The 112,907-nt window shown below is 61.2% G+C and carries 103 protein-coding genes (2 of these 103 only partly in view); 49 read left to right on the top strand and 54 right to left on the bottom strand.

Annotated elements, in window-relative coordinates:
• On the top strand, positions 1 to 313 hold the 3' portion of the coding sequence (locus ACNSN4_RS11310) for a hypothetical protein (RefSeq protein WP_418285921.1). 137 nt of this gene lie to the left of the window's left edge; 313 of the gene's 450 nt are visible here — the last part of the coding sequence; its start codon lies beyond the left edge, outside the window; it ends in the stop codon at positions 311 to 313.
• A gap of 19 nt (positions 314 to 332) precedes the next feature.
• On the opposite strand, the gene ACNSN4_RS11305 is transcribed toward ACNSN4_RS11310, so the two are convergent.
• The 6 genes from ACNSN4_RS11305 to ACNSN4_RS11280 all read right to left on the bottom strand — a co-directional run bounded on the left by ACNSN4_RS11305 (position 333) and on the right by ACNSN4_RS11280 (position 7,343).
• Positions 333 to 752, bottom strand: a complete 420-nt coding sequence (locus ACNSN4_RS11305; protein ID WP_418285920.1) for a hypothetical protein — start codon at positions 750 to 752, stop codon at positions 333 to 335.
• Positions 745 to 2,586, bottom strand: coding sequence for a type IV secretory system conjugative DNA transfer family protein (locus tag ACNSN4_RS11300; RefSeq protein WP_418285919.1), 1,842 nt, complete (start codon positions 2,584 to 2,586; stop codon positions 745 to 747). Before ACNSN4_RS11300 ends, ACNSN4_RS11305 begins: the two co-directional genes overlap by 8 nt.
• A 95-nt stretch (positions 2,587 to 2,681) precedes the next feature.
• Positions 2,682 to 3,659: a DUF8128 domain-containing protein gene (locus ACNSN4_RS11295; RefSeq protein WP_418285918.1), complete on the bottom strand. Its 978-nt coding sequence runs from the start codon at positions 3,657 to 3,659 to the stop codon at positions 2,682 to 2,684.
• A complete protein-coding gene (locus ACNSN4_RS11290; protein WP_418285917.1) occupies positions 3,659 to 5,875 on the bottom strand; it encodes an ATP-binding protein in 2,217 nt (738 codons plus the stop codon). The genes ACNSN4_RS11295 and ACNSN4_RS11290 overlap by 1 nt, the downstream gene beginning before the upstream one ends.
• The gene (locus tag ACNSN4_RS11285) at positions 5,875 to 6,972 is read right to left on the bottom strand and encodes a TrbL/VirB6 family protein (protein ID WP_418285916.1); all 1,098 of its coding nucleotides are present in this window, start codon (positions 6,970 to 6,972) and stop codon (positions 5,875 to 5,877) included. The genes ACNSN4_RS11290 and ACNSN4_RS11285 overlap by 1 nt, the downstream gene beginning before the upstream one ends.
• The gene (locus ACNSN4_RS11280; RefSeq protein ID WP_418285915.1) at positions 6,969 to 7,343 is read right to left on the bottom strand and encodes a hypothetical protein; all 375 of its coding nucleotides are present in this window, start codon (positions 7,341 to 7,343) and stop codon (positions 6,969 to 6,971) included. Before ACNSN4_RS11280 ends, ACNSN4_RS11285 begins: the two co-directional genes overlap by 4 nt.
• Positions 7,344 to 7,483: 140 nt before the next feature.
• Here ACNSN4_RS11280 and ACNSN4_RS11275 point away from each other — a divergent pair, with 140 nt between their 5' ends.
• Complete coding sequence (locus ACNSN4_RS11275) at positions 7,484 to 7,948, top strand: hypothetical protein (protein WP_418285914.1); 465 nt, start codon at positions 7,484 to 7,486, stop codon at positions 7,946 to 7,948.
• 22 nt (positions 7,949 to 7,970) lie between these two features.
• Here ACNSN4_RS11275 and ACNSN4_RS11270 read toward each other — a convergent pair whose 3' ends face one another.
• Positions 7,971 to 8,504: a hypothetical protein gene (locus ACNSN4_RS11270; RefSeq protein WP_418285913.1), complete on the bottom strand. Its 534-nt coding sequence runs from the start codon at positions 8,502 to 8,504 to the stop codon at positions 7,971 to 7,973.
• A gap of 97 nt (positions 8,505 to 8,601) precedes the next feature.
• Between ACNSN4_RS11270 and ACNSN4_RS11265 the strand changes: the two genes are divergently transcribed.
• Positions 8,602 to 9,669 (top strand): DUF932 domain-containing protein, encoded by a 1,068-nt coding sequence (locus ACNSN4_RS11265; RefSeq protein WP_418285912.1) that lies wholly within the window; start codon positions 8,602 to 8,604, stop codon positions 9,667 to 9,669.
• 506 nt (positions 9,670 to 10,175) lie between these two features.
• On the opposite strand, the gene ACNSN4_RS11260 is transcribed toward ACNSN4_RS11265, so the two are convergent.
• From ACNSN4_RS11260 to ACNSN4_RS11250, 3 genes are all read right to left on the bottom strand, one after another.
• Complete coding sequence (locus ACNSN4_RS11260) at positions 10,176 to 13,256, bottom strand: DEAD/DEAH box helicase family protein (protein ID WP_418285911.1); 3,081 nt, start codon at positions 13,254 to 13,256, stop codon at positions 10,176 to 10,178.
• Positions 13,257 to 16,535, bottom strand: coding sequence for a site-specific DNA-methyltransferase (locus ACNSN4_RS11255; protein WP_418285910.1), 3,279 nt, complete (start codon positions 16,533 to 16,535; stop codon positions 13,257 to 13,259). It lies immediately after the preceding gene.
• Between the two features lie 92 nt (positions 16,536 to 16,627).
• The gene (locus ACNSN4_RS11250; protein ID WP_418285909.1) at positions 16,628 to 17,173 is read right to left on the bottom strand and encodes a TATA-box-binding protein; all 546 of its coding nucleotides are present in this window, start codon (positions 17,171 to 17,173) and stop codon (positions 16,628 to 16,630) included.
• Positions 17,174 to 17,630: 457 nt separating this feature from the next.
• Here ACNSN4_RS11250 and ACNSN4_RS11245 point away from each other — a divergent pair, with 457 nt between their 5' ends.
• A complete protein-coding gene (locus tag ACNSN4_RS11245) occupies positions 17,631 to 19,313 on the top strand; it encodes an ATP-binding protein (RefSeq protein ID WP_418285908.1) in 1,683 nt (560 codons plus the stop codon).
• Between the two features lie 50 nt (positions 19,314 to 19,363).
• Here the strand turns inward: ACNSN4_RS11245 and ACNSN4_RS11240 are convergent, their stop codons facing one another.
• The gene (locus ACNSN4_RS11240) at positions 19,364 to 19,600 is read right to left on the bottom strand and encodes a histone (protein WP_418285907.1); all 237 of its coding nucleotides are present in this window, start codon (positions 19,598 to 19,600) and stop codon (positions 19,364 to 19,366) included.
• 308 nt (positions 19,601 to 19,908) lie between these two features.
• Between ACNSN4_RS11240 and ACNSN4_RS11235 the strand changes: the two genes are divergently transcribed.
• Both ACNSN4_RS11235 and ACNSN4_RS11230 read left to right on the top strand, forming a co-directional pair.
• Positions 19,909 to 21,159, top strand: coding sequence for a tyrosine-type recombinase/integrase (locus ACNSN4_RS11235; protein ID WP_418285906.1), 1,251 nt, complete (start codon positions 19,909 to 19,911; stop codon positions 21,157 to 21,159).
• A 230-nt stretch (positions 21,160 to 21,389) separates the two neighbouring features.
• Positions 21,390 to 21,764, top strand: coding sequence for a DUF8104 domain-containing protein (locus ACNSN4_RS11230; RefSeq protein ID WP_418285905.1), 375 nt, complete (start codon positions 21,390 to 21,392; stop codon positions 21,762 to 21,764).
• Here ACNSN4_RS11230 and ACNSN4_RS11225 read toward each other — a convergent pair.
• Positions 21,749 to 22,801 carry a Cdc6/Cdc18 family protein gene (locus ACNSN4_RS11225; RefSeq protein ID WP_418285904.1) on the bottom strand — a complete coding sequence of 351 codons (1,053 nt, stop codon included), beginning with the start codon at positions 22,799 to 22,801 and terminating at the stop codon, positions 21,749 to 21,751. The two genes, ACNSN4_RS11230 and ACNSN4_RS11225, sit on opposite strands and share 16 nt — an antisense overlap.
• Before the next feature lie 229 nt (positions 22,802 to 23,030).
• Between ACNSN4_RS11225 and ACNSN4_RS11220 the strand changes: the two genes are divergently transcribed.
• From ACNSN4_RS11220 to ACNSN4_RS11185, 8 genes are all read left to right on the top strand, one after another.
• Positions 23,031 to 23,831 carry a Cdc6/Cdc18 family protein gene (locus ACNSN4_RS11220; protein ID WP_418285903.1) on the top strand — a complete coding sequence of 267 codons (801 nt, stop codon included), beginning with the start codon at positions 23,031 to 23,033 and terminating at the stop codon, positions 23,829 to 23,831.
• Between the two features lie 43 nt (positions 23,832 to 23,874).
• Entirely contained in the window at positions 23,875 to 24,639 is a 765-nt protein-coding gene (locus ACNSN4_RS11215) for a CBS domain-containing protein (protein WP_418285902.1), read from the top strand.
• Between the two features lie 565 nt (positions 24,640 to 25,204).
• Positions 25,205 to 27,184, top strand: coding sequence for an ABC transporter substrate-binding protein (locus tag ACNSN4_RS11210; RefSeq protein WP_418285901.1), 1,980 nt, complete (start codon positions 25,205 to 25,207; stop codon positions 27,182 to 27,184).
• An 88-nt stretch (positions 27,185 to 27,272) separates the two neighbouring features.
• On the top strand, positions 27,273 to 28,229 hold the full coding sequence (locus ACNSN4_RS11205) for an ABC transporter permease (RefSeq protein WP_418285900.1): 957 nt from the start codon (positions 27,273 to 27,275) through the stop codon (positions 28,227 to 28,229).
• The gene (locus tag ACNSN4_RS11200) at positions 28,222 to 29,274 is read left to right on the top strand and encodes an ABC transporter permease (protein WP_418285899.1); all 1,053 of its coding nucleotides are present in this window, start codon (positions 28,222 to 28,224) and stop codon (positions 29,272 to 29,274) included. Before ACNSN4_RS11205 ends, ACNSN4_RS11200 begins: the two co-directional genes overlap by 8 nt.
• Positions 29,274 to 30,353: an ABC transporter ATP-binding protein gene (locus tag ACNSN4_RS11195; protein ID WP_418285898.1), complete on the top strand. Its 1,080-nt coding sequence runs from the start codon at positions 29,274 to 29,276 to the stop codon at positions 30,351 to 30,353. The genes ACNSN4_RS11200 and ACNSN4_RS11195 overlap by 1 nt, the downstream gene beginning before the upstream one ends.
• Positions 30,346 to 31,722 carry an ABC transporter ATP-binding protein gene (locus tag ACNSN4_RS11190; protein WP_418285897.1) on the top strand — a complete coding sequence of 459 codons (1,377 nt, stop codon included), beginning with the start codon at positions 30,346 to 30,348 and terminating at the stop codon, positions 31,720 to 31,722. Before ACNSN4_RS11195 ends, ACNSN4_RS11190 begins: the two co-directional genes overlap by 8 nt.
• Positions 31,723 to 31,817: 95 nt before the next feature.
• The gene (locus ACNSN4_RS11185; RefSeq protein ID WP_418285896.1) at positions 31,818 to 32,357 is read left to right on the top strand and encodes a DUF7974 family protein; all 540 of its coding nucleotides are present in this window, start codon (positions 31,818 to 31,820) and stop codon (positions 32,355 to 32,357) included.
• A gap of 69 nt (positions 32,358 to 32,426) precedes the next feature.
• On the opposite strand, the gene ACNSN4_RS11180 is transcribed toward ACNSN4_RS11185, so the two are convergent.
• From ACNSN4_RS11180 to ACNSN4_RS11160, 5 genes are all read right to left on the bottom strand, one after another.
• Positions 32,427 to 32,831, bottom strand: coding sequence for a thiol-disulfide oxidoreductase DCC family protein (locus tag ACNSN4_RS11180; RefSeq protein ID WP_418285895.1), 405 nt, complete (start codon positions 32,829 to 32,831; stop codon positions 32,427 to 32,429).
• A 126-nt stretch (positions 32,832 to 32,957) separates the two neighbouring features.
• Positions 32,958 to 33,203 (bottom strand): DUF8593 domain-containing protein, encoded by a 246-nt coding sequence (locus tag ACNSN4_RS11175; RefSeq protein WP_418286364.1) that lies wholly within the window; start codon positions 33,201 to 33,203, stop codon positions 32,958 to 32,960.
• 723 nt (positions 33,204 to 33,926) lie between these two features.
• Positions 33,927 to 35,327, bottom strand: coding sequence for an ABC transporter ATP-binding protein (locus ACNSN4_RS11170; RefSeq protein WP_418285894.1), 1,401 nt, complete (start codon positions 35,325 to 35,327; stop codon positions 33,927 to 33,929).
• Positions 35,320 to 36,474, bottom strand: a complete 1,155-nt coding sequence (locus tag ACNSN4_RS11165; protein WP_418285893.1) for an ABC transporter ATP-binding protein — start codon at positions 36,472 to 36,474, stop codon at positions 35,320 to 35,322. The genes ACNSN4_RS11170 and ACNSN4_RS11165 overlap by 8 nt, the downstream gene beginning before the upstream one ends.
• Positions 36,474 to 37,694 (bottom strand): ABC transporter permease, encoded by a 1,221-nt coding sequence (locus ACNSN4_RS11160; protein ID WP_418285892.1) that lies wholly within the window; start codon positions 37,692 to 37,694, stop codon positions 36,474 to 36,476. The genes ACNSN4_RS11165 and ACNSN4_RS11160 overlap by 1 nt, the downstream gene beginning before the upstream one ends.
• Before the next feature lie 239 nt (positions 37,695 to 37,933).
• On the opposite strand from ACNSN4_RS11160, the gene ACNSN4_RS11155 reads away from it, so the two are divergent.
• The gene (locus tag ACNSN4_RS11155; RefSeq protein WP_418285891.1) at positions 37,934 to 38,875 is read left to right on the top strand and encodes an ABC transporter permease; all 942 of its coding nucleotides are present in this window, start codon (positions 37,934 to 37,936) and stop codon (positions 38,873 to 38,875) included.
• 29 nt (positions 38,876 to 38,904) lie between these two features.
• On the opposite strand, the gene ACNSN4_RS11150 is transcribed toward ACNSN4_RS11155, so the two are convergent.
• Positions 38,905 to 39,906, bottom strand: coding sequence for a DUF8054 domain-containing protein (locus ACNSN4_RS11150; RefSeq protein ID WP_418285890.1), 1,002 nt, complete (start codon positions 39,904 to 39,906; stop codon positions 38,905 to 38,907).
• Positions 39,907 to 40,012: 106 nt separating this feature from the next.
• Here ACNSN4_RS11150 and ACNSN4_RS11145 point away from each other — a divergent pair, with 106 nt between their 5' ends.
• From ACNSN4_RS11145 to ACNSN4_RS11130, 4 genes are all read left to right on the top strand, one after another.
• Positions 40,013 to 40,675: a DUF7384 family protein gene (locus ACNSN4_RS11145; RefSeq protein WP_418285889.1), complete on the top strand. Its 663-nt coding sequence runs from the start codon at positions 40,013 to 40,015 to the stop codon at positions 40,673 to 40,675.
• A gap of 77 nt (positions 40,676 to 40,752) precedes the next feature.
• Positions 40,753 to 41,703 (top strand): HhH-GPD family protein, encoded by a 951-nt coding sequence (locus ACNSN4_RS11140; RefSeq protein WP_418285888.1) that lies wholly within the window; start codon positions 40,753 to 40,755, stop codon positions 41,701 to 41,703.
• A gap of 88 nt (positions 41,704 to 41,791) precedes the next feature.
• Positions 41,792 to 42,190, top strand: a complete 399-nt coding sequence (locus ACNSN4_RS11135) for a DUF5778 family protein (RefSeq protein WP_418285887.1) — start codon at positions 41,792 to 41,794, stop codon at positions 42,188 to 42,190.
• Positions 42,191 to 42,221: 31 nt separating this feature from the next.
• The gene (locus ACNSN4_RS11130; RefSeq protein ID WP_418285886.1) at positions 42,222 to 42,845 is read left to right on the top strand and encodes a CocE/NonD family hydrolase; all 624 of its coding nucleotides are present in this window, start codon (positions 42,222 to 42,224) and stop codon (positions 42,843 to 42,845) included.
• Positions 42,846 to 42,876: 31 nt separating this feature from the next.
• Here the strand turns inward: ACNSN4_RS11130 and ACNSN4_RS11125 are convergent, their stop codons facing one another.
• From ACNSN4_RS11125 to tbsP, 10 genes are all read right to left on the bottom strand, one after another.
• Positions 42,877 to 43,401, bottom strand: a complete 525-nt coding sequence (locus ACNSN4_RS11125) for a cupin domain-containing protein (protein ID WP_418285885.1) — start codon at positions 43,399 to 43,401, stop codon at positions 42,877 to 42,879.
• Between the two features lie 5 nt (positions 43,402 to 43,406).
• Positions 43,407 to 43,736: a transcription factor S gene (locus tag ACNSN4_RS11120; protein WP_418285884.1), complete on the bottom strand. Its 330-nt coding sequence runs from the start codon at positions 43,734 to 43,736 to the stop codon at positions 43,407 to 43,409.
• Between the two features lie 288 nt (positions 43,737 to 44,024).
• Positions 44,025 to 45,128, bottom strand: coding sequence for a putative sulfate/molybdate transporter (locus ACNSN4_RS11115; protein ID WP_418285883.1), 1,104 nt, complete (start codon positions 45,126 to 45,128; stop codon positions 44,025 to 44,027).
• A 92-nt stretch (positions 45,129 to 45,220) separates the two neighbouring features.
• Complete coding sequence (locus ACNSN4_RS11110) at positions 45,221 to 45,784, bottom strand: DUF8135 domain-containing protein (protein WP_418285882.1); 564 nt, start codon at positions 45,782 to 45,784, stop codon at positions 45,221 to 45,223.
• A complete protein-coding gene (locus ACNSN4_RS11105) occupies positions 45,781 to 46,632 on the bottom strand; it encodes a hypothetical protein (RefSeq protein WP_418285881.1) in 852 nt (283 codons plus the stop codon). The genes ACNSN4_RS11110 and ACNSN4_RS11105 overlap by 4 nt, the downstream gene beginning before the upstream one ends.
• 181 nt (positions 46,633 to 46,813) lie before the next feature.
• Entirely contained in the window at positions 46,814 to 47,650 is an 837-nt protein-coding gene (locus ACNSN4_RS11100; RefSeq protein ID WP_418285880.1) for an RAD55 family ATPase, read from the bottom strand.
• A 25-nt stretch (positions 47,651 to 47,675) separates the two neighbouring features.
• Positions 47,676 to 48,704 (bottom strand): beta-ribofuranosylaminobenzene 5'-phosphate synthase family protein, encoded by a 1,029-nt coding sequence (locus ACNSN4_RS11095; protein ID WP_418285879.1) that lies wholly within the window; start codon positions 48,702 to 48,704, stop codon positions 47,676 to 47,678.
• A gap of 95 nt (positions 48,705 to 48,799) precedes the next feature.
• A complete protein-coding gene (locus tag ACNSN4_RS11090; RefSeq protein WP_418285878.1) occupies positions 48,800 to 49,138 on the bottom strand; it encodes a cupin domain-containing protein in 339 nt (112 codons plus the stop codon).
• 92 nt (positions 49,139 to 49,230) lie between these two features.
• A complete protein-coding gene (locus ACNSN4_RS11085) occupies positions 49,231 to 50,922 on the bottom strand; it encodes a YcaO-like family protein (protein WP_418285877.1) in 1,692 nt (563 codons plus the stop codon).
• A 122-nt stretch (positions 50,923 to 51,044) separates the two neighbouring features.
• The gene (tbsP, locus tag ACNSN4_RS11080; protein WP_418285876.1) at positions 51,045 to 51,857 is read right to left on the bottom strand and encodes a transcriptional regulator TbsP; all 813 of its coding nucleotides are present in this window, start codon (positions 51,855 to 51,857) and stop codon (positions 51,045 to 51,047) included.
• Positions 51,858 to 52,113: 256 nt separating this feature from the next.
• Here tbsP and glyA point away from each other — a divergent pair, with 256 nt between their 5' ends.
• The 4 genes from glyA to ACNSN4_RS11060 all read left to right on the top strand — a co-directional run bounded on the left by glyA (position 52,114) and on the right by ACNSN4_RS11060 (position 55,549).
• Entirely contained in the window at positions 52,114 to 53,361 is a 1,248-nt protein-coding gene (gene glyA / locus ACNSN4_RS11075; protein WP_418285875.1) for a serine hydroxymethyltransferase, read from the top strand.
• Between the two features lie 80 nt (positions 53,362 to 53,441).
• Complete coding sequence (locus ACNSN4_RS11070) at positions 53,442 to 53,852, top strand: DUF3054 domain-containing protein (RefSeq protein WP_418285874.1); 411 nt, start codon at positions 53,442 to 53,444, stop codon at positions 53,850 to 53,852.
• A gap of 293 nt (positions 53,853 to 54,145) precedes the next feature.
• Complete coding sequence (locus tag ACNSN4_RS11065) at positions 54,146 to 54,451, top strand: DUF8015 family protein (RefSeq protein WP_418285873.1); 306 nt, start codon at positions 54,146 to 54,148, stop codon at positions 54,449 to 54,451.
• 99 nt (positions 54,452 to 54,550) lie between these two features.
• Positions 54,551 to 55,549, top strand: a complete 999-nt coding sequence (locus tag ACNSN4_RS11060; protein ID WP_418285872.1) for an ornithine cyclodeaminase family protein — start codon at positions 54,551 to 54,553, stop codon at positions 55,547 to 55,549.
• 323 nt (positions 55,550 to 55,872) lie between these two features.
• Here the strand turns inward: ACNSN4_RS11060 and ACNSN4_RS11055 are convergent, their stop codons facing one another.
• Entirely contained in the window at positions 55,873 to 56,940 is a 1,068-nt protein-coding gene (locus ACNSN4_RS11055) for an mRNA surveillance protein pelota (protein ID WP_418285871.1), read from the bottom strand.
• Positions 56,941 to 56,965: 25 nt separating this feature from the next.
• The gene (locus ACNSN4_RS11050; protein ID WP_418285870.1) at positions 56,966 to 58,120 is read right to left on the bottom strand and encodes a DUF4013 domain-containing protein; all 1,155 of its coding nucleotides are present in this window, start codon (positions 58,118 to 58,120) and stop codon (positions 56,966 to 56,968) included.
• 430 nt (positions 58,121 to 58,550) lie between these two features.
• On the opposite strand from ACNSN4_RS11050, the gene ACNSN4_RS11045 reads away from it, so the two are divergent.
• From ACNSN4_RS11045 to ACNSN4_RS11035, 3 genes are read left to right on the top strand one after another with little or no spacing between them, the layout of a single operon-like run.
• Positions 58,551 to 58,979, top strand: coding sequence for a DUF8159 domain-containing protein (locus tag ACNSN4_RS11045; protein WP_418285869.1), 429 nt, complete (start codon positions 58,551 to 58,553; stop codon positions 58,977 to 58,979).
• Positions 58,976 to 59,914, top strand: coding sequence for an alpha/beta hydrolase (locus tag ACNSN4_RS11040; protein WP_418285868.1), 939 nt, complete (start codon positions 58,976 to 58,978; stop codon positions 59,912 to 59,914). The genes ACNSN4_RS11045 and ACNSN4_RS11040 overlap by 4 nt, the downstream gene beginning before the upstream one ends.
• 51 nt (positions 59,915 to 59,965) lie before the next feature.
• Entirely contained in the window at positions 59,966 to 60,277 is a 312-nt protein-coding gene (locus ACNSN4_RS11035) for an MTH1187 family thiamine-binding protein (protein ID WP_418285867.1), read from the top strand.
• A 63-nt stretch (positions 60,278 to 60,340) separates the two neighbouring features.
• On the opposite strand, the gene ACNSN4_RS11030 is transcribed toward ACNSN4_RS11035, so the two are convergent.
• The 3 genes from ACNSN4_RS11030 to ACNSN4_RS11020 all read right to left on the bottom strand — a co-directional run bounded on the left by ACNSN4_RS11030 (position 60,341) and on the right by ACNSN4_RS11020 (position 63,166).
• On the bottom strand, positions 60,341 to 61,000 hold the full coding sequence (locus ACNSN4_RS11030; protein WP_418285866.1) for a hypothetical protein: 660 nt from the start codon (positions 60,998 to 61,000) through the stop codon (positions 60,341 to 60,343).
• 94 nt (positions 61,001 to 61,094) lie between these two features.
• Positions 61,095 to 62,603, bottom strand: coding sequence for an RtcB family protein (locus ACNSN4_RS11025; RefSeq protein ID WP_418285865.1), 1,509 nt, complete (start codon positions 62,601 to 62,603; stop codon positions 61,095 to 61,097).
• 122 nt (positions 62,604 to 62,725) lie between these two features.
• Positions 62,726 to 63,166 (bottom strand): archease, encoded by a 441-nt coding sequence (locus ACNSN4_RS11020; RefSeq protein WP_418285864.1) that lies wholly within the window; start codon positions 63,164 to 63,166, stop codon positions 62,726 to 62,728.
• A 205-nt stretch (positions 63,167 to 63,371) separates the two neighbouring features.
• On the opposite strand from ACNSN4_RS11020, the gene ACNSN4_RS11015 reads away from it, so the two are divergent.
• Positions 63,372 to 63,845 (top strand): GNAT family N-acetyltransferase, encoded by a 474-nt coding sequence (locus ACNSN4_RS11015; RefSeq protein WP_418285863.1) that lies wholly within the window; start codon positions 63,372 to 63,374, stop codon positions 63,843 to 63,845.
• A gap of 80 nt (positions 63,846 to 63,925) precedes the next feature.
• Complete coding sequence (gene hmgA / locus ACNSN4_RS11010; protein ID WP_418285862.1) at positions 63,926 to 65,146, top strand: hydroxymethylglutaryl-CoA reductase (NADPH); 1,221 nt, start codon at positions 63,926 to 63,928, stop codon at positions 65,144 to 65,146.
• Positions 65,147 to 65,183: 37 nt separating this feature from the next.
• Here the strand turns inward: hmgA and ACNSN4_RS11005 are convergent, their stop codons facing one another.
• The 3 genes from ACNSN4_RS11005 to ACNSN4_RS10995 form a co-directional block, all read right to left on the bottom strand.
• Positions 65,184 to 65,459, bottom strand: a complete 276-nt coding sequence (locus tag ACNSN4_RS11005) for a DUF2250 domain-containing protein (protein WP_418285861.1) — start codon at positions 65,457 to 65,459, stop codon at positions 65,184 to 65,186.
• A gap of 126 nt (positions 65,460 to 65,585) precedes the next feature.
• Positions 65,586 to 67,013 (bottom strand): 7,8-didemethyl-8-hydroxy-5-deazariboflavin synthase subunit CofH, encoded by a 1,428-nt coding sequence (gene cofH, locus ACNSN4_RS11000; protein WP_418285860.1) that lies wholly within the window; start codon positions 67,011 to 67,013, stop codon positions 65,586 to 65,588.
• 235 nt (positions 67,014 to 67,248) lie between these two features.
• A complete protein-coding gene (locus ACNSN4_RS10995; RefSeq protein WP_418285859.1) occupies positions 67,249 to 68,229 on the bottom strand; it encodes an HFX_2341 family transcriptional regulator in 981 nt (326 codons plus the stop codon).
• A gap of 101 nt (positions 68,230 to 68,330) precedes the next feature.
• On the opposite strand from ACNSN4_RS10995, the gene ACNSN4_RS10990 reads away from it, so the two are divergent.
• From ACNSN4_RS10990 to ACNSN4_RS10970, 5 genes are all read left to right on the top strand, one after another.
• Positions 68,331 to 68,951, top strand: coding sequence for a LysE family translocator (locus tag ACNSN4_RS10990; RefSeq protein ID WP_418285858.1), 621 nt, complete (start codon positions 68,331 to 68,333; stop codon positions 68,949 to 68,951).
• Positions 68,952 to 69,045: 94 nt separating this feature from the next.
• A complete protein-coding gene (locus ACNSN4_RS10985; protein WP_418285857.1) occupies positions 69,046 to 69,255 on the top strand; it encodes a hypothetical protein in 210 nt (69 codons plus the stop codon).
• A gap of 98 nt (positions 69,256 to 69,353) precedes the next feature.
• On the top strand, positions 69,354 to 70,661 hold the full coding sequence (locus tag ACNSN4_RS10980) for an acetamidase/formamidase family protein (RefSeq protein ID WP_418285856.1): 1,308 nt from the start codon (positions 69,354 to 69,356) through the stop codon (positions 70,659 to 70,661).
• A 103-nt stretch (positions 70,662 to 70,764) separates the two neighbouring features.
• A complete protein-coding gene (locus ACNSN4_RS10975; protein WP_418285855.1) occupies positions 70,765 to 71,844 on the top strand; it encodes an aminopeptidase in 1,080 nt (359 codons plus the stop codon).
• 213 nt (positions 71,845 to 72,057) lie between these two features.
• The gene (locus ACNSN4_RS10970; RefSeq protein WP_418285854.1) at positions 72,058 to 72,342 is read left to right on the top strand and encodes an amphi-Trp domain-containing protein; all 285 of its coding nucleotides are present in this window, start codon (positions 72,058 to 72,060) and stop codon (positions 72,340 to 72,342) included.
• Positions 72,343 to 72,389: 47 nt separating this feature from the next.
• On the opposite strand, the gene ACNSN4_RS10965 is transcribed toward ACNSN4_RS10970, so the two are convergent.
• On the bottom strand, positions 72,390 to 72,950 hold the full coding sequence (locus tag ACNSN4_RS10965; RefSeq protein WP_418285853.1) for a response regulator: 561 nt from the start codon (positions 72,948 to 72,950) through the stop codon (positions 72,390 to 72,392).
• A gap of 349 nt (positions 72,951 to 73,299) precedes the next feature.
• On the opposite strand from ACNSN4_RS10965, the gene pan2 reads away from it, so the two are divergent.
• The 3 genes from pan2 to ACNSN4_RS10950 all read left to right on the top strand — a co-directional run bounded on the left by pan2 (position 73,300) and on the right by ACNSN4_RS10950 (position 75,699).
• Positions 73,300 to 74,523, top strand: coding sequence for a proteasome-activating nucleotidase Pan2 (pan2, locus tag ACNSN4_RS10960; protein WP_418285852.1), 1,224 nt, complete (start codon positions 73,300 to 73,302; stop codon positions 74,521 to 74,523).
• Between the two features lie 161 nt (positions 74,524 to 74,684).
• Complete coding sequence (locus ACNSN4_RS10955; RefSeq protein WP_418285851.1) at positions 74,685 to 75,230, top strand: pyruvoyl-dependent arginine decarboxylase; 546 nt, start codon at positions 74,685 to 74,687, stop codon at positions 75,228 to 75,230.
• Positions 75,231 to 75,321: 91 nt separating this feature from the next.
• Positions 75,322 to 75,699 (top strand): DUF5811 family protein, encoded by a 378-nt coding sequence (locus ACNSN4_RS10950; protein ID WP_418285850.1) that lies wholly within the window; start codon positions 75,322 to 75,324, stop codon positions 75,697 to 75,699.
• A gap of 24 nt (positions 75,700 to 75,723) precedes the next feature.
• On the opposite strand, the gene ACNSN4_RS10945 is transcribed toward ACNSN4_RS10950, so the two are convergent.
• From ACNSN4_RS10945 to ACNSN4_RS10935, 3 genes are all read right to left on the bottom strand, one after another.
• The gene (locus ACNSN4_RS10945; RefSeq protein ID WP_418285849.1) at positions 75,724 to 76,590 is read right to left on the bottom strand and encodes a M14 family metallopeptidase; all 867 of its coding nucleotides are present in this window, start codon (positions 76,588 to 76,590) and stop codon (positions 75,724 to 75,726) included.
• A 67-nt stretch (positions 76,591 to 76,657) separates the two neighbouring features.
• On the bottom strand, positions 76,658 to 78,226 hold the full coding sequence (locus ACNSN4_RS10940; RefSeq protein WP_418285848.1) for a lipopolysaccharide biosynthesis protein: 1,569 nt from the start codon (positions 78,224 to 78,226) through the stop codon (positions 76,658 to 76,660).
• A 66-nt stretch (positions 78,227 to 78,292) separates the two neighbouring features.
• Positions 78,293 to 79,312: an aldo/keto reductase gene (locus ACNSN4_RS10935; protein ID WP_418285847.1), complete on the bottom strand. Its 1,020-nt coding sequence runs from the start codon at positions 79,310 to 79,312 to the stop codon at positions 78,293 to 78,295.
• Between the two features lie 168 nt (positions 79,313 to 79,480).
• Between ACNSN4_RS10935 and ACNSN4_RS10930 the strand changes: the two genes are divergently transcribed.
• The 3 genes from ACNSN4_RS10930 to ACNSN4_RS10920 are packed head-to-tail and all read left to right on the top strand — an operon-like array spanning position 79,481 to position 81,532.
• Positions 79,481 to 80,011 (top strand): DUF5817 domain-containing protein, encoded by a 531-nt coding sequence (locus ACNSN4_RS10930; RefSeq protein ID WP_418285846.1) that lies wholly within the window; start codon positions 79,481 to 79,483, stop codon positions 80,009 to 80,011.
• A 52-nt stretch (positions 80,012 to 80,063) separates the two neighbouring features.
• Complete coding sequence (locus ACNSN4_RS10925; RefSeq protein ID WP_418285845.1) at positions 80,064 to 81,074, top strand: DUF7490 domain-containing protein; 1,011 nt, start codon at positions 80,064 to 80,066, stop codon at positions 81,072 to 81,074.
• Positions 81,071 to 81,532, top strand: a complete 462-nt coding sequence (locus tag ACNSN4_RS10920; protein ID WP_418285844.1) for a DUF8060 family membrane protein — start codon at positions 81,071 to 81,073, stop codon at positions 81,530 to 81,532. Before ACNSN4_RS10925 ends, ACNSN4_RS10920 begins: the two co-directional genes overlap by 4 nt.
• A 95-nt stretch (positions 81,533 to 81,627) precedes the next feature.
• Here ACNSN4_RS10920 and ACNSN4_RS10915 read toward each other — a convergent pair whose 3' ends face one another.
• Positions 81,628 to 81,960, bottom strand: a complete 333-nt coding sequence (locus ACNSN4_RS10915; protein WP_418285843.1) for a DUF8113 family protein — start codon at positions 81,958 to 81,960, stop codon at positions 81,628 to 81,630.
• Between the two features lie 94 nt (positions 81,961 to 82,054).
• Positions 82,055 to 82,888, bottom strand: a complete 834-nt coding sequence (locus ACNSN4_RS10910; protein ID WP_418285842.1) for a ubiquinol-cytochrome c reductase iron-sulfur subunit — start codon at positions 82,886 to 82,888, stop codon at positions 82,055 to 82,057.
• 249 nt (positions 82,889 to 83,137) lie between these two features.
• On the opposite strand from ACNSN4_RS10910, the gene ppc reads away from it, so the two are divergent.
• Positions 83,138 to 85,840 carry a phosphoenolpyruvate carboxylase gene (gene ppc / locus ACNSN4_RS10905; protein WP_418285841.1) on the top strand — a complete coding sequence of 901 codons (2,703 nt, stop codon included), beginning with the start codon at positions 83,138 to 83,140 and terminating at the stop codon, positions 85,838 to 85,840.
• 342 nt (positions 85,841 to 86,182) lie between these two features.
• On the opposite strand, the gene ACNSN4_RS10900 is transcribed toward ppc, so the two are convergent.
• From ACNSN4_RS10900 to ACNSN4_RS10885, 4 genes are all read right to left on the bottom strand, one after another.
• Positions 86,183 to 86,638 (bottom strand): 30S ribosomal protein S19e, encoded by a 456-nt coding sequence (locus ACNSN4_RS10900; RefSeq protein WP_418285840.1) that lies wholly within the window; start codon positions 86,636 to 86,638, stop codon positions 86,183 to 86,185.
• Between the two features lie 152 nt (positions 86,639 to 86,790).
• Positions 86,791 to 88,134, bottom strand: coding sequence for a hydroxymethylglutaryl-CoA synthase (hmgB, locus tag ACNSN4_RS10895; RefSeq protein WP_418285839.1), 1,344 nt, complete (start codon positions 88,132 to 88,134; stop codon positions 86,791 to 86,793).
• Positions 88,135 to 88,200: 66 nt separating this feature from the next.
• Complete coding sequence (locus ACNSN4_RS10890) at positions 88,201 to 90,267, bottom strand: hypothetical protein (RefSeq protein ID WP_418285838.1); 2,067 nt, start codon at positions 90,265 to 90,267, stop codon at positions 88,201 to 88,203.
• Between the two features lie 108 nt (positions 90,268 to 90,375).
• Positions 90,376 to 90,594: a hypothetical protein gene (locus tag ACNSN4_RS10885; protein WP_418285837.1), complete on the bottom strand. Its 219-nt coding sequence runs from the start codon at positions 90,592 to 90,594 to the stop codon at positions 90,376 to 90,378.
• 713 nt (positions 90,595 to 91,307) lie between these two features.
• On the opposite strand from ACNSN4_RS10885, the gene ACNSN4_RS10880 reads away from it, so the two are divergent.
• Together ACNSN4_RS10880 and ACNSN4_RS10875 are read left to right on the top strand one after the other, a co-directional pair.
• Positions 91,308 to 92,411 (top strand): hypothetical protein, encoded by a 1,104-nt coding sequence (locus tag ACNSN4_RS10880; protein WP_418285836.1) that lies wholly within the window; start codon positions 91,308 to 91,310, stop codon positions 92,409 to 92,411.
• 106 nt (positions 92,412 to 92,517) lie between these two features.
• Entirely contained in the window at positions 92,518 to 92,886 is a 369-nt protein-coding gene (locus ACNSN4_RS10875; protein ID WP_418285835.1) for a hypothetical protein, read from the top strand.
• A gap of 58 nt (positions 92,887 to 92,944) precedes the next feature.
• Here ACNSN4_RS10875 and ACNSN4_RS10870 read toward each other — a convergent pair whose 3' ends face one another.
• A complete protein-coding gene (locus ACNSN4_RS10870) occupies positions 92,945 to 96,859 on the bottom strand; it encodes an Eco57I restriction-modification methylase domain-containing protein (RefSeq protein WP_418285834.1) in 3,915 nt (1,304 codons plus the stop codon).
• A gap of 93 nt (positions 96,860 to 96,952) precedes the next feature.
• On the bottom strand, positions 96,953 to 99,307 hold the full coding sequence (locus ACNSN4_RS10865) for a DEAD/DEAH box helicase (RefSeq protein ID WP_418285833.1): 2,355 nt from the start codon (positions 99,305 to 99,307) through the stop codon (positions 96,953 to 96,955).
• Positions 99,308 to 99,492: 185 nt separating this feature from the next.
• On the opposite strand from ACNSN4_RS10865, the gene ACNSN4_RS10860 reads away from it, so the two are divergent.
• The 3 genes from ACNSN4_RS10860 to ACNSN4_RS10850 all read left to right on the top strand — a co-directional run bounded on the left by ACNSN4_RS10860 (position 99,493) and on the right by ACNSN4_RS10850 (position 102,093).
• Positions 99,493 to 100,497: a Cdc6/Cdc18 family protein gene (locus ACNSN4_RS10860; protein ID WP_418285832.1), complete on the top strand. Its 1,005-nt coding sequence runs from the start codon at positions 99,493 to 99,495 to the stop codon at positions 100,495 to 100,497.
• A gap of 87 nt (positions 100,498 to 100,584) precedes the next feature.
• On the top strand, positions 100,585 to 101,718 hold the full coding sequence (locus ACNSN4_RS10855) for a CRISPR-associated protein Cas4 (RefSeq protein WP_418285831.1): 1,134 nt from the start codon (positions 100,585 to 100,587) through the stop codon (positions 101,716 to 101,718).
• Positions 101,719 to 101,877: 159 nt separating this feature from the next.
• Positions 101,878 to 102,093 carry a hypothetical protein gene (locus tag ACNSN4_RS10850; protein ID WP_418285830.1) on the top strand — a complete coding sequence of 72 codons (216 nt, stop codon included), beginning with the start codon at positions 101,878 to 101,880 and terminating at the stop codon, positions 102,091 to 102,093.
• A 195-nt stretch (positions 102,094 to 102,288) separates the two neighbouring features.
• Here ACNSN4_RS10850 and ACNSN4_RS10845 read toward each other — a convergent pair whose 3' ends face one another.
• Entirely contained in the window at positions 102,289 to 102,489 is a 201-nt protein-coding gene (locus ACNSN4_RS10845; RefSeq protein ID WP_418285829.1) for a hypothetical protein, read from the bottom strand.
• A gap of 178 nt (positions 102,490 to 102,667) precedes the next feature.
• Complete coding sequence (locus ACNSN4_RS10840) at positions 102,668 to 103,204, bottom strand: winged helix-turn-helix transcriptional regulator (protein ID WP_418285828.1); 537 nt, start codon at positions 103,202 to 103,204, stop codon at positions 102,668 to 102,670.
• Between the two features lie 316 nt (positions 103,205 to 103,520).
• On the opposite strand from ACNSN4_RS10840, the gene ACNSN4_RS10835 reads away from it, so the two are divergent.
• Positions 103,521 to 105,290: a transposase gene (locus tag ACNSN4_RS10835; RefSeq protein ID WP_418285827.1), complete on the top strand. Its 1,770-nt coding sequence runs from the start codon at positions 103,521 to 103,523 to the stop codon at positions 105,288 to 105,290.
• Positions 105,291 to 105,555: 265 nt separating this feature from the next.
• Positions 105,556 to 106,281, top strand: coding sequence for a guanosine phosphorylase (locus tag ACNSN4_RS10830; RefSeq protein ID WP_418285826.1), 726 nt, complete (start codon positions 105,556 to 105,558; stop codon positions 106,279 to 106,281).
• 24 nt (positions 106,282 to 106,305) lie between these two features.
• Here the strand turns inward: ACNSN4_RS10830 and ACNSN4_RS10825 are convergent, their stop codons facing one another.
• Positions 106,306 to 106,755, bottom strand: a complete 450-nt coding sequence (locus tag ACNSN4_RS10825) for a UPF0179 family protein (protein WP_418285825.1) — start codon at positions 106,753 to 106,755, stop codon at positions 106,306 to 106,308.
• Positions 106,756 to 106,883: 128 nt separating this feature from the next.
• Here ACNSN4_RS10825 and tmcA point away from each other — a divergent pair, with 128 nt between their 5' ends.
• Entirely contained in the window at positions 106,884 to 109,262 is a 2,379-nt protein-coding gene (tmcA, locus tag ACNSN4_RS10820) for a tRNA(Met) cytidine acetyltransferase TmcA (RefSeq protein ID WP_418285824.1), read from the top strand.
• 288 nt (positions 109,263 to 109,550) lie between these two features.
• Here tmcA and ACNSN4_RS10815 read toward each other — a convergent pair whose 3' ends face one another.
• The gene (locus tag ACNSN4_RS10815) at positions 109,551 to 109,880 is read right to left on the bottom strand and encodes a 4Fe-4S dicluster domain-containing protein (RefSeq protein WP_418285823.1); all 330 of its coding nucleotides are present in this window, start codon (positions 109,878 to 109,880) and stop codon (positions 109,551 to 109,553) included.
• 96 nt (positions 109,881 to 109,976) lie between these two features.
• Positions 109,977 to 111,749, bottom strand: coding sequence for a glutamate--tRNA ligase (locus ACNSN4_RS10810; RefSeq protein WP_418285822.1), 1,773 nt, complete (start codon positions 111,747 to 111,749; stop codon positions 109,977 to 109,979).
• A 257-nt stretch (positions 111,750 to 112,006) separates the two neighbouring features.
• On the opposite strand from ACNSN4_RS10810, the gene ACNSN4_RS10805 reads away from it, so the two are divergent.
• Complete coding sequence (locus tag ACNSN4_RS10805; RefSeq protein WP_418285821.1) at positions 112,007 to 112,234, top strand: DUF8527 family protein; 228 nt, start codon at positions 112,007 to 112,009, stop codon at positions 112,232 to 112,234.
• An 80-nt stretch (positions 112,235 to 112,314) separates the two neighbouring features.
• Here the strand turns inward: ACNSN4_RS10805 and surE are convergent, their stop codons facing one another.
• Positions 112,315 to 112,907, bottom strand: partial view of a 5'/3'-nucleotidase SurE gene (gene surE / locus ACNSN4_RS10800; RefSeq protein ID WP_418285820.1) — the 3' portion only. It continues 256 nt past the right edge of the window; the window shows 593 of its 849 coding nt (coding positions 257-849); the start codon falls outside the window, past its right edge — the gene reads right to left on this strand; it ends in the stop codon at positions 112,315 to 112,317.

Genomic DNA, 112,907 nt, shown 5'->3' with positions numbered 1-112,907 from the left:
CTGGAAATTCAGAAGGGAAGAGCATGGTCCACTTGACCCTGGTTTTTCGAGCAGGATGCAGTCTTATGAAGACTTGGAGATGGCCGAATCAGATGAAGACAGAGAACCTCACCGTTTCCGGATCACGGGGAAAGGCGAGCGGTTTGTTCAAGGACTGTCAAAGGGGCTTTCAAAATTAAAAGATGGATTCGACGAGAAGCAGGAAGCGATGAGAAGTGTTGCGTCTAGGAATAAGGATCGGACAGGCTCTGAAATTGAGCAGGATGAGGATGTACAAGACGCAAAAGACGAGCCGTATCAGACTGACGTTTGATTTTCTCTCTATGACTTGGTTATTCGAGTAGGTGTTTTTGGACTTGTTTTCTGAAGCTTTGAACCGTAGACTCCAGTTTTTGCATTTGGTTGTCGAGCCTGTGGACTTTCTCCACGAGTTCCTTTCTGCTCAGGTTTTCGTACTGCTCTACATCTTCTCGTTCAATGTGTTCTAGGTACTGTTCTCCTTTCTGTGTGAGGTGGGCTTGTTTCGGTGTTTGGAAGACTCTTTTTTGGCCGTTGATTCTTCGGGTGGTGTAGCCGTCGGGTTTCTCCACGTGTATTAGGCCGAGGTCTTCGAGTTTGGTGAAGCAGTAGTTCACCTCGTGGTTTTCCAGTGTGGTTGTCTCTGTGATTTTCTGGATATCATCTTCCCCAGTTCGAATGGCTTCAAGTACGGCTTGATCTTTGTCCCGTAGATCTTCATCTGGGTCAGTCATCGGCTTGTGTTAGGACGCAGGGTTGGCCGAGGGCGGTACAGTATCCGTCTTCTTCTCGAAGGAAACAGAAGTTTTTGAGTTCGTCCTCAGGGAGATTATCGAGTTCGGGGCATTCAGCTTCTACAGAATCGTTGTGGATTGTTATCTGGTTTTCACTGGCTTCGATGATACGGTACTCACCGTTCTCTAGCAGTGTTTCGGTGTCGGTGAATTCATCGTCCTCACCTTTGTAGTAGCTGTAACTACCGTCTGTGTCTTCGTGGTCCTGGCCTCGACGATTAACAGGGTCTGTAAGTATATTCTCCAATTTCTTCGCGTTACCCTGCTGGACGACAAAGATGCATTCCCGGCCCTCTTGCGTGGCACGTAGGTAGTTGGTTAGGACCTTCACCGGCTTCGAGAGTGTGGAGTGTTCGGCTTCGAGATGTGCTATAGAGCCGTCTGGGAGAATAATTTTGCCGTCGGGTTTGTCGTCACCCTGTCCTTGGTATAGGAGGTTGACTTGGGTGCCTTCCCCGTCTTCCTCTAAACGTGTTTTGGCGGTGAGCAGTAGCTGTTCGTGGAGTTCTCCACCAGCATTGTTCCCTTTCCCTAGTGACTGACCGAGCTGCACTCCACCCTTTTGCTGGGTTCGAGGCGTAGCGACCGAGTACTTCTTTTTCAGTTCCTCGACGTCGACTTGGTCTTCATTGGTCCAGGGCGGGTAGGTGTCGAAGATAACAGCTGGTGTTTGTTGTCGATCACTGGGTGTTTGCAGTGCTGCTCGGAAACGCCCCAGTTGGTTCACCTCGTCTTTGGAGATCTGATTCAGTGAGGAGAGTAACCTGTTTTGCTGGTCGCTATCACTGGGTTTGAACACGATTTTACTGCGGCAGTTGTTGAGGACGGCCTCCCGCATCTTGGAGGAATCAAGGTTGGAGAGGTACTGTGTTGCCAGCCAGACACCGAGCCGGTATTCCCGTGCTTCACTCAGCATTTTGGCGAGGGCGCTTCCTTCGCTTCCGAAGTTCTGGAGCTCGTCGACATACAGGAAGAACGGTGTCCGGTTTTCCTGTTTTTCGGTGATCCGGCTTTGTGCTGCTGCCCAGACCTTTGTAATCACTATACTGCCGAGAAGTTGGGACACGGTGTCTCCGAGTTCGCCTTTCTGAACCTCTACTAAGATGATCTTCTTCTGGTTGAGTGCGTCTCTGAAGTTGATATCGCTCTCAGTACTGGAGACGATTTCTCGGATGGTGGAGTTCATCACGAAGTCGTTCAACCGGCGTTGCAAGGGCTCCATTTGGTAGCTGCTCATATCCTCTTTGACCCGGACCAACTGCTCACGGACCACCGTATCCTCGGTGCGGTCGATTAATTCGGAGAGCGCATCGTCTTGGATGACGCAGCGGAAGACGTCAAGCAGTGAGTTCGTTTCCTGATTTTGAATGTTTAGGTCGATATGTGCCCTCAGCAGTGTTTCAAGCACTCGGCCGAACTGGTCACCCCAGTTCTCGCTTCGACGTTTGAATAGGTTGATGAGATCGGAGACAATGATCTCTTTCTGATTCTCCTTTTGCTGCCGAGTCATATCCTCGGTGACGTAGGGCTCTAATACGTTGATCGAGGGAATGTTCTCTTGGGCAGGATTGACGTAAAGTACATCATCTAACCGATCATCTGGAAGCTTAGACAGTATCTGATTGATGGCGTCTCCTTTCGGGATCACCATGCAGAAACCACGGTCTTTGTGGGCGTCCTGTAGGGCTGCGTGAATCATCAACTGGGTTTTCCCGTAACCAGTCGGTCCCGTGTTGAGTACGTGGATCAAGCGTTTCTGGTCGGGGATTCCCACGTTTTCTTCGACACCGAGTGTACTGGTATGGGTGCCAAGGAACGTGGTTGTGAAACTGTCGCTGTTCTCGACTAGGTTCTGTACTTGATTGGGTTTCATGGTGTGCTGTAGCTGATGTTGGATTGGTTGCGGTCAGGAAGCGAGACAAGGCTGGAGAGTTCTCTTTGGGTGGTCCGGAATTTCCGGCTCCAACCACCGAATCTTCGGTCCCGAACGGTTTCTGCGTAGCTACGAAGCCGGTTGCTTAGGAAAGGTTGGAAAGTAACCGTGTTGAAATACTGATTGGTTTCCGGGTTTTCGAACCGGTTGAATCCGCCGGCGAGTTCTTTGATTCGACTCGGTGTGTACTCGCCAGCGTTGATGATCAGGAAGCGGATACTGGTCCAGTATCGTGCGTTCCCGATTTTCTGGTTGATGCTGTGTGCTTGCTGTTTTTCTCGACGGGTGGGTTGGGTCGATCCCCAGATACCTTGTTTCTCTTTTTTGAGGTAGTTGCGTTGTTGAACAGCTTTCTTCCTCCACCACCAGTTCCGAGCGTTTTTAGCTGCGATTGGCTGGAACAGGACTTGGATTACGAACTTAGTGTTCTGCATCGAGTGCCGGTGCAGAAGCGCTGTAACCGCGTTGATAGGCGGTGAGTCATGCTCAGTGTTCAGTGTGTACCAGTCATCGTCTCCAAGGTGGAGCAGCCCACCACCCAGTGTTTCATCTTGGTAGACCGGTAGTCCGTTGACTCCGTCCCTGAATTCCACTCCCGGTATTTCATCGGCTAACTGGGTCCGGACTTTACGTTCAAGCCGTTTAGTTGGTACTGAGTACTGGAACCGGAGTTGATCGTTTCGTGCCCTCCGTATTTCATAGCTGACTGTGGGCGAGGTATTCTTGAGTCCAAGCCACTTGTTCTGTATCTCCAGTATGCCGGAGACGAAGTACGGCAAGGTAGATGGTGTGTCCTGGTTTCGCGGTGGGAGAACCTCGACACTGTGCCAAGGCTTCGGAGAGTTTTGCAGCCACTCTGCTTCTGCCTCATTGAGGGTGATATGGTTGGATCGCAGGAAGTCGAAGACACCCATTATTCACCATCTCCTTGTGTGATCGTGGAGTATTCGGTGTAGGTGGCGGTGATCTGGACTTTGGAGTCAAGGCGGTCAGTGATTTTCATCAACGCTTCGCTGTAGTCGGATTTGGTACCTGTCTTCAGTTTTTGTAGTTCAGTGGTTTCCTGAGTGGAGAGCTGGAAGAAGTCGATAACGTCTTCTGCGACTTCGCTATGTCGCATTAGGAAGGTGGCTTCCAGGTTTTTCAGGATGTTTCGACCTTCCAGATTGGATGCGAAGTCATCGGCGTTCTGTGAGATCATCACCACCGAGGTCTGGGTGTCTCTGGCCTCTCGAACGAACTGTTCGAGTGCCTCCCGTCCACTTTTGCGGCGTAGAATATTGTGGGCCTCGTCAATTATGACGAACGTCTTACCCGTGTTTTGGGAGGTATGGCTGTAGATCGCTCTAATCAGGTTTACCAGGTTCTCGGCGTTGTCTTCGCTGCCACGGGTTTCGACTTGGAAACCTTGTACCTCTTCGTTGAACTGGTAATCAGTGTCACTGTTGAGTGTGGTTGTGGAGCCGCCAAGCTGTTCGATGACGTCTCTGTACTCGTTTTTCGGGTCGACTACGATGATTTGTTCGAGGCTGGGATAGGCGAGTTTCCAGCGTAGAAGCAGCGTTTTGGCGTAGAAGCTTTTACCGGACCCAGTTTTACCGAGAATGGCAAGGCTGTGGCTGCTCCAGTTCCATAGATCGAGGAGAACTGGTGACTGATCTTCAGTAGAAGTTCCGTAGATGATCCCGGAGCCTTCATTCTGGTTGCTGGTGGCGAATGTGAACCCGCTGGCTGCCGAACTACTCGGCATTATCCGGGAATGGTTCAAGGAGTCGTTGTAGAGAATTGACTCTGTTTTAACCGCTTGATCAGTCCGGAATACCGGTGATTGGTACTCTGCAAGCAGTGTATCGAGCCGAGTCTTTGCTTGAGTGTGTGCGTGGTCTCGCTGCTGTGGCGTGTCTCCATGAGCGACTATGTAGGTGCTGTAGTCGATCAGCGACTGGTTGTTGTCAGCAGCTAAGCTAACCATGTTTTCAGCGTCTTCTCGCCGGGTTCGGAGTTCTGCGATGTCTTTGATTAGACCGCCTCCGAGCCGTGAGTTGATTTCTGCGTCTAACCGGTCGATGTGTCTTTCCAGTTTTCGAACTGTTTTGGACTGATTCCGGGGTTCGATTCTCTGGATGATGTCGATTCGGCCGTTGCTAGATTGGTTTAGCAGTGTGACTGGCCAGCCGAGTTCTGCATTGGCAGGATATTCGGTGATGTAGAGAGGTCGGCGGTAGGCTCCGATCTGGGAGTCCGGTAACTGGTAAGTCCGGGTGTCGTGGTTGGGTTGTTGGTTGAAGCTGTATGCGTATTGCTGGAGTTCTAATCCGGTGACTTGCGTTGCTTCTAGGCTTCCACGGTTGAGTTGGTCGACGACGACGTCGATCCGGTGGTTGAGCTTTGCTACGGTTTCCGAGTTGTCTGATTCAGTCTCGGTTTCGAGTTCGATGTAGGACTCGATTTTTTCGAATACTGGTTCCAACTGCTCGTAGTGTTCTCGAATATTCTGAAGTAGCTCTCGGAATTGGGTTTCACCGGGTTTGTCTGCCCTGACAACGATGTAGTGGTGAGTGGTTGTGGCGTTTCCCTGATTCAGGTTTTCGAGATACTGGACGTAGTCCTGGGCCTGACTGGTTTCTCCCTTATCCGCGATTTTCTCGATGTAGGTATCGAGTTTTAGTGGTAGCTGTCGAGAGTGAACCTCGATGGGGAAAGAGATCGTATCGTAGAGCTCTGCAAGGACACTGTGTAACGCCTTCTGCTGGGGTTCACCTTGCATGCTAAGCGGTACAGGCTGGACCTTCACCACTCCAACAGCAGTACCGGTGGAGGTCAATACATACTCGTCACTTACCCTATCTATCTCAACGGGTTCACTGAATTTCTCCACCAAGGTTCGACGCAGGAAGTGGAACAGGTGAACGTCAACGGTTTTTCCCTCGATCTGGAGGAAAACCAGTGACAATCCGATGAATAATCCTACGAGGACACCGAGCAGTGTTCCAACTAGGTCAACAGGATTGTACGTGACCCCAGCTGTGATCGTGGTCGGAACTGCTAAACGGGCAATGTCTTTGACTGTGAAGTACCCAAGGAACTTGACCGGTGTAGCGGTGTTACGCGGAAGACTGAATTTAACCATCAGTTCCCACCTCGGTAACCGAACTTGTTCCTGTCCTGGTTGGCTGCCTGCCGACCCTGCTTCAAACGTTTCTCACGGTACTCCTGCTGCTTCTGCATCTGTTTTCTCTGTTTAACCCGTGTTTTGACCCCTCGTGAGACCATGTACGCCTGACCGAGGATCGCCTGACTTGCTCCGTACAACTGGTAAGGCACCCAGAGCAGGAGCGTGAACCCGGCAACACCTAGAACCCAGTTAGAAACTCCTTGAACGCCGCTACCTTGAGCAGATAAGAGTGAGAAAATAAACTTCAGGACGAGGACGTCGAGCGGTGCCATCGCTAACGCGGTCCAGTACCCGGAGATGAACGTATCCGCGTATCTCTTAGTTTTCGGGAACGCCCAAGCCAATGCCAGCAAGGGACTGATCGCGGCTACGAACAGGATGTAGACGTTCCGGATGATGAACAATGCGACTAGTGCAAGTAGGAGAAACGCGTTGATCACCCAGACCAGTACTAGTGACACTGATAACCCGGCTAATTGGGTAGTGGACATCGTCAAACCAGAGGGTGCGAACGCATACACCAACGCATCCGAGAACTCCACCGTGTACTGAAGCAGTGGTAGAGAGATCGTGGCGAAGACTAATCCGGTGATGAACCGGGGAAGTATCATTCGGACCTCGCGGTAGCTGACTCCGAGAACCGAGCCATACATGTACAGAATCCCTGTCGCGGGAAGCACTAGTCCGGCAACCGCATAGGTCACTAGTAGTGTGTCTCGGTGGACGTCCTCGACGACGGGGTTGGGATAGATCGTCGGTGTGTTAGTCAGTATAAGCGTGAACTGTCGAACCAGTTGCTGTGCCAAGAGATGAAACGGTTTGAACAGGACAGCGATCAGCAAGTCTTCCAAGGTGGTATCCCAGGTGCCGGTGAAGTCGGCTAATTCGTCGACAAGGTCATCGATGGCGGAACTCAACCCGGAGAAATCGATAACAGTCTCCGAATCATCTTCCTCGTCCTCCTCACTCTCTGGAGTCGGTGTCGTAGCGGATACGGGTACTGCTAACCCGGTGATCAGCAGTACGACTACCAAGATTTTGAACGGGTTCATGAGCAGAAGGTACCTCCCATCTGGCTGGTCAGGAACGAGACAATCATTCCTGCCGACAGCAACAGCACGGTCCCGATGAACACGCGTTTCGCCAATCTCTTACCGTGCTGAGTGTAGTCGTCACCGAACGGACCAGCGATCAGGAGACCTGCAACAGTGAATCCCAAGGTGGCCAATCCAACACCCAATAGGAACGCGACATCCGTCAGGGTGTGCAGCAGCTCAAACAACGGCAGTAGCTCCGGAGGAACACTACACGGTAAATTATCGTGGGATGCCGCCGCAGGCTGGGCCGTAAGAGCCAGCAGCAGAGCGGACAACATCAGATTCAACGCTCCTACACGAGCTTTTGGAATCTGTTTTCTCAACATTCCAGATAGGCATACAGCACATCATATCATATTACAGACGTTTTTCGAATTTTCAAACCTGACTGTAACCCGCAACGCGTTCGAATTTTCGAACAGTGTTATTACAAGGGACTTCAGTACAGTATTTGTGAGCAGGTAAAATGGGTTTGAGAATTTTGGAGGTAAAACGGCTTAGAGACAAGTTCAAACTGAACTTGCCGAAGTCTATACGCGACCTGGTCTCGTTTGACCACCCTGTCTACGGGGAGTCGGTGCAGTGGCATATTGACACGGAGAGTAAGGTAGCAGTTCTTTCTAGGTCATTTGAGGAGATAGATGAAGGTCAGAGAAGGAACCATGCCCTGAGTAGTGAGAATTTCATACCATTAGAACGGGTGAACGTGACTTCTGGTTCTAGCATAGTGTTGATCAGCGAGGTCAGGAACAGTGTTGAATGGGAGGCTGAGGTTTCAGGGCAAGTTGCTTACTTAGCTCATGATGGAATGTTGGAGGGTCAAAGAAAATCGGTGTACCTTGTCGGTGGGGAGGTTGCACGGGAGATGATCGATAAAGGTGTCTCAGTTAGTCCAGAGTATGAATCAATTCTCAGCGCCACACCCGAATAGATTAGAACTCTATGAAATGACTTCAGAATCTTTCTGTTCTAAATTCTTTTGCTGTTTTCAACAGGTCTCTTTGAAGTTCAACGGTCTGTTTCATCATATTCACTGCCGCATCAATCGACATTTCCAAATTATTCTGATCGAAGTTTTTCGGTATAGGTATCACCGCTAAGTGATTCAGGACATTTCCATCGTCTTCTTCAACATATCCTGCGGTATGCGCGTTCACGATCTCAACGTATTTTTCTTCGAGAAAGGTACCGTTCAATATTCCTTTGTGTGTGATCAAGGCTTCCAGAAGAATATCATGTTCTTTTAGATATTGATCGGACCGGTTGATTTCTATCACGCTCTCTGTAGAATACGAAGGATCTCCTACACCACTTGTCATGGCTAAATATTTAGCTTCCTGTTCTAGTTCGTAAATAAAGTAGCCTGGATCGTCAAGCAATAATTCGTCTAAGTCGATGTGCTCGCCTGGAAGTGATAGGTCTGGGTGATTATGGAAGACAGATAATACGTTTTTGCGCTTTGATCCGGATTCTAAATCGCTTGGCATGAGCGGCTACAGGTCTCCCTATTCCTTAATAACTAGTGTGTACCCAGCCTGGTTTTCTATTGATCCTAGGTGAAGTACTGGGTCCAAGTGAAACAGGGTGTTACTTGTTGAGTTTGTTTGTTGGGACTCCGAGTTTAGAATACAAGATGAGGTGGAATTGTCTATTCAAGGAGAACGCTACACTTTCGACAATTTAGATGAACTTTACAAAACCGCAGAGGAGCTACCCGAGGTAAGTCGTCACGACGTCTACGCACATCACACTGAGAGTGATGAGTGGGACAGGGTGCCGTACAGAGATAGTTTGTGGACAGATGATGGCCGGACCACCGGTGTCGTCTCCAGTAACGAAGACTTCTACAACGTGATTCAGTACGGTGATATCCTCGAAACAGTTGGTGATGCTGTAGAGCAGCACAGTGATTTGAATATCGATGTGAAGGGAGGTGTTTCACTGTCCCCGACAGCCCATAGAATGAGTGCCAACATCGATTTTACAGGAGACACTACGGTCTACGCCAATCAGGATGATCCGATCAACCTCGGTCTGAAGGTGCGGAGCGGTCACAGTGGTTTCCACGGTTTGAAGTATGACGTTGGTGCTGAACGCCAGGTCTGCAGTAACGGGATGATGGCTTTTGTTTCCGAGCTCGGATTCGATCAGACACACGGCGATCCGTTCCAACCGGGACTGGCGTATCACGCAGTGGATGCAGTGATTGAGTCTCCCGCCGAGATCGAGCACCGGTTGTCACAGGCACAGAACCGGGAACTGATGAACCAAGATGAAGCACTGCTCGTACTCTTAGACCAAGGGATTGGAAACTTCCTGGAACAACCGGTTCCAGACCTACTCAATGCACTACACGAGGAGGTGGATGATCCAGAATCTCCGACGCTTTGGGAGACCTACAACGCGGCCACACGCGCACTAACACACTACACCGGTGATGTCCCAGACTACAACTTGGATCAAGGATTCGAGCAAGCCGCCAAACTCCTAGAAACAGGTTACAACGAGATACCCGATCCAGAGCAGTTGGGAAGACAGACAGTTGAGCGTAGAGCACAGCAACGGATTGAGTCCACAGAATCGGATGAGTATTGGGAGGGTGAAGATGAGAAAATCAGAGAACTGCTTGAAAAGCACGGAGTAGAGGCATAGAAAAGGGTGATTCACTGATTACAGATTTTGATGAAGAAGAGCCGTTAGCGGCTTGGGAGGCAGCATTCCTTCCGAATTGGACGTGGGAAGCCTACGACAAAACCGAAGATGACCTGTATTTTGGCCGTGTCAAATCACCGAATACGTATGACTCGTGGGAGTACGGCTACTTCAGCCAAGACCAGTTAGAACAGGCTGGTGCCTACCGGACCGACCTAGATCCAGATAGCGACAACCCACTGTTCCCGGACGGAGGTCAAGTCGAAGACGTCGTCGGTGTGTATGAAACCGAGTTAGAAGCACTACTCGAAGAGGGTGATGAAGTATACAAACGGTAGATGAGCTTCTCGACGAGTACACAGAGCAGAAACAATTCGTGGAAAAGGAGAAGCCGTACTGGATGAATTTGACCGGAGGCACCACGTTCTCCGGTCCACTCCGATATAAGTTGGAGAACAATTGACTGTGAATATCAATACTAACGCGCTTCTACCTTTGAATCCGGATTATTTGAGATTTACTCCAGCATCTTCGAGGATTCTTTCCAGATAATTTTTCCCATCTTTTTTGTCCTGTAGGTAAACGTTATTCTCCTCATAGTTTTCGACGCTGAAGTCATCAAATCGGTCGTTCAGGGTTTGTTCGTCAGTAACAGAAATGACATAAGAATGCATTTCAACATTGGAATCGTCAAGCTGGTCTTCCAACTTATCAATCCGCTTAGCCAGTTTCACTTTATCTGCGTTCTCGACTTGAGCTGGTTCCCATACCATGCCGTGTGGATCCAGGAATATCAGTTTCTGACTCTGATCGCTCTTGATCCAAAGTAGGAAGTCTGGATATCCACCTTGCTCAAACCCAACCCCTCGGTTACGCGGATTCCGCAGTAAGTAAATAGTCTCTTCAGATAGCTTACCCTCTTTACACAATCCGTCTAGTCGCTCAACAAGCCTTTGCTCATCTTCATTGAGGGATTGCGCCGGTGCCTTCAATTGTTCTTCTGGATCTTTATCTTCGACATTCTTCTTGATGAATAGAGGTTGGTAGAGGCTCCTATCGAAGGAAAGGGTATAGTTGCTATTTGGATCACTAGCACTCTCGATGATTTCTGTTACTTCTTCAATGAGGTCGTTATCATCGGGAATTCTAAATTTGAGGTCGAAATTCAGTTCTGGATCTTCTTCATTAAGGGTCTGATATTCTCTCCGTAGATCTTCCCAATTGGACTTCTCAGTAGTGTAGAAATTATCTATGTAGCTGCGAAGGATGATTCTAATAATTTCCTCAGTCTTCTCTTTTTCTGTGACTATGCTATCCGACTCAATTCGTCTCTCCGGACATTGAAGCACGAATTCGTCGTTATTGATTATTTTCCTGAGGTCCTTTTTATCCAAAATCAGATTGGAGTAGCCGCTGCGTTCTTTATATCCAATCATATCAATTAAGATCTGATCCCAATCAACTAGAGATGTCTTCAGATCATCACCGGTCATCTTGTTTTTCTCTTCACTCAATCCTAAAGAGGAACGACTACGGAGAGTTTGCACTTCTGGATATAAATCTACAAACGGCTTATGAGAATCAGAAACATCTAAACTGGAAACCGTTTCGTCAACGTAATTAGTCTCGTCACTCCTTCGAGGAACCTTGAGATCATCATCAACTAGATCTGTATCGACCTCCGTCTCCACAGACTTTGTGACAAACCCGGTTGGTATATCTTCTTTTTCGAGCTGATCCTCGAATTCTTTAATGTAATCTGCCTTGATCCCAAATACATTCAGCCTTTCAAGGATTTCAATATTTTTGGGGATCTCAGATTCAGAGAGTTCTAGATGGGCTGTACGTTTCAACGAATGGTTCTTTCCACGAAGACGTATCCCTCTACCGAAGATCTGGATGATTTCAGCACCCTCATTACGACCGACTCGCATCAATCCCATATTGGAAACTCGATAGCTGTCCCAACCTTCGGTGAATCTTTTTGCACCGATCAGAACGTTCACGTCTGAATCGCCTGAATCCAAATCTGCGAAAATAGAGCCTTTGAACTCCTGCTCTTCAACGACTATATCGGTGTTTTCCTCAATTCGGTCAACAAACTGCTTAGTGGTGCCGGCACCAATATTCACGAGACCGAAGTACTCTTCATTTCTTCCAACACGTAACCCAATTTCTCCTTCCGTGTTCTTCAGCCGGACAACATTGAGTTCAGTATCCGCCGAAGAATTGAATATCAAATCCAGAAGTTCCTGATACATTTCTTCTGGGCTGATATCTGCAGTCTTCAGGTAATTGAACCGGTCCTCAAATAGGGGTTTGCCGTCCTCGTCAAGAAACTCAGTGCCTGATAGGATATCATCTATTTCGTCTATTATCGTTTCTCGATTACTGAGCACTCGATTCAGAAATCTCACAACCTCTTCTACGTCAGAGACTTTGTCCTTCTTTGTCAGTTCTCGGCCACTTACCGCGTTTACTGTTTGCCCGACAAAGATCCAAAGCGGGTCCTCCAAATTGAAGTCTTCAAGGTTCTCTGAATTCTCCGTGAAGTACTTCTTCTGTTCATAGAATGAGAGCAGATTTGCGGTTAAGTACTTATTTCGGCGTGTCGATTCATCATCTGCAAGATTCAAAATGTCGTATTCTTTTCCGAACCCGTCAATATGGAAATTCCGGAATGAATAGTCAAAGAGGATTGACTTGACATAGCGATTCTGTAATTGCTCGTTTTCGATAGAGCTCAGTGCTTGACCAAAGGTCGCACTGTATTCAAAGGAAAATCCATTCTCACCGATTACCTGTTCTCTATAGTTAATCCAGGTATCCCCTTGAGCTCCTTTGTGTCCTTCATCAACGAACACGAGGTTGTCTCCCTCAAACATTTCTACTGGGAATGTCTTGTCGCCATTTTCATCACTTATCTTATATATATCTAAAACGCTTACTAGAGCGTCTGAGGAAGAGTTGTTTCCGGGGCTGAACTTTTCCGCTTCAATTCCACTCGCTTCAAATTCTTCTAGATGCTGCTCGGTTAGGCCGCTGTCAGGAGTGATCAGTAAGATATTTTCAACTTCTTGGCTCGTATATTTCTGGAATTGCCAGAAGTTTGCGTGCATAACCAGGGTTTTCCCTGAACCAGTAGCCATCCAGTAAGCGAGTTTACGTAGGTTACCTTCCTCTAGAGAATATAAGTCGTCAGCATCTAATTCGGCTTTCTTGTCATCTATTACCTGGCTGAACTCCTCTTTTAGCTTCTCTCGATGGTTGTAGAAAAGATCAAGATATATTTCTGTGAATAGCAGTGAGAGATACTGGAAGTACTTCAGTCGAATATCTTCATCTCTATTTTCATTTAGCTTCTTCTCATACTCCCCGATGTTTTGATCATACTGGTCGATACGATCCCAGACCCAATCGGTCGGCTCTAATTCCGAAGTCAGATTCTCTTTAAATCGACTACGGTTATCGGCCTTGAATCCCTCTTCTGTATCATTCAACGCTTCTCGGAAGTCTTCAAAGCTGTCAGCGCCGAACTTGTTGTTGAGATACTCAACTAGTACGAGTTTCTGGTCGAAGTTGTCCATCTATTCCCACATCCGGTTCTGGAAGATTTTTTCAATAGACTTTGCGTCGGGGAGAGCGCTGTCGTAGTTTATATACACGGAATCCTCATCCCCCAGTACGTTACTTCTCAGGAACTCTCGATCGTTTTCAAAGAATTCTTCGCCGTCATCGTCTTCAACAGTTCTCCAAATCACCGTGACATTCTCATTGTCTCGCTCGCCATTTACTACACGATACTTCCGATCATTGTTTTCCAGCTGCTGAATACTTCGAACCTCCAGACCTAGGAGATAATTGAAAGTCTCTATAAGATCGATTGTCTCTTTCTTGGTTTCATTCCCTTTTTGAATATAAAGAGAGTACTCAAATGGATCTTTCAGCCCTCCAAGATCTAGCAAAGACGGCCCATCTACTTCGAAATTCAGATAATAGGACAGTCTGCTCGGTGAGAATTCATCAAATGAGGCTTGCGAATCTCCACTTTTCAGATTTTCTTGGTGTAATGTGTCCTCGAAATCTTCAGTCTCAATGTACTTGAATAGGTGTGAACGACCACTAGAACCCTCTGGAACACCAAGTTCCCAATCTTCACTATAAACCCACTTGATGATTCTCGGCTTGATCACTTCGTGGAGGTAATCAGCCATCTCAATCATTACATAATCTCTATTCTGGTCATACTCTTCATTTAGCTCTAATACTGCCTGCGCAGTAGTTCCGGATCCTGCAAAGAAGTCTAAAACTGTTCCATCATGACCTGCCCCAATCTTCACACATTTTTTGATTAGATCCACAGACTTGGGGAAGTCAACGGTATGGTCGCCCATCAAATGCTTCAACGCTTCTTTTCCTCGCTGATTATTGATTTCTTTGTCGGTCCATACCGATTTTGCCATCGTTTTAGCGACTTCTCCGTTCTCATCTCTCAGGTAATCCTTTCTATAAACTCGCCAGTCTCCATTCCTCGTCTTCCGACCGACCAACATATCGATATTGTTAGCTACTTTCTCTTCACTCCACGTCCAACAATCGTCCCGTCCCCGGGAATCAGTGGGATGTATTTCTATTGAATAATCCTCATTTTCTTCTAAGGCGACTTCATTTGTATCTGGATTGATATAAAGCGGAAAATACAGATTCGGACGGTTTTCTCGGTTGAATTGTGGATTTCTGTTTCTGAGACCAATGTCTCTATATTTGCCCCGATCATCTTCTCTATCGTACTCTTCCAGCATCTCACCTTCTTTTGGCATTCCGGTTATCGCATCTGTATTCGAGCTATCCTTCACATAGCTCAGAATGTATTCGTGTGTATGAGCGACATATTTGTCCATAGTCCGTCCACGCGGGTTGAGCCGAGCAATGAGGTTTGCAGCATTATTCTCTTCTCCAAATATGTCACTAAGGAGTAGATTGTATCGATCCATTTCATTATCGTCTATACTAGAGAAAAATGCTCCATCTTCGTTCAGCAATTGACGGCTGGCAGAAGCCCGATCATTTAACATACTGAGCCAAGAAGAGTGCGGATAATTGTCTTTGTAGACAAACCCGTCATTTCCTGTATTATATGGGGGATCAATGTAGATACAATCGATAGAATCAGAGTATTTGTTTTCCAATAGCTTAAGGCTCTGATAATTCTCCCCGTTTACCAGTACTCCTTCTGTAGCGCTATCGACATCATCAATATGAGAGAGCAGCCTGAACTTGAACTCTGGATCGAAAAACTTGGTATCAATCATCATCGATTGATGCTGTTCTAAATAATCCTCGTCAAATTCAGCACTACCGGTATACTTCGCAAGACCGCTTTTTTCGTCGATTGCGTAGAGTTCCCTCCACTTTTCTAATTGCTCATCGTTCTCAAGAATCTCAGAGTAGAGTTCTTCTGGAACCTTATCGAGTGTGACACAATATTCAGAGTTTACGACGAACTTCTTCTTCTCATAAAGCTTCTTCTGGAAGTCTTCTATTTGGGATATAAATTCAATTATTTCTGTGGCAATATTCTCAACCGCGTTAAGTCTAGCCCGAACGTGAGATGGTATCTCTCCAGTTTCATCGGTTAGTTCTTTCCAAGAAAATACCTCATTCTTCAGATAGAAGTCCAGTTCTTGTTCAAGAAAGCCTCCTAGATCCTTGTGGATGAAATAATCTTCTTCGTTCTTAGTGCGGTAATTCTTAAGATGCTTCTCTAGTACGCTACTGTTACTATATTCGGTCTCAGTATCACTCTCAAGGACCTCTCGCAGTTGTGAGGAAACTTCTGATAGGATTCTTTCTTTTATATCGTCCTGTATATCGCCAGACTTTGTACGAGAACTTTCTGAGAGGCCATATTCATCATAGTCTTCCTCTCTTAGTGGTCGGTATTCGAAATGTACAGTAAGGCAGCGGTCTTCCTGTTCGATCGGGTTCCGCTCCCGAAGGACGAAGTATTTCTCGTCTCCTTTCTTGTTACTCTTTTCTACGTGCGCATCGTGGAGTTTGAATTCGATGTCGTAGGAGTCCTTTCGGAATTTATAGTCTTGGAATTGTTCACCAGTTTTTACGAAGTACTGATCCTTGTTTGCCCAGTGGAGTTTGACCTCTTCGCCGTTATACGGAATGGCGTATTTTTCCTGGTTAGCTGCCCTTCGCTGAGGGATGAAGTCACCGTCTTCGTAGTATCGTTTAAAGAAGCGGTAGAGGTCCTGATATATTGCTGCCTCTGTACTTTCACCTATGTCTGCTTTCTCAGCTTCAGCTTTCGCTTCTAAATATTCGTCTTTTCGTTCTTTAGCAATTCCTTGTGCATCGTCAGGGAGAGCCTCTTCATCTATATTTCCGTGTTTATCAGCCCAGTGGGGGAAATCGTTATTTATCTGCTCTTTTGCTGCTTCAAGCCGTTCTCGAGCCTCACTCTGCTCTGTAGCTTGGAACTCCTCTAATTCATTCTTGACCTTTTCTTGGAGTTCTTCATCAAGAAATTCCTCAATCCGCCCCCGTTTTTCATTCATTATACGATACACACCGAAATCAAGATCCGCACTTTCAAATTGGAAGAGTTCTTCTAGAAGGGCTCGGAACTTTTCGTATTTTTCTTCTGTTTCGGGTTTTTCCCGGAGGTTCTGCTCCTCTAGGAAGTTTAGAAGGGCTCTTCTCTTTGCTGAGGACTTAATGCCTTTTACTTCTCCAAGTTCGTCCCACGTGATACCTCTCAGATCTTCAAGGGTATCATAACCCGCATTTCGAAAGCTATCGATTTTTGAAGGGCCAAATCCGGGTAAATCAGCAATGTCCTCTAGCTTAGCCATATTAGACAACTCCCGTCTAACCATTAAGAATGTTGCTCAAGCTGGACGAGTGAGTATCTCATATCGAGTCCTTGACAAATTCGAAAAGATAGTTATCTAAATAGGTTATCAAGCTCCGCGAAAAGGGTTTGAAACGCCTCTATAGAGCTTTCAGGATTATTAGAACCGGTGAGAAGTATCTTCCCATTCCTGAAGATCAAAAATGTTCCTATAAAATCGGGGGATCGATAGAGTAGACCTGGAAATTGCTCCGGCTCATACTCTGTATTCTCCAACCCAAGCTCAACCGCAATAGGATCAAGATTTAACTCTCTATGATATTTTTCTAAGTAGACTAGATTTCGAATTTCGAAGTCGGGATCGTCAAATGTTAGACCTAATTCTCGTACTACTGATAGAAATTTTTGATTGGCGTTGATTAGTTCGTCTATTGAGTCTGCGCCAGCGATATTGTATTTTCCAGTCCTGAATATCATAATAGCCGGAGAGCCATCATTAAAACGGATATACAACCCAGGCCAGTACTCTGGGTCGTATCGAATTTCATCTGCCGAAATTTCTTCATATAAGGCTTGTAGATCTAGCTCCTGTTGCAGGTCTCCGCCCCCAACGGCATTAACGAGTTCTGGGCTCACCATCAGTTGATAAGCACGATTCTCCCCGAAGCCACTATAGTAATGGGTATTTCTCCTAAGAGAGTATCTATTGGGTCTCCAGACCTACTTCATCTGAAATGGGGCTCTGGCCATCCAATAGGAGATAGCAGTGTCTCTAATCATTATGGGTCAAGATATTGAGAATCTTCTGGAGTTTGCGAAGCGGAACGGGGTTTTGGATGATCCTAGTGTTCGACGGTTGGTTTTAGCTGCTGGTGCCTCGGATAGCGAGTATTTGCAGAGGTTAGCTTCCCGAACAGTTCTCAATAAGTCGGTAGGGCACTGGAGATATCCGTTTGATTCTCAGCGGGTTTCTGGGAGGATTAGGTTGGGTAATGATTTCCCTGGTCGACCGTTTTTGTTGTCGGAGGGGGATTTGACTCAGCATTTGTTGGCGGTAGGGCAGTCAGGGAGTGGTAAGACGACGTTGTTCTATAATATGTATGAGAATGTTGGTGTCCCGGTCTGGTTTTTTGATTTGAAACAGGACTACCGTCACTTAGCCAGTAGAGATAGTGATTTGTTGGTGTTGCCGTGGAGTGAGTTGAAGTTGAATCCGTTGCGGCCGCCGAACGGTGTTCCTCCTCGGAGGTGGGCTCAGGTCTTCAGTGAAATGTTCGGGCATAGTACCGCGTTGTTGAGTGGTTCTAAGAATTATTTATTGAAGTCGGTGATCAAGCTGTACAGGGCCTACAATCAATTTGAAGAGGTGTCGGAGCCGTTTCCGAGTTTGATTGAGCTTCAGGCCTTGATTGAGGCAGATTCAATGAGTTATATGCGGAAGTCATCGAACTACCGCGATACGGTTTTGAACCGTTTAGAAGCGATGAACCTTACAGCAGGCACGGTTTTCGATTGTAGCCGGGGTTACGACTTGGAGGAGTTATTGAAACGAGATGTGGTGTTCGAGTTTGACGGCTTGAGTCGTGATGTCCAGAATTTTTTGATGGAGATCTTGTTTGCTTACGTGTTTGAGTACCGGTTAGCTCAGAATCAGCGAGATAATGGGTTGCGTCATTTGTTTTTCTTGGATGAGGGTAAGCGGGTTTTCAGTGTTTACAAGGAGAGGCAGAATGCTTCTGGACTGCCTGAGATTGATGAGTTGACGGCGAAGATGCGGGAGTTCGGTGAAGGATTGGTTGTGGGTGATCAGGAGCCAGGTAAGTTGACGGATTCGATCAAGGCTAACACGTACACCAAAGTGTTGCTGCCTTTGGGTGATCGGAAGCAGTTTGACGAGGTTGCAGACAGTCTGAACTTGTCTGATAGGCAGCGAGAGTATGCCCAAGGATTGGGTACTGGTGAAGCGGTTGTTCAGGTCGGTAACAGTAGTCCGATACCGGTAAGTTTGGATGATTACAGTTTGGAGAAGCAGGTTTCGGAAGAAGACTTGGAGCAAAGCCAAGCTGATAGCTGGACGAGTCTTTCATATGAGTCACGAAGTTTGACACCTGGTTTCAAATCAATTGTAGCACCTGGTCGTTCAGATGAAGTCGAGAGTCCGGAGATCGTCCAGGACCCACAAAGAGAACTAGATCTGAGCGGTGATGCAGACCAATTCCTCAAAGACGTAGTGAAGAACCCGTTCCGTGGTTTAACCGACCGGTACAGCGATTTTCCGAGTAGTTACAAGGGAAACAAGGCGAAGAACGAGCTCGTCGACAACGGAGTTGTAGTAGAGAGAAAGGTCCACACCGAGAAAGGCAAGCGGAAGCTGTTACAGTTAACCGATAAAGGCCGAGAGTACGCCGAAACCGAGCTAGGACTGGAGGTGAAACACAGGGGTCGAGGCGGAGTCATCCATCGATACTGGCAGAACCAGATCAAAGACTTGTTTGAAGATGTTGGCTGGTCTGCATTCTTGGAAAAATTCGATGCCGACGTCTACGTCAACATGGGAAACACGGAGTTAGTGGTTGAGGTCGCGATGGGAGACAATCCCCGAGAAATCAAACACGTGGAGGAACACTTGGAGCGGTTCGACACGGTCTGGATCGCCTGTCGTAACCAGGAAGTCCGGGAGGGACTACGGCAGAGACTAGCTGAAAACAGTTTAGAAGATAATCGGGTCGTGTTTCGACTGTTTCGGGAGTTCAACAAGGATCAGCCGCCTTCGACGTAGGGAGTTCTACGGTTTCGCCGTATCGGAATAAAGTACTCTATCTGTATTTTTTAACCAAGGTATGATTGTTGTATATCATGTTTTGTGTACTTGCTGAGGGCGGTTCTGATGTGTTCTGGCTTGACCGTTTGATACCCATTTTCGGAAGCAAGAGAAATCGCGTCTTTAGCGACGTCTTCACTGAATTTCTCCAAGACGTCTCCGAGCTGGTTTGCTGCTCCTTCGGATACCCGTTTGTCGGTCTCTTGTTTTAGTAGAATACTCATTGATCGGGTAGAGAATTCCATACCAATATGTTGGATATTTAACTTATTTAAAGATTCTAGATCCAATTTCACTTGAAAACTCAAACGAAGGAAGGAGAGCAAAGGAAACAACGAGAAAAAGGCTCCGAACGGATAATAGCAAGCCCCATCCGGGCCATGAACGAACCGTTCGGTGTCCCAAAGCCTTCTCTGACCGGAAACTAGGCAAGAGAAACGTTCCGTGAGAGGGCACTGTATCGACCGTTCGGTGTTCGTCAAGAGAAACGAACCCTCAAGTGAAGCGTGTTGTCTCCCTGCTTTCCTTCTAACTTATGGAGACCAACTAATCTATGTCCACTACAAAATACGTCAATGTCGAGAAAGCACTTCAAAATCTAGATGACTCAGAACTCACACCGGAAAACGTGGAGGCGATACGATTCTTCATCGACGAGTGTGCTGCTGAAGGATTAAGCCAAGTACGTCAAAGAAGACTTATCACCGCCCTCAAGTCGGTTATCAGATTCTGCGCTCCGGACGATTTCACACTGTCTGAAGCAACCGAAGCAGAACTCAAGAAGACGATAGCCACGCTTCATCGTACCGATCGGTACACTAAGTCGACGAAGCATACGATGAAGGGAGCGGTCAAAAAGTACTATAAAATCGAGAACGGTGGACGTGAGCACCCTGAGAAAGTCGATTTCTTCACCGTTCATCAGGGGCAGACCAGTACTGTTAGCCGCGAAGATCTGTTCACCAAAGACGAACTGAAAAGTTTGTTTCAAAACTTCTCAACCACCCGTGATCGAGCCCTTACAATGGTGCTGTACGAATCAGCTGCCCGTCCCGGAGAAGTTCTCTCCCGTAACCTGGCAGACTTCACATCAAACGAGAAAGGCGACTTCATCTTCCTGGAAGGTCTGAAAGGAACTCCTGATAGGACCAATCAGTTGGTTCGAGCCGGTAGAAAACTGCGTGAATGGATTGCTCACCACCCCTTAGGAGGGGAGATCGGAGATCTTGAGGATCCTAGTGCCCCTCTCTGGGTAAAAAGCGAGCAGCAAGCCTGCAAGAACTGTGGTAAAATCCCTCATCACCACAAAGACTCGTGTAGTTACGAACCGGACTTAGCCGATCGGATGAACTACGATGGTTTTCGACGTCGGTTCAAAGCTGCCTGCGAAAAAGCTGGGATACCGAGCAATAAGTCCCGTCCGTACAACCTGAGGCATACACGGTTGACGGAGGTAGCGACGTTTATGGGGTATGAGCAGTTGAACAAGTTTGCCGGCTGGAAACCAGGTTCTGACAGGGCGAAAGTCTACGTCCATCTGAATAACGACGATGTGAACAAAGCGATCCGTGACAAGTACGGGCTTGATACTTCTGAAGATGAGGAGGAACCAGTTCCATGTCCATTCTGCGGTACTGAGAATCAGCACGAATATAGCGAGTGTCGGAATTGTGGACGGGCTTTAAGCCTCAAGAAGCAGGCTGAGAAACAAAATAAGCAGGAAGTCTTGGAGCGACTGAATGAATTAGAAGAGAACGGTACTTTGGAGAAGCTGCTTCGATTGGAGGATGCAAACGAATCCTAGTCTTGTGTCACGGTGAAAAAGAAGCGACCTCTAAAAACCGTGTATGGGTCGAGAACTCACTGAAAGGCTTCACGAGGCAGAGCAACTGCTTCAGAAAGTAAGCTCTTGGAGTGAGGAAGAGGTAGAGGGTCTGCCGTTGTTCTACAGACGGAAGGCAAGGGAATACCGGAGTCTACTGCAATCCGGCGAGGAATAACCTGTAACCTCTTCCACTCCCCCAATTATCTTCTATGGATTACCTGGGTGATGACTGGGATCTTGACCAGTTTCTTGAAGAGAATCAAGAAAATCAGCGGCAGCGTCTAGAGACTGAGTTAGAACGGATTCAGAACCAGTTAGACAGACGCGATGAAATAAATGAGGAAGTACTGGATGAGCTCGGTTCAAAATTAGATTGGTACCTCGAACGTTTAGAAAATGAGTATCGTACTCACGGCTCTTCCAACGTAGATGAGTTGAAGTCAGAGATCAAACGGTTCTATTCTTTGATTAGAGATGAAAAGCAGCAGCACTGGAACGACAAGCAAAGGCTGGAGCGTGAGCGCCGGGAACTTCTCCGTGAATTGAATGAGTTAGAGGAGTTTGATTTTCAGGACTTGTTATAGCTGCCAGCATAGTTGAGACGGATTTCTCGTGTTTTGCCTTTGATGCCGCCGTAGTGGTATTCTGCTTTGATCAGGTTGAGGAGTTCGAGTTGTTTTAAGTGGTCGCTGATACGGCGGTTGCTCAGTGATTCCCGTTCTTGGGATTGACAGAGTTCTTGGTAGCTTTGGTAGACGTCTCCGGTCTGTATCGTTGTGTCTGTGTTTTTTGCGAGTTCTTGGATTGTTCTAAACAGCAGGCGGTGGTGTTCGGTGAATGGTTCGAGAAGTTGGTCGATGTATTCGTTGAGTGCTTTCTCTTCGATCTGCTGGACATGGTTTTCGGTGATGATTTTATCTGCTGTCTCAGCTGCAGTTTTCAGCCACTGAATGGCAAGTCGGGGATTGGTGGTTTTTGAAGCGATGTAAGTTAGGCTTGATTTCTGCACAGTCTGTGGTTTCAAGGATTTTCGCGCCCGGTCAAGGATTATGTCGTAGAGCTCTTCCCCAGTGTATGGTTCCAGTTGAATCGGGTACGGTTGTAGGCTGCTGAATGTCCTTTCCTCTACCTGTTTTTGCAGATTCAAACTCTGGTTGGAGATAGTGATGACGTTGACCTTGGATTGGTTTTTCATCCGGGAGAGAAAGTAGAGAAGACTGTCACCGTCGTTTTCGAGCAGGAATTCTATTTCGTCGAGCACTATTACTGTGTGTATGGCTCCGGTTCGTTCCTCGATCTTTCGCTGGAGATCTGATGTGTGGTACCCGGTGTTGACTGGTTCCTCGGTGAGTGGTTGAAGGATCTGTCTCAGTGCTTTGTACTGGGTATCCGAGTTTTTACAGTCGACATAGCATGTGTTCACCTGGTCAAGTTGGTTGAGTTGGTGAAATGTTAGATGGGTTTTCCCGGTTCCTTCGGGTCCCTGGAGGTGAATGTTTCTGCTGCTGTCTGGACCGATTAGGTTGGAGAGTGCTGTTTTGGTGTTCTCTCGGTTGACAAAGTTTGAGGGAATGTATTCTGGTTGCAGTGGCTTAGGGTCGGAGATTAGTTTGCGTGTCATCAAACAGTGTCTGTGAGTTGTTGTTTTACGGGGGTTTAGCGATACCCGGGTTCAAATGAAAAGCTGGGATACTGATTTATTTGAACCGGAGAATGTTCCACGAGTTCCGTTACACCTTGTTTAGTGGTATCAAGTGAACTGGGGTGCCGGACCCTCTTTTTGAATGTAACCTATCCTGAATTGTATTACTCGCAGCAGAGATGCGGAGAGGGGGAGGTATTCTTAGACAATGTTTGATTCAAAACAACAAGATGGACGCGGTATACTTAGAAGTGAAACCTATCTCGATACTGGTTTTCAACCGGACAAACCGGTGGGAAGACGCAGTGAATTAGATCGGATCGTGGAGGCGGTGAAACCTGTTACTCGTCGAAGAAGCCCTGAGAACCTGTTAGTGTATGGTCCGGCCGGTATTGGGAAGACCACTTGTGTACGCCATGTATTCGACAGGATGGAGGAAGAGACCACTTCTAAAGCAGTGTACATCAACTGCTGGCAGTACAACACTCGTCCCTCCTTACTGACTGAATTATTGATTCAACTGGGTTATCCGGCACCACGGAAAGGAAAACCGGTCGACGAACTGCTCTCGAAAATCCGTGAGTGGCTGAAAAAGAATCGCGGAGTGGCAGTCGCATTAGACGAGTTCGACCAACTAGAGGATCGAACCGAAATCATCTACGACCTACAAATGCTGAACGAAGACTCAGAAAACCAGTTAGGTGTCGTAATGGTCTCAAACCAGCACCCAACCACGATTGAATTAGATCCTCGAAGCCGCTCACGACTGAACTGCCAGACGCTTGAATTCAACTCATACAACGCTGCTCAACTGGAACAGATACTGAACAAACGAGTCGAACAAGCATTTCGTCCCGGCTCAGTCCCAGACAGTGTTATCACCAAAATCGCAGAACAGATAGCCGAAAACTCGGGAGACTGTAGACAGGCTCTTTCACTACTGCTTCAGGCCGCACGAAAAGCAGAGCAGAAGGGACTTTCAGAGGTATCAGAAGAGTCGATTCCCTGATGGACCCCCATTTTAAAATGTCCTCTATAGCTATACTTGCTTAATGCAGATTGAAGCAGGCGATATTATGACGGAGGATCTCACGGTCTTCTCTCCGAATGACCGGGTGAAGAGTGTATTAGACCAAATGAATGAGTTATCGTTTGATGTAGCCCCGATCAGGATATCTGGTCACATCAGGAAGTATGTTCGTCGGCAAGATATTGACGAGGCTGCTAAGACAGATAGGATCATAAGTCACGCAGAGCCTTTGGAAGAGGATGATTTGCTAGGTAGTGAAGTACCGGTGATTGATTCTTCTCCTAGTTCTCGGGACCTACTGAAAATATTGGATGAAAGAGATATGCGGTTCGCGTTTATATTAGGTGATGGAATAGAGGGGATCATAACCCATGCTGACCTGAACAGTGTTCAGGCCGGTGTTCCGTTGTACCAGCTTATTTCGGAATATGAGGGAGCTGCCTGCAGTCTTATTCACAACGAGATCGAGCACGGCAGATGGCTTAGCGTTCTTGACGATAATAGACAAGGAGATGTTGAAGAGCTTTATCAGAAGCAAACAGAGGAGGATGCTGATCTTCGATTAGTTGATTGCTTGAACACACGGCAGATTAACACGATTCTCCGCGAATACGATCTTGTAGACCAGCTGGGATTCGAGAAAGAGCGGGCAGAAGAGGTTTTAGATGATATTGAAATGCTTCGTAATGATGTAATGCATCAGCGGCCAGTTGTTGGTAAGCATTCTTTCTCAGAGTTCGTGAGCATAGTATCTGAGCTTAAGCAGGTCAATCAAGCCCTGAAGTAGAAGTTCAGTGTCAACACGATTTCTAGCTAGTATTAGCTTTCAGGCCGATAGACTGCTTGCCCGGTATTTGAAGTGGGTGCGTGATAATACTAAGTCGACGAAGAGACCCGCCAGCAACCGGATATACAGCTAATACCAGGACGGCGACGCGATCTGAGAAAACGATTGAAAACGTGTTGTCTGAAGACGGTCAAATCACCGTTTTTAGGCCACGAAACGTATCAACGTCTTGGTAAGGACGAGACCCCGGGTTCAAATCCCGGCCTAGGCTTTCTCCGTCTTCGTCGCCCGTGTGACCCGAGCGTTTCGGCCGTCCATCGCGTTCTAGTCTCTCGTTTTTCGAACCGCTTGGATTCGCACGCGACGAGGTGAGAGACAGTCACCTGATGTCACTCCCGCGGTCGTTAATGATCTATCATATCGTAATATTTGCCGTCTTCACGGTGAAATTCAGATGTTTTTTAATATTATCGCCCGGTTATTTCTATTCTCTACAAAAACTGGTCCAAAATCTTCTGGCCAGATCTTTCGTAACTTATTATAGTGACTGGTTGTAGTTTGTGGTATGCCAAGTCGGCACGAAGGATCCGGCGACAGCCGGACGATCAATCGACGTAACGTTTTGACCACGATCGGCGCGGCCGGTGCGGTCGGCCTCGCCGGGTGTGGTGACCAAGAAGGAGACGGCGGTGACGACACCGGTAGTGGCGGGTCCGGCGAGGACGACGAGCTGTTCCCCCTCCAAGTGCAGCTCGAAGTGAACGCGGACAACAGCGACCGCGTGCAGCTCGTCGAGCTCATCGCAGAGTCGATGGAGCAGACCGGCTACTTCGAGACCGAAGTCGAGACGTACGAGTGGAACACGTACGTCGGGCGCGTCCTCGATCCCGAGTACCAGAACAACGGATTCCTCCCGTGTATCGGCCTGTCCGGGACGTTCAACCCGGAGAGCTTCTGTAACGCCCTCCACCACTCCAGCAACGTCGGCGCGTGTTGTAACCTCAACGGGATCAACGACCCCGAACTCGACGAGCTGATGGACTCCGCGCGGTACGGTGTCGATGTCTCCGAGGACGATCAACTCCGCGGCGAGCGCTACGACGAGGTCTGGAACTACCTCGCAGAGGAGCGATACAGCTCGATCACGCACTTCGATCTGGCCACCTCGGTCACCAACACGGACATCCACGGCTTCCAGATGTGGCCGTTCAACGAGGGGATCTTCAGCTTCAACATGTTCGCCCCGCAGGAGGAGCAGATCATGTGGCTCGACCGCGACTCCGCGTCTGGCGACTCCGACCTCTCCGACCTCGTCGAGGGCGGAACCGTCGTCGGGGGACTGGGCGCGAACATCGATTCGTTCGACCCGCCGCACAGCAGCGATACGACCTCGACGATGGCCCAGGGCTTCATGTTCGAGGGGCTCACCGCGACCGACCTCGAGGGCAACATCTACCCGTGGCTCGCCGAGAGCTACGAGGTCGTCGACGTGCAGGACGTTGACCGGCTCGCGTACGCCGATTACATGAGCACGGTCGACTGGACCGAGGAAGGCGCAGCGGATACGGACGAACAGGTTATCGTTCAGCACCCGGAGGACAACCCTGACGACGACGATCAGGCCCGCGTGCTGCTGCCCGACGACGCTCTGGAGGCCGCACAGGACGGCACCTACGGGATGCACTACCGCTACCACCTCCAGGAGGGCGTCGAGTTCCACAACGGCGACGAGCTCACGGCCGAGGACGTCGTCGCGACCTACGAGTACGCAGAGAATTCCGTACTCGCACCCCAGACGTACGACTCCGTCTTGGCGGTCGACGAAGTCGACGAGTACACCGTCGACATCTACGCGCAGATTCCGGACGCGGAAGCCGAGCGCGAGCTGCCCGGACTGCTCATCCTCAACGCGAACCAGATCGACGAGATCGAAAAGGGGTCACTCGACCCGCGCGAGGGGAACATCCCCATCGGGACCGGCCCCTACGAGTTCAGCGAGTTCGAGGACGAGCAGTACTTCGAGGTCACGAAGTTCGACGACTACTGGGTCGAACAACAGGGCGTCGCCGAGGCGTTCGACTGGTTCGACGGCTCCGACGCGTTCCCGGACGGCCCCGTGATCGACGGGTTCGAGCTCGAGATCGTCCCGGACGACTCCACGCGATCCGGCGCGCTGCAGAACGGCGAGATCGACGTCACCTACGGCCTCAACACGGCGACGCTCGACGACTTCGACGCCTCCGAGGACTTCATCGTCCACGGCGTCGAGACGGGCGGGTACGAGTACATCCAGTACCCGGTCAACGTCGAGCCGTTCGACGACCGGCGTCTCCGCCAAGCCATCAACCACCTCATTCCGCGCCAGTCGATCGTCGACAACGTGCTGAACGGCTACGGCCGCCCCGCGTGGACTGACCTCCCCGAACTCGCACAGGGGAGCGGGACGACCGACATCGACGCGCTGGAAGACGAGATCCGGCCGACGAACGAGTACGACCCCGAGCGCGCGGAAGAGCTGCTCGAACAGGTCGCAGCGGACAACTAACTCGTCTCGCGGCCGCTCCCCGTTTCGGCGCGGATCGCCAACGACACCATCTACTGACAAATGAGCCAATCACGATGATTCAGCGACGATGAGCCTCCAACGTTTCATTCTGAAACGCGCACTATCGGTGGTCCCGATCATGTTCGGCGTCTCGGTGATCACGTTCGGACTGTTCCACCTCACGCCCGGCGACCCGGTCACACAGCTGGTCGCGCTGAATCCGGACGTGAGCGCGGCCGAGGAGGCCGCCCTCCGCGAGCGCTGGGGGCTGTCCGGGCCCGTCTGGGAACAGTACCTCACCTGGGTCTCGAACGTCCTGGTCGGCGACTTCGGCCAAGAGCTCCGGACCGGCCGCGAGGTGTCCGCCATCGTGTGGCGGCGCCTCCCCGAGACGATCGCGCTCGGCCTCTTCGGCTGGGCGTTCGCGCTCGTCATCGCCATCCCGGCCGGGATCTACGCGGCGGTCAACAAGGACCAGCTCGGCGACACCGTCAGCCGCTTCGTCGCGCTGTCGGGGATCTCGATCCCGAACTTCTGGCTCGGCCTGATGTTGATCCTGATCTTCTCGCTGTACCTCGGGCTGTTCCCCGTGTTACCGCCATCACGGCAGCCGCTGTACCACCCGGACATGCTCTGGTATCTCATCTTACCCGGAGTCACGATCGGTACGGCGTCGGCCGCGAGCATCATGCGCGTCATGCGGACGTCGATGACCGAGGAGCTGAACAAGGAGTACGTCACTGCGGCCCGCGCGAAGGGCCTCCCCGAGCGAACGGTGATTCTGAAACACGTGCTTCGGAACTCCCTCATTTCGGTCGTCACGCTGGCGGCGACGCTCACGGCGTCCATCGTCGCGGGCTCGGTCGTCGTCGAGGTCGTGTTCAACTGGCCGGGACTCGGTCGGGAGTTCATTACCGCGATCAACCAACGCGAGATCAACGTGGTGATGGCGATCACGCTGTTCACCGGCTTCTTCGTTATTCTCGCGAACCTCGTCGCTGACATCGTGTACGCGGCACTCGACCCGAGGATCAGATATGACTGAGCAACGACAGACACACGACGAGCGCGGCCGAATCCGGGTCACCGGCTTCGACTCCGAGCGCGTCACGGAGCGGGACCCCCTCTCCGACTGGACGGACGGAACGAGCGGAGAAACGGTCGGTCGCTGGCGTCGCGGGCTCCAGCGGTTCGTCCGGAACCGGTCGGCGATGGGCGCGTTAGTCATCGTCGTCCTGATGGCGCTCGCGGCGACGTTCGCCCGCCCGATCGAGGCGTTCGGGTTCGTCGTCCAGCCGTTCTCGCTCGCCCCGTACGACCCGACGACGATCCTGTATCTGCAAGATCCGAGCGTGAGCACGTACGATCCGCCGTCGTGGGAGTACCCGATGGGGATCGACGGCTCGGGCCGCGACCTGTTCTCGCGGATCCTCGTCGGCGGTCGCTACAGCATCTCGATCGGCTTCATCGTCGTCGGGTTGACCGCCTCGTTCGGACTGATCTACGGCGCCATTTCCGGCTACTACGGCGGGAACGTCGACGAGCTGATGATGCGGATCGTCGACACCATCTTCGCGTTCCCCGGACTCATTCTGGCGCTCATCATCGTCGCCATTCTCGGCGGCGGCTACTGGCAGCTCGTACTGGCGTTCAGCCTCTTCGGCTGGGCCGGCTACGGGCGCCTCGTCCGCGGTGAGGTGTTGAAGATCAAAGAAAACGAGTACGTGATGGCGGCGAAGGCGCTCGGGGCGCGCGACCGCTCCGTCGTCTTCAGACACATCGCGCCGAACGCGATGCCGCCGCTCATCGTGCTGGCGTCGCTCAACATCGGCAGCGTCGTGATCGGCGTCGCCGCGCTCGGGTTCTTGGGGCTCGGTATGGACCCGAGCACGGCCGAGTGGGGAACGATGCTCGACGAGACCCGAGATACGCTGATTCAGGGTCCCGGCGGACAGATCCCGTGGTGGGCGACGGTGTACCCCGGTGTGGCGATCTTCGTCTTCGTGATGTCGATGAACATGATCGGTGACGGTATCAACGACGCGTTGGACGCACAACAGACCGGTGTCGGCCGCGGAGGTGAGGACTAATGCCCCCCCTACTCGAAGTGAAGGACCTCACGGTCCGCTTCTACACGCAGGAGGGCGTCGTCACCGCCGTCGACGACCTCTCGTACCGAATCGAGAGCGGTGAGAAGTTCGGCGTGGTCGGTGAGAGCGGCGCGGGCAAAAGCGTCACCGCGCTCTCCGTGCTTCGGCTGATCGACAGCCCCGGACAGATCGAGAGCGGCGAGATTCGATTTAAAGGTGAAGACCTCCTCGAGCTGTCCGAATCGGAGATCCGCGCGATCCGCGGCAACGAGATCGCGATGATCTTCCAGGACGCACAGACCGCACTCAACCCCGTGTACACGGTCGGTGGGCAGATCGCGGAGGCGATCGAGCACCACCTCGACTACACGGCCGAAGAGGCGCGCGCGCGGACCATCCAGCTACTCGACCGCGTGGGGATTCCCGAGGCCGAATCTCGGTTCTCGGACTATCCGCACGAGTTCTCGGGCGGGATGCAACAGCGGGCGATCATCGCGATGGCGCTGTCCTGTGACCCCGATCTCATCGTCGCCGATGAGCCGACGACCGCGCTCGACGTGACGATCGAGGCGCAGATCCTCGACGAGCTTCGGGGGCTGGCCGACGACTTCGACACGGCGATCCAGCTCATCACGCACGACCTCGGCGTCATCGCCGAAGTCTGCGACCGCGTGATGGTGATGTACGCTGGGAAGCCGGTTGAGAAAGCGTCGGTCGAGGAGCTGTACTACGATCCGAAACACCCGTACACCGTCGGGCTCATGAGCTCGATCCCACGGGTCGGCGACGGACGAGACCGGCTCCAGACGATTCCCGGCACGATGCCGGATCTCGTCGAGCTCCCGTCCGGCTGCAGCTTCCATCCACGGTGTCCGTTCGCCGAGGAGCAGTGCACCCGGACCGAGCCGGCACTCACCGACGTGGATACGGGCCGCGAGGCAACGCTCGACACCGAGCACGCCGCGGCGTGTATCGAGTACACGGAGGGGCTCTCGCAGGGCCTCACCTACTCCGTCGAGGTCGACGGGCCGACGGACGATACCGTCGAGCAGTACGTCGGGGGTGATTCTCATGAGTAGCGCCGAGCCGATTCTTCGGATCGAAGGGCTCGAGAAGTACTACGACTCGACCGGCGGGTTCGTCGACAAGCTGTTCGGTCGGTCACAGTGGGTGAAGGCGGTCGACGGCGTCGACCTCGAACTGTACGAAGGCGAGACGCTCGGCGTCGTCGGCGAGTCCGGCTGCGGGAAGACGACGCTCGGCCGGAGCATGCTCCGGTTGATCGAGCCGACCGGCGGCTCCGTCTATTACAAGGGACAGGACCTCACGGAGCTGTCCAGTTCCGAGCTGCGGAGCCTCCGGAAGGATATTCAGTACATTTTCCAAGACCCCTTCTCCAGTCTGAACCCGCGACTGACCGTCGGCGACATCATCGGCGAGCCGCTCGACATCCACGGTATCGCATCGGGGAACGAGCGCGAAGAACGGATCTACGAACTGCTCGAAACGGTCGGGCTCAACCCGAGCCACGCCAGCCGCTACCCGCACGAGTTCTCGGGCGGCCAGCGCCAGCGGATCGGGATCGCTCGGGCGCTCGCGGTCGATCCCGAAGTGATCGTCTGTGACGAGCCGGTCTCCGCGCTCGACGTGAGCGTACAGGCGCAGATCCTCAACCTGCTGGAGGACTTACAGGAAGAGTTCGGACTCTCGTACGTGTTCATCGCGCACGACCTCAGCGTGGTCGAGCACATCTCGGACCGCATCGCCGTGATGTATCTCGGTGAAATCGCCGAGGTCGGCCCGACGCGAGACGTGTTCGAACCGCCGTATCACCCCTACTCGGAGGCGTTGCTCTCGGCGATCCCCGAGCCCGACCCGCTGTGGGAGAGCGAGCAGATCTTCCTGTCCGGGACGGTCCCCTCGCCGCTCGATCCGCCCTCTGGCTGTCGGTTCCACACCCGATGCCCGAAGGTGATCCGCGACGACGACTACGACCTCTCACAGGGGCTCTGGCGCTCGGTGATGGACTTCAAGCTACGGGCGGCACAGGCCGACTCCGTCGAGTCGGTCACGGCCGAGCTGACCGACGACGTGTCCGGCACCCGGGAGGACCCGAGCGACGCGTCTCGGGACGTCTTCGGCCGTATGGTCCGTGAGGAGTTCGACCTGCCGAGCGAGCTACCGGACGCGGACGCGGAGGCGGCCGTCACCGAAGCGATCGACACGCTCCACGCCGAGCAAATTGCGGAGGCGTCGGCCGCGTTGGAAGAGGCCTTCACGTCACCCTGCTCGCAGCACCATCCGACCGCCTACGATATCGGGACGGACCATCAGATCGCGTGTCTCCGATACGACGAACGGTTCGACGAGTCGACCGAGACGTTCCGCACCACTGGTCGCTCCGTGGGGACCGACGCCGACGTCGACCGCGGGCACGCGGACGACTGACTCGTAGGACGAACGCTCGGCACGTCCCGCCCGGGTCGCCGGGCTCGCCGTCCCCGGCCGCAACGCTTTATTCTCGCCTGGGCGTACGACACCTAATGCGTCGGATCTACGAGTCGGACGCGCTCCACCGAGACGACGACGAGTCGCATGCGCCGAACGAGCGGAAGCGCGAGACGAAGCTCCAGGCGTTCCGATCCGTCCCCTCCTCGACGCTGAGCGATCTGCTCGTCCCCCGCCGGCTCCGTCATCGGTTCGTCTCCGTCGACGTGCGTACGCCGGAGTCGGAATACGCGGTCGGCGAATCGATCCCCTTCGCGGTGACGATCCGCAACCACATGCCGTTCCCCGTGTCGATTCCGACGGCGTCGCCGCTCCTGTGGGAGTGGAGCGTCGACGGCGACGTCGAGGCCTCGGCGGTCCCGCTTCGGGACCCGCCGGACGAGCCGGGGCGCTTCGAGTTCGATCGCGGCGAGCGCAAGGAGTTCCGGAAGCGGTGGGACCAGCTGTTCCGCGTCTCGGACAGCGAGTGGGTCCCCGCCGAGCCGGGCGATCACACGATCGGCGCCGCGATCAACACCGCCGACGCCGACCGCAAGGGACTCGCCGGGGAGGCCACGGTCCGAATCGTTCGTTGACCTGACGGCACGGATCGCCGCGTGTTTGGTCGACCTGACGGCACGGACGGCCGTGCGTTCGGTGGCGGTTCACTGGTTCTGTCGGGATGTCCCGGATTGGGAACCAGAGAGGCTCCCTTGGACGTGCTCGCAGGACCGAAACCGCCCCCAAATCGATCGGCGGTCGGCGACGAATCGGTAGCCGCGTTCCCGGATCCGTTCCGAGTACGGAAGCAGACGCGCCGCGCGAACGACACCTCGGCCGACGACCCCACAGCGACTGACGCACTGTTCGAGAGCGTGGCCGCAGGAGTACACCGCTTCGTCGGTCAACAGGTGCATGCAAGTCTCGTATTCGTCTGGTAGCCGGGCCTTCTGGTCCGCGGTGAGTTCGTCGAACCCCACGGGGTCGAACTCGCCGAACCGCAATAGCCACCGGGTCATGTACATACAGAAACCGCACTCATCGTCGTAAACGAGGCGTGGTACGGCCATACCGGTGATTTGGAGCGCTCGCTACTTATGTGCTCTCAAGCAGGTGTCAACACGCGCACATTGTTCCACGGTATTCCACCCCATCGATTTCGAAAAGTGGTCCGGACGCCGGTGGACGATACCCGCTTAAAATTCGTCCAGGAGTCGAACCTCGTCGTCGGTTACGGTGTGTATACGGTCGTTCTCGAGCGGATAGTCCTCGTCGTCGGCGTCGGCCCAGCCGAGTTTCGAGCGGATGGTGTCAGCGAGGCCCGGATCCGCGTTCACGTACGCGGTACCGGATTTGACCTCCGTGATCATCCCGATCTTTTCACCGTGAGAGTCGACTACGGCTTTGCCCTCGTCGTCATCAGTTACGTGATCTCGTTCCATTTCATTCAAGTATGTTCTCCTTGTGAATATAGTTATAAATATCATATCCGAAACGTCGGATCGGTAGACCCGCGTTACGTCAGTCCGGCTCTGCAGAAATTCTCAGTAATTGATGGTTTCTGTGCTCTCGATCGGTCAACGCAGAAACCCTCCCCGTCGGATTACTCACAGACGTAATCGGTGGTTGAAAGAATCGTTGTCTGATGAAAACAGAGCTCTTCGGCTGCCCGGAGTGCGGAACCGAGATAGAGTACAGGTGGATACCGAGCCGCCGAACGGTATCGCCAACTTTGACATCCTCTCCGCCCTGAAGGGCGAAGATTCCCACGGCACCGCGCCGCTGGGTTGGGATGGTTACGGTTTGTAGCAGCCTCGAAAGGCAGCTACTGGCTGTGCCAACCAGCCGTTACTCCTATTCCGGCATGGGATTCGGAGATACTTTTGCTGACTGCGTCCCGAACTCCAAGCACAGAAAGGATGTTTTCTGCGTGGAATCGGGGAATCCCGATATTGTCCGATTAGGTGGGCGGGCAGGCCGCCTCGGTTACCTATTAGTACGACAACCACCCATTTTAAACATCCGGACAGAGCGTTGTCGTAGTTGGTGCAGGGGGTTGTCGGATTCATCCCCGCGCTAAAGCACGGAGCTTTCTCCTTGCACTTCGGTAACCAGTGGGGAAGCGTTCGAGATGTAGCACTTTCTCGCCGGTACGCACGCACCCGTCAGCGACCGGCTCTTTCATTTTCCTCGCGTCTATCGACCCGTGCCGGCGGCTCGGCCGCGACGCTCGGATCGTACCTGAGACACCGCGCTGACCGGCTCGGGGCCCGACGCTCGCGCTCGTTTCCGAGGGTGAGTTCGTCTCCGTCGCCGGGATCGAACCCGTCTCCGTCGCCGGGATCGAGTTCGATCGCGTTCGGGGTCTTTCGCTCGCAGACGCTACGGAACGCCCCGGAAAGCGTGTCGTTCGCCTCGGCGATGTCCCCCGCGGCGAGCGCGGCGGCCGCCTTCGCCACCGCCCGCTCCGCGTCCGGATCGGGTAGCGGTTCCGCGAGGTCGACGGCGCGGCGCACCTCGGCGGGTGTGGTCCCCGCGGCGTCGTCGGTGTCGGTCCCGGCTCCACCCTCACTGCCGACCGCGGCGTCCGGGAGTTCGCCGGCCTGCACGGAGAACCGGAACCGGGCGATCGACCGCCACGCCTCGGCCGAGACGCCGAGGCCGTCGGGGGGGATCACGGCAGGACAGCGCGGGTGAAACCGGCAGCCGCTCGGGGGGTCGCTCGGCTCCGGCACGGTGTCGGTCAGCGGTCGCCCGAGACGTCGGTCCGTCGGGTCGAGCGACGGCACCGACGAGAGCAGCACCCGAGTGTACGGGTGCGCCGGATCGGCCAGTACGTCCGCGGTCGTCCCGCGCTCGACGATCTCGCCGAGGTACATCACGGCGACGCGGTCACAGAAGCGCTTGATCACGTCGAGGTCGTGGCTGATGAACAGCACGGCGATGTCGAACTGGCTGCGGACCCGATCGAGCAGGTCGAGGATCTCCGCGCGGACCCGCGCGTCGAGCGCGCTCGTCGGCTCGTCGGCGACGATGAGGTCCGGGCTGACGACCAGCGCGCGAGCGATGGAGATCCGCTGTTTCTCGCCCCCGGAGAACTCGTGCGGGTACCGTTCGACGTCGTCCGCCGAGAGGCCGACCCGGTCGAGGGCGTCCGCGGCGATCGCCCGGCGACGGGCGGCGTCGTCCATGCCGTGGATCCGGAGGGGCTCGGCGACCGCCTCGCCGACGGTCATCCGCGGATCGAGCGCGTCGTTCGGGTCCTGGACGATCAGCTGTGCGCGTCGACGGAACTCCCCCAGCGCGTCGCCGGACAGCTCCGAGACGGGCGTTCCGTCGAACCGGACCTCCCCGCCGGTCGGGGATTCGAGGCCCAACACGGCGTGTGCGGCCGTGGTCTTGCCGCTGCCGGACTCTCCCACGAGCCCGAGCGCCTCGCCGCGGGCGACCTCGAAGCTCACGCCGTCGACGGCGCGGACGCGCCCGACCTCGCGGCGGAGCCAGCCGCGGGTGATCGGATAGTGCTTTTCGAGGTCTCGCGCGACACAGAGCGGCCCGTCACTCATCGACGAAATCCCTCCGTTCGTCCGTCCCGACGCTCGTATCAGTCGTATTCGTTGAATCGGCGTCTCGTCCGAGCGGTCCGTCGCCAGCGGCCCGCGACTCTTGGTTCGCCATCGGTGACGTAGCGGTAGCGCGAATGCGCGAGGCGTCGCCGTCGGGGGCGTAGTGGACACAGGAGACGGCGTGATCGGTGGATTCGTCGCCGCTCTCACCGTCGGAACCGCCTCCCGCGCCGTGAAACGCCGGCTGCGAACCGCCAGCACACGCCTCGACCGCGTGCGGACACTCGGGGCGGAACCGACAGCCGTCGGTCGGCACGTCGCCGCGGGCGGTGCGCTCCGCGATCGTCGCCTCCCCACGTTCCCGCTCGTAGCTGCCGAACAGCGCTTGCGTGTACGGGTGAGCGGGCTCGGCGAACACCGACTCCACGGACCCGCGCTCGACGATGGTGCCGCCGTACATCACGAGCACGCGGTCGGCCACCGCGGCGACGACCCGAAGGTCGTGAGTGACCAGCAGCATGCCTGTTCCGTCGCCGGTGAGCGTTCGAAACAGGTCGAGCAGGCGCGCCTGCACCGTCACGTCGACCGCGGTCGTCGGCTCGTCGGCCACGAGGAGGTCCGGTGACCCCGCCAGCGCGATCGCGATGGCGACCCGCTGTTGCATCCCGCCCGAGAACTCGTGCGGGTAGTCGTCGACCCGTTGGTCGGCGCGCGGGATCCCGACGCGCCGCAGCAGATCGATCGCCCGGGCGCGGGCCGCGGATCGGCTCACGTCCTCGTGGATCCGGATCGGCTCGATCGCCTGCTTTCCGACGGAGTACACCGGATCGAGCGCCTGCTGCGGGTTCTGGAACACGTGTGCGATCCGAGAGCCGCGGACGGACCGGAGCTCCCGGTCGCTTCGCCCGAGCAGCGACTGCCCGTCGAACGCGACGCGCTCGCCAGACACCGCTGCGGGGGGCTGAGGGACGAGTCCGGTCAACGACTCGCAGGTCACGCTCTTCCCGCTGCCGGACTCCCCGACGAGACACACCGTCTCGCCGCGGGCGACCTCGAAGCTCACGCCGTCGACGGCGTTGAGCCAGCCGTCGTCGGTCCGGATGCGCGTTCGGAGGTCTCGGACGGAGAGGAGCGGCGTGTCGGCCATCAACGCCCACCTCGCGGGTCGAGCGCGTCGCGGACGCCGTCGCCGAGCGCCTTGAACGCGACGAGTGTCGCAGTCAGTGCAACGGCGGGTAGCGTCGAGACCCACCAGATCAGGTACGCCGGTTCGTCGGCGCGGCTCTGCAGCTGTCCGGCGACGGCGGCGTTTATCGACTCGCTGATCGTCGACCCCCACGAGTACGTCCCGATCTCGTGGAACCCGAGGAAGGCCACGCCCGCCTCGATCAACACGAACAGCGCGAGCAGCTGGAACGCGGCGGGCACGAGGGTGTTCGTGCTGTTCGGGAGGACGTGTCGCCGAGCGATGTACGCGTCGGACGCGCCGAGACTCCGCGCGACGAGGACGTACCCGTCCCCGCGCCGCTGGATCACCTCGCTGCGGACGAGCCGCGCGATCCCGCCCCAGCTGAGCAGGCCGAACGTCACGAGCAGCAGCAACAGCGAGGGGCCGTAGTAAGCGTAGCCGATGAAGTACAGCAATATCGCGGGGATACACAGCTGAACGTCGACGTACGACGAGAGCAGGGTGTCGACGGTCCCGCCACGAATTCCGGCGATGACGCCGACCGCGGCGGCCAACGGGACGATGAACGCGGCCGCGATGACGACGACGTACGTCGCCACGCGGGCCCCCTCGACGAGCAGGAATCCGAGCGGATGGCCTCGCTCGTTCGTTCCCAGCGGGTATTCCCACGAGCCGTGACACAGCCGCTCGAAGGGCTCACCCGTCTCGGTGCCGAGACACTCCTGCGGCGGCACGGCGCTGGTAAACCCCACGGGCGGGTGAAACGCGTGTTGGAACCGCAGCGGTGCCGAGCCGGTCACGAGCGGGCCCACGGTTCCGACGACGAGGAGGACCGCGACGAACGCGGCGGCGAGCGCCGGAACGGGATACCTCCGCACGAGCGCGAGCACCGAGCGATCCCGTCGGTTGCGTCGCCGGCGGTAGCGGCGTGCCAACGGAACGACGCCGTACGCGACGATGACGGCGACGGCGAGGAGGAACGCCCAGTCGATCGCCGTGAGCCGCCAGTCGGACGCGAGGTACAGTCCGGCAGATCGTCGTTGATACGTCCACAACAGGGCGACGAGCAGGACGCCGCCGAGGAGCGTCGCCCGCTCGGCCGTGGCGGTCGCTCGCGAGCGGTCGAGCGTCTCCCAGTCGACGTTCTCGAATCGGGGGTCGCCGTCTGCCGATGACATATGGAGGGCGGTTGGTGAGTGTATCGACGACAGTTGCTTAAACTATCCGGCGCTGAGCGTCGGTATCCGTCTGTTTCCGGCCGTACTCGTCAGGTGTTCGCGTCCACCCCCTGGTTTGATACGTCTCGCTGCCGACCCTCCCGCAACGTGCCCTCCCCGCTCAACGGCCGGTATCGGCCGATCGGTCTCGACCCGTCGTCGCCCGATCAGCCACGGCACCGAGAGGGCGGTGATTCTCGGTGAATCCCCTTCGGGTTCTCGCGAAGCGCGTCGCGATGGGACTGGCGACCGCGTGGATCGTACTCACGTCGGTGTTCGCGCTGTTCACGCTCACCGACGACTGGGTGTTGTCGGGGCGGATCGGGCTCGCGCGGTTCGCCGGCGAGAACGACCCGGAGGCGCTCGCGGAGATCCGCGCGGAATACCTCGCCGCCCGCGGGCTCGACAGGCCGCTCTGGGAGGTGTACGTCGACTGGATCGGCCGGATGGTCACGCTCGACTGGGGCGTCTCCATCTCGTCGGGGGAGCCGGTGTTTCCGCTCGTGGCCGACGCGGTCGTTCGCACGGCTGCGTACGTGCTCCCCGCGCTCGCGCTCGCGATCGTCGTCGGCATCGGAATCGGGATGTTCGCGGCCTTACGTCCCGAGAGTCGACTCGGCTCCGGGAGCGTCGGGACCGCGTACCTCCTGTTCGCGCTCCCGAACTTCTGGATCGGCGGTATGCTGCTCTCGCTGACCCTAGAGGATCCCGCGGCCCGCTCCCCGCTCGTGTACGAGCACCTGCTGCCGATCGCCCTCACGTTCACGACGCTCGTGGGAGGGTACGTCAGCTACGCCCGGGCGCACTCCCGGGAGTACGCGACTGCCGACTTCGTCGCGCTCGTTCGCGCGAAGGGGGCGTCCGGCGCCCGCGTCGCGACGCACGTCCTTCGAAACGCCGCGATCCCCTTCTTTTCGATGCTGTTCACGGAGGCGCTCGGACTGCTGGTGCTCGCCACGTTCGTGATCGAGGTCCTGTTCGGGATCGACGGGTTCGGGCTGCTGTTGCTGGAGGCGGTCAGCGATCGCGACCTCCCCGTCCTCCTCGGCGGCACGGTCGTCGTCATCGGCGTCGGCGTCGTGGGCAACGTCGTCCAAGACCTGGCGTACGGCTACCTCGACCCGCGAGTCGACATGAGCTGACCGGCGATGTCCGGTTGATATCTGCCCGCTCAGGGCGTAATTCCCGTGTCTTCTCCGGGCGTCGCGACCGCCTCCGGGTCGAGTTCGAGGATGTGCTCGCCGCACGCCTCACACCGAATCGCGACGACCTCGTGGGCCTGACAGCAGGATTCGACGGTGTCGGCCGTAGCAGCGATTTCGCCGCCGCACACCGGGCACGACGCGTGGAACGACCGGAGCGACTGGAGAATCGAGAGCCGCTGTTCCGCGGGTACCTCCAGCCAGCGGTCCGTGCGTTCCGCGAGCGCGAGGTGTGAGGCGACGTCGGAGAGAAACGCGCCGTCACCCGGCCACTTGCGCACCCGCCGGAGAACGGTCACCGCGGGGTACGACCGGTCCTGGATCTCGACCTCGTCCGGACCGACGCCGAACATCGTCGCGAGCGTCTCGGCGTCGACGTCGTCGCGGTCGAGCGACGAGACGCGTTCCGCCACTCGCTCGGCGAACGCCGGCTCGAAGGTCAGCTCCTCGACGCCGTCCGTCCGCTCGATCACCCCGATGTCGAGGAGGAACTCGACCGGATCGACCGCGTTCTCGCGCCGGTCGCGGATCCGCTCGACCGTCTCGAACTCCGGCTCGTCGTCGGCCGGATCCTCACCCGTGTCGACAGCCTCGTCGGTATCCGTGACGCGGACGACTTCCCCGTCGTCACCCGTCGCCGCCGCGGTCTCGTCGGTGACGGTCACCGGACCACCCCGCTCCCAGCCTTCGCGGGGGCCCTCCGGTGCCTTCCCGAACAGCGCGAGCACGCGGTCAGGGAGGTACCGCTTCGTGAGCTCCGGCGTCCCGGGAATGAGATAGCCGCGGAAGTAGATGCTCGCCGCCGAGCCGGTCAACACGACGAGCGCGGCCACCGGGCCGAGCGCCGAAGCGAGAAGCGTCAGGACGACCGCGAGCGCGGCGTTGATAACCGTACACGGCACGCAGCGGTTCTCGCCCGTGTACTCCGGCTCGCGGAACGAATCGAGAAGTGACGAATCGCGAGATCCCATGTCATGGAGTACGACCCGAACGGTAAAAACGGGGCGGCATTCGTCGACGGTGGGCAGTCGCGTCGCCGTCGCAAAGCCGATACCCGTGGCGGTCGACCACCCGCGTATGACCTTCGGCGATCTCTTCGAGCGGGCGGCCCGATACGACGTGGACGAGGACGCGGTGCGAGCGGCGCTCGCGGACCGGCGTGACCGTGACACGGTCGGGGAGGGGGAGGGCGACGCGACTGGGAAGAGCGACGAAGGACTCGTGTCCTCGCCTGACCGCGAGCCGAGCCCCGCCCGTGTCGTCGCCGACGCGGACGTGCTCGCGGCCGACCTCCTCGTCGGGGGCGCGGCACGCGAGGCGCTCGACGCGCTGCGCTCGCACGGGTGGACGACGCTCGTCGCCAGCGACTCGCTCCTCGACGACGCGGAGGCGGTGATCGCGAGCCTATCCGACGTCGCGCTCGCGGGCGACTGGCGCGAGACGGTCGAGACGTGGCGGGAGCCAGCAGCGCATCCGACCGGCGATCACCCGGCGTTGGGGTCGGCGTATCGCGGCGCTGCGATGCAGGTCGTCAGCCTCGACCCCGCGTTCACCGGCCCGCGGGCGGCGGCCGGGCTCCGCGACCGGTTGCCGGTGAGCGTTCGCGAACCGCGGGCGTTCGCGACCGTATTCTCCCCCGCGAAGCTGTATCCCGAGGCGGTCGGCGGGGCGTATCCGGGACCCGACCGCGATCCGCGGTCGATGCGACCGCTCGCGGGTGACCGAGACCGGCACCGATAAACCGACGCCGAGACCAGCACGGATAAACCGACGCCGAGACCAGCACCGATAAACCGGCGCCGATCCCACCACTGGTAATGACCGATCCGGACGGCGGCGCCGCGCTCGCCGACGGCGACGCGCCCGATCTCCCCCGCGATCTCGACGCGGCCCGCGACGCGCTGATCGACTGGTACGAGGCCGACCACCGCGACTTTCCGTGGCGGCGCACCGACGACCCGTACGAGATCCTCATCAGCGAGGTGATGAGCCAGCAGACGCAGCTCGACCGGGTCGTCCCCGCGTGGGAGGACTTCCTCGAAGAGTGGTCGACGACCGCCGATCTTGCCGCCGCTGACCGCGGTGACGTGGTCGCCTTCTGGTCGAATCACTCGCTCGGCTACAACAACCGCGCGAAGTACCTCCACGAGGCGGCCGGACAGATCGAGGAGGCGTACGGCGGCGCGTTCCCCGAGTCGCCCGACGAGCTGCAGGAGCTGATGGGCGTCGGGCCCTACACCGCCAACGCGGTGGCGTCGTTCGCGTTCGACAACGGCGACGCCGTGGTCGACACCAACGTGAAGCGAGTGCTTCACCGCGCGTTTGCGACCCCCGACGACGACGCGGCGTTCGAACGGGTCGCGTCGCACGTCATGCCACCCGGAGAATCCCGCGTCTGGAACAACGCGATCATGGAGCTCGGCGGCGTCGCCTGCGGGAAGACGCCGCGGTGTGACGAGGCCGGGTGTCCGTGGCGCGAGTGGTGTCACGCCTACCAGACCGGTGACTTCACTGCACCCGATGTCCCCACGCAGCCGAGCTTCGAAGGAAGCCGTCGGCAGTTCCGCGGACGGGTCGTCCGGACGCTCGGTGAGTACGACGAACTCACGCTCGACGAGTTGGGCCCCCGGATTCGCGTGGACTACGCGCCCAACGGCGAGCACGGCAGGGAGTGGCTGCGAGGGCTCGTCTCAGATCTCGCGGACGACGGGCTCGTCGCTGTCGACGAGACGGGAGACGACGCCCCCTCGGTCCGACTCCGAGCGTGAGTGCGTTCGACGCTCGCTCGGTGACGGCTCACATACCGGTCGCGTGTGAACCGTCACCCGTTTATCAGGGGAGCCGGAAACTACCGTCATGAGCGAAACAGTCGACTCCGACCTCTACACGCGGACGAAGGCCCTACTGGAGCCGGGCGACATCGAACTCCTCGGGTGTATCATCCATACGACCCTCGGAGGTCAGGAGGACCTGGAGATGCACGAACTCACCGTCGACGCGAACGAGGTCATCGCCGACCACGCCGACAAGGGCGAGACGTACATCGAGGCCGGTAACGACGACACGAACTTCTCGTCGAACCAGTTCCAGGGACTCACCCTCGACGACGAGGCGTTCGTCTGGGAGTGCCAGCAGCTCCTGCGAGACGGCACCTTCGATCTGGTCTTCTACTACGAGGCCGGTGTCGACCAAGACGCGCTCGCGGCCGACCTCGCCGACATCGACGGGGTCGACCGCGTGACGCAGGTCCCCTGACGGCGGCGACCGCCGCGACTCTCCCGTAACCGTGACCGACACCGTTCTCATTCCCGGCGGGCGCGACGTGCGCGCCAGTCTCGACACCGCCGCGAGCGACGGCGACCGGGCCGATGCGGTCGTCGTCGCCTGTCCGCCGCACCCGCAGCAGCGCGGTCACCGCGGCGACGAGCGACTCGCCGCCGTCAGCGACGCGCTCACCGCTCGCGGGGTCGACTGTCTCCGCTTCGACTACGGCGACTGGGACGAGGGATACGGCGAGAGCACGGACGCGGACGCCGCGGTCAGTTGGGCGGCCGAGCGCTACGAGCGCGTCGGGCTGTTCGGCTTCTCGTTCGGTGGGACGATCGCCCTCGTCACCGCCGCGTCCCGGCCCGGCCTCGCCGGGGTCTGCGCGCTCGCGCCGACGGCGCGCCTGAACCCGGACGTCGACGCGGTCGCGGCCCTCGACGATATCGTGGCGCTGGGTGTCCCGGCTCGAGTCCTGTACGCGGCCCGCGACACGACCGCGGAGTGGCGTCCGGTCGTCGACCGGGCCGAGGCGCTCGGCGTCGGGACGACCGAATTCGGGTCCGACCACTTCTTCGTCGGGCAGGCGGGCGACGTCGGAGCGGCGGCGGCCGAGTTCTTGATTCCGCGACTCGGGAGCGACTGACCGCCTCGAATCGGATCGTCGGCTGTCGCGCTCACTCCAGGTCGTCGATCAGCTCCGCGGCCACCCGCTCGCCGTGTTCCGGGTCATATCCCTCCATCCGAAGGTGCGCGAGCGGGGCGACGTACGGGTTCCGCTCCCAGTGCGCCCACACCTCCGTCGTCCCGTCGGGCGCGGGAAAGAGCCGCACGTGGACCTGCCAGTCGCCGGTGAGTCCCGCCGGTCGGTAGACGAAGCTGCCGACCTCGTGGACCAGCTCGCCGTCGCGGTCGTACGCGTGGAAGTACGCGCGAGCGATTTCCGAGAATCCCGCCTCGGGCAGCCGTTCCCGGGTCTCGGCCGGAGTCGTCGGGAGCGTCCCGGCGTACTCGTTTGCCGGCGGCGGTAACACCCGCACGTGGCCGGGGACGTCCTCGTCGGGCAGCAGCGCGAGGAGGCGACCGACCGCGAGCCGGAGCCGCCAGAACCCCGCGGTCCGCGCGAGGAGGAACGCGACCGGAAGCGAGAGGGCGAACAGCGCTGCCGCGCGGAGATGCGCACCCGAGCGTGCACCGTTCATCGCGCTCAGTTGTACCCGCGCCAGCGGCGCCCGCACTCCTTGCACTTGAAGAATCGCGTCGGCGGCTCGTCGGCGGCCCCGGTCTGTTTGATCGTGTACCACGCCTCGCCGTGGCCGCACTTCTCGCAGACGACGTCGGTCGCGGTGGGCTTCCCCTCGAAGTTCGCGCCCTCTTCGGTCTCAATCACCTCGCTGTCGGTCTGTTCCGTGGTGGACTCGAAGTCGGCGGCAAGCGCCTCGTCGCGCTCGGCGGTACCGCCGCAGTCGTCGTTTTGACACACCATCTCGCCGTCGCGAGAGACCATCATCGACCCGCAGTCGTCACAGAACTGCATATATACTGATCGTACGTTGTCGAGCCGTTTAGCTCCGATGACTGCGCTCCGGACGAGTGTCGATACAGTAGTTATTATAAATAGCCGGCCTCGGAGACGCGGTATTGAGCTCCGAGGCCTCAGTCGTTCGCTGCTAAGTGGTCGACCGCAGATCGGCGGTGAGGGCGTCCGAAGCCCCGGCCGTTCGTTTATAAATTGTCGCTGATGGGAGATCGACGGCTACCGCCTCCAAAGCCCCGGCCGCGAGGGCGCTCGGCGGCACGCGCCATCGCAGCCATCACCGGTTCGTCAATCGTTCGCACCCTCGTCGACCCGCTCCCACACGAGATGCGCGACCACGCCGAGTACGAAAGCGATCCCGAGGTTCGTCGCCAGCGCGGCGAGACCGATCGCGACCGAGAGCGCGACGTTCTCCGAGTCGAGTCCGCTGCGCGCGAGCGAGACGGCGACGATCGCGAGCAGCGCGCCGAGCATCGCCACCGGGAAGGCGGCGAGCAGCGCGGACGTCGCGAACAGCGCGGCGACGAGGTACCCGACCCCCAGCACGACGTTCGCACCGCCGGTCCGCGCGCCGAACGCGTGCTTTCCGGCCACGCCGTCGCAGCCGTGACACATCGGGATCCCGCCGAGCGGCACCGCGAGCAGGTTCGTCGCGCCCATGCTCGTCGACAGCTCGTCGGGCGTCACCTCGGCGTCGAACAGGTCCGAAACGAGCAGCGACGTCGCGAGCGCGGCGTTGCCGATCGTCATCGCCAACTGCGCGACAACGCCGTCGACCGTGGCCCGCGTGAGCGCGTCGCCGAGCGTGAGAGTCGGCGGCGCGCCCGGCCACTGTGCCGTCGGGATCCCCGCCGCGTACAACGCCAGCGCGACCCCGGCGACCGCGACGGCGAGCGCACTCGCCGTCCCGTACCCCATGACGGCGGCGGCCGCGGCGATCGCCACGCCTGCGAGCGCGAGCGTGGGGTCTCCTAACGCGAGGTTGAGCCCGGTTTCGAGCAGGATCAGCCCGACGGCGAACTGGACCCCGCGGATCACCGGCTCGCCGATGTACCGTTCGACCCGCGCGAGCGTCCCCGAGAGCCCGATCGCGAGTAACAGGACACCGAGCACGAGCCCAGCGAGCGCGAGCTCGGCGTAGGTCAGCGCCCCCGCGATGGCGAGCGCGGCCAGCGCCTTCATCGGCTCGACGGACATCGGGAGCCCGTACCGAACCCCCCAGACAATTTGGAAGACGCCGAAGGCGACGAGCGCGTGCGGCAGCGACACGTCGGTCAGCAGTGCGAGCGCGATCACGAGCGGAATAATCGTAATCGAATCCCCTAACGCTCCGGTTATCGATCCCGCACCGAATTCGACACCTCGCTGTTTCTCGGAATCAGTCGATACCACGGACGGTCGACACTCTCTGCGCGATACGCTTGAGTGTGTTCAGCAACCGTTCGACCGCACGAATTCAGATCTAGTAACCGAAAATGAGCACGTCACTCGTCCGCGTCGAACGTCGGAGCGTCCTCCGACACCATCGGACAGTTCCGGACGCGGAACTCGTCGAAACTGGCCGCCTCTACGATTGTCGTTCCCTCGTGGCCGCACGCGACATTTGGGGGTGCCGAAAAGTGTGGACACCGCTGGCAGTGTGTCCGCTTGTTCACGACGTGTTCGACGCCGCTCCCGGTCGAATCCGCAGATCTCGGTGACGCCGCGCTCTCGCGGGCATCGTCCGCGCCGACGGCAGGACCGGCATCGAAGGCGTCCTCGTCAAGCGATTCCCAGACGTCCTCCGCCGCGGGTCCGCTGACGTCCATCTGCTCGAAGGCGTCCTCGAGGCCCGACACCGATTCGGTCTCAGTCGTCGGACCGAGTTCGTCGAACGGGTCGACGGCACCGGTCGCAGTGGATTGCTCCTGCGGGTCGTCCGTTTCGGTCGCCTCGGTCGCCTCGGTCGCCGACCCGTCTACGCCCTCGCCCAGCCTGGCGAAGGGGTCGTCTACGGGGTCACGCTGCGCTTCGTCCGCATCCCGCTCGGCGAACGGATCGTCGCTCATGTCCCCCCGCGGTCGGCGGTGTCGTCTCTGGCAGTTACGCCCCGCGAGTCGTCTCCGGCTCTGTTCTCATTCGCGTCCACGTCCCCGTCGAGCGCCGGTGGTTCCTCGGTGATCAGCTTCGATGTTCCGAGGAAGCCGGGATTCGGCTCCAACTCGGCGAACCGGCGGCCGCAGTGGGGACACTCGGGCGTCGTCAGCAACCCCAAATTCACGGTCTCGCCGCAGTCGGTGCATTTGGCCTTGCGGACGCCGGCGCGGTTCGCGGCCGCCGTCAGCGCGTCGAGTCGCTCTCGGTCGGCGCGGTCGCGCTCTGCGGCCTCCAAGCGACGACGGACCCTCACGACCGCGCTCGCGACCCGCGAGAGCTTGTCGTCGAGTTCGCCGCTGTCGAGTTCAGTGACTCGCGACTCCAGCGCGTCGAGCTCCTCGGTGCGGGATTCGACGCGCGCGAGCCGGTCGCCGACGTCGTCTCTCGTTTCGTCGACTCGCTCGGCGACCGCGTCGATCTCGGCGGCCAAGTTATCAACGTCGCTCGCGACGGCGTCGAGACGACTGTCGGTCGCCTCGTGCGTGTGATCCGCTGGAGCCTTCGCTTCGAGGTCGCGGTAGAGCTCCACGAACCGCTCACGGAGGTCCGAGACTTTCTCGTCGAGGTCGGCGTCGAGCTCGTTCAGATCCGCGCGGATCGCGGCCACCTCTTCAGCGTCAGGGACGTCGATGTCCTCGGTCTCCGCGAGGGCGACGATGGCACGTTTCAGCAGGTCCTCGCGGTCGGCGTCGTCGCTCTGATCGACGGCGGCCTCGATCGCCTCGTCGTGCGGGCGCTCGGCCGGACCGATGTCGCTCATCGCGGGTCCTCCGTCATCTACGCTCCGTTTGTCGGGCACGCATAAGTAACCTGTCGCGTCGTTCTCCGAATCGATACTGGGCGCGAGGGATGACGCCGTCTCCGACCGACGCGGCGCAGTCGGCCGATACGACGCCGCCCTCGACTGCCGGAGAGTTCGCCGTTTACCGCGGGCGAAGGGGTCACCTGATCTTGCGGACGTCGCTGATATCGAAGCCGCCGTCGTGGATCTCGGTTTCGAACCGGACGATGTTCTCCGCCTCCAGCTGTGAGAGGACACCGCGGAACTCCCGGACGAACATGGTTCGGGCCCGCTGTGAGCCGCCGCTCTCCCACGTGAACTGAAGGGTGCCGCCGGCGGCGTCCATCAGCGTCCCGAACTCCCGGTCCGTGATCGAGTCGGTGTTCACCAACACGAGGATCAGCCCGCCCCACTCGTAGGCCGCCTTCTTCAGCCCCTTCATCACCATGGCGATGTCGCTCCACTCGGTGTCCTCGGAGACCATCGACACGAGGTCCGTGACGGAGTCGATACAGACGAGGCTTCCCTCCGCGTGCGCAGACAGGTAGTCGCCGAACGCGGTGAGTACCTCCTCGTACTCGCCGCGGTCACCGAGGTCGGCTATCGAGGCGGTCTCCTCCTCGTACCAGTCGCGCGGAATCGGACTGAGCTGGAAGAACTCGGCCGACAGGTCGCGGAAGGCGATCTCCTCGACCGCGGCGTCGACGATCTCATCGGCCATGGTGTAACCCATCTCACGGGTGATCGCGCCCGTGTCGGCCGTAAACGAAATGTAGTGGACGTCCTCCGGAACCGCGGCGTCCGCGGCGACGTCGCCGTAGTACAGGTCGAACAGCTCCTCGTCGGCGCTGGCGAGGGCGTTCATCGCCGCGCTCGTGTAGCAGAACTCGCGCGCGCCGGCGCCGGACTCGCCCGCGAGCAACACCACGTTCCCCGGCGGCGCACCGCCGTCGAGGATCGAGTCGAGGCGGGCGACGCCGAACGGAAGACTCGGCATACTCCGTATGGCGGCGTCACTCGGCTTAGTGTTGTTGCTCGTCAGAGCGGTCGACCGAGGGCCGCACCATCGCCCCGCTCCGGGCCGCTTCGACGACGGAGACGGTTCCACTGACGCCCGCCTCGTCGAGCGCGCGCTCTCCCGCCTCCGCCGCCGTGTCGGCGTGTTCGGCGTCGGTGACGCCGTACACCGTCGGCCCCCACGACGACTGCCCGGCGCCGAACACCGACGCGGCCGCCGACAGCGACGCCACCACGTCGCCGACCGGCGGACGGTAGACGCCGCCCTGCTCGTCGGCGTACCACGCGCCGTTGAGCCGGCCGATCTCCGCGACTGCGGCCCCGAAACGCTCGGCGTTCCCCGTCGCGATCGACGGGAGGACGCGGCGGGTGACGATCCCGCCGATCCGGTCGGCGAGGGCCGGGTCGGCCCGCTCGACCGCGGTCCGCATCGCGTCGTCCTCGTCGGAGCCGTTCCGCCCGGGGTCCGCGTCGGGACGCACGAGCAGGAAGCGCCAGTCGTCCGGCACCGGGTGTCTCGCGGCGACCGGCGGGACCGTCCACGCGCCGTCGGCCGGGCGGTCGGTGGTGAACCGCGCGGTCGGGTGCCCGGCGTCGAGGACGAACCCCCCGTCCTCGAACGTCGCCACGCCGACGCCGGAGCGCCCGCCGCGGCCGAGCACCGGTGCACGCTCGCGGACGCGAGCCGGGCGGTCGTACGCCGCCGCCACCGCCGCGAGCGTCGCCGCGGCCAGCTGCGTCCCGCTTCCGAGCCCCGCGTGACGCGGCAGCGACTCGCGGACGGTGACGGCCGCGCCCTCGACGCCGAGGAGGTCCGCCGCGAGCGTCGCGTACTCCCGAACGTCGACGGCGATCCGATCGGAACCCCCGGTCGGACCGTCGACAGCGACGCGCACCGACGCCGCCGGCTCCGCGTCGACGACGACCCGCGGCTCGGCGAGTCCCAGTCCGAGCGCGCCGTACAGCCGCTCGTGCGAGAGGCTCAGGTTACAGAAGCCGAAGTGGAGCCGGGCGCCGGCGCTCACGCGTGCCATTCTCGACTCCCGCTTCGTGACCGATTGATAAAGGGGGTGTGACTGTGGCGGGAGTTGCCTCCGACCGGAATCACCGTCGGTTCGCTTCCCGGCGTTCACTCCTGCCAGTCCGGATTCGCTCGCGGCGGCGAGAAGATGTCGTAGCCGACGACGGGTTCGTCGCCGTCGTTGCGCGCCGCGTGCGGCTCGTCGCCGGGGATGACGTACGTGTCGCCCGGGCCGACAGCGAGCTCCTCGCCGTCGACGACGAAGGTCGCGGTCCCCTCGGTCACGACGCCGACCTGCTCGTGGTGGTGGTCGTGCTCGGGCACGTCAGCCCCGGGCTCGATGACGAACCGCTGGATGCTCGTCCGTTCTCCGGCGGCGCCCTGCGTGAGGAACACGTTCTCGACCGCCTCGACCGCCTCGACGCTCTCGTCGGTAACGACGTCCATAGCGGGAGAGCGACCGCGACCGACTTAAACCGGATGGGTGGGCGATGCGGCGGCGGTCTCGGGTCGGCGGTCGGCGGAGCGCGCCGACCGCGTCACGGGAACGGGTGGTACTCCCGGTCGAGCGCCGGCTCGAATCCCATCGACCGGGGTACGTCGCGGGCGCGGTCGCCGAAGAAGGGATCGCCCGTAAAGAGCGGCTGCGCGCCGGGGACGAGCACCCGGACGGCCTCGAAGCCGAGACCGGCGAGGTCGCGGGTCGTGAGCCGCGCAACGTACGCGTCGAGACCAACGCCCTCCACGCGGTCGAGGACGGCCGACAGCTCGTCGGTCCCCGTCAGCTCCGGCTCACCGAGCGACCCCGCGAGCACGGTCGCGTCCGGGTCGAAGAACGCCCGCGTCTCGTCGGGGAAGTCGGCGTGGTGGCCGATCGCCGCGCTCTCCTCGGCGGCGGCGTCCTCGCCCATCGCCCGGAGCTCCGTCCAGTTCTGGAGCGCCTCCGCGAGCGCGCTGCGAGCGGCCGCGACCGGATCGAGGTCCGCCCCCGACCCGGCGGCGAACCGCGGCCAGTCGCCGTTGCGGTGGACGGCGACGGCGACGACGGGAACGTCGACGTCGGTCGTGACGAGCAGCGGCGTCACCGACAGCGACTCGGCGCGCGCCCGCTTTTCCAGCTCGGTGAACGTCTCGTCGTCGACTTCGATGCCGAGCGGCTCGACCGTCGAGTACCAGCTCGTCATCGTGGCGTCGCGTTCGATCGCCTCGTAGAGTCCCGACAGCGCTGCCTCCGGTCCGGAGTTCCCGAGGCCGAGCCCCGTCGTGATCGCGGGTCGGTATCGCCGTTCCGGCGGCGGGAAGTGGACGAACTCGGCCGGGAGGCTCGCGGGCTCGCCCGTCGCGAGGCGTTCGCCCGCGACCCACGGGAGCCGGTTCTCCCGGTCGTACGCCTCGGCGCTCTTCGGCCGGACGAACGCGTCCGGCGTCACCGGGTTCGGGACGCCCGCGGCCGCGGCTCGGGTGAACGACGCCCCGCGGTAGACGCCGGCGGCGTACCGCTCTAACCCCTCGCCGAGCGCCTTCATGAACGCGCCGTCCCAGTCCGCGTCGACGCCGCCGCCGAACTCCGCGGCGCGCGTGTCGGAGAACGGGGTCGTGTCCGCGACCCCGGCGACGTAGTACGGCACCGGGAACGACGCCTGTTCCCCGACCTCCGAAAGCGCGCCGATCCGCGGGTCCACCGCGCGCTCGGCACGTTCGATGGCGGCCGACAGCGACCGGTCCTCGTGGGCACGCGGGAGCGCGTCATCGGGGTCCGCCCCACAGCCGCACCCGGGAACCGGGAGGAGCCGCCGCTCGGGTCCGGGGACCTCGACGACGGTGTCGCCGACGCCGTCGCCCGCGAGGAGCTGAATCGTTCGTCGACCCGCCACCGCACCGGCGTATCGCACGGCGGACCGCCGCCCCTGCGGCGCCTCCGCCGGCTCCGCCCCGCCGCTCGCGACCCGACGGCGGAGACAGTCGTAGCAGGCGTCGTCGAAGACGGTCACCGCCGCGTCCACGGCCGCGATCGGAACGCCGCCGAGCCCGCCGACTTCGATCGCGACCCATCGGTCGACGAGGCCGTTCGCGGCTTCGAACGTCGCCGAGCCGGCCGTGTCGACGACGACGGCGAGGTCGAACCCGTCCAGTAGTCCGACCTCGACGGGCATCACGTTCACGTCGACGTCGCCGAGCGCCGCGTCGACCGCGTCGACCGCGGGGCCGTCGCCGACAAGTCCGATGTCCATGTGCCCACCGACGCGACAGAGCGGAAAAAACCCGCGGGTGCCGGCGGCGAAGCGTTCGGTGACTGAGAGCGCCCTGCGGCAGTGGTCGCGCCCGGCTACCCGGCGATAGGTGTCGTCCGTCGCTACGCCATCAGGTCGTCGACGACGCCGGCGAGCTCGTCGGCGTCGACCCCGTGGAGCCGCTCGTCGCCGAGCTTGAGTCGAAGCCGCGGTCGACCGACGTCGATCGGGACTTTCTCCGTGTCGATGATCCCCATATCTTCGAGTCGAGTCTTCGTGCGCGAGAACGTCGCCTTCGAGGCGATCCCGACGTCTTCGCCCCACTTCGAGATGTCGTACAGCAGCACGTCGTTTTTCGCCGCGACGAGCAGCGAGACGGTGACCTCGTCGAGTCCGGTGTCCCCGCGTGCCGCGTTCAGCGAGGCGAGCACCGCGTCGAAGTCGTCACGGGTCTCCTCGTCGATCTCGGCCGCGAGCGTCTCCCGAACGCGGCTGATGGCCGGGGTTCGGAGCCCGAACTCCTCGGCGTTCTCGAAGGCCTCGCTGTGCGTCTCGAAGACGGCGTCGACGAACGCCGAGTCGTCCGTCGAGAGCGCCGCCACCTCGTCACCGGAGCTCACGAGCACGACGACCTGCGACGGCGAGACGAACAGCGCGTTGTCGACGTCGCCGCCGAGGATCCGGAGGCTGAGCGCCCCGTCGGCGACGAGGTCCGCGGCCTTCGACGCGACGAGGAAGTCGTCCATCACGTCTTTCAGCGTCCGTTCGTCCGCCAACATCGACAGTTCCGGGAGGTCGTCGCGGTCGACGGCGGCTTCGATCAGCGATACGATCGTCTCCGCGGAGGGATCGACGATAAGTAGCTCTTCGTCGCCCCCGGCGAACGCCGCGTCGAGGACGGTCTCGACGTCGGCCTCCAATAAATTCGATACCATTTATCTCTCCGGATAAAAGTCAGATGTATATTTAATATTAACGGGATTGAGAGAGTGAACAACCGGTTTTCAGCCCTCGAAACCGCCGAAAATTGGCGATCAGCGAAACCGGGAGTCAGTGAGTCCATCGGTCGTGTGGTCACAACGGCGTCGAGGTCGGACTCGTTCCGACGGATCGGGCTGTACGGCGTGCTGTGTCGACCGCGTGCGACGCCGTGACGGAAGGATTAATGTCCGAACGCACCGGCGTTCGTATATGGACCACGAGCACGTCCGGGAAGTCGACCCGGCAGTCGCCGACGCGCTGACCGGTGAGCGAGATCGGCAGGAACAGACGCTCGCGATGATCGCCAGCGAGAACCACGTCAGCGAGGCGGTACTGGAGGCGCAGGGAAGCGTTCTCACCAACAAGTACGCGGAGGGCTACCCCGGTGCCCGCTACTACGCCGGCTGCGAGTACGCGGACGACGTCGAGGAGCTCGCGATAGAGCGCGCCAAAGCGCTGTGGGGCGCCGAGCACGTCAACGTGCAGCCGCACTCCGGGACGCAGGCGAACCAGGCGGTGTACTACGCGACCTTGGATCCGGGCGATAAGATCCTCTCGTTAGAACTGAACCACGGCGGGCACCTCTCGCACGGCCACCCCGCGAACTTCACGGGGCAGATCTACGAGGTCGAGCAGTACGAGGTCGACCCCGACACGGGCTACATCGACTACGAGGGGCTCCGAGAGACGGCCGAGGAGTTCGAGCCGGACATCGTCGTCTCCGGCTACTCCGCGTACCCGCGGACGGTCGACTGGGAGGCGATTCAGGCGGCCGCGGACGCCGTCGACGCCTACCACCTCGCGGACATCGCTCACATCACCGGGCTCGTCGCCGCGGGCGTGCACCCCTCGCCGGTCGGCGTCGCCGACTTCGTTACGGGATCGACGCACAAGACCATCCGCGCCGGGCGCGGCGGGATCGTGATGTGCGACGAGGAGTTCGCCAGCGACATCGACAAAGCGGTGTTCCCCGGCGGGCAGGGCGGCCCGCTCATGCACAACGTCGCGGGCAAGGCGGTCGGATTCAAAGAGGCCCTCGAACCCGAGTTCGAGGAGTACGCACAGCAGGTCGTGGACAACGCCGAGGTGCTCGCCGAGACGCTACAGGACCACGGTCTCTCGCTCGTCTCCGGCGGCACCGACAACCACCTCGTGTTAGTCGACCTCCGCGATTCGCACCCGGACCTGCCGGGCGGCGACGCCGAGGACGCGCTCGCGGCCGCGAACATCGTCCTCAACGGAAACACGGTGCCGGGCGAGACCCGCTCGCCGTTCAACCCGTCCGGCATCCGCGTGGGCACCGCCGGGCTGACCACGCGCGGATTCGGCGAGGAAGCCATCGCCGAGGTCGGCGACCTCATCTACCGCGTGGTCGACGACGTCGACAGCGACGACGTGATCTACGAGGTCGGCGAGCGCGTCGTCGAACTCTGCGAGGAGCACCCGCTGTACGAGTGACGGCGTCGCCGCCGCCGATCGGTCCCGACCGTCCGGTCGAATCCGTGCGTACAAAGTAGGGGCGCCTCCCACGGCTCAACATGGACGCTCCGTCGTTTCTCGCTTCGCGCCTCGACCGCGCCGCCGCGCCGCTCGCGGTCGGTGACGTGCTCGCACTGCTCGTACTGCTGACCGTCGGGTCGCTCAGCCACCACACGACCGACTTCCTGCTGTCGAACCCGCTCTACCTGTTGGAGGTGTTCGCGCCGTTCGTCATCGGGTGGGTCCTCGTCGCGCCGCTCGTCGGTGCCTACTCCGCCGGGGCGGTGGAGACCGCGAAGTCGTCGGTCCCGCTCGTGATCCGGTCGTGGATCCCGGCCGCGGCCATCGGCTTCGTGCTCCGCGCGTTCGTGTTCACCGGGGGCGCCGCGCCGACGTTCGTCGCGATCATGCTCGTGTTGGGCGCGGTCGTGCTCGGCGGCTGGCGCGCGCTGTACTTCAAGCTCCGGTGACGGTCGAATCGTACCGCAGCCACTGACGATAGGACACTCTGCGGTTCGCGCGCCGTCGGATCATCTGCCTATCGCCGGACCTTCCGCCACCGCCGAACCGTCCGTCCACTGTCGACCCGTTCTGCGTCACTCCTCTAGACGCTCTAGCCGCGGCAACACCGCCTCCAAGGTCACGAGCACGCGACCGATCAGGCGGGTATAACTTATGAGATCCTTTGGCGTGTTCACAAAGGGAGTCACTCCGAACCATGAGAAAAATTTAATAGACATTTTGCGCTACTATAACGTGGAGTATGACTGGGTACTACGACTACATTCTCGGGCTCATTCCGGCCGCCCTGCTCGGCGTGACTGCCTTGTTGAATCTGGTCGGGCTGCCGTTGACGGCGGCGCTTTCCGCTGGCGCCGCCGTCGCGGCGGGGCTCATCGCCCATGCGATGTTCGTCAAGGGTCCAGTCGCGGACGAGCGTCCCGCGGCGGTGGAGCAGTCAGTGGAGTGGTCCGCGGGGCGGTCCGCGGAGCGGGCTGTACGACAGTCGAGGGGGCAGTCACTCGACGAGACCACCGGCCGCGGTCCGCCGGGCGGGGCCGCCAACTGACGGCTCTGTCGGAGCTGACGTTCTCGTCGCCGCTCACGGTAGACGTCCGGGCCTTCCGCTTCCTGTACGGTTTAGTCGCTCCGCGTCGACCGGACGCGTATGACAGAGGCCCTGTTCCTGACGAGCGCCGACGTCGATGACCTCGCCGAGCCAGCCGACTACGTCGCGGCCGTTCGCGACGCCTACCGACAGATCGGCGAGGGCGCACCCGCGGAGCCGCGGACGAAGCTGTTCAACCGCGAGCCGCCGGGCATGCTCACCACCTACGCCGCGGTGCTCCCCGAGACCGGCGCGATGGGCGGGTACACCTACTCCGCGGGCTTCGGCGCCGAGGACGCGTGGTTCATGACGCCGCTGTTCGACGCCGAGTCGGGCGAGCCGCTCGCGCTGCTCGACGGCGCGTCGATGAACCCTTTTAAAACGGGTGCCGCGGGCGCGGTCGCCGTCGACGCGCTCGCTCGCCCGGACGCGACCGAGATCGCCGTGATCGGGAGCGGCGCGCAGGCCCGCGGCCAGCTCGCGACCACCGCGACGGTTCGCGAGTTCGAGGCGGTTCGGGTGTTTTCCCCGACGGCCGAGAACCGCGAGGCGTTCGCCGAGGAGTTCGACGACCGGCTCGACGCCGACGTTTCGGCGGTTGCGAGCGCAAGCGACGCGCTCGCGGGTGCCGACGTGGTCATCACGGCGACCACCGCGAGCGGTCCCGTGATTGCTGACGAGGACGTCGAGCCCGGCACGCACGTGACGGCGATGGGGCAGTATCATCCGAAAAAGAACGAGCTGCCGCCGGAATTGATCGCGCGGGCGACGTACGTCCCCGACATCCGGGAGCGCGCGACCCAGGACGCCGGGTCGTTCCTCGCGGCGGTCGAGGCGGGACTCGTCGACGAGGACGGCGTCGCGGCCGATCTGGGCGAGGTCGTCGCCGGGGAGCATCCCGGACGAACGAGCGACGACGAGATTACCGTGTTCGACTCCGGCGGGACCGGGATCGAGACGGTCGCGGCCGCTCACATGCTGTATCAGCGGGCGAGTGAGAAGGGACGCGGCGAGGCGATCGACTTCGCGCCCGCGAGCGAGGCGCTTACTGGCGAATAAACTACCGACGGTGTCGCTTCGATGATCTTGCGGTCGTTCCGGTCGGTCGTTTATAAATAGTCAACGGTAAACCGTCGGTGAACACCGCCCCTTTGAGTCCCACCCCACACCGCACAGCACCGCTCCTCACACCCCCCAGCCTCGTCGGACCGACGCTGCTGCGCCGGTCCGACTTCCCTCGTGCGGGCCGTGAGCGACCGCTTGTCAGCGGCCGCACGCAGGCGCACAGGGCGAGAGCAAAGCCCTCGCTTGCGGCCGGCGGCAAAGCCGCCGGCGACGCCACCGCACAACGAGTTTATCGTAGACGCCGCGCCGCTCGTCACTCACTGCAACCGATATCGAAGAATCGCCGCGATCCCACCGAGGTTCGAGAGCTGTTCTCCCGGGGCGAACTCGGAGGAGAACACGACCACGTCGCCGCCCTGCTGTTCGACCGACTCGATCACGTCGTTGACGTCGATCGACCAGTCGCCCTCGCCCTGTCGCTCCGTGCGGAGCCGGTCGTCGACGAGGAGGAGGGTCTCGATCGCGCCGAACTCGGCGGCCTCGGCCACGTCCTCGGGACCGTACGTCGCCTTCGCGCCCCGTGCGATCTCGGCGGTGAGGTCGTCGATGAGGGTGGCCTCCTTCGCGATCCGCGTCTCCTTTTGTACCTCGTCGACTGCGCCGCGCTTGAGGACTTCGTGGACGCCGCGATCCCCGGCCGCGGAGGTGTCGACGGTGGTGATCTGGTCGGCGAGGTCGCGGTACTCCTCCGTGATGTAGTCGAGCGCGTCCTGCTTCGTGAACCCCGGTCCGGCGAGGATCACGGCGTCGGCGTCGAGGTGCGCGAGCGCCTCCCCGAGCTCGGCGAACAGCTCCTCGCGGGGACGGGAGTAGTCGCCCTTCCCGGTCGGCTTCGTGAACGAGGCGTACTCCTCGGTCCCGTACTGCTGTACGGTGTGGACGTACGCGGCGCCTTCTTCGACGGTCGCGATGGCGACGTCGGGGTTCTCGGCGGCCTCCGTGGCCTCCTCCAGGCGCTCGGTCTGGTCCGGTTTGAAGTGCTTTTCCACCGTGATCTCGTCGTGCTGCTCGACGTTGATCGTGTGGTGGGCGTTGAGCTGGTCCTCCCGCGAACAGCCGACGATGACCCCCGAAACGCGGAGCCGGTTCGCGAACCGCGCGAACTCGACGTCCTCAACTTCGAGCGTGACGAACAGGTGTTCGCGCTGGCCGCCCGTGTCCCGCATCTGGTCGTCGCTCCGCTGAATTCGGCGGGTGGTGTCGCCCTCGACGAGGTCCCCGGGTTCGAGGACGTGTGCGAGATGCCAGAGGTCGTCGACGTTCTCGGGGACGAGCGTGAGCCGCTCTCTGCCCTCCTCGCCGTACCCCCGATCAGAGATGCGCATGTGGCACGGTTCGCTCGGGCTCGTATCAACTCTTGTCTTTGTCCTCGGTGAGGGCGACCCTCCAGTCGAACGAGGTCCCGTCGCTGGCCTCGTTCGTTCCGTCTGCGTCGTCGGAGTCGTCGGAGTCGTCGGAATCGCCGGAATCGCCGGAATCGCCGGCGACGCCCTCGCCGTCTACTGCCGACATCCACTCGAACCCGCTGTCGTCGACCGGGCTCTCGCCGGACACCGGATTACCGCCGTCCGGTCCGAGCACCTCCTCGATATCGCCGCCGAACGGGATCGGTCGGCCGGTCTGTACCGCGACCGGCGCCTCCGGAGACCGAGAGGAGCCCTCGTGGACCGCTCCGCTCGCGACGGTCCCCTCGTCGCGGTCGTCGCCCGCGGTTTCGGAGTCAGCGCCGGCAACAGAGGCGGCTCGTGTCTCGAGTGTCTCGGCCGCGCCGCGACCGTACAGCGCGTGCACAACGACTCGCGTTGCGAAGACGAACGGCACGCCGAGTACCGCCGCTACGAACGGTCCGGCGAGCGCGTATCCGGCCAGGAACGTCACGGTCGCGACGACCCACGCGGTCGCGTACGCGCCGGATCCGGCGACGCGGCCGACGCGTCGCGGACGGAGCCCATCGCGGAGCCGTCCCGTCGCGGCGAACGCGGCGAGCGCGGCTGGTCGCAGGTAGGCAAATCCGACGAGGTACACGCCTACAGTCACCGCGACGAGACCGACTCCGAGTGCGCCGAGCGCCGCGACGCCGTCTCGGCCGAGCGCGCCCGCGATCGGATCGAGGACCGGTGACGGGTCCGCGCTTCCGGACCCGATCACGAACGCACCGGCCGCGACCAACCCGAGGAGCATCGCGAGCGGCGCGAGGAGGACCGCGCTGAGGACCGCCGATTTGACGCCGTCCCTGTACAGTCGGTTCCACGCGACGAAGGGCGGCGCGCCCGCCGCGTTTCCCGTCTCGGCCGCGTCGACGAGCACCCGAATGAAGTAGCCACGGGCGACGAGCGCCGGCGCGAGCGCGAGCGGCGCGAGCACGATCACTGGCGGGAAGAGGAGGACGCCGCCGAGCCACAGCGGCGTTACGGTCCACGCGAGCAGGGTCAACACGCCGCCGACGACGAGTACCCCGACCCCGTCGGACGATCGCAGCAGCGACACCAGTGCCCGCTTGAGCATACCGGATCCTGTCTCGCGACACTGATAAAGGGTCCCCGACTGTTGCGCTTTCGACCAAAATGTCCCCCAACAGCGAGGGTTCGTGATCAGCGAAGTACTGATCCGGCTACGTCCCGAGCGTTTATATTGTTTGACCAAGTTGTGGGTAGTGGCCGCGCGGGACAATCGTGTGCCTCTGACAAAACCGATCTCGGCCGCCAACCACGGCGGCCCTCCCCGTCCGCGGCTTTCTGCTAAAGGTCGTACCATACCGGCCAGTGGCTTCCTCGAGACCGTATCTACCCGTCCAGTGGCTCCGTCTCTACCGCTTCGTCTCCGTCTCTTCGTCCCCGCCGACTCCGTTCACGCCCGAGCGATGTCTCCTTTCGCGTTCCCGAGCGACGCGGCCGCGCGCCGGTACCGATTTATCCCGCCGCGCCGACGGTCCCGTATGACCGGCGACGAGCGGGCGACCGAGGTGGAACCGACGCTCCGCAGCTACGGGATCAGCGTCGAGTCGATCGACCGCGGCGATCCGCTAGCGATCACGTACATGACGGCGTTTCCGGGTCGGGAGGTACACCACGGTGAGATCGGCCGTGCGCTCAACGCGCTCATCGACCGCGCGGAGGAAGACGCCTGGGACCCGGTCCGCGTCGAGGGGACGGTCGTCCGCTCGCCGGGAGACGTTCTCGGGACGTGGCACGCGGAGGCCGCGTGGTTCGACCAGCTGATCGGCTACGGCATCTCCGAGACGGAGTTCTCCTCGCGCGTGTTGGACACGTTGACTCACGTGTCCGACGAGGGGGAGAACGACACCGACAGGGACGAGGACACCGTCGAAGACGATGACCGAACGGTTCCCGGTGAGGGAGCGTGACCCGCCGCAACCCGGTGAACCGCTCGCAGCGACGTCTCGACCGCCCCCCGCGCGAGCGGTTCGCCACCCGCGCGCTCGCCTTCGACGTCGACGGAGACACCTGCCGCGGCACGCTCTACCTCCCCGCCGGCGACGACGACGATCCGCCGGTCGTCGTGATGGCTCCCGGCCTCGGTGCGGAACGAAGCTTCGGCTACCCCGCCGTCGCGGAGCGGTTCGCCGACGCCGGCTACGCCGCATTTCTGTTCGATTACCGCGAGTTCGGCGGCTCCGACGGCGACTCCCAGGCCGTCCACCCGGCGGATCAGCGCGCCGATTACGAGGCCGCGATCGGTCGCGTCAGCCGGGTCGACGCCGTCGGCAGCGAGCTGATTCTGTGGGGCGCGTCGCTGTCGGCCGCACACGTCCTCACGCTCGCGGCCGAGCGGCGAGATATCGATGCCGTCATCGGCGTGGTTCCGATGCTCGACGGCCGGGCGATCGCCCGGCGCCGGGGCGGGAAGTACCTCGCGCGTTCAGGCATCGCCGGGCTCCGCGACCTGGTCGGCCACCGGGTCGGTCGCGGCCGCACCGTTCCGATCGTCGGGAACACCGAGGAACTCGCGGCGATCACGGAACCGGGCACCAAGCGAAAGTACCTCGACCTCGTCGACCGCGAGTCGACGTGGCGCAACGAGACGCCCGCGCGGTCGCTGCTGCGAGTCGCGAGCTATCGCCCGGTCGAGCGGCTCGCTGATATCCGAGCGCCCACCATGCTGCTCGCGGGGACCGACGACGCCATCGTCGACAGCGAGGCGGTCGTCTCGGCCGGAGAGCGCCTGTCGCGAGGGACCGTCGTCACCATGCCCGCGGACCACTTCTCGCCGTTCGGCGAGGACTTCGAACCGGCGGTCGGCCACCAGCTGTCTTTCCTGCGGGACGCGCTCGACCGGTAAGCGGTACCGCTCGCGGTCCGATTTAAGTCGTCGCGGAACGGAGCGTGCGGCATGACCGCCATCGCAATGCTAAGCGTCGCTCCGGTGACCGAAGGAAGCATGTCCGGCGAGGTCGCGAAGGCCGTCGCCGCGCTCGACGAGTTCGACGTGAGCTACGAGACGAATCCGATGGGCACCGTCATCGAGGCCGACGACGCCGACACGGTCTTCGCCGCGGCCGCCGCGGCCCACGACGCGGTCGACGGCGACCGCGTCTCGACGGTCCTGAAACTCGACGACAAACGCACCGAGGACACGACCGCCGACCGGAAGGTCGAAGCCGTCGAGGAACACCTCGGACGCGAAGCGAAGCGGGAGCGCTGACGGTCGCCGGTAGGCGAGCGACGCGCGGCAGGCGGTCGACGCTCAGCAGAACACCGCCGACGGTCAGGCGGTGTCTATCCCCACCGTCCCGCCCGCGTCGGCGTCTCCCGCCGGGTTCTCGACCGTCACGTCGACCGTCGTCGTGCGGACGACCGTCGCCTCGTCCTCGCCGCCGACGACGTCGGCCCGCAGGACAATATCCAGCGTCGTGGTCGCCGTCTCGCCGCCGGCGATATCGGAGTCGCTGAGCGCCTCGGTCGTCACGGCCTCTCCGCGAGCCGTCGCGTCCGCGCGCTCGAAGCCGACGGCGAGCTTGCCCTCGACCGCTCCGTGTTCGAACGCCTCGACGCTCGCCACGTCGCCGGGCGTCGCCTCCGGCTCGACGGCGGTCAGCGTCTCCCGATACACCTCGTCGACACCGTGGTCGCTCCCGGCGGCGACGGTGACCGTGACCGCGTCGACCCCGTCACCGAAGTCGGTCCACGACACGTCGACGGTCGGCGAGAGGTAGACGGCCTCTACGCGTCCGTCGTTGCTGGTCACGGTTGGCGCGTCGCCCGCCTCGAACGCGGCCGGGTCGCCGTCGACCGCGGCCGCTGGACCGCTCGACGCGGCGAGCGCGGAGAGTCCCGTGAGGCCGCCGCCGCCGAGCGTGCCGACGGCACCGAGGACCGAGCGTCTGCTCATCTCACTGGGCGCGTCGCCGCGTGCGTGTTCCGTCATCGAGGCGGAGTGGGCGCGGCATCGGGTATAAGGGATCGCAAGGGAGCAGGCCACCGGTGCTCACGGGCGTCGTCGAGTGCCGCCGCGAACCGAGCTACCCTTTGATGTTGCAGACGGGGAACGTCCGCGCGACCTTGTCGCCGATTCCGAGCTCGTCGCTGACGCGGATCACCTCGTCGATGTCCTTGTACACGCCGGGGGCCTCCTCGGCGATGGTCGCGCCGGACTGCGCTTTCACGTAGATCTGCTGGCCGGATTCGAGGTCTTTCTGGACGTCCCCGCCCCAGAACTCCTGTTTCGCCTGCGTCCGGCTCATCAGCCGCCCGGCGCCGTGGGCGGTGGATCCGAACGACACCGACATCGACTCGGCGCCGCCGCGGAGCACGTACGACCCCGCCCCCATGCTCCCGGGGATGATCACCGGCTGGCCCACGTCGCGGTACACCGCGGGCACGTCCTCGTGGCCGGCGGGGAACGCGCGCGTGGCTCCTTTGCGGTGGACGTATAACTCCCGCTCCGCGCGGTCGACGGCCTCGTCGCCGACCGCCGGGAGGCCGTCCGGGCCGACGCCGACCTCGTGCGTCTCCTTTTTAGCGATGTTGTGCGCGACGTCGTACAACAGCTCCATGCCGAGATCGTCGATGGGGTCGGCGTCGAACACCTCGCCGAACGTCTCGCGGGCCTGATGAGTGATTAGCTGGCGATTCACCCACGCGAAGTTGATGCACGCGCCCATCGCGCCGTAGTACTCGTCGGCCAGCTCCGAACCGGCGGGCGCGGCCGCGAGTTCCTTGTCCGGGAGCTCGGCGAGGAGGTCCCCGTGTCGCTTCTCGATCCGACGGAGGTAGTCGTTGCAGGTCTGGTGGCCGAGCCCGCGGCTCCCGCAGTGGATCAGGACGACGACCCCGTCCTCGGCGAGCCCGTACGACTCGGCGACGTCTTCGCGAAACACGTCCGTGACGCGCTGCACTTCGAGGAAGTGGTTCCCGGAACCGAGCGATCCCATCTGGTTGCGGCCGCGGTCCATCGCCTTCTGGGAGACGTACTCGGGTCGGGCGTCCGGACGCCGCCCCTCGTCCTCACAGCGCGCGAGGTCGCTCTCGATCCCGTACCCCTCATCGATCGCCCACTCGACGCCGCGTTCTAAGGCCCCCTCGATCGCGTCGGCGTCGCCCTCGATAACCCCGCCGCCCCCGAGCCCGGACGGAATCGCCTCGAAGAGAGCGTCGACGAGTTCTTCCTCTCGCCCAATTAAATCGTCATATACGAGATTTGTAGTTATCATCCTCACACCGCAATTTATGTCGTAGCCGACCGCTCCAGGGGATATACAGCCGGTTCGAGCGTCGATCGCGCCGACGCCGCCGACCGGGAACCCGTACCCCTGATGGCCGTCGGGCATACAGAGGGCGGGCTCGACCATCCCGGGGAGGTGCGCGGCATTTCGCAGCTGCTGCAGGGTCTTGTCCTCGCCGATCTCCTCCAGTAACGCCTCGCTGGCGAGCACTCGAGCGGCGACGTTCATACCGCCCTCGCGGGGGATCTCCCAGACGTGCTCACGTATCTTCTCCAGTCGGATTCCGTCGAACTCGCGCGTGGTCATGTTCTGGCGTTCGTCACGGGGGGAGAAGGGCGTTGCGTCGAGCGGCGAGAACCGATAGCGACGGATATCGGCGACGATGACAGCCGATGTGCGCGTGGCACCGAGCGAGACGGGTCGATCCGCTAGACGTCGAGGACGACGTACGCGTACCACTCGTCGCCCCGGCGTTCGAGCGTCATCTCGGAGTAGGTGACCGCCTTGATCTCCCGTGCGTTGACATCGTCGAGGGGCACGCCGCGGGCGCTCGCCTCGACGGTCCATTCCTCACCGTCGTCCGAGGAGTCGCCCGAGGAGTCGTCCGGGCCAGACACCGAACACCGGTTGTCGGCGGGCAACACGAGCCGCACGTCGCGTTCGTAGATCAGCTGATCGAGGTAATCGAACAGCAGCGCCTCCCGGCTCTCGGCGCTCACGGAGACGGAAAACCGCTCGCCGGTCTCGGGAATCGTCTCGCAGCTCGCGGCGGCGAGTCCGTCAGCTGTGGCCGCGAACAGCGCTGACAGCGTCGGGGCCGTCGCTTCGACAGCGATGTCGGCCGTGTGCTCGCGGAGCGTGTAGCTCATCGGTCGGCACCTCGCGTCTCCGGTCGAGCACCGCCGTAATCGTCGATCGAGCACCGCCGTAATCGCCGAGGCGAGCAGCGGTCCACCGCCGGCTCTTCGACCATGACCCGACGAACGGACGACCGACGCAAAACGATTCCGACGGCGACCGAGATACCCCCGGTGGCGGTGGAGTTATATTCTGCAGGCGTGTTAGCTCCGGTTAGTGAGCGTCAACGTGGAGAAACGGACGGATCCGCCCGGCGAGTCTACGTACGCCGCCGCGACGTGGGAGCTCAAAGAACGGATCCGCGGCGAGGAGGGCGTACTCCGCCAGCGACGCGGATTCTTCATCGACGCCTACCGCCGCTCCACGACGCATCTGCTCGTCGAGAACGACGACGTGGTGGCGTTCGCCTCCGTCCGCCGAGACGGCTACATCCTCTTTCTGGCCGTCGATCCGGACCATCGCGGACAGGGACACGCAGAGCGACTCATCGCGGAGGTCGCCGAATCACACCGCTCGGTCACCTGCCACGCCCGGACTACCAACACCACCGCACTCGGATTCTACGAGCACCTCGGCTTCGAGGTCGTGCGCCGGATCGACGACTACTACGAGGACGGCGGCGACGCCTACTACCTCAAGCTCGGCGGCGAGTCGATCGCGGAGCGACTCTCCGATTTCGTCCGTCGGTAAGCGAGTTTCCACTCCCCCGTCACCATCTCCTCGCCCCGAAAATCGACAACCCTTAGCACGCGCCGCGAGGAGTCGCGCCCATGACGGAACCCACTCCCGCGTCGCTCGCGGCCCGCGTCCGCGACGGTGACGTCCGCTTCCACGAGTTGGAGGAGCACGCCGACGCCGACACCGCGACGGCCGCCCGGCGACTTCTCGTGGCCGAGACGGCTGACGCCGACGTCGACGCGCTCGGGACGTACGGCTTCGACGCCGCCGACGCGGAGCCGAACATCGAGAACATGCTGGGCGCGGTCCAAGTGCCGATGGGGGTCGCCGGTCCCGTCGCCATCGACGGCGGCGCGCTCGCGGGCGAACGGTACCTGCCGATGGCGACCACCGAGGGCGCGCTCGTCGCCTCCATCAACCGCGGCTGCTCGGTCGTCAACGACGCCGGCGGCGCGAAAGCCCGCGTGACGAAGAGCGGCATGACCCGCGCGCCCGTCTTCCGGGTCGCCGACGTCGCCGAGGCGGAGGCGCTGGTCTCGTGGGTTCGCGACAACGAGGCCGCGCTCCGAGAGGCCGCGGAGTCGACGACGAGCCACGGCGAGCTACTCGACGTGACGCCGTACGTCGTCGGGAACAACGTCTACCTGCGCTTCCGGTACGACACGAAGGACGCGATGGGGATGAACATGGTCACCATCGCGACGGGCGAGGCGTGTGACATCGTCGAGACGGAGACCGGCGCGTCGCTCGTCGCGCTCTCCGGCAACCTCTGTTCGGACAAGAAGCCGGCCGCGATCAACGCGGTCGAGGGGCGCGGGCGCTCGGTGAGCGCCGACGTCGAGGTCCCCCGCGAGGTCGTCGAGGAGCGGCTCCACACCACCCCCGAGGCGATCGCCGAGATCAACACCCGGAAGAACCTCGTCGGCTCCGCGAAGGCGGGCGGGCTCGGCTTCAACGCCCACGTCGCCAACGCGGTCGCGGCGATGTTTCTCGCCACCGGACAGGACGCGGCGCAGGTCGTCGAGGGCGCGAACGCGATCACGACCGCGGAGGCGACGCCCGACGGCGACCTCTACGTCTCCGTCTCGCTCGCGAGCCTCGAAGTCGGGACGGTCGGCGGCGGGACGAAGCTCCCGACGCAGGCCGCTGGCCTCGAAATACTGGGAGTTCGCGGCGGCGGCGACCCCGCCGGCAGCAACGGCGACGCGCTCGCGGAGGCGATCGCGGTCGGCGCGCTCGCGGGCGAGCTGTCGCTGCTCGCCGCGCTCGGCTCCAGACACCTCTCGTCGGCGCACGCGGACCTGGGACGGTAGGTCGTCGCGGTCACGTGTCAATCGCGCATCGCTACGCTCAGTCCGACCACCGCGCGCAGTCGTCTCGGAGCGCGTCGCGACCGACCGCCGTGACGCGATACACCTCCTCTCCGGTCACTCGTTCGACGAGCTCCGTCGATTCGAGCACCGACAGGCGCGACTCCACGTGGTCGGCGTACAGCCCCGTGTTGCCCGCGATGAACGCCGGGTAGTCGGTCCCCACGTCGTCGAGGTACGCCAGCACCCGCTCGTCGGACCGGGTCAGCGTCAGGCGGTCGGCGGCAGGGGTTTCGACTGGATCGGACGCGGGCATATCGCGTGTGATCAGTTCCCAATATAAAGGGAATTCCGCCGGTTCCCGCGCGATGGGAGACGGTGTGCCGGTCGTCAGTAGTTCGCCGGTCGTCGGTAGTCAACCGGTCGGCACGCTAAGTCCCGATCAGTCGTCCGCGTCGACCGACTCCGTGCCAGCCTCACGGCCACTCGACCGCCCCGGGAGCATCGGCGTGCCGTCGGCGCGCGGCCCGAGCCGCGGGCCGTGCGGGCCGTCGTCGGGGTCTATCCGGCGGCGGGTCCGGTAGTCGGTCGAGCGCTCGACCGGCTGGCGACCGATCGCCGTGATCAGCTCGACGTAGTCGTCGAACGAGCGGTACTCGCCGTACTCGCCGCCGGCGCGTTTGGTGATCTCCTCCGAGAGGATGGTGCCCATGAAGTCGTCGGCGCCGCAGTTGAGTAGCTTGAGTCCGTGGGCGTCGCCCGACTTCACCCACGAGGCCTGCACGTGGTCGACGTTGTCCAGGAAGAGCCGCGCGACCGCGACGACGAGTTCGTCCTCGTCGCGGGAGGGGCCGGAATCGACGACGCCGTGGCGGTAGAGCGGGGTGTTCTGGTGGATAAAGGAGAGGGGAACGAACTCGGTGATCCGTCCGGTCCGGTCCTGGAGGTCGCGGAGCACGCCGAGGTGCTCCGCGCGGTGGGCGACCGTCTCGACGTGGCCGTACATCATCGTCGAGGTGACGTCGAGGCCGGCGCTCATCGCGCCCTCCATCGCCGCGACCCAGTCGTCGGTCCGAATCTTCCCCGGACAGATCACGTCGCGGACCTCGTCGACGAGGATCTCCGCGGCGGTGCCCGGCGCGGAGTCGAGCCCGGCGTCGGCGAGTTCGCGGTAGACCGTTTGGTACTCCCAGTCGGTGCCGCGGGCGGCGTGATACGCCTCCTCCGGGGTCATCGAGTGGAGGTGGACGCCGCCGACGGACATCGCCTCGATCTGGTCGAGGTACGTACCCGGGTCGGTGGCGTACCGCTCGGGCGGCTTGTAGTTCACCTCGCTCGCGGGGTCGTCGTACGCGGCGAGGATCTCGTGGTGCTCCCCGTTCAGCGCGAGCGCCGGGTGGAGCCCGGAGACGGAGCACACCTCGTAGATCCCCATGTCGAGGCCGTCCTCGACGACGGCGCGGGACTCCGCGGGCGTCTTCGTGAACCCCGCGTGGTCGACGTCGCTGTCGACCTCGAAGGCGTGCGCGGAGTCCTTGAAGTTGCAGAACAGACAGCCCGTGTTGCAGGCGGTCGTGACGTTGTTGTTGAGGTTGGCGACGAAGGTGACCTCGTCGCCGACTTCGTCCCGGCGGCGGCGGTCGGCGGCCTCCAGCACCCGCTCCTTGCGAACCGGGTCGATCCCGTCGAGGTCCGTGCCCGTCGCGAGTAGTTCCGTCGCGTCGTCGACCGTGAGGCGCGTTCCGTCGCGGGCCTTCGCCAGCGCGTTCTCGAACGACTGGTCGGTGGAGGGCTCGGCGAAGTCGAACTCGTCCGAGCCGAGCGCGCCCGCGCCAGGGGCGACCTCATCGGGGTCCCGCGCCGAAGTCATGGAATAGTCGTCGCCGCCCCACAAATAAAAGCGGGACGGTCACGGCACCTCCTCTCAGAATCGTGACAGAGGCCCAAATGCACAGGGAGTCGCCGAGAACGGATTTTATCGGCTATTACGGAGGGTTTGAAAATGGGATAGTACGTCGCCGCCGACAGCGTATAAATCGATAGCCGCGATATCAAATATGCGACTCGTCTTGCTACGGCAACTCGGTTGCCACACAGCGCGCGGGTCAGGCCAGCTCTCGGTCCTCGCCCGCGTGCGCTCGAACCCACAGCTGGCCGATCCGCGAGAGCGTCGTCCGGTAGGACTTCCCGTGCTCCTCCTGTTCGATGTACCCCTTACCGCCCGGGCCGAGCCGGTCGACGTTGTATATCACCTTCGAGCGGAACGAGTCGGTGTACTCCTCGTTGAGGTCGGCCGCGAGCGTCTCGGCGAGCTCTGAGACGGAAGCGAACTCGCCGTGCTCGCCGAGCGTGAAGAGGACGAGCTCCTCGAACGGCTTGACGTTCTGGAAGGAGGCGACGGGCAGCTCGATGACGTGGCTGTCGCCGATGCGCTTCGCGCCGATCGTGGTTCCGCGCTCGTCGAACTCTTCCAGCAGGTCGGTGGTGGTCGCGAGCCGGTCGCCGACGCGATCGTCGCCCACCGCGTCGTCCTCGACCAGCTCCCGGAGGAGGTCGCGGTTCGCCCGGAGCTCCTCCGCCAGCTCGGTTTCGAGGTACTTCTCGGGGGCGGTGTAGTAGGTGTGGATCCGGTCGCGGTCCGCCTGCCGCTCGACCATGATCGAGTGGGCCGCGGTCGCGAACGCGAAAGAGACGGGTCGGGGCATCGAACAGAGATTCACCCACACCTCGCGCTCGTCGGGGGCGTCCTCGTCTCCCGTTCCGTCGATTGCGCCCGTTTCATCGGGGTCGTCCGTCTCGCCCGTTTCGCCCCGGTCCAGCTCCGCGTTGATCAGGTCGAACGCGCGCTCGAAGGCGGCGTCGTAGTCGTACACGTCGGTCAACTGCTCGCGAACGGTCTCCGCGCCGAGCAGATTTTGAAAGTCCTGTTCGAGCTTGCGCGCGATGTTCCGCGAGTACTCGACGTTGGCCTCGCTCCCGACCGTCCCCTCCAGGAGGATCACCCGATCGACGTCGAACTGGTCCCGGATGAGGGGGGCGATCATGCGGTCGTAGTCGAAGCCGACCGGCACGATGTGGGTCTGCATACGCGGTAGGTCAGGCGCGCGAATATAAAAGCCAGCAGACTCGTCCGGAACGGCGGCCCGCGTCGGTCGGTTTTTGTTCCGGGAGTCGCCACCGAGACGTGATGGTCGTCGCCGCCGCAGTCGATCTCTCGACGTACGCCCTGTTCGTACTGGCGGCGACGGCGCTCATCGTCACCCCGGGGCCCGACACGCTGTTCGTGCTCGCGCGCGGGCTCGAAGGCCGAACCGCGGGACTCCGGGCCGCGCTCGGCGTCACGGTCGGGATCCTGTTTCACACCGCGCTCGTCGTGATCGGCGTCGCGGCGATATACCGGACCGTCCCCGGAGCCGAGCGTGTCGTCCGGGTCGCGGGCGCGGTGTACCTCTGTTATCTCGGAATCGACACGCTCCGCTCGGCCGGGAGCGAGGAGCCGTCGACGGGGGGCGGCGGCGTGCGGGAGGGGTTCCTGATCAACGCGCTCAATCCGCAAGTCGCGCTGTTCTTCCTCGCGTTTCTCCCCGGATTCGTGGCCGACGGGGGGTCCGGCGGAGACGGGGGAACCGGTGGAGTCGTCGTCCTCGGAGCCACCTACGCCGGGCTCACGGCCGTCTACCTCGGCGGCGTGGCGGTCGTCGCGGACGGGGCCGCGGGAGTCCTGCAGTCCGAGCGGACGGGTCGCTGGCTCGATCGGATCGCCGGCGGGATGCTGCTCCTGCTCGGCGTGTGGCTGCTGACGACCTGACGGCCGCCACGTGCGCCGGCTTACGGCGGGCGATGCGCTCACGGCCCGAGCGCGGAGGGAGGCTTATCCGTGTGGCGTGTGGCTGATCCTCACAATGAGCGACGCACCCACGGGCAGACGGGCGATCGCAGCCGCGGCCGGGCTCACCGGACTCGGCCTCGTGGTGCTTCCGGTCGCGCTCGGGCCGGTCCAGATGTGGTCGATTGCGGCGGCCTCCATTGGCGTCCTGTTGGTCGTCGTCGCCGTCGTACTCGCGGTCGGGTCGCCACCTCCCGAGCGGGACCTCCATCAGCGCGGGTTCTGACTGCCCTCACCGATACCGCGTCAGAACGCCGTCAGCGTCCCGCCCGGAGTTCCGCGACCCGCACCGTTATTGTCGATCGTGCCGATCAATCGCATGTTATGTCACAGCAAGGCGTTGAAGAGGAGCTGTACGTCGACCAGTACACCCTCGGGCTCGTCGGCCCTGACCAGGAGTGGGCGGGCACGGTCGCGGACGGCGGCACGGTGACGACGTACACGCCGCCGGGCTGTTGGGGCCCGATGGTGACGCCCTCGTTCCGCGGCGGCCACGAGGTGACGCGCCCGATCCGCGTCGAGGGCGCCGAGGTCGGCGACGCGATCGCGATCCGCATCCGCGACGTCGAGGTGACGAGCATGGCGACGAGCACCGGCTCGATGGCCGAGCGGGCCGGGGCCTTCGGCGACGACCCGTTCGTCGACCACCGCTGTCCCGAGTGCGGCACGACGTGGCCCGACTCCGTCGTCGAGGGGACCGGCGAGGACGCCATCCGCTGTGCTGAGTGCGGCGCCAACGCCTCCTCGTTCGGCTTCGAGTACGGCTACACGGTCGCGTTCGACCACGAGAACGCGGTCGGGATCACCCTCGACGAGGACGGCGCGCACGCGCTCGCGCTCGACGCGGAGCGCGTGATGGACATCCCCGAGAACTCCCGGCAACACCCGATCCTGCTGTACGAGCCGGACGAGATGCCCGGCACGCTCGGACGGCTGCGCCCGTTCATCGGCAACATCGGGACGACGCCGTCGGTCACCATGCCCGACTCGCATAACGCGGGCGACTTCGGGCAGAGCCTGATCGGCGCCGACCACGACTACGGCGTCGAGACGGAGGCCGACCTCGAGAAGCGCACCGACGGACACATGGACGTTCCGGAGGTCCGCGCGGGCGCCACGCTGATCTGTCCCGTCGATATCGACGGCGGCGGCGTGTACGTCGGCGACCTCCACGCGAACCAGGGAGACGGCGAGCTCTCCCTCCACACGACGGACGTCAGCGGAACCGTCACCATGGACGTGGAGGTACTGAAAGGGCTCGACCTCGACGGGCCCGTCCTCCTGCCGAACGCGGAGGATTTGCCCTTCATCAGCGCCCCCTACAGCGACGACGAGGTCGCGGCGGGCGAGGCGCTCGGCGAGGAACACGGCGTGGACGTCGACACCGAGGCGGCCCCGATCCAGGTGATCGGCTCGGGCGCGACCGTCAACGACGCCACGCAGAACGCCTTCGACCGCGCCGGAACGCTCCTCGACATGACCGAGGGCGAGATCCGCGCTCGGTGTACGTTCACCGGCGGCGTCCAGATCGGGCGGCTCCCGGGCGTCGTCCAGCTCGACATGCTCGTGCCGATGGACGTGCTCGCCGACGCCGGACTGGACGACGTCGCCCGCGAGCAGTACGGCATGTGAGGATATGCGAGGCCTGGACGCACTGCGAGCGCGGGCGCCACCGCTCCCCCGCGCGCTCCGCCGGAAGGAAAAGCGGTAATCCCCCCGGGCGAGAGGTGTCGGTATGGACGCACGCATTCGCGAGCACGCCGAGATAATCGCCGACCACTCGACCGAGATCGGGTCGGGCGACAACGTCGTCATCCAGATGCCGAAGGAGGCCGAGGACCTCGCGGTCGCCCTCCACGAACTCTGCGGCGATCGCGGCGCCAACCCGGTGTATCTCAACTACTCGAAGCGCGCGCAGCGCGCGTTCAAGCGTTCCTCTGAGGAGTTCACGGAGCCCGCCCACCGACGCGCCCTCTACGAGGAGGCGGACGTGTTCGTCATCGCGCGCGGCGGGCAGAACGCGACCGAGGACGCCGACATCGACCCCGAGACGAACGCCGCGTACAACCGCGCCATGGAGGAGGTCAAGCGGACGCGCCTCTCGAAGACGTGGTGTCTCACCCAGTACCCGACCGCGAGCCACGCGCAGCTCGCCGGGATGAGCACCGAGGCCTACGAGAACTTCGTTTGGGACGCGGTCTCGCTCGACTGGGACGCGCAGCGCGAGTTTCAGGCGGAGATGGTCGACATCATGGACGACGCCGACGAGGTTCGGATCCGGTCCGGCGAGGAGACCGATCTCACGCTCGACGTCTCGGGGAACTCGACGCTCAACGACTACGGCGAGGCGAACCTCCCGGGCGGCGAGGTGTTCACGGCGCCCGTGCGCGACGGCGTCGACGGCGAGGTCCACTTCGATCTCCCGCTGTACCGATACGGGCGCGAGATCGACGGCGTCCGCCTGCGCTTCGAGGACGGCGAAGTCGTCTCCCACTCCGCCGAACGCAACGAGGACCTGCTGACGGGGATCCTCGACACCGACGAGGGGTCCCGGCGACTCGGCGAGCTGGGGATCGGGATGAACCGGCAGATCGATCGGTTCACGTACAACATGCTGTTCGACGAGAAGATGGGCGACACCGTCCACATGGCTGTCGGCTCGGCGTACCCCGAGACGGTCGGCGCGGAGAACGCCGTCAACGAGTCCGCCGAACACGTCGACATGATCGTCGACATGAGCGAGGACTCCGTCATCGAGGTCGACGGCGAGGTCGTCCAGCGCGACGGGACGTTCGCGTTCGAGGACGGGTTCTAGGAGCAGTCAGCGGCGCGGACCGATAGCCGTCCTCGAGCGTGTGGTTTTCTGGTGCAGATTTTTGTCGGCCGAGCGAAGTGAGGCCGAGAAAAAGGTGCGACTGGGACGTTCGCGTTCGAGGACGGGTTCTGGGAGCAGTCAGCGGCTGACGCGGTTCGCACCGGCCGGCGATCGGCATTCGTCTTTATGTCAGTGGAACGCGTTTATCGGCGTATGCCAGAAGAGGTCCTCTTCAAATCGGAGAGCACGCAGAGCCGCACGGAGATCGCCACCTACCTGCGCGCCGTCGCGGACTCGCTGGAAGCGGGCGATCCGATCACGCTGAAACAGGGCGGGGAGTCGGTGACGATGGAGCCGTCGGCGCGACCGACCTTCGAAGTAAAGGCGGAGCGCGAGGGTCCGGCCGACGCCCTCGGCGAGCTGAGCATCGAGTTCGAGTTGGAGTGGGACGAGGGCGGCAACGGCGGCGACACGACCGGAGGTCTGGAGATCGAGTAGTCGATAATCGAGGGGTTTCGAGGCTCACAGAACGCGTTTCCGAGGCACTACGGAACGTTTCCGGGAACCTCGACGAACGCGTCACGGGCGGAGAGGTGATCGAGCGTGTCGTCGACGCGGTCGCGAACGCGTTCGATTTTCTCGAGGAGCTCTTCGTACTCTTCGGTACCGGTCGTCCCGGACGCCTCTAACGCGGCCTTCTTCGACGCCAGCGCGAAGAACTCCTGGCTGTGCCGATCGAATTCCGCGCGGTGGAGCAACACCTCCACGAGCGTGAGCAGATCCTCCTTGGAGACGGGTTTCGTCTTGTAGTCGTCGAACGGCATGTCGACGATATCGACGTCGGGTTCGACCGCGGTGAGCATCGCGATGCGCGCGTCGTATCCCGCCTCGCGCATCGCCGAGAGGACCTCGTGACCCGACATATCGGGCATGCGACGGTCCAACAGGACCACGTCGACGTCGTCGTCCATCTCCGCCAGCGCCGCCTCGCCGTCCGTGGCGATGCGCACGTCGTACGCCGAGTCGAGGTAGACTCGGTACAGCTCGGCGAGATCAGGCTCGTCGTCGACCGCGAGGACCGTGGGCCGCGCCGCGCCGTCGGTCATGGTCTCGTAGCTCCGGGCGGCGAGTCTCGTCCGACGAGTCTCGGACCGGCGCCGTCGACCGCTATTCGTGCGCCCATGTGCTCCGTTACGCGCGTCTCGTGTTAAAACCTTGACCCACGGTTATCACGGGCGATATTCGACTGCGGACAGGTGAGCCCGGATGAAGGCTACCGAGCGAGAAGGCCCGCCTTGCCCCCCCGAACGCCGCGGGGGACTTTCTGGCGGCCGATCGACGCGGGAACTGTCCGGTACCCAGCGCCGATGCGAGAGAGCCCGATCGCCGGACCACCGTGACCCAAACCGTGACCCAAAGGCACATTTACGCGCGCTCCGTAATCGACCCTAACGAATGTCTCACAGCCCCTCACTACCTGACCGCCCCCGTCTCGAGATCGATCCGGAGATGAGCGAGACGGAGCGGCTCGAAGCGATCCGCCAGCACTACCGGCGGATCCTGCAGGTGAACGAAGAGCTCGACGACCGACTCGCGGACGCGGAGGGCCGCCGCGGCGAACTGAAGACCGATGTCGACGAGCTGAAACGCGAGAACGAGGTGCTGAAGACGTCCTCGCTGTACATCGCCTCCGTCGAGGAGCTCACCGACGACGGCGTCGTTATCAAGCAGCACGGCAACAACCAAGAGGTGCTGACGCAGGCGTCGGCGCGGCTCGACAGCGACCTTCGTCCCGGCGACCGCGTCGCGATCAACGACTCGTTCGCGGTCCAGCAGGTGCTCGACGACGAGACCGACTCCCGAGCGCAGGCGATGGAGGTCACGGAGTCGCCCGACGTGGTCTACGACGACATCGGCGGGATCGACGAGCAGATCCGCGAGGTCCGCGAGGCCGTCGAAGACCCCTTAGAGAACCCCGAGCAGTTCGAGGCGGTCGGCGTCGAGCCGCCGAGCGGCGTCCTCCTCCACGGTCCGCCGGGTACGGGGAAGACGATGCTGGCGAAGGCGGTCGCCAACGAGTCCGACGCGACGTTCATCAAGATGGCCGGCTCCGAACTCGTTCGGAAGTTCATCGGCGAGGGCTCCCGGCTCGTCCGCGACCTGTTCGAACTCGCCGCCGAGCGCGAGCCCGCCGTCATCTTCATCGACGAGATCGACGCGGTCGCCGCCAAGCGGACGGACTCGAAGACCTCGGGCGACGCCGAGGTCCAGCGGACGATGATGCAGCTGCTCTCCGAGATGGACGGGTTCGACGACCGCGGCGAGATCCGCATCATGGCCGCGACCAACCGCTTCGACATGCTCGACGAGGCGATCCTGCGGCCGGGTCGCTTCGACCGGCTCATCGAGGTACCGGAGCCGAACGCCGAGGGACGCGCACGCATCCTGGAGATCCACACCGAGGAGATGAACGTCGCCGAGGGGACGGACGTGAGCGACGTCGCGGCCGATCTGGACGGGTACAGCGGGGCCGACATCGCCTCGCTGGCGACCGAAGCCGGGATGTTCGCCATTCGTGACGGCCGCACGGAGGTCACGCAGGCCGACTTCGAGGCCGCCCGCGAGAAGCTTCAGGACGCCGATCAGACCGAAGAGCAGGTCATCAACTACCAGTACTGATTCCGGCTAGTACTGAGTCCGTCCAGTACTGAGTCCGTCCAGTACTGAGTCCGTCTAGTACCGAGTCGACGACGGCGCGGTTACCGCTTTGTCGCGGTCGCCCCGTCTCCTGCAGAGACGGTTCGTAACTCCTTACCTCCCGCGCCGTCGACTTCTCGTCAATGAACACCATCCACGTCGCCGGCGGCGTCGGCGTCGCCGACACGGCGATGGCCTCCTACGACGCCGCGCTCGCGGACGCGAACCTCCACAACTACAACCTCGTCGCGGTCTCCTCCGTGGTCCCCGCCGAGGCGACCGTCGAAGCGGTCGACGAGGCCCCGGGCCTCGGTCCGGCGGGCAACCGCCTCACCGTCGTGGAGGCGCGTCGGACGGTCGGCCCCGGCGACGAGGTCGACTTCCGCGAGGGCGGCCGCGCGGGGGCGGAAGACGCGGACTCGAAGCGCGCACCGCGACGCCGACCCGACGTGGCCGCCGGGCTCGGCTGGGCGACCGGCCCCGGTCCCGGGCTCTTTTATGAAGTGACGGGCGAAGAACCGACCGACGTCCGCGAACGGATCGAATCGGGGCTAGACACGGGCGCTGGGCTGCGCGACTGGGATCTACCGGACCGCGAGATCAGCGTCGAGACCGCGGCGGCGAATCCGGATCGGTACACGACCGTCGTCGTGATCGCCGCCTACGGCGAATCCGAGCCGATCCTGTGAGGGCGATGTCGGCGTGGCGCATAGCCTCGTCGTCGGTACTGCCCCCGCCGACGCCTTTTTGAGTCGGCTCCGCGTATCCAGTGTGTCTTCGATGAACGGCAATAATCCGTATGCCGGGGCACCGGGCGTGACGAACGCGGGCCAGCCCGCGGCCGTCGACCTCTCCCCCGACCAAGAACGGCGGCTCCGGCGCGCGGTCGCCGGGATCGTCTCGCGAACCGAGTCGTATCTCCCGAACAGCTACGCCGTCGGTTCCGAGCTGTCCGTCGGCGCGAACGGGCCGCAGGCGACCGTCGCCGTCAATCCGCCCGCTGGACACCCCGTCTCGGCCGGGTTTACGCCGGATCCCGACGAACTTGAGGCCGGTATCGCCGAAGCAGATACCGACGAGGTCGCCCGCGGGCTGGCCGCCAGCGCCGCGATGCAGGTGATGGACGCCGTCGGCGACATCACGCCGACCGCGAAGTAACTGGCCCCGCCCGCTTCTCCGTCGCTACTCCGCCCGCTTTTCGGTCGCGTCCACCCTGTCTTCCCCATCGTCGGACGCTGCCGACCCGGGCTGCTCCAGCGTTCCCGTCACGCGTCCGTAAATGCCGAATATCTCCTCGTATCCGTGCTCGCTCGCGAGGATCGGGACGACTCCCGACTCCGTGACCCGATGCGTGTACACGTCGTCCTCGGCGAACACGGCTCCCTCGGGCATCTCCTCGAAGTTGACGTAATGGACGTGGGGCTCCCCACCGCCCTTCGGTACTTCCTCGTCGCCCTCGACGACCGTAGTCGGGGTGAACGTCGGCGGCTCGTCGTCCAGCGCACCGTGGGCGCGGAGGAAGGCGAGACACGCCTCGTAGCCGAACTCGACGGCCTCCTCGCTACCCTGTCGGCCGACCTCGATGGAGACGGTGTGTGGAACGGTGGAGTCGAGCGTCGTCCCGCGGAGCCCGCTCGCGTCGACGACGTACTCGACCGGCATCCCGGTCACGGTCCGGCGGACCGACGGCGTGAGACCGCTGTGGATCGCGAACGGCGGCGGCGCGCTGTGCGAGGTGTGTAACGCGAGCACGGCGTCCATGCCGTCGACTTCGGCCGCGAGCCGCGGCGCGAGGGCGCGCTCGTACTCGTCGCTGTCGGCGTCGCCCGGGAACGCTCGGTTCAGGTCCGTGTCCGTGTACCTCGTTCCGGCTTTGATCGCGCGTTCGTTAGCGATGATCAGTCGGATACATCCCGTTCCGTCCCCGTCCTCGTCGAGCGCGTCCGCGAGTCGTCTGACGATCCGCACGCCGGCGGGCTCGTCACCGTGGATCCCGCCGACGATGGCGACGCGGGCCGATCCCGCCGACCCGCGGTCGATCGTTTCCATACGATCCGTACGTGCCGGTCGACTGATAAAGGGTTCAGGTTCAGATTCAGCAGCTCGAGACGTGCTGTCAGTGGTTATCTCCAAATCGCTTCGACAAGATCGAGCGGTATCGCCCGGCGAGCGTTCGGACGACGAGACGGTCTCGCGGATCGACGCCGATCGCGTAGAGCGCTCCGACGTAGACGGCGAGTCCGACCGCGGCACCGACGACGATCGCCGGACGGCCGGGGACGACCTCGCGGACCGCGCGCATCGCGAGAAGGGCGACTCCCCCGGCCGCGAGGGGCCGAAGGTACGTTCGGTCGAACGGCCATAACCCCTCGAACTGCCGGAGGAGAACGACCTGAATTCCGTTCTGTACCGCGATCGCGACCGACGTGCCGAGCGCGGCTCCCACGAGCCCGTAGCGGAGCACGAACGTGTACGTCAGCGCGACGTTGAGCACCGCGAGCAGCCAGTCGAGAATCATCCGGGCGTACTGGTGGTCCGTCATCATCAGGAGCCACCCGGTCGCGCCGACCGCGCTTCCGACGAACACCCCGCCGAGGTAGACGACGAGCGGCACGTACCCGGCCGCGTACGGCTCGCCGAACAGCCCGAGCAGTTCCCGGCCGAACACGACGAGCACGGCGAGAATCGGGACGACGCTCGTGACGATCTGACGCGTGACGGAGGTGTACACGGCGTTGAGCGTCTCGACGCGTCCGTCGGCGTACAGCTCAGACGCGACCGGCGGGAGCAGTTGGTTGAACGAGAGCAGCGGGATCCACGCGATCGCGATCAACACGAGCACGACGTTGTACACACCGGCCGCCGTCGCGGTCAGGAGCGCCCCCACGAGCAACACGTCCACGCGGTTCTGAAACACCTTCCCGAGGCTGCTCATCGCGACCGGGGCCGCGTGGTTGTAGAACCGACGCACCTCGCCGCGGGCTCCTCGCAGCGACGGAACGACGCCCGTGGCCCGCGCCGAGAGCGGAACGGCGACGACCGCGAGCACCGCGGTCGCGGCGACGATTCCCCCCGCGACGCCGACGACGGAGTAGCCCAGCGCGAGCGCGCCGACCGCCCCCGCGAGCCGGACGCCCGGTCGGAGTAGCTTATTAAACGCGATCTCGCCGCGGGCGGACCCGACCGCCCTGAAGATCGCCGACGCGATCATCACGAGACCGAGGAGGCCGACGAGGAGGCCGAAGGCCGCCATCGTGCCCGAAAACGCCGGTTCCTCGACGGTGAGGGCGTTGACACGCGGCGCCGAGAGCCAGACGGCGACCGCGATGGCGACGCCCAGCCCGAGCGTCGTGGCGTACGCGAGCCCGGCGACGGTTCCCTGCCGCTTCGGATCGGCGGCGTACTCGGGGAGATAGCGCTGCAGGGCCGGCACGCTGCCGAACGTCACGAGCCGCGAGAGCAGCTGGGCGATCCGCCACGCGAGCGCGTAGACGCCGTACGCGGTCGGCCCGAGCCCGCGCGCGAGCGCGAACTCGGTCGCGGCCGTCAGCGCGCGCTGGCCGGAGACGCCGCCCGAGGTGAGCACCGCGCCGTGCGCGATCGTCACCAGCGCCTCGCGCTCCTCGTCGGGGGTGTTATCCGTGAGGAGCGGGTCGCAGTCCGCTGCGTCTGGGTCGTCGTCCACGAATCGACTCTACTCGACCTGTCTCGCCCCGAGAGAAAAGCGGCTCGTTCCGGAGCGGCCCGGCGCCTACCAGCGCTGGTGGACGTGCTCGCGCACGTGCTCGTCGTACACCTCGCGAACGACCGCGCGGTCGGTCGCTGAGAGCGACGAACGGTCGCTCGCGGCCGCGTTCGACCGAACGTGTGCCGGCGTCGTCGATCCCGGAATGACCGTCGAGACCGCCTCGTGGTCGAGGATCCAACGCAGCGCGAACTGCGCGAGCGACAGCCCGTCTCCGGCCGATCGCGTCGGATCGTCTCCGACCGCGTCTGCGCGGTCCGCGAGCGCGTCGGCCGCGTCGAGACCGGCCTCGTAGGGGACGCCCGCGAACGTCTCACCCACGTCGAAGGCGTCGCCCTCGCGGTTGTAGTTTCGGTGGTCGTCCTCCGGGAAGGCGTCGTCGCGCGAGAGCGCGCCCGTCAGCAGGCCGGAAGCCAGCGGGACCCGACAGATCACGCCGACGTCGCGGGCGGCGGCCTCGTCGAGGAACAGCTCGGCGGGTCGCTGGCGGAAGGGGTTGAAGATGATCTGGACCGTCTCGACGTCGGGATACGCGAGCGCTTTCAGCCCCTCCTCGACGCGTTCGACGCTGACGCCGTAGTTCGCGATCCGATTCTCGTCCGCGAGCGCGTCCAGCGCGTCGAACGTCTCCGGTCGGTAGTAGACGTCCGTCGGCGGGCAGTGGAGCTGGAGCAGATCGAGCGTCTCCGCCCCGAGGTTCTCGCGCGAGCGATCGACGAACCGCCGCAGGTTCGCCTCCGTGTACTCCGCCGGTACGTGGGGGTCGAGACGGCGACCCGCCTTCGTCGCGACCGTCACGTCGCCGCGCGCGATGTCGTCTTCGAGCACGCGCCCGAGAATTCGCTCCGAGCGCCCGTCGCCGTACACGTCGGCGGTGTCGAAGAAGTCGATCCCGGCGTCGCGGGCGGTCTCGACGGCCTCGACGGCCTCTTCCTCGCTCACGTCGCCCCAGTCGCTCCCGATCTGCCAGGAGCCGTAGCCGACCTCGCTGACCGCGCCGACCGCGCCGAGCGTGCGATGGTTCATACTCACCTCCAACTGATCGGGCCGAACGCAAGGACGTTCCGGACCCGGAAGAGGCGAGCGCGACCGGACCGCAGGGGCAGCGGTCGCGCGCGAGTGCGGCCGGATCACCGAGACCACACCCGCGCGTGCAGCCGAGGGTTCAAATCCGATGCCGACGAACGCCCTCGCATGTACGCGGTCGTCGGCTGCAACCAGTGTGCGGCCATGTGGCTCCTCACGGACCCCAGAACGAACGACAGCGCGACCTGCCCGCGCTGCGGGAAGACGCATCAGACGGCGAAGCTCAAGCGCTTCTTCGAGTCCGAGGACCGCGAGGCGGCTCGCGAGGCTCGGGCGGCGCTGCTCGCGAAGAAGCGCGACGAGAGCGCGGCGTTCGCCGACGTCGACCACGTCGCCGACCTCGAACGCGCCGTCGAGACCGCTGGCGTCGACGACCGCGAGTACCTCGAGTCGTCGGGGATCGACGCCGACGCCGTCGCCGAGGCCGGAGAGCGCGCAGCGGGCGGAGGGTCGAGTTCGCGGAGCCGGGCCGAGATCGTCCGCGACGCGGTCCGCACCGCAGACGAACCGACCGAGGAGAACGTCGTCGCGTACGCGAACGAGCACGGAGTCCCGTCCGAGCGGGCTCGCGACCTCCTCACGACGCTCACGCGGCGGGGCGACCTGTCGGAGTCGCGCGGCGAGTACCGCGTGCTCTGAGCGCCTGCACCCCTCGACAAAGCACTTATATCGTCGTATTGACGGTCGACGTATGGACACGCGAACGACCCTCCTCGCGGCGGCGGCCGCGGTGCTTCTCGTCAGCGCCGTCGGCGTCGTCGCCGCGCCGGACGCGCTCGTCGATCCCCGAGAGGGCGACGAGCGGCCGGGCGAGATTCGCATCGCCGACACGGTCGTCTCGCCGGGCGAGGTGCGCGGCGAGACCGCGGAGCTGGTCCTCGGACTCGACCTCCAGCACCGCGGATCGACCGTCGAGAACGTCACGGTTCGCCACCGCGCGATCGGCGCCGACTCCGGCCTGCTCGTCGACGAGACGACGGTCGACGTCGGAAACGTCGACGCCGAGGGCGAGCGGACCGTCACCGGCAGCGTCGACGTCGAGCGCGCCGGGAGCTACCGGATCGAGACCGTCGTGTTCGTCGACGGCGAGCGCCGGACGAGCCAGACGACTCGGGTCGGCGGCGTCGCGGCGCTCACGCCCGAGTACGCCGACTCGCCCGTGGCGTTCGATCAGGGGAGCGTCTGGCCGACCGTCGCGGTCAGCGTCGCTGACGCCGATAACACGAGCGCGGCCCTCTCCGTCTCCGTCTCGGTCACGAACCGCGGTGACGACGTCTCCGACGACGTCGATCTCCGCGTGCTGGTGCGCCAGGCCGAGTCCAACGTGATCGCCGACGAGGCGCGCGAGACCGTCGGCGCCGTGCGCCCCGGTCGGACCAGCACGGTGACGACGACCGTCGAGGTGCCCGCGAACTACAACTACTACGTCGACGCCGCGCTGTTCGACGACGACGTTCGAATCGACGAGACGCAGGGCGTCGCCAACCTGAATCCGCGGGAGACGATCAGCGCCGACGAAACGGTCCAAGACGTCGAGTTCGCGGTCGAGGACTTCGCGAGCGACGACACGGCGGTCCGCGACGACGCCGCAGACGCCGGCGACAGGCCCGACGCGGTCGACGACCAGGCGCCCGGATTTGGCGTCGTCGTTGCGCTGATCTCGTTACTCGGCGCGGCGCTGTACGCGCGGAGGCGACGATGAGCGACGAAAACGGTGAGAATGGAACGACCGACGACAGCCGCCCGACAGACGACACTCCCCCCGCGAGCACAATGAGCGACATCGCCACCGACCCCGAGACGGAACGTGAATCGACCACGAGCGACCCCGCGTCCGAGTCCCGCGACGCCCCCGGTGACACCGAGCCCACCGACGCGGAGTCGAGTCGGTTCGATCGGTTCACCACCTCGTATCTCCGCGGCCTCCTCGATCGGATCGCGCTCGGCGCGCTCGTCCTGCTCGCGCTGATCGCTGGCTGGAGCTTCTACAGCCAGACCGGCACCGCGATTCGGACGTGGCTCGACCCCGCGTACCAGCCGCTGGCGCTGGCGGCGTTCAACCTCGCGATACTCCTCGTCGCGGTGGCTGGCATCGCTCACCAGCTCTCCCGAATCCGGAAGAGCGAGGACGGCGAAGGGACGGCGTCATCGGGAGAGTAGAGCCCCAAAAGAGCGGGTCTCAAGCGAACCGGGTCTCAAGCGAACCGGGTCTCAAGCGAGCGCGGTCCTCAATCCGGACGGGGACCGACGAGCCGCTACTCCTCCGGGAGGTCGTCGGTGCTCGCGGGGATCTGCTCGACCTGCCCCGCGAGCGTCGCCGCGTCGCCGGCGACGGTGGAGGCCTCGACGCCCGCCTCGTTCGCGACCAGCCTGACGTGCGCCGAGAGCAGGGCGAGCGCGCGGAGTCCCTCGCTTTCGGGGCCGTCGCCGCTCCGCTGAGCGAACGTCGTGTCGATCTCGCCGTCGCGGACGACACCGACGTGGACCGCCTCGATCCCCTCGCCGTCGAGGAGGTCGCGAGCCCGGTCGAGTTCGGCGCTGAACGAGTCGTCGCTGGTCGCTGTGGCGTCGGCAGGATCGTCGCTCATGAACCGACGTACGTGCGGTGTTAACAAAAGCGCGGCGTCGAACCGCACCGCGACGTCGAGCGGCGCGTGCGAACACGGCTCCCCCGCCACTCCGCTAGTCGGGCCGGGGCCGGGCGATGAACAGCGACTCTTCGAGGGTGAACGGGTCGTACACCGACTGGTGACAGACGCAGTAGGAGCCGTCCGCGGCGTCGTACCGGGCGGCCTCCTCGAGCTGTTTGTAGCCGGGAATACAACAGAAGTGCGTACAGACGTTCAGGTACGCGAGGAATCCCTGATCGGTCGACGCCGCGATCCACTCGTCCTCTTCAGCCGCCTGCTCGATCTGCTCGGAGCGGATGACGACCGCGTTCAGGTCGGAGTCGGCGTCCTCGGAGCGCCAGGTAACCGCCGCCGGCTTGCCGACGCCGTCGGTACCGAGGCCGTTGCCCCACGTGTCGTAGTCGTCGAAGTCGTCCACGTGAATTCGGTCGCCCGCGTCGTACGTCTCGTCCTGCCACTCGTATGAACCCGTCACCGACCGGAACAGGTTGTCCGACTCGAAGTTCGGCTGGATGTTCTCCTGGGATTCGACGCCGCAGTACTGGAACCACTCGCCGGCGTAGGTGCGGCCGCCGAGGTCCTCCTGGGCGACCTCGATCTCTTGGCCCTCTTGGGTGATCGTCGTGGTCTCGGGCCAGATTCCCTCGATGTATCCCTCGTCCGTGATACGAAGCGGGATCTGGGGGAGCCCGCGCGGTGCCGGGCCGCCGGTGTGCGCGATGGTCGTCGCGACAGTCGCCCCGCCGCCGACGCCGCCGGATGTCGTCAGGGTGTTCACCGTCGCCGATCCCATCGCGCCGACCCCCGCGAGGGCCGCGCCGCCGACGACGCCCTTGACGAAACGCCGTCGTCCGGATTCGGCCGGATACTTGTCGGACTTACTCATACGCGTCGTTCGGGATGGACCAGTAAAAAGGGTGGCGAACCCTCCCCCCGAGCGAGAACGGGTCCGCCCGAGCGGCCCAGTTACGACGCAGCGAGGTCTCGACGGCAACCCCCTCGTGAACGGCGAGCGGAGCATTAGTATCACAACCGATCCCTAGTGAGCACGATCGATCAAGATATTCACTCGAAACTGAGGCAAACATTCGTTCAGACATCGGTTTTAACCGATCCCCCCGGCTGTATCTGTGGTATGGAGTTGCACAATCGAAACGTGCGGACGGACGTCCGGGAGCTGGGCGCGCTCGTGGGAGACGTGCTCGCCGCACAGGCCTCGACAGAGGCGTACGAGACGGTGGAACACCTCCGAAACGCGGCGATCAGCTACCGGCGCGGGAACGCATCGAGTCGAGACGATCTCCGTGAGGCGGTCGACGAGCTATCGACGACCCGCGAGGGAATCGTCGCCCGCGCGTTCACCACGTACTTCGAGCTGATCAACCTCGCCGAGGAGCGCGAGCGCGTGCGGTCCATCCGGAACGCCGACGACGGGGAGGCCCTCCACGACTCGTTCGACGCGACGATCGCCGAGTTCGCCGAACAAGGGCTCGGGCCGGAAGAACTGGAGGAGCTCCTCGCGGACGTCCTCATCGAGCCCACGTTCACCGCGCACCCGACGGAGGCGCGCCGAGCGACGGTGAAAGCGAAGCTCCGATCGATCGCCAACCACCTTCAGGAGCTCGACGAACGCAACCTCACCGGGCGCGAGCGAAACGCGATCTGGCGCGACGTCACCGCCGAGGTGACGAGCCTGTGGGGCACGCGACAGGTCCGCCAGCGCCGCCCGGAGCCGGAGGACGAGGCGCGAAACGTCGGGTGGTACCTCGAGAACACGCTGTTCGACGTCGTCGGCGACGCCTACGAGGAGTTCGAGGAGACGATTTCCAACGAGTACGACGACGTGGACTGCCCGAAGCTGTTCGAGTTCCGCTCGTGGGCGGGCTCCGACCGCGACGGCAACCCCTTCGTCACGCCCGAGGTGACCGACGAGACGCTCGAACGGCAGCGCGAGGTCGCCATCGAGAAGTACCGTGATCAGTGTAAGCGACTCTCGGCCGTGCTGAGCCAGGACGGCGAGCGGTACGCGATCGACGACGCGCTCGCCGAGTCGCTCGCGGCGGACACCGAGCGCTTCCCGACCGTAGTTGAGGAAGCCCGCGAGCGATATCCCGACGAGCCGTACCGCCAGAAGCTCCGCCTGATGCGCGAGCGGCTCGACCGCGTCGACGACGTCCGACCCGGGGAGTACCCCGACTCGGCGGCGTTCCTCGACGACCTCAGCGTGATCGCCGAGTCGCTCGTCGCGGACGGACAGGACGCCGTCCACGAGTCGTTCGTCGAGCCGCTTCGGCGGCAGGTGGACACGTTCGGTTTCACGCTGGCGTCGCTCGACCTCCGCGACCACCGCGAGAACCACACCGAGGCCGTCGCCGAGGCGGCCGCGACGGAGGGCGTCGACTACCGCGAAATGGACGAGCCCGCCCGCGAGGAGTTCCTCAGCGAGGCCATTCTCCAAGACGATCCCGTCATCGACGTCGACGAGCCCGGAGACGTCTCCGAGACGACGGAACGCGTGCTCGAACGGTTCAACGAACTCGCCGAGTGGCAGAACGAGTACGGTCAGCAGGCGATCGACACCTACTGCATCTCGATGACCGAGGAGCCGAGCCACGTGCTCGAAGTGCTCTTTTTAGCCGACCAGGTCGGCGCCGTCTCGCTGCCGGACCACTGCGGCCTCGACGTCGTTCCCCTGCTGGAGACCGAGTCCGCGCTCAACGGGGCCGAGCGCATCCTCGGGACGCTGTTCGACAACGAGGCGTACGCGACCGCCCTCGAAACCCGCGGGTCGATTCAGGAAGTCATGCTCGGCTACTCCGACTCGAACAAGGAGAACGGCTTCCTCGCCGCGAACTGGGACCTCTACGAGAATCAGCGTCGCATTGCACAGTTCTGTCGCGAGGAGGAGGTCACCCTCCGGCTGTTCCACGGGCGCGGCGGCTCCATCTCGCGGGGCGGCGGCCCGATGAACGAGGCCCTGCTCGCGCTGCCGAACGAGACCGTCACCGGCCAGGTGAAGTTCACGGAGCAGGGCGAAGCGATCGCCGAGAAGTACGCCAATCCCCAGATCGCCGAGCGCGAGCTCGAACAGATGCTCGACGCGCAGATCCGCGCCCGCCACGAGGCCAAGGAGGAGCCCACCGAGGAGGTGCCAGACAAGTGGGTCGACGCGATGGAGACGATGGCCCCGGCCGCCCGGAAGACGTACCGCGACCTGCTGAACACCGACGGGTTCGTCTCCTACTTCGGGCAGGCGACGCCGATCTCCGTCGTCGAGGACCTCAACCTCGGCTCGCGCCCGGCGTCCCGTTCGGGTGAGCGAACCGTCGAGGACCTGCGCGCCATCCCGTGGGTGTTCTCGTGGACGCAGACGCGGCTCATCCTCCCCGGTTGGTACTCGCTCGCCTCCGGCATCGACGCGTATCTCGACGAGGTCGACGAAGAAGAGGGCCTTGAGACCCTCCGCGAGATGTACCAAGAGTGGCCGTTCTTCCGGACGACGCTCGACAACGCCGCGCTCGCGCTCTCCCGGACCGAACCGGAGATCGCCGCCGAGTACGCCGACCTCGCCGCCGACGAGCTCCGAGAGCGCTTCTTCCCCGAGCTTATCGGCGAGTACGAGCGCGGTCGCGAGTTGATCCTCGCGATCAGCGGTCGAGACCAACTGCTCCGCCGCGAGTGGCTCGTCGAGAGCCTCGACCGCCGGAACCCCTACGTCGACCCGCTGAATCTGCTCCAAGCGAACCTGCTCGGTCGCACGCACCGCACCGAGGAGGAGGAGCGGACCCTCCGACTCACGGTCAACGGCATCGCCGCCGGGATGAAGAATACCGGGTAGCTCGAACGCGATAGCTCGAACGCGGGATAGCTAACTCGCCCGTCAGACCGAGCCGACTCGTCTGACGCCTGCCTGAACGCTGTTTTCCTGTCGACTACGGCCGCCAGCCGGCGCTCCGGCGTTTCGATCGCAGCCATGACCGCAAACCGTATCCGATCGGCCACTCAGTCAATTTCGTATAGCGCTATTTAGTGTATACCCACGATCTCGGGCCGATCACTACCGAGTGCATCCACGGAACAGAACCGCTGAACGACCGGCTGTTGGCGAGATACGGGAAATACGAACCACGAGAGCCGCGGCTCGGAAGCGAGCGCGACTGACAAAAGACGAACCAGCGATCTACGCGTAGCGTTCGAGTTCCGGCCGGTCGAGGTCTTCGAGGACGTCAGCGGCGACTTCCGAGAGGAACGCTTCGCCGTCGTCGGAGAGCCGACGACCCTCGCCGGCGGCAGTCATCACGAGTCCGTCCTCTTCGAGCGCCTGCAGCGACGCGCGGATGAGCTTGCGGGAGCCGCCCTCGTGCTCGCCCGGACGGACGGAGTAGCGGTTCGAGCCGCGCTTCTTCGAGCCGTACTCGGTGGCGAGACGCTCGATGCCGATCGGCTCGTTCTGGGCGACCTTGCGGAGCAGACTCGCGGAGCGGACGTACCAGAAGTCGTCCTGCTCGGGCGGAAGCTCCTTACCGGCGCCGCTCTTGGCGAACTCGACCCACTCGGGCTCTTCGATCCGGTCTTCGAGTCGTGCGGCGACCTCCTCGATGAGGGCCTCGGCCGGCACGTCGTAGATGGTTACCATTGCAGTGATTTTCAGCCTAACGTCGTTTAAACCCATCGTATTCGAGAAGCGTCGTGTGACCGGTTTTCACGGGGAACGCGGTCAGATGAGCGCCGCCTCGGAGCCACAGTTGGCCACTCGCGCGACGCGGATCGATACCGCAGAACGGAGCGCTACTCGACGTACTCGTACTTCCGCTCGTTCATCCGGCCCCAGCCGGTGAAGACGAACTCCCCGTCCGGATGCGTGAACTCCTCGATCTCGCGTTCGACGTCCATGTCGTACTCGTGGACGTCGTGGACGTCCTCGTACTCGTCCCACGTGAGGTCGTAGCGGGCCGCGAGCTGGTCGTCGATGTCGAGTCCCTCGATCTCGGCGCGCCACCCCTCGCGGATCTCCTCGGCGTGGATCTCCGCCTGCGCGCCGGAGCCGTAGGAGGCGACGAGCAGCGTGTCGCCGACGAACGACCGGTCGCGGGTCAACGCGTCCCGTAGCGCGCTCACGCGGGCGATGTGAACCGAGCTGGTGTACCAGTTGCCGACCTCCCGCGAGAGGCCGAGCGTCGGCTCCACGACGGTGTCGTACCACGTCTGGTACTGCTCGGTCGTTTTCAGTGCGTCCATGTAGTCGCGGATGGCTTCCTCGTACGCCTCGCGGTCATCGAAGTCGGCCTCACGGGGCTGACGGCCGATCTCTCCGGCGAGATCGTCCTCGTACGACGAGTCGCGGATGACGTGTCGGTAGGCGAGAAGCGCCGCCTTCCGGACCATCCCGGGGAACGGGGTGTGGAACGGGGCGTACACGAAGTCGTCGAGTTCGATGTCGTCCGTGACGGACTCGTAGTCTTCGAGGGCCTCACGCATCCGGGAGAGGTACACCTGTACGGACCGCTTGCCGTCGACGCTCGGGAACTGCTGGTTCGGCTTCAGGAAGTCCGTCTCGTCTTTCGAGCCGTACCCCTGATCCATCGAGATCGAGACGATGGAGGGGTCTTCGTCGATCAACATCGCGACGGCACCCGCGCCCTGGGTCGCCTCGCCGGGGTCGCCTCGGGCGTACAGCGCGGTGTCGGTCGCGATGACGAGCGCCGCGCGGTCGCGGTTCCGCCCGGCGCGGATCCAGTTGTAGGCGTCGTCGATTGCCTGCGTGCCGGCGAGGCAGGCGAACTTGCGCTCGCCCTTGTTGGTGTGGGTGAAGTCGCCGTCGTACACCTGTTCGAGGCAGCCGGCGATGTACGTCGAGGCGGGCTTGGAGTGGTCGAACGCCGACTCGGTGGCGACGTCGATCCGGCCGATGTCCTCGGGGGCGAGTCCCTTGCGGTCCATCAGCCCCTTCGCGGCGTTCGCGCCCATCGTGACGATGTCCTCGTACACGTCCGGGAACGAGGAGTTGTTGAGTCCGAGCCCCTTCGTGTACTTCTCCGGGTCGTCGCCCTTCTCCGGAGCGAACGTCCCCGGCAAATCGAGTTTGAGCTTTCCGGTCCAGATTTCGACGGCGTCGATGCCGACTTCGGTCATACACGGTCGTTCATGGGGCTGGCATATGGTTTTGTCGATGGTCGGTTACGTCGATTGTGGAATTTCTTAATTATCCCCGTAGCCGGGTGGTGTGAATGTGAATGATATCGAACTTCCGTCTTGGAAATACAGTGTCATCGTGACCTGGCTATCCGCGGCACTGGCTGTCTGACCTCCGCTGTTTCTGAACTCTAATAGCGTGATTTGAGCTTGTTCACCGGCGGCTAATGTCGCTTGTTCGGTTAATGGCTCCTGAGTCCCAAGTTGGTATGCTTCATTCCCTTCGTTACCGGCCCCTGCGGAGCCACCTTGCTCGAGCAGACCGGGAATTGACGAGCTGATGTACACCTCGTGTTGTCCGACACCTGATCCACCCCTTGTCTCAAATAGAGTTCGTAGATTACCAGCATCTGAATTGATCTCAATAGCAGTAATAACGACATCAGAACTGCCAGTATTTCTGACATCCAGGTCGACACGTTCTTCTCCTCCGGCTCGGGCTGCAGACCCGCTTCCATCAACGTAATTTACTTGACTTGCCTCGGTGCTACCGCTGTTATCTCCGTCGCCGCCGTTGTTATCCTCCTCAGCGATCTCTCCCTCGATCCCAGCGAGGTACAGCGCCTGACGGTTCAGATCGTCACGGAAACTCAATCCGAGCAGATCGCCCTGAGCGTTATTACCGAACCTAATCGTGAATGTCGCCGTTCCTCCCGCTGGAATCACAAACGGTTCTTCAAGCTCCACAAACCCGTCCCGAAGTGTTACCCCCTGACCTGTACCGTCCGGACCGCGGGTGAACGACTCCTGTGTGTCTCCCTGTGGGTCGTAGTACAGCGTGAACTCCACCTCCTGGAACTCGCGGTCCTCGTCAGCGTCGTTCCGGAACTGTAGGTCGACAGTCCGCTGGCCGGGCTGGCGTACGCCGATGTCGTTCAAAACGACGTCCGAGTCCCCGCTGGGGTTGATATCGTCCCCGCTACCCCCGCCACTTCCGACGGTACCGGAATCAAAAGTGATCGTTTCCCAGTCTTGATCCCCATCGTTGATCCGCATTCCGACGGCTGGCCGTCCGTCGGGAATGTACTCGACACGACCGTTTCCGTCGGTACGGAGCGTCTCCTCAAGACTCCCGTCGACACGTACCTCGACCGTCGCGTCCTCGACAGGGTTATTGAACCGATCACGGACCTCAGCAACCGCAACCCCACCGCCGGTGGAGACTTCCGTGATATAGCCGTCTGACTCGTCTTCGGCTGTCGTTCCGCTTCCGACACCAATCTTTCCGAGGCGAAGCCGGTGTGACTCACCGGTTATCGTCAACCGAACTGCATCGTCTCCTTCGACTTCAGCGGTCCCACTTTCGAGCGTCTCGTTCCATTCAGTCGCGAGTCGGTCGAGACGATCTTCACCTCGAACAGCAGTTGGGAGAACAAGTTCGATCGACTCAGCTCCAGCAGCCGGTTCAAGAGATACAGTGCGCTGACTTGCGGAAATCGACTCGATGTCAACGCTCTGGCGTTCCAAGCCGTTCTCTGAGAGTTCACCATCAAGCAGCGGAATTGTCACGCGGCCAGCACTGGAGTCTCCAGATGGCTCACGAACGAGCGTCTGTCCGGTTCGTAGTAGCGCTGTTTGACGGTATTCAGCTGCCACAGCCGAATGTTCGTACACCAAATTGGGGCCGTCTTGGAGTTCGCGGTAGTCCGCACCGTATCTGAGCGAGCGCGTGTCGAACTCGATCGTATCGTCAGTCGTCTGTGCATCCCAAAACTTGCCGGCGTTGCCGGACGTCGTGACATCCGCGTTCTCGATCCGTATCTGTCGCTGTTCAGTCGTCCGGAGCTCGCCAGTCACCGGCGGTGGGTTCACAAAGAACGTCCGCTGTGGATATCTAGTCCCGAGTCGAACCGTCGTTACACGGCCATCCCCAACGGTCCCAGCGGTCGTGATCGCGTTACGGAGCTCGGTCACGTCGCCTTCGACGGCTTGACTGTGCTCGAACTCGACATTAGCGTTCTCAGTCGGAACGACCTGCACCTGATACAACGAAAGCGCCAAAAGCAGAAACCCGAACAGAATCACCGTCCCGACCACGACCGACTGGCCCCGACGGTCGTGTGTAAATCGCATTGTGGGATGTCGACACCGGACAGGTATAAAAGCCTCCGTCCGGGCTCTCAGGTGTGATACCCGCGTGCAGGTGTCGATTGACAGTTGGTCAATAATTTTGACTGCCGATCACTCCGCGTCACCGTCGTCCGCCCGCCGCGCCGTGAGGTTCGCCGACATCGCAGCGATAACGCTTCCAAACCCGCCGATCAATACAGCTTGCGTCCAGTTGAAGCCGAGCAGCAGCGCCGACACAGGCGTCACGAGCACGAAACTGGTCACCACGGCCCCGAGCAGCGAAATGAGTGGGAGCCCGTCAGCCGCGTCGTCCGGGTTCGAGTCGTCCATGCCGGATACTCGACCGTGAGCGGCGATAAACCGGACGGTACGGCGACGAAGTGAGCCAGCGGCGCGGTCCCCAAAGTCGGCTCGATCCGCGTGATAAATCAAATACCGCGATATGAAATGTATCTCGGCCTCCGACCCAACTTCGCAGTTTGGATTTCTACAAATCAGTATTTCGCTGACATGACTTGACGCCGATACCGAACCAAAAGCGGTGATTCTGCTTCTAACGATGGTCGTGTCCTAATTCATACAGAAAGTCACAGTGTCTTCACAGTACCCAGCCAGCGCCGCATTCCTCACCTGAACTTCAGAACGGGACTCTAATCAGGCGTTTGTCCACCATTTTGCGGTGGCAAATAGCAACCCAACTGAGATCGTGACCCCATGAGAGAGAATCAACTCAAAGATCGTCTCAGCAAGAAGTAGCTCATCGAAAGGCCATGGGACAAGCCGCGCAATATAAAAATCAAGCACCACGTTCATCGCGGTGCTTACACTCCCACTGGCAGCCAATCCAAGAACGAATGTTAACAGACTCAGGACCGAACCCCCGTAGATGTACATGTTAACGAGACCGACACGAGAGGTGGCCATTCCTCCTGCATAATTGACCGCTCCGCTATTTCGACGCATAGCAGTCAGTGGCCAACCCAATCTCAAAAGGGCGTGGGATATTTGCTAATCATTTTAATACTACAGTAAAATGAAAACTCATGGAACGCAGAGACTTCCTTCGCTCTACAGCTGTCGGTGCGACAGCCCCGTTGCTACTGTCATCAGCTGTATCCGGCCAGCAATCGTCAAAGATGGACGGGTTGTGGTTACGGAAATTTGAGGAAGATGATTTTGCCGTTGTGGTTCGGATCTTACTTGATTACCAGCAGGGTGTCACTGACCGTGACCAATTAGAAGATTCGGAAGAAGATGTCTTGTCTTCTATTTCCCAAAACGTCGTTTCAACCGGGAAACCCCTCGTAGACCTGTACGATACGTCATCGCCAGATGCACTCGAACACAGTTTGAATTACGGACCCAGACTCGCTAACACCGATGTAGAGTTAGTGTTCAGTGTCTTAGAACAGGTTGAGGAAGCGTACAATATGGATCTGCCTCGTGAGCATATCCTTGCTGCTTCTCGCCGTGCATTTCTGTTGAAGTCGCTGATCGCAGCTACACTAAATTTCTATCAAGCGTGCGAAGCGATCGTTAACTCCGACGAGCTCACAGAACCCTTACGACGTGACTTCTATTACAGCCTACTCATCCTGCTGGTCGAAGTTGTTCTCGCAAAGTACCCGTTCGACTATTGGATCGCGTGGCGCACCACACGATACGTCCACAATCAATTCCTAGTTCGCGCTCGAAGCATCCTCGGGTCATCCGGGATTGCAGTCATCATGAAGTTCATTCACTGGGGGTTAATCCGACGTCAAGTGAGCGTTGATTTCGCAGAATCGTTCTACGATGCGATCGTGGCATTTGCCCTTGAACAGGGCCAGGAAATATACGAAAGAGCTAGAGAGGCTCTGGAGGGTGTTGGCGACGATTATGTGCTTGAACGCACCGAGGATTATGGAGTAGAGACACGTCTTGAGATTTCAGATAACGTTGCAGAATTCATCGCAACAAACCTGATAGAGCCGGTAGCTAAAGTAGTTGAGCCAGACGAAGGGCAACGAACTGGTGCCTTACGGGAATCGGTTATGAAGTACTATGATAGAGACACTCTGGAAGCAATCGGAGAAGGTGATGTCGGTGAGTTCGATAAGTCGGTGGTAGATTTGCTTTTTGAATCAGAAATCGGTGAGAGTGCGTAATCACCTAAATTCCAGATTTTGTTGACCCCTGTAATGGCCACATGTTGCTGTGACCACGGTCAATACAGACGCGATATGTATCAGCCCTCAATGATTTGAACACAACATGGACGATTGGGTGAAGTGTAGTTGGGGCTGTCCAGAGTGTGGTTCAGAGGAGGTCGTTGAAAAGTGGAAGTCCTTTGCTCAACTTCTACGCTGCCGGGATTGTGACTGGCAGTACACGTTCAACGCATACGTTCAGGAATCACCGCGTTCAGATCGGGACGGTCCAAATCCACCACAGGTGGATTCAAAGGAGAATCCTGATCCGGAATACGCTGCTGTTGATATTGATCTTCGTATGGAGGAGTGGGTCGTTATTGAAGAAGGGAGGTGCGATGCGTGTGGTGAGCAGCGACCAATGGTTGAGTTGAAAAGCCTCCTTCTTGATGGAACTCGTCATCATATCTGCCGAGGTGGATGTGAGGGGTAGAAGATCGGTTATCTCGGATGAGAGTACGGTTGAAGGGTATATCGCCAAAACCAGATTCTCAGTAGACTCGGAACGATTCTAAGTACTCTTCAATTACGGCCTGTTCTTCCGCGGTGATACCGTAGATGTCGTATACAGTCTCGTTCACCTGTTCTTCTAACTCAGCCACGTCAATCTCGTTTACAGTAGCCTCGTCCGACCTCAGTGTTTCCAGTAATTCATCGACACCACTGCCTTCCCGAGGAATCGGAATCGTGGTCGTCTCACCGCTCTTTACATTCCGTCCATCGACAGCTTCAAGCACATATTCTGCCCGACGGCGTCTCATTTCACCTTCCTCTGCGTACATCGCTGCATCCGTAATCTCGTCAGATCGCCCGGCCTGTACGGAAAACTCGCCATCATCCGTCTCCGCCACCTTTGCATTCACAGGGTATCGGCGTGTCTGCCACTCATACGTGATATAGTCCAACTCACCCTCGAACTCACCAAGATACGCTTCCGGGAACCGTGCTGTCTTGCTATTCGTATCTAAGGCGGTCGTGATCGTGGTGATGAGCTCTCGAATATCCTCACGAACTTCATCGTCACCCCACGCGACCGGGAGTGGGGTCAAGTAGTTCGTGGTGTACTTGTAGTACCCGTCAACTTTCAGTGTCGTGTAGTGCTTCAGGTAGAAGTCCAGCGCATTCGAGTTCATCAGCGCAGCAAACGTGTCCGTCCGCTCTTTGAATTCATCCTCCAGCTGAACACCGTACGCGGCTTTGAAATACCACGTTCCGATGTCGTCAAGCATGAACGTCGCTTCAGCCGCAATTTCCGGACAGATGAGCTTCGGGTCATCGAATCGCGTCATGCTTTTTGGATACCCGAACCCGTACCAATCGCCACGTCCCTCGAATCGACCACCTTCCCGGCTCTCCAGAGTATCACGGTGAGCAGTCAGGTATTTCCATGTCAGCGGCAATTCGGTCTCTAAGCGCTCCTGGTCGATCAGGTTTGATGTTACCTCCCCATCGTCATCTTGGTCCAGCGTGTACGGAACGATGGCGTGTTCACCAGACCAGTCCCCACGCCACCGGTTGATATCTCGGCCTTGAAGCCACGGACGGAGTGTATCCGTCTCAATCTCATACTCACGGTCCTCACCTTTTGGGATGACCGTTACCGTGTCGCCCGCGTCGCTGGCAGAGATGCGGTCAGCGTCTACGGGGGTTACAAGGAACACATCGTTAGCGCTTGTTTGCGTTCCTGCGAAGACGGAATCCGTCACGTCACCCACAGTCGCGTTACCCGCTTCCTCCATCTTGTGGATGATTTCGAGCTCCTCAGGGGGCATCAACGACCAGTACCCGTCGGTCAAGTCACCCTGCGGGTAGTCGAATACGTTGATGAACTCGTCTTCGTACCCCGGCTCACCGCGGTGTTTCCGAACGGAGTCAAGAATAGCTGTGTCCAAGTCTCGATTCGTCGGTGCCTGCGTATCTCCCTTCACCCGGACACACCGAATTTCATTCGCCTCACGTGCGCTCTGATCAGGTTCATCTTCGAGGATGACGATCGCCGGGTAATTTTTTGCGTCCTCAAACACGCCGGAGTCTCGGAAATCGTAGACCTCCTCGATGTTGGACTCCTCCAACAATACGTGTCGCAGCCCTTCACCGTAGTCTGTGACCATGAACTGGTTCGGCGTGATATACCCGAGTTTCCCAGTATCCTCACGCAGCCAGTCCAATCCACGCTCGTAGAACGGGCAGTAAATGTCGTAGTTCCCGGTCGTGGAGTCGTACAATTGCTCCATCATCTCCTTCTGCCTGTCCGGGAGGTTTTGCGTGCGAACGTACGGTGGATTTCCGACGACGTAGTCATACTCCATGTAGTTCTTTACAACGAGCGCGAGGACCGTGTCCTCGAACATTTTGAACAACCGCCCGTCGTTGTGCTCTTCCTTGAGATAACGGACGTTCTCCAACATATCGTCCACATACGGGGCGAAGAAGTCCTCTACACCGGAGTAGTCTTGCTGTGTGTAGCGATTGATCCGGTCTTCAAGTCCGCTCTGGTACGTCCAGTCGAAGTCACTACCGAACTCCTCAGCGAGCGCCATGTGGTCTTTGACTGTGTCCAGAACGCCCTGTAGCGCGGCGAAGTACTCTCCAAAGTTCGACACACTCGTCTCCAATCGAATCGTGTCGAACAACGGCATTCGGACACGTCGGACCAAGAATCCATCCTCTGTTTCAGAGACCTCGCTCTCATCTACTTCGAGAGGAAGTGGGACGGGGATGCGGACGTCCTGTTCATCTTCGGTCATCGCGTCAAACGTCAGCTGACGACTGTTGTCATCGCCGAGGTCAACACCGGTTAGCTCCCGTTCGTTGCGGAGAGTGTCTGTCCGGTAGATCGGGAGGCGACGAATCGTGAAATCCGGATTCTCTTGCTTCGCCTTCTGGTACGCGGGTAGAATTGCGACGACAAAACGGATTTGCGCCATCAGTACCGCGAACGGGTGAATATCCAGCCCGACAATACGTGGACGGGTACACAGGTCTCGTAAGTGCTCTTCCCAGTCCGGATCGGTATTGTATCGTTCTACGTCATCGAGATACCGTTCAATACCTTCCACGAGGAAAGTCCCGGAACCGCATGATGGGTCAATCAGTCGTTTGTTCGAGACACCGCGATCGTACCCCACGCCGTCCATGATGTAATCGATGACGGGCTGTGGCGTGTAGAACTCTCCCAGCGCTTTCCGGGTTTCCGGATCAAAGTATCGTTGGTAGAGATCGCCGAGAAGGTCTCCTTCGACGTCGCTGAAGTCGAATCGGAGGACGTTGAAGAATACTTCTGCAACGGCTCGGCTGAATCGATCGCGTGTGGATTCGCTGATTCGTTCGACGTCGCCGGTGCCGCGGGCAACTGCTTCGAACTGGTTCGCGCCGCTCTGGTGACCACGTGAGAGTTGCTCAGTGTATCCGTCAGTCCACCAGACGAAGATATCGTCTTGGAACAATCCTTCGACGAGCTGGTCCTGCATGTCGTCGATAAGGTTGTTCGCTGCGACGGGGAATGCGTCTAAGTTGATGTCCGTACCGAAGCCTTGGAGCCCGCGGAAGTAGTCGTCCATCCCGTTGTACCCGGTGCCGTCGAAGAAGTCGTGGTCTTCAGTTGCCTTCGCTAGGAGCAACCGAGCAAGGAGCGCATGTCCGCTTTCAATGCAGAACATGAAGTCCCGGAGTGACTGGTCACCGTTAATGAACGGCTCCCATGAGCTCGGTATTTCCTCGGGTTCACTCGCGTATGTTGCCTCCCAGAAATCGTACGCTCCTTTGACGAATTTCGCCTCGCGGTCATCCCGGAGTTCTTGGAGCAGATCCATCATGCCCGATACGAGATCAGCGAATGGGCTTCCCTGCTCTAACCGGAACGTGTCGAAGAAGTGCTCTTGACCGAGTTCCGCGTTTTGATCAAGGGGAATCGGGTCCAGTTCACTCAGGAACTGGTTCACGTGGTCAGGGTTGGTGAGATCAAATTCGCGTTTTCGAATTGTGCTGAATAGATCCCGGGCTTCGGTGTCAGTAACTGCTGTCAGCGATTTCGCTGGAATGACGTACTCTCTGTCAGCGGTGTAGACACGAATCTCTACTCCGTTAGTCAGAACACCGTAGTTTGCTCGGAGTTCATCTACGTAATGGAAGAGTTGGTCTTCGTGGCCGGACAGATCACGGCTCGGTTTCTTGAATTCATAGACACCCGCGACAGACTCGTTGGTATCGAGTGTAATGTAGTCTGGTCGCCGGTTGTCTGGGAGAGTGAATTCACTCCGGATGTCAGTTCCTGTCCCTTCGTACCCGAGGACGTCATAGAACCCGGTTTCCAGAAAGACATTTTCAACATCCCGCTCGCTCATATCATCAGAAACTCGCTCGTCAATGGTTTGGAGGGTATCGTGAAGGTCTGCCGGAGAGGTCATGCTATTCCGTATTCACAATTGGCGTATAAATCTCTGGAAAACGAATCAAATCCCCGTCGTACGTATCACACGTCCACCGGACTTGTATTGCTGCTAGAAGTCATCGAGTGTCGTCATTTGACTCTTCGAATCAGACGATGTTGATCCCGACTCGTTTGTGGATTGATTCTGTCCTTCCGTCACAGTCTCATGATATTTGGTAAGTTCATCAGACCCGCCTCGATTGCGAACGGACTCAGCGAACGGGACTTCGACCATCTCGTTGTTTTCGGGATCCCACTCTCTAACACTTGAGAGGATATTCTTACTGATTTCCGGTCCGATTTCGTCAGCGGATTTCACGGCGTCACGGAACAGGTCTTCGTTCCGGTCTGCGAGGAGTTTTGACAGGCGTTCAATGACGAAATGATCTTGGCCAGGGTCCCAATTCCCACCTGAACCCATCCCATTCAACCGATCTCTGAGGTTGTTGTACACCACCCGGCCGAAGTAATCGACATTATTCACGAGGTACATGTCTGGGCCAGGGATTCCTTCACCGATCTGAGCTGCTAACACCTCCATCCAATCCGGCTCCGAAGGCATATCGAACGGATCGTACAGCAACCGGACACTTTCAACTGCAGCACTCAAGTTTGAAGCTGTGTTCGGGAAGCTAGACAAATCATCCCCACCGAGAAGATCTTCCATGTCTGTAATCGACACACCGGTACACCAGATCCAACACACCATCATCGCAGTTGTCCCTTCACTACCCGACAAATCGTGAAGGCTCATCTTTTCCCCGAGCGGGCCTTGCTCAGTTAACGTGTATCCTTCATTACAGTGATAGTATTCATCAGCAAGTCGCTCAACTAGTTTTTCGGGAGTCAGGGCGTCACCTTGCTCGTGGAGCCATTCTGCCAGTTCAAGAACGCTCTGAACACTATCATCAAACCAGTTGCTGTGTTCGTACTCAACAAGTGCATTCCCGAGGTCAGTTGCGGTGTAGAGCGTCTCGTCTGTCTGCGGTTGTCCAACTGGTTTCTTCAGTAACCCGCGCCGAGCAAGCCATGAGAGTGTCTTTTTGACCTCATCGACAATCTTACCGCCCGGCTGTAGTTCGAAGTCATCACGGACGTGCTGCGGGATCTGCTCAACGTTCTCTGACCAGAACAATGTTGACTGTACGAAGTCAAGAACCTCGGCATCTGTTTCCCAGCCGTAGTTCACGAGCTCCAGCACTAGCCAGCGGAGAGCTACGTCCCCTGCCAAGTGAGATGTGACATCTTCCAAGTCTTTCTCTTCCACCCGAGTATCAAACTGGTACTTCTCGAAGGCAGAATCATCACCGTGCATGAGGAATGCGTATGCTTGGTCGTATTCCTCAGAATCACGCCCTGCCCGTCCAACCCACTGCACATACTCGTAGACACCGATGAAATCTCCAGTCCAGCGCTTCAAGTCCGCGATGACGACAGATTGTACCGGAGAGTCAAATCCGTAACTCAGGGTTGTCGTGCAGAAAACACACTTAACGACACCTTGCTCGGTGTATTCTTCGATCAGGTCCTTCAACCCGCTTTCAAGCCCAGCGTGGTGATATGCGATCCCCTTCCGTAACAATGAGATCAATTCGGTGTGCGTATCGGTCAATTCGGTCGTTACTTGCTTTTTCACGTCTGCACGGAAGTCCACGTCCGATCCTGTATCAAAGGAAATCTCCTCCGCTAAGCCACGCGCTCGTGCTTCCGCGTTCTTCTTTGTATCATTGAACACGAGGTAAGGGCCTTTGTCCCGGTTCGAACGGATGAGACGTGTGATTTGTTCAGCGTAACTCCCACTGGTTTTCTCAACCGGCTCTTCTAAGATTGGAACAGCTCGATCTTCGCTGCTAATCGTAAGGTCAGCATCAAGCCACCGGGCGACCGTGTGCGGATTACCGACTGTTGCAGAAATCCCGAGAATCTCCATGCCCTGATCCAAAGAGGCGCTAATCCCCTTCTCGATATTCGCACCTCGGTGGGTGCTGTAGATCTCATGGAAATCATCCAGAATCACCGTATCGAAGCGTTTCGCGTATCCACGAACCACTGCCTCAAAGAATGATTCGAACGTCGCTACGACAACATCAGCTTCATTGTAGCCGTGGCCGCGGTTTACTGTAGCACTCTCAGGTGTCCATGCACCGATCTTCTCATGTTTTTCTCCGACAAGGGCAACGGAGGGGACCAAGTATGCAACCTTATTCCCGTTCTGAAGGGCTTTCTTTGTGACTGCCTCCGCGACGAACGTCTTCCCGTTCCCAGTTTCGGCAATTAGGAGATTATTCCCTTCATCGAGAACTCCGTCCTCAAATGCTTCGTATTGTGTAAGGGTGAGATCGGTGAATTCCGCTGGCTTTTGATCCAGTAATTGTTGAATGAGATCCTGATCCGTTTTTGGGATACTGTCCGGTACTGGCGGCATTACTGTTTGGTGAAAAGATAGATGCACTAATATAAAAAGTCGCATTTCTACCCTGTAATTCGACGTTTAGAACGGTGACTACCCGAAGTTGAACAAATCCACTACCGGTGAGAACCCCATATTCGGAAGATTCGGAAATTACACCCTTCCATTTATTTCTCCTGGCATCTGTCGACGCCCGTGCCATGATCACCGATGCACGCGTGCTCCAGCCGGAATTCATACCACGAGAGGTCCAGCACCGTGATGCCGAAGTCAACTACCTCTCTAGCGTTCTCAACCCTATTACTCAAGGAGAGCGAGCTGACCCGGCACTCCTCCATGGGCCATCCGGAGCGGGGAAAACCTGCATAGCACAGTTCTTAGTCGAACAACTTCGTGAGGAAGTGGTCAACCTGAATTACCAGTACGTGAACTGCTGGGAGGATCACAGTCGCTTCAAAACCTTGTATAGGCTGCTGGATGGTATTGGCCGGACTGTCGATGTTCACCGGCAGTCCACGCCGAAAGACGTCCTTCTTGAACGTCTCAAGGAGAGCAATGACACGCCGTACGTCGTGATTCTCGATGAAGTAGACCAACTGGAGGACAAGTCACTGCTGTACGACCTGTACCGAATCCCGCATCTCACGATGATCCTCATCTGCAACGATGAGGATGGGTTCTTTGTATCGATGGATGAGCGGCTAAATAGCCGTCTCACCGACTGTGAACGGATTCGGTTTCGCTCATACCACGAGATGGAACTCGTTGCTATTCTCAGCGACCGCGTCAGATGGGGACTCACCGACGGTAGTATCGACACGTCTTGTCTGGAGTTGATCGCGGCGAATGCTGGCGGAGACGCTCGTGTCGCAATCGGTATCCTTCGCCGAGCTGCCCGGAAAGCGAAGGAATCGCCTGTTGACGAGATTACGGCAGACATCATTCAGGAAGAGACTCCGGAAGCGAAATCGGAAATCAAGCAACGAACCGTAGATCGTCTCACAACCCACCAGAAAATCCTGTACGATATCATCACCGAGACCGGTGAAATCGCCCCGCAAAAACTCTATAACGCGTACTGCAACAGGGCAGCGGATCCGAAGACAAAACGCATGGTTCGGAACTACCTCTCGAAGTTAGAGCACTACAATCTCATCACCGCTGAAGGGAACACAAAGGCGAGAGTCTACCGGACGCGAGCATAATTCTACGTTTAACCGCATTCGTACAATGGATTATTCGGAAACGACACACGGCTCCCTTTTGTTCCCCATATTCTCTCCTCGATTGTGATGAGCGACCCATCCGGAGACAAACCTCCTGAAACGGAATCTCCACCACCGAGTTCTGAATCCGATGTCCACTCAGTAGTTCGTGATCGGATCACGAACCGGGAGTTCAACGAGTGGTACAGCGAACAGCAATTCCAGAACAACATTCTCGAAGGGAAGGCGTATTTCAATGGCCCATCTCCACCCAAAAACCCAGAGCAGCATACGCCAAGCAAACTCTTGCAGTGCCATCGAAGAGCCAGTTATGCGCGAAAGAATGCACCGCGGGAAGGCTCACAACCAGAGGGCTTGTTCTGGATCGGGTCAGAGTTCGAAGTACAGCTCATCGTCCCATTTCTCCAAGACATAACGACTGCAAACACATACGTTGCGAACTCACTCTGGATCGATGCTGAGCTTGCTGTCAGTGGAACGGAACTCCAAGTACGCGGGTCAACTGACCCTGCGATCGTGAACGCTGATGCAGATCCGCTGTTCGTGACGGAAATCAAAACCACGACATCACTCGATCATCTCTCCAATCCTAAGCCACATCACCGCGCACAGTTACACGCGTATCTGTACGCGCTCAACAAGGAATATGACCGCTCAATAACCGAGGGGATGATTGTATATGGGAGTCGGAAGACGTTCGACATCGAAGCGTTCCACGTTAGGTTCGACCCGGAATTCTGGGAGCGTGTTGTGGATTGGATGCGAACGCAGACAGAATATGAACGGGCTGGTGAGCTCCCACCAGCCACGCCGGAAAGAGACTGGGAGTGTAACTACTGTTCGTTCAAGCATCGCTGCGGTGAAGCCAACACACCATACTCAGATACCGGCTATGACGGTTTGCTACCGGTGTTTGATGAGTACGCCCGACAGAACCTCCAAGAGTATCTAGAAGCGCACGAGGACCGTGATGCGCGTCTCACACCGACACTCGCGCATCATTTCCCCGAACTTGTGGAAACATTTGGAGCCTACGATTGGGGGTGTTCTGCATGTGGTGCCTCATTCGACTGGGATTGCGTTGATTGGGACGGCAACGCAGACGATCTCCCTTTCTGCCCGGATTGTGCTGAAGAGGGAAATCTAGTCACTCTGAGTGGTCCTGAGGCAGACTCGCAACTTAGCGGAAATCGAGAATGAAACTGAGACCAGCGGCTCTGTTGAAATTCCATTCATCAGACACATTATTGTCTGAAACAGCCGGTCGCTGAAAGGTGCGAATGTAGTATGGATTGACGGTTATTTCTCAAAATAAATACATACAGTACTTACAATAGGACAAGTAACTTCATGGTGTACATGGAGGTTCACTCCTATCTCAGAGACGCACTTTATCTCGGCTCGATGCTCATACTAAGTGTGGTTATCGTCGGAATTGTCTATTCGCTATCGCAGGGCGAAGGACCTCTTGAGTTGGTGACTGAAATGGCGACAAACCCATTTTGGTGGCTTCTCATCGGTGTGTTCCTGTTTGTTGTGATGCTCCCCGGCTATCGGAAAGCGAAACAGGACTAATAGGCGGGTATTCTGCGGTTCATACGTGTGGCCACTTTATCGAATAGAGGAGGTCCACGTTCGTTCAGATATGCTGTGGTGAATCAATTGGAAAGTAGACCTCCTGTACTGACCGATCTACGGTCGATACTTCCGGGGTTGCGCGGCTGAATCACCCGCAAGATCGCGCTTGCGAATTAGCCGTACCCGACGTAGTTACTCCTCCCGGAGGAATAACCGGTCAATGGCCAGCATACAAACTAAAAAGGTGAGTACAAATACGATGATGACACCGACCGCGCCGGGAAGGCCTCCGAGTCCTGCCGTGGGGACAAGTGTCGCAGCACCGCTCGCAATTGCGAACGATACTAACAAGAAACCAAGATTCTCGTTCCAAGTTGGTTCTCTGTTCAACATATTTTCTGTAAACATGAAGAGTATAAACAAGTTTCTCTACTGAGGACTTCTACTGAGCGATCCGTGAGTTCCCTGTACTAACCGATTCGTGAGTCCCCTGAATTGACCGCAATCGAAGCAGAACATATCATTTCTCAAGAATTTCAACAGAGCCAGACCAGCCTAACTACCAAGGAAACTACTGGTCCGGATTGTCCTCGTCCTCGTCCGGGTCAGTACCCCATTGTTCGACTCTGCCGAGATCTTCCTTGACCATGAACTCATCATCGTATTTCGGTTCATCTCCAGGGTCAACCACAGACTCCCCAAACGGATCTTGATACGGAGTCTGGTCATCCAGCCGTGCTAATTCCTCGTTGTGATCTTCGACCCAGTTGAGTAAATCAGGCAGCTCGTTTTCTACGTCCTGCTGGTAATCGAGAATCGTCTGAACAGCATGAGTGAGACTCTGATTCTCCATTCTTCGCGTCACACGCTTTCCCCGCGTTGTGATTCGGTACTCGTTGTTGACACTGGTTTCTTCAGGATTCATTCCAGGAACGATGAGACCGAGAGCGCGAGCTTCAGTGAGACGACGCGTGAGCGTTGATGAACTGATTGTGAGCTGCTTGTCTAAGTCACTGAAGCGTTGTCCATCTTCCATTGAGAGTAGTGTGAGAACCCCGAGTGCCCCTCGTTTCTGAAGGAAATCACTAATCGACTCAGATTCCGGCATTCACCGCACCGTTTCGCGTGGATCCTCTTAGAACCGAAGATAACAGCGAATCAAACCTTGCTTTGTTTTGAACAACAATTGTTTCCGAACCTCACTGTACGGCTCCCAGATTAAACCCCGTAGTACGTACGTTAATTTGGAAATTCGGAAGTCGCACCCGCAAGAATATGCTTCGATTCAAAGTATCTCTCAGGCAAGTCATGCTCGGTTCCCGTTCCGGTTCGGTCTCGTTCCGGATGTGGTTCGGGAGCCACGCGTGGATGCCTGTTTACGCCGGTGTTACTGAGCACGGGCGTGTTCTGCGGTGGTGGTTTTGGTGACAACTGCCGACGACCAGGGTCACCACGATGAGATCCTGAACTCTATTGAGGAGCAGACGGAGGACTTGTGCCACATCCACGACCACATTACTCGGGTCATCACGAACATCGAAATCGGTGACGAATGGTTCAGTGGGTACGATGAGCCCGAGCGTGCGAAGTTTGAGCTGGAACCTATGGTGCGGTTATTCCTCTACAAGCACGCGCGTGAATTGAATCAGTCGGAACTTGCGCGTCGATTGCGGGGTGCTGCGTACGTGTATCTCCGTCTCGGTTTTGACCGGCCGATCTCACAGCAGATCATCAGTCACAACAAACGCAATCGATTCGACCCGGAAGAGCGGAAACTTCTACGAGACGCTGCTACGGCCATTCGAACGGTGTGTAGCGAGCAGGATGTTATCCGGACGAACGAGCCGGCGCTTGATCCGGAAGATGTGAAGCAAGACCAGGTCAGTGAAGCGGAGATTATGGATGCGGTGAAGCGCGCGACTGACCTCGGATTCAGTGAGTTCAGCGCGGATCGTGCCAGTAACGCGAAGTACCCGTTGGAAGCGTACTTCGAGCGGCAGGGCTACCTAAACATGTCCCGCGCTGGGACTACAACCGCCTCACGACGGTTCGCCCGACTCAGCGAGCGGGAAACCGTGCCGCACGGTTCCTCGCATAACCGCACGATGAAGAAGGTCGCTAAGCCCGAATCCCAGCTCACGTTCGACGAATTCGTGACAGGGAAGCAGGAGCCAGAGTGGAAGCGGATCCGTGACGAAGTGCTGGAGCCGTTCCACGCTGGCGTTGAGAACATCCTGGACGAGCTCACCGATGAAGACTACGCCGAGGCTGGGTTTACTGAGCCGGTTCACGCGGCGATTGACATCACCGCGTGGAACTTCTATGCCTCGCCGTTCATGTCCGAGAAGACGGCTCGCAAGCCCGACAAGACTCCCATCAAAGTGACCATCGATGGGAAAGAGAAGTTGTTGGACCCTGACCACCCAGATTTGGTTTCCGGGCTCAAGGATAGCGATGAGCGAGGGTACAAGTTCGCCACGATCACGATCATCGCGGAGAACACGCCGATTGTACTCGGTGTGGAACCGGTACGCGATCAGCGGAAGTGGGAAAAAGAGATGGGATTGGATGTTGAGCGAACGTCTCGTGCTGACATCGTTGAGAGTTTGTTAGAGCAGGCGTCCCGGCACGTGGACATTAGCAAGGTGTTCCTTGACCGGGGGTTCAGTAGCCTCGAAACGCGCGACGTTATCGACCGCCGCGAGCAGTTGTATGTGCTCGGGAAGCCGGCGCGCGCGAAGGTTGACAAGGACCATATTGACGAGATTCAGGAGCACGAGGTGTACGACAGTCGAATCGTGCATGGTTCCCAGACATTCGACGGTCGTGAACACGACATGACGTACGTGTACACGCCGTCGAAGAAGGACGGGGACAAGTACGCAGTGTTCACGATCAACGAGCACGTCGATCATCACCGCGCGGAAGCGCTGCTCGGCCAGTACAGTCAGCGGATGGAGATCGAGAACGAGTACAAGACCATCAAGAAGCACTTCCTGCCGACATCTGCCTCGAAGGATTACCGGATTCGGTTCCTGTACTTCGTGATTGGAACGTTACTGTACAACGTCTGGCGGATGGCGAACTTCATCCTACGGGACGCGGTGGATGTCGATCTCGGTGAACACCCGCCGATCCTTGCGGGTGAGCTAATTGAGCTGGTCGCGTTCTGCCTGTTCGAACCACCTGACTGACCAACGGTTCTCTCCGCGTTAGCTCATTCTCCTGAGCGACAGCTGTCTTTTCTGAGCGCTGATTTCACCCAGTTCTGACTGGTTCGCCGTCAAATAGTAACCAGTCTGGTAGTTCAATCTCCATTTTCGTTCTCACGATCTCGTCAGTCCCCTGAGTCGCCGTTGACCCCCTTGTTTCGTTTGTAGAAACACCAAACAGTCAGGTTGGGTCCGATCTCGCCTGCCGACCGGTCCGTTTTTGCGCGCGGCGGCTGTCTCCGCGCACATGGCGAAACAGCCGCACCTGCTGGTAGAAGAGGGCGACGTCCACGAGATCGCGGTCATCCCCGGCGACCCGGGTCGCGTCGACCGGATCGCGGACCTCTGTGACGACAGCGAGGTCGTCGCGCAGAACCGCGAGTACAAGGTCGTCAACGCGAGCTACGAGGGCGTCGACCTCACGATCTGTTCGACCGGCATCGGCTGCCCGTCGGCCGCCATCGCCGTCGAGGAGCTCTCGCGCGTCGGCGTCGAGACGTTCGTCCGGTGCGGCACCTGCGGCGCGCTGCAGGCCGACATGGAGGTCGGCGACATGGTCGTCGCGACGGGCGCGGCCAAGGAGGAGGGAACGAGCAAGCGCTACGAGTCGGCGAACTACCCGGCCGTCCCCGACTACGACGTACTCACCGGCCTCGTCGACGCCGCCGAGGACAACGACGAGGAGATCCACGTCGGGCCGATCGTCTCCGACGACGCCTTCTACAACGAGAGCGACGAGTACGTCGCGGACTGGAACGACGCGAACCTGCTCGCGATCGAGATGGAGGCGGCGACCGTCTTCGCGCTCGCCCGCCGTAAGGGGCTTCGCGCTGGCGCGATCTGTACCGTCGACGGCAACCTCGTCGCGGGCAGCCAGAAGGGCGCGGACTCGGACGACGAGCTGCCCGAGAAGGCGAAGGACAACGTCGAGCGCGCGATCCGGATCACGCTGAACGCGATTACGTCGCTGTAGAAACGACCGCCCGCTTACTGCGGTTCACCCGTCTTCCGCTCTGAACTCCACCAGCGTCAGCTCCCTGTCGAGCGCGCACTCGTCGTGCGGCGGCTCGCCGAGCACTTGATCGATCACGCGCTCCTCGTCGAAGTCGGCACCGTCGGGGACGCAGTAGCCGTGGCTCGGGCACTCGGTGTGCGGGCACGGCCCCGCGAGCGACACGCGCCCGCCGGCGTACGCCTGCTTCGAGAAGACGTTCGCGGGGACGGGTGCGGGTTCGACCTCGACCGCGCGGACGCCCGCGTCGTGGACCGCACAGTCCAGCGTCTGTGCGTTCTCGCGAATTCCGGTCACGCGATACCGGGTCCCCTCGGAGAGGTTGAGACACTGCCCGCGGTAGGGACACCCCTCGCAGTCGGGCGATTCGCCCTGATACACGAACTCGCGACCCGTGTCCGCGAGCCGCGTGCCGATGAGCGTAACCGTAGTCATGAGCGATGTAACGCGCCGCGACGGTGTAAGCCTCCCGTCTTTGCGAGGCCGTCGGGACCACCGTTCCGCGCGAATCGCGGAGCCGGAGGGCAAGACACATCTCCCGCCCCGGGTAACGACCACCGAACATGATCGCGGAGCTCGCGCGCGCGGCGAAACGAGAGGCCGAGGCGACGAACGAGCGACGAGTCCTCGTATGCGCCGGCGAGCGCGACCGCGGGGTCGACGCCGCCTACGACGTCGTCGAGGCGGTCGACCCGGCCTCGGTCTCCGTCGTCTCGACGCGAGAAGGGTTCCGATTCGACGAGCACCGCCCCCGCAGCGCCGACGAGCTGCTCGGCAGAACCCGCGAGGTGGTCGTTCTCGACTGCCACGAGCAGTTCGTGCCGAACGCGCTCGGCCGGAGCGTCGGCGCGGTCGACGGCGGGGGACTCCTCGTCCTCCTCACGCCGCCGCTTGACGCGTGGCCGGCGAGACGCGACCGCTTCGACGAGTCGCTCGCGGTGCCGCCGTACGACATCGACGACGTGACCGGGCGCTTCCGCGAGCGCGTCGTCGAAACGATGCGCTCGCACCCCGGGATCGCGATCGTCTCGCTCGGAGCGACGCCGGAAGCGGACGACGTCGAACGCGACGGACTCACCGGTGTCATCGACGGATCACCGGAAGCGGATCCCGCCAGCGAGGTAACCGAGCGCCGACACGCCGCACCGCCGAATACGAGGTTTCCAGCGGGCGCCTACGAGGCGTGTCTCACGGGCGATCAGGTCCGGGCGGTCGCGGCGTTCGAGGCGCTTTCGGCCCCCGGAAACGCGGTCGTCGTCGACTCGGATCGCGGACGCGGGAAGTCGAGCGCGGCGGGGCTCGCGGCCGGTGCGTTGGCGCTCGCCGGCGACGACGTGCTCGTCACCGCACCCGCGTTCCGGAACGCCGCGGAGATCTTTGCGCGGGCAAACGAGCTGGTCGACGCCGAGAGCGGTCGAGCGCTCGGAACGGCGGGAGACGATAGCGACCGTCGGATCGAGACGACCGCTGGCGGGCGGGTTCGCTACCTCCCGCCGGCAGAGGCCGCGGAGCTGCCAGCGGACCCGGACGCGCTGATCGTCGACGAGGCGGCCGCGCTCCCGGTGCGGCTGCTGGAGCGGTTCCTCGACCCGTCGCTGTCGGTCGCCTTCTGTACGACCGTCCACGGGTACGAGGGGGCCGGACGCGGCTTCGCGATCCGGTTCCGCGAGCGGCTGCTCGGCGGACCGCTCGCGGTTCGAGACGTCCACCTCGACGAGCCGATCCGGTACGCCCGCGACGACCCGATCGAAGCGTGGGCGGCCCGAGCGCTCCTGCTCGACGCGCGGCCCGCGGTCGACGAGGCCGTGTCGGGGGCCGTTGTCGGCGATACCGCCTACCGGACGCTGTCGCCCGACGAACTGCTCGCCGACGAGACGCTACTCGGGGAGACGTTCGGGTTACTCGTCGCCGCTCACTATCGAACAGAGCCGAACGATCTCGCCCGCCTACTCGACGCACCGAACCTCTCGGCGCGGGCGCTCACGGCGGACGGACGGATCGTCGCCGTCGGGTTACTCGCCCGCGAGGGCGGATTAGACGCCGAGACTCGCCGCCGGATGTACGAGGGGGAGCGCGTCCGCGGCAACATGGTTCCGGACCTGCTCACGAGCCAGCTACGCGACGAGGAGGCGGCAGCGCCGCGAGGGATTCGGACCGTCCGGATCGCGACCCACCACGCGCTCCGCGACGAGGGGTTCGGCTCCCGACTGCTCGATGAGGTACACGCGGAGTTCGAAAGCGGGGGCGACACAGCGGGAGGCGGGGGCGACACAGCGGGAGGAGGAGGCAACGCGGCGGCGGACGGTGTCGACTACTTCTCCGTGGGATACGGCGCGACACCGCGACTCCTGCGATTCTGGCAGCGGGCGGGATATCGGACGGTCCACCTCTCAACGTCCCGAAACGACGTGTCCGGCGAGCACTCGGCGATCATGTTGCGACCGGCGGGCGAAGACGACGGGGCGGAGAACCCCGGTCGAACGCTGCTCGACCGCCACGCGGTCGCCTTCCGCGATCGCGAGCGCGACGGACTCTCCGACGCCCACCGCGACGTGGATCCCGACGTGGTCGGCGGCGCGCTCCGCGCGTGCTCGGCCCCAGTTTCGATCGATCTCACCGAGATCGAGTGGCGGTCCGTCATCGGCGCGTCGTTCGGGCCCGGCATGTACGACAGCGCGCCGGGCGCGTTCAGGGACCTCGCGCTCGCGGCGCTGATCGAGGGAGACAACGAATCCGATGACGACGCGCTCGACGACCGGGAGAAGCGTCTGCTCGTCCGGAAGGTCTTACAGGGCCGTCCGGGAGAGTCGGTCGCCGAGGAACTGGGCTACGTCTCGACGGCCGCGTGTATGCGGGCGCTGGGCACCGCGTACGAGCCGCTCGTCGAGCGGTATGGAACCGATTTCGCGCTCGCGGAGCGAGAGCGATTTATAAGCGAGTGAGCGGGCAGACGGCGGTGTTTACTGCGGTGTGCGGTGGCGTCGCCGGTGACGAGGCTGGTGGGAGTGAGGCTGCGGGCCCGCGAGCGACTGGAAAGAGCGAGCGGAGCACAGAAGTCGCAGCGCCGAGCGGAGCGAAGCGGTCGTCTTCCGGCGGTGCTGTGTGGGACTTTGGAGCGGTTTGCCCTCGATCCGTAATCAACCATATATAAATGATCAGCTCAAGGCTTGGAGCCGATCACCGCGACAGCAATGGCGTCTGCCCGTCTTCGGCGCCGCGGCCGCGGCGATCTAGATCCGGTTCTCGCGGCCGGGATCCACGTCGATCGCGTCGACCGGACAGACGTCGACACAGAGCATACAGTCGATACACTGGTCCTCGTCGATCGGGTTCGCCTTTCGGTCCGACTCGGGGTGTCCGGGGGTGTCGACCCACTCGAACACGTCGACCGGGCAGTCCTCCAAACACGCGCCGTCGGCGAGGCAGATGTCGAAGTCGACCGCGACGTGCGTGCCGCGGATCCCCTGTTTTTCCGGCGGCTCAACGGGGCCCCATACGGCGACGCCGTCCTCCTCGCCGAGCTGCTCGCGGTTCGTCTCGAAGTTGGGGTCGATAGCCATCTTGTGCGTGATTCGCCGCTCGGGGGTTTAAACTCCGCGACGAACGCGCTCGGCGACGCGAGGCCAGCGGGGTGTCTCCGCGACCGCCGCGCCTGCTCAGGGGTGTGCGTAGTACGCCACCAAGTCCTCGGAGCCGTCGGGACCGTCGTCCTCGTCGGTCGCGGCCGGCTCGAACGCGTCGATTCGCGCGAAGCCGACCCGCTCGAACTGGACGACCCCGTCGGGATCGACATCGACGACCGCTGGCTCGGCGTAGCCGCGCACGTCGCCGGAGACGGTGCGGAGCAGGGTTTCGAGCCCCTCCTCGGCGGGGACCCAGTGGATCACGTCCACGTCGCCCTCGCGGACCACGTCGATGCCGGCGTCGACGAAGACCAGCTCGTCGCCGTCGTACCGGACGCAGCCGTATCCCTTGAGCCAGACGCGGTCGCCCTCGGCGGGGAGATCGGACGATTCGACGACGACCCGCCCGGCGGGAATCGTCCGGTCCCCGCGGTCCGGGTGGTCCGGGTGGAGCGGCGGGTGGCCGGTCTCGGGCGCAGGCGCGTCGCCGTCGACGATCGGGAGGTCGACCGCGGGGTCGTCGTCACGGTCGCGCACGAAGAAGTAGCGGTTCGCCTCGTCGTCGACCAGATCGCGGTTGTTCGCGTACACCGACGACATCGCGAGGTCGACGTCGGAGGTCGACATCCCGAGCGCCGTCATCGAGTCGACGAGCGCCCGTCCCTGAATGCCGCGGCGGCGCATCGAGCGGATCGTCGGGGCTCGCGGGTCGTCCCAGCCGGTCAGCTCGCCGGTCTCGATGAGTCCGTTGATCGTCGACGTGGAGAGTTTCACGTCGTACTCGTCGACCTGCACGTGGCCCCAGTGGAGCACCTCGGGGTACTCCCAGCCGAAGTAGTCGTAGACGAACCGCTGGCGCTTCGCGGAGTCCTGCAGGTCGATGCCGCGGATGATGTGCGTGACGCCCGTGAGGTGGTCGTCGACGCCGGACTGGAAGTCGAGCATGGGCCAGCAGCGGTAGTCGGCCGCCTCCTCGCGCGGGTGCGGCGTGTCGATGATGCGGAACGCGACCCAGTCGCGGAGCGCGGGGTTCTTGTGCTCGATGTCGGTGCGCACGCGGAGCACCATCTCGCCGGACGCGTACTCGCCGTCGACCATCGCGTCGAACTCCTCGCGGACGGTCTCGCCGTCCTTGTCGCGGTGCGGACAGGGCTCGCCGTCGTTTTTCAGCGCCGAGAACGCCTCGCCGGAGCACGAGCAGGTGTAGGCACCGCCGGCGTCGATCAGCTCGCGGGCGTGGTCGTAGTACGTCTCCAGGCGGTCGGAGGCCTTCAGCACGCGGTCGGCCTCGAAGCCGAGATACTCGATATCCTCCAAGATAGCGTCGTACGCGTCCAGGTCGGGTCGTTTGGTCTCCGGGTCGGTATCGTCGAACCGGCAGATGAACTCGCCGTCGTAGCGCTCCTTGTACGTCCCGATGACGGCCGGCATCCGGGCGTGCCCGACGTGCCACGGACCGTTCGGGTTCGGGGCGGCGCGCATCACGACCGCGCCCTCCTCGGCGTTCGGGAGGTCGGGGAGGACGTGTTCGTCCTCCTCGTCGTCCGCCTCCAGCTCCGCGAGCGTGTCGGGCGCGAGCTCGGCGAGCCGGTCGCGACGCTCGCCCTCGTCCATGTCGCCGACCCGGTTGACGATCGACGCGAGGACGCCGGGTATCTCGTCGCCGTGCGGTCTGAACTCGGGGTTCTCGCCCATGAGCGGTCCCATGATGGCGCCCACGTCCGGATCGCTGCCGTGTTTGAGCGCGTTGTACAGCGCGGCCGTCTCGCCGGCCGCCTCGACGCGCTCGCGGAGTTCGTCGTCCATGTCCACCGGTTGTCGGGGTCGGCTCAAAAGCGCCGCGGAACGGCCGGGAGACGGGAGGTCGAGGAGACGGAAGGTCGAGGAGACGGAACGCCGGAGGACGGACCGGGAAGACGGAACGCGCACCGCCCGCCGTTCCCCTTTCCGACGCCCGGCACGGTCCGTCGGGTTGATAATCGCCCGAGCCGTCGACCCGATATGAACACGGGGGCGACCGACCGCCGACCGCGGATCGCGAGGGGATCGACGTGGTAGGACCGATGTCCGAGGCGGACCGCGACGCCGGCAATCGGAAGATCAAGGCGGCGTTCCTGCTGCTCGTTGCCGTCTCACCGCCGCTCATCGTGCTACAGTTCGATCCGTCGCCGCTGGAGTTGCTCGCCGCGCTCGGCGTCGGAGTCGTCCTCGGAGTCGCGGTGGTGTGGTACCTCGGCAAACTCGCCGCGGAGTTCACCGGCAATACGCGGCGGCCGCCCCGACGACGGTAGCATTTTTGCTGGCCGCCCCGACGGCGGTCGTATTCGCGGCGGTAGCATTCGCGGCGGTAGCATTCGCGGCGGACGAGTCGTTAGTCCTGATCGATCCGCGAGGGCGACCGCTTCCCGATCGTGACCGCCTCCCCGGCGCGGTCGCCGGCGACGGACCGCGACGACGACAGCGGCGAGATGCTGACCTCGCCGTCGACGGCCGCGAGTCGGTCGGACCCCGGATCGTCGGCGACGTCGCCGCGGAGGAACTCGCGCCAGAAGCGGTCGCGGAGTTCCATCCCCATCTCGCCGCGCCGCTCGTCGAACCCGGTCTCGCCAGCGCCGTCTTCGCCCGGACGGAACTCGATCACGTCGAAGCCGCGCGCGGGTTCCGTCAGCCGGTACGTCGGGTCCGCGGCGGCCTCGTCGTCCGCGGCCGGGACGTTGACGTTCAACACGTCCGCGCCGAACGGGAGTGAGGGGCGATCGAGGAGGTCGAGAACCACCTCGCCCGCGAGCGCGAAGTCGCCGTTCGAGAGGGTGGGCGGCACGGGGAGATTCCCCCGGTCGTACAGCGAGACGGCGATCGCGGGCGTCCCGAGGAACGACGCCTCCATCGCTGCACCGACCGTCCCCGACTGTCCGAGGATGTGCGCGCCGATGTTCGGCCCGTGGTTACAGCCGGAGACGACCA

Origin of the sequence: Halorubrum marinum, from assembly GCF_048381195.1 — an archaeon.
In the GTDB taxonomy this organism is placed as follows: Archaea; Halobacteriota; Halobacteria; order Halobacteriales; family Haloferacaceae; genus Halorubrum.
This window is presented reverse-complemented; position numbering and strand designations above follow the sequence as displayed.

Excerpts from the sequence above, each read along its gene's own strand:
- ACNSN4_RS11305 (WP_418285920.1), bottom strand. The coding sequence starts at position 752 with ATGACTGACCCAGATGAAGATCTACGGGACAAAGATCAAGCCGTACTT.
- ACNSN4_RS11295 (WP_418285918.1), bottom strand. The coding sequence starts at position 3,659 with ATGGGTGTCTTCGACTTCCTGCGATCCAACCATATCACCCTCAATGAG.
- ACNSN4_RS11290 (WP_418285917.1), bottom strand. The coding sequence starts at position 5,875 with ATGGTTAAATTCAGTCTTCCGCGTAACACCGCTACACCGGTCAAGTTC.
- ACNSN4_RS11285 (WP_418285916.1), bottom strand. The coding sequence starts at position 6,972 with ATGAACCCGTTCAAAATCTTGGTAGTCGTACTGCTGATCACCGGGTTA.
- ACNSN4_RS11280 (WP_418285915.1), bottom strand. The coding sequence starts at position 7,343 with ATGTTGAGAAAACAGATTCCAAAAGCTCGTGTAGGAGCGTTGAATCTG.
- ACNSN4_RS11275 (WP_418285914.1), top strand. The coding sequence starts at position 7,484 with ATGGGTTTGAGAATTTTGGAGGTAAAACGGCTTAGAGACAAGTTCAAA.
- ACNSN4_RS11270 (WP_418285913.1), bottom strand. The coding sequence starts at position 8,504 with ATGCCAAGCGATTTAGAATCCGGATCAAAGCGCAAAAACGTATTATCT.
- ACNSN4_RS11260 (WP_418285911.1), bottom strand. The coding sequence starts at position 13,256 with ATGGACAACTTCGACCAGAAACTCGTACTAGTTGAGTATCTCAACAAC.
- ACNSN4_RS11255 (WP_418285910.1), bottom strand. The coding sequence starts at position 16,535 with ATGGCTAAGCTAGAGGACATTGCTGATTTACCCGGATTTGGCCCTTCA.
- ACNSN4_RS11250 (WP_418285909.1), bottom strand. The coding sequence starts at position 17,173 with ATGGTGAGCCCAGAACTCGTTAATGCCGTTGGGGGCGGAGACCTGCAA.
- ACNSN4_RS11245 (WP_418285908.1), top strand. The coding sequence starts at position 17,631 with ATGTATGAGAATGTTGGTGTCCCGGTCTGGTTTTTTGATTTGAAACAG.
- ACNSN4_RS11240 (WP_418285907.1), bottom strand. The coding sequence starts at position 19,600 with ATGGAATTCTCTACCCGATCAATGAGTATTCTACTAAAACAAGAGACC.
- ACNSN4_RS11235 (WP_418285906.1), top strand. The coding sequence starts at position 19,909 with ATGTCCACTACAAAATACGTCAATGTCGAGAAAGCACTTCAAAATCTA.
- ACNSN4_RS11230 (WP_418285905.1), top strand. The coding sequence starts at position 21,390 with ATGGATTACCTGGGTGATGACTGGGATCTTGACCAGTTTCTTGAAGAG.
- ACNSN4_RS11225 (WP_418285904.1), bottom strand. The coding sequence starts at position 22,801 with ATGACACGCAAACTAATCTCCGACCCTAAGCCACTGCAACCAGAATAC.
- ACNSN4_RS11220 (WP_418285903.1), top strand. The coding sequence starts at position 23,031 with ATGTTTGATTCAAAACAACAAGATGGACGCGGTATACTTAGAAGTGAA.
- ACNSN4_RS11215 (WP_418285902.1), top strand. The coding sequence starts at position 23,875 with ATGCAGATTGAAGCAGGCGATATTATGACGGAGGATCTCACGGTCTTC.
- ACNSN4_RS11210 (WP_418285901.1), top strand. The coding sequence starts at position 25,205 with ATGCCAAGTCGGCACGAAGGATCCGGCGACAGCCGGACGATCAATCGA.
- ACNSN4_RS11205 (WP_418285900.1), top strand. The coding sequence starts at position 27,273 with ATGAGCCTCCAACGTTTCATTCTGAAACGCGCACTATCGGTGGTCCCG.
- ACNSN4_RS11200 (WP_418285899.1), top strand. The coding sequence starts at position 28,222 with ATGACTGAGCAACGACAGACACACGACGAGCGCGGCCGAATCCGGGTC.
- ACNSN4_RS11195 (WP_418285898.1), top strand. The coding sequence starts at position 29,274 with ATGCCCCCCCTACTCGAAGTGAAGGACCTCACGGTCCGCTTCTACACG.
- ACNSN4_RS11190 (WP_418285897.1), top strand. The coding sequence starts at position 30,346 with ATGAGTAGCGCCGAGCCGATTCTTCGGATCGAAGGGCTCGAGAAGTAC.
- ACNSN4_RS11185 (WP_418285896.1), top strand. The coding sequence starts at position 31,818 with ATGCGTCGGATCTACGAGTCGGACGCGCTCCACCGAGACGACGACGAG.
- ACNSN4_RS11180 (WP_418285895.1), bottom strand. The coding sequence starts at position 32,831 with ATGGCCGTACCACGCCTCGTTTACGACGATGAGTGCGGTTTCTGTATG.
- ACNSN4_RS11175 (WP_418286364.1), bottom strand. The coding sequence starts at position 33,203 with ATGGAACGAGATCACGTAACTGATGACGACGAGGGCAAAGCCGTAGTC.
- ACNSN4_RS11170 (WP_418285894.1), bottom strand. The coding sequence starts at position 35,327 with ATGAGTGACGGGCCGCTCTGTGTCGCGCGAGACCTCGAAAAGCACTAT.
- ACNSN4_RS11165 (WP_418285893.1), bottom strand. The coding sequence starts at position 36,474 with ATGGCCGACACGCCGCTCCTCTCCGTCCGAGACCTCCGAACGCGCATC.
- ACNSN4_RS11160 (WP_418285892.1), bottom strand. The coding sequence starts at position 37,694 with ATGTCATCGGCAGACGGCGACCCCCGATTCGAGAACGTCGACTGGGAG.
- ACNSN4_RS11150 (WP_418285890.1), bottom strand. The coding sequence starts at position 39,906 with ATGGGATCTCGCGATTCGTCACTTCTCGATTCGTTCCGCGAGCCGGAG.
- ACNSN4_RS11145 (WP_418285889.1), top strand. The coding sequence starts at position 40,013 with ATGACCTTCGGCGATCTCTTCGAGCGGGCGGCCCGATACGACGTGGAC.
- ACNSN4_RS11140 (WP_418285888.1), top strand. The coding sequence starts at position 40,753 with ATGACCGATCCGGACGGCGGCGCCGCGCTCGCCGACGGCGACGCGCCC.
- ACNSN4_RS11135 (WP_418285887.1), top strand. The coding sequence starts at position 41,792 with ATGAGCGAAACAGTCGACTCCGACCTCTACACGCGGACGAAGGCCCTA.
- ACNSN4_RS11125 (WP_418285885.1), bottom strand. The coding sequence starts at position 43,401 with ATGAACGGTGCACGCTCGGGTGCGCATCTCCGCGCGGCAGCGCTGTTC.
- ACNSN4_RS11120 (WP_418285884.1), bottom strand. The coding sequence starts at position 43,736 with ATGCAGTTCTGTGACGACTGCGGGTCGATGATGGTCTCTCGCGACGGC.
- ACNSN4_RS11110 (WP_418285882.1), bottom strand. The coding sequence starts at position 45,784 with ATGAGCGACGATCCGTTCGCCGAGCGGGATGCGGACGAAGCGCAGCGT.
- ACNSN4_RS11105 (WP_418285881.1), bottom strand. The coding sequence starts at position 46,632 with ATGAGCGACATCGGTCCGGCCGAGCGCCCGCACGACGAGGCGATCGAG.
- ACNSN4_RS11100 (WP_418285880.1), bottom strand. The coding sequence starts at position 47,650 with ATGCCGAGTCTTCCGTTCGGCGTCGCCCGCCTCGACTCGATCCTCGAC.
- ACNSN4_RS11095 (WP_418285879.1), bottom strand. The coding sequence starts at position 48,704 with ATGGCACGCGTGAGCGCCGGCGCCCGGCTCCACTTCGGCTTCTGTAAC.
- ACNSN4_RS11090 (WP_418285878.1), bottom strand. The coding sequence starts at position 49,138 with ATGGACGTCGTTACCGACGAGAGCGTCGAGGCGGTCGAGGCGGTCGAG.
- ACNSN4_RS11085 (WP_418285877.1), bottom strand. The coding sequence starts at position 50,922 with ATGGACATCGGACTTGTCGGCGACGGCCCCGCGGTCGACGCGGTCGAC.
- tbsP (WP_418285876.1), bottom strand. The coding sequence starts at position 51,857 with ATGGTATCGAATTTATTGGAGGCCGACGTCGAGACCGTCCTCGACGCG.
- glyA (WP_418285875.1), top strand. The coding sequence starts at position 52,114 with ATGGACCACGAGCACGTCCGGGAAGTCGACCCGGCAGTCGCCGACGCG.
- ACNSN4_RS11070 (WP_418285874.1), top strand. The coding sequence starts at position 53,442 with ATGGACGCTCCGTCGTTTCTCGCTTCGCGCCTCGACCGCGCCGCCGCG.
- ACNSN4_RS11065 (WP_418285873.1), top strand. The coding sequence starts at position 54,146 with ATGACTGGGTACTACGACTACATTCTCGGGCTCATTCCGGCCGCCCTG.
- ACNSN4_RS11060 (WP_418285872.1), top strand. The coding sequence starts at position 54,551 with ATGACAGAGGCCCTGTTCCTGACGAGCGCCGACGTCGATGACCTCGCC.
- ACNSN4_RS11055 (WP_418285871.1), bottom strand. The coding sequence starts at position 56,940 with ATGCGCATCTCTGATCGGGGGTACGGCGAGGAGGGCAGAGAGCGGCTC.
- ACNSN4_RS11050 (WP_418285870.1), bottom strand. The coding sequence starts at position 58,120 with ATGCTCAAGCGGGCACTGGTGTCGCTGCTGCGATCGTCCGACGGGGTC.
- ACNSN4_RS11045 (WP_418285869.1), top strand. The coding sequence starts at position 58,551 with ATGACCGGCGACGAGCGGGCGACCGAGGTGGAACCGACGCTCCGCAGC.
- ACNSN4_RS11035 (WP_418285867.1), top strand. The coding sequence starts at position 59,966 with ATGACCGCCATCGCAATGCTAAGCGTCGCTCCGGTGACCGAAGGAAGC.
- ACNSN4_RS11030 (WP_418285866.1), bottom strand. The coding sequence starts at position 61,000 with ATGACGGAACACGCACGCGGCGACGCGCCCAGTGAGATGAGCAGACGC.
- ACNSN4_RS11025 (WP_418285865.1), bottom strand. The coding sequence starts at position 62,603 with ATGACCACGCGCGAGTTCGACGGAATCCGACTGGAGAAGATACGTGAG.
- ACNSN4_RS11020 (WP_418285864.1), bottom strand. The coding sequence starts at position 63,166 with ATGAGCTACACGCTCCGCGAGCACACGGCCGACATCGCTGTCGAAGCG.
- hmgA (WP_418285862.1), top strand. The coding sequence starts at position 63,926 with ATGACGGAACCCACTCCCGCGTCGCTCGCGGCCCGCGTCCGCGACGGT.
- ACNSN4_RS11005 (WP_418285861.1), bottom strand. The coding sequence starts at position 65,459 with ATGCCCGCGTCCGATCCAGTCGAAACCCCTGCCGCCGACCGCCTGACG.
- cofH (WP_418285860.1), bottom strand. The coding sequence starts at position 67,013 with ATGACTTCGGCGCGGGACCCCGATGAGGTCGCCCCTGGCGCGGGCGCG.
- ACNSN4_RS10995 (WP_418285859.1), bottom strand. The coding sequence starts at position 68,229 with ATGCAGACCCACATCGTGCCGGTCGGCTTCGACTACGACCGCATGATC.
- ACNSN4_RS10990 (WP_418285858.1), top strand. The coding sequence starts at position 68,331 with ATGGTCGTCGCCGCCGCAGTCGATCTCTCGACGTACGCCCTGTTCGTA.
- ACNSN4_RS10985 (WP_418285857.1), top strand. The coding sequence starts at position 69,046 with ATGAGCGACGCACCCACGGGCAGACGGGCGATCGCAGCCGCGGCCGGG.
- ACNSN4_RS10980 (WP_418285856.1), top strand. The coding sequence starts at position 69,354 with ATGTCACAGCAAGGCGTTGAAGAGGAGCTGTACGTCGACCAGTACACC.
- ACNSN4_RS10975 (WP_418285855.1), top strand. The coding sequence starts at position 70,765 with ATGGACGCACGCATTCGCGAGCACGCCGAGATAATCGCCGACCACTCG.
- ACNSN4_RS10970 (WP_418285854.1), top strand. The coding sequence starts at position 72,058 with ATGCCAGAAGAGGTCCTCTTCAAATCGGAGAGCACGCAGAGCCGCACG.
- ACNSN4_RS10965 (WP_418285853.1), bottom strand. The coding sequence starts at position 72,950 with ATGACCGACGGCGCGGCGCGGCCCACGGTCCTCGCGGTCGACGACGAG.
- pan2 (WP_418285852.1), top strand. The coding sequence starts at position 73,300 with ATGTCTCACAGCCCCTCACTACCTGACCGCCCCCGTCTCGAGATCGAT.
- ACNSN4_RS10955 (WP_418285851.1), top strand. The coding sequence starts at position 74,685 with ATGAACACCATCCACGTCGCCGGCGGCGTCGGCGTCGCCGACACGGCG.
- ACNSN4_RS10950 (WP_418285850.1), top strand. The coding sequence starts at position 75,322 with ATGAACGGCAATAATCCGTATGCCGGGGCACCGGGCGTGACGAACGCG.
- ACNSN4_RS10945 (WP_418285849.1), bottom strand. The coding sequence starts at position 76,590 with ATGGAAACGATCGACCGCGGGTCGGCGGGATCGGCCCGCGTCGCCATC.
- ACNSN4_RS10935 (WP_418285847.1), bottom strand. The coding sequence starts at position 79,312 with ATGAACCATCGCACGCTCGGCGCGGTCGGCGCGGTCAGCGAGGTCGGC.
- ACNSN4_RS10930 (WP_418285846.1), top strand. The coding sequence starts at position 79,481 with ATGTACGCGGTCGTCGGCTGCAACCAGTGTGCGGCCATGTGGCTCCTC.
- ACNSN4_RS10925 (WP_418285845.1), top strand. The coding sequence starts at position 80,064 with ATGGACACGCGAACGACCCTCCTCGCGGCGGCGGCCGCGGTGCTTCTC.
- ACNSN4_RS10920 (WP_418285844.1), top strand. The coding sequence starts at position 81,071 with ATGAGCGACGAAAACGGTGAGAATGGAACGACCGACGACAGCCGCCCG.
- ACNSN4_RS10915 (WP_418285843.1), bottom strand. The coding sequence starts at position 81,960 with ATGAGCGACGATCCTGCCGACGCCACAGCGACCAGCGACGACTCGTTC.
- ACNSN4_RS10910 (WP_418285842.1), bottom strand. The coding sequence starts at position 82,888 with ATGAGTAAGTCCGACAAGTATCCGGCCGAATCCGGACGACGGCGTTTC.
- ppc (WP_418285841.1), top strand. The coding sequence starts at position 83,138 with ATGGAGTTGCACAATCGAAACGTGCGGACGGACGTCCGGGAGCTGGGC.
- ACNSN4_RS10900 (WP_418285840.1), bottom strand. The coding sequence starts at position 86,638 with ATGGTAACCATCTACGACGTGCCGGCCGAGGCCCTCATCGAGGAGGTC.
- hmgB (WP_418285839.1), bottom strand. The coding sequence starts at position 88,134 with ATGACCGAAGTCGGCATCGACGCCGTCGAAATCTGGACCGGAAAGCTC.
- ACNSN4_RS10890 (WP_418285838.1), bottom strand. The coding sequence starts at position 90,267 with ATGCGATTTACACACGACCGTCGGGGCCAGTCGGTCGTGGTCGGGACG.
- ACNSN4_RS10885 (WP_418285837.1), bottom strand. The coding sequence starts at position 90,594 with ATGGACGACTCGAACCCGGACGACGCGGCTGACGGGCTCCCACTCATT.
- ACNSN4_RS10880 (WP_418285836.1), top strand. The coding sequence starts at position 91,308 with ATGGAACGCAGAGACTTCCTTCGCTCTACAGCTGTCGGTGCGACAGCC.
- ACNSN4_RS10875 (WP_418285835.1), top strand. The coding sequence starts at position 92,518 with ATGGACGATTGGGTGAAGTGTAGTTGGGGCTGTCCAGAGTGTGGTTCA.
- ACNSN4_RS10870 (WP_418285834.1), bottom strand. The coding sequence starts at position 96,859 with ATGACCTCTCCGGCAGACCTTCACGATACCCTCCAAACCATTGACGAG.
- ACNSN4_RS10865 (WP_418285833.1), bottom strand. The coding sequence starts at position 99,307 with ATGCCGCCAGTACCGGACAGTATCCCAAAAACGGATCAGGATCTCATT.
- ACNSN4_RS10860 (WP_418285832.1), top strand. The coding sequence starts at position 99,493 with ATGATCACCGATGCACGCGTGCTCCAGCCGGAATTCATACCACGAGAG.
- ACNSN4_RS10855 (WP_418285831.1), top strand. The coding sequence starts at position 100,585 with ATGAGCGACCCATCCGGAGACAAACCTCCTGAAACGGAATCTCCACCA.
- ACNSN4_RS10850 (WP_418285830.1), top strand. The coding sequence starts at position 101,878 with ATGGAGGTTCACTCCTATCTCAGAGACGCACTTTATCTCGGCTCGATG.
- ACNSN4_RS10845 (WP_418285829.1), bottom strand. The coding sequence starts at position 102,489 with ATGTTGAACAGAGAACCAACTTGGAACGAGAATCTTGGTTTCTTGTTA.
- ACNSN4_RS10840 (WP_418285828.1), bottom strand. The coding sequence starts at position 103,204 with ATGCCGGAATCTGAGTCGATTAGTGATTTCCTTCAGAAACGAGGGGCA.
- ACNSN4_RS10830 (WP_418285826.1), top strand. The coding sequence starts at position 105,556 with ATGGCGAAACAGCCGCACCTGCTGGTAGAAGAGGGCGACGTCCACGAG.
- ACNSN4_RS10825 (WP_418285825.1), bottom strand. The coding sequence starts at position 106,755 with ATGACTACGGTTACGCTCATCGGCACGCGGCTCGCGGACACGGGTCGC.
- tmcA (WP_418285824.1), top strand. The coding sequence starts at position 106,884 with ATGATCGCGGAGCTCGCGCGCGCGGCGAAACGAGAGGCCGAGGCGACG.
- ACNSN4_RS10815 (WP_418285823.1), bottom strand. The coding sequence starts at position 109,880 with ATGGCTATCGACCCCAACTTCGAGACGAACCGCGAGCAGCTCGGCGAG.
- ACNSN4_RS10810 (WP_418285822.1), bottom strand. The coding sequence starts at position 111,749 with ATGGACGACGAACTCCGCGAGCGCGTCGAGGCGGCCGGCGAGACGGCC.
- ACNSN4_RS10805 (WP_418285821.1), top strand. The coding sequence starts at position 112,007 with ATGTCCGAGGCGGACCGCGACGCCGGCAATCGGAAGATCAAGGCGGCG.